This window comes from Brevundimonas sp. MYb52 (genome assembly GCF_002979535.1).
In the GTDB taxonomy this organism is placed as follows: Bacteria; Pseudomonadota; Alphaproteobacteria; order Caulobacterales; family Caulobacteraceae; genus Brevundimonas.
The window spans coordinates 223,286-334,151 of the sequence record NZ_PCPB01000002.1 but is presented as its reverse complement, the minus strand read 5'-3'; the positions used below and the strand labels follow the sequence as shown (position 1 = coordinate 334,151).

The 110,866-nt window shown below is 66.1% G+C and carries 114 protein-coding genes, 3 tRNA genes and 1 other RNA gene (2 of these 118 cut by a window edge); 41 read left to right on the top strand and 77 right to left on the bottom strand.

The features are described from left to right. From bamA to rpsB, 9 genes are all read right to left on the bottom strand, one after another. Positions 1 to 1,600: the 5' portion of an outer membrane protein assembly factor BamA gene (bamA, locus tag CQ039_RS05035; RefSeq protein ID WP_233190212.1), read on the bottom strand. It extends 797 nt beyond the left edge of the window; only the first 1,600 of its 2,397 coding nucleotides appear in the window; its start codon is at positions 1,598 to 1,600; its stop codon lies off the left edge, out of view. Between the two features lie 53 nt (positions 1,601 to 1,653). Then, positions 1,654 to 2,871: an RIP metalloprotease gene (locus CQ039_RS05030; protein ID WP_105563408.1), complete on the bottom strand. Its 1,218-nt coding sequence runs from the start codon at positions 2,869 to 2,871 to the stop codon at positions 1,654 to 1,656. Between the two features lie 23 nt (positions 2,872 to 2,894). Beyond that, positions 2,895 to 4,091 (bottom strand): 1-deoxy-D-xylulose-5-phosphate reductoisomerase, encoded by a 1,197-nt coding sequence (gene dxr, locus CQ039_RS05025; protein ID WP_105563409.1) that lies wholly within the window; start codon positions 4,089 to 4,091, stop codon positions 2,895 to 2,897. Next, complete coding sequence (locus tag CQ039_RS05020) at positions 4,088 to 4,906, bottom strand: phosphatidate cytidylyltransferase (RefSeq protein WP_105563410.1); 819 nt, start codon at positions 4,904 to 4,906, stop codon at positions 4,088 to 4,090. Before CQ039_RS05020 ends, dxr begins: the two co-directional genes overlap by 4 nt. Then, complete coding sequence (gene uppS, locus CQ039_RS05015; RefSeq protein ID WP_105563411.1) at positions 4,906 to 5,673, bottom strand: polyprenyl diphosphate synthase; 768 nt, start codon at positions 5,671 to 5,673, stop codon at positions 4,906 to 4,908. The genes CQ039_RS05020 and uppS overlap by 1 nt, the downstream gene beginning before the upstream one ends. A gap of 30 nt (positions 5,674 to 5,703) precedes the next feature. Then, the gene (frr, locus tag CQ039_RS05010) at positions 5,704 to 6,261 is read right to left on the bottom strand and encodes a ribosome recycling factor (RefSeq protein WP_105563412.1); all 558 of its coding nucleotides are present in this window, start codon (positions 6,259 to 6,261) and stop codon (positions 5,704 to 5,706) included. A gap of 38 nt (positions 6,262 to 6,299) precedes the next feature. Continuing rightward, a complete protein-coding gene (gene pyrH, locus CQ039_RS05005; protein ID WP_105563476.1) occupies positions 6,300 to 7,040 on the bottom strand; it encodes a UMP kinase in 741 nt (246 codons plus the stop codon). Positions 7,041 to 7,179: 139 nt separating this feature from the next. Next, positions 7,180 to 8,121, bottom strand: coding sequence for a translation elongation factor Ts (gene tsf, locus CQ039_RS05000; protein WP_105563413.1), 942 nt, complete (start codon positions 8,119 to 8,121; stop codon positions 7,180 to 7,182). A 100-nt stretch (positions 8,122 to 8,221) separates the two neighbouring features. Continuing rightward, entirely contained in the window at positions 8,222 to 9,070 is an 849-nt protein-coding gene (rpsB, locus tag CQ039_RS04995) for a 30S ribosomal protein S2 (protein ID WP_105563414.1), read from the bottom strand. Between the two features lie 217 nt (positions 9,071 to 9,287). On the opposite strand from rpsB, the gene CQ039_RS04990 reads away from it, so the two are divergent. Continuing rightward, the gene (locus CQ039_RS04990) at positions 9,288 to 10,472 is read left to right on the top strand and encodes a S41 family peptidase (RefSeq protein ID WP_105563415.1); all 1,185 of its coding nucleotides are present in this window, start codon (positions 9,288 to 9,290) and stop codon (positions 10,470 to 10,472) included. On the opposite strand, the gene CQ039_RS04985 is transcribed toward CQ039_RS04990, so the two are convergent. The 3 genes from CQ039_RS04985 to dnaE are packed head-to-tail and all read right to left on the bottom strand — an operon-like array spanning position 10,473 to position 14,695. Continuing rightward, positions 10,473 to 10,823 carry a GFA family protein gene (locus CQ039_RS04985; protein WP_105563416.1) on the bottom strand — a complete coding sequence of 117 codons (351 nt, stop codon included), beginning with the start codon at positions 10,821 to 10,823 and terminating at the stop codon, positions 10,473 to 10,475. 15 nt (positions 10,824 to 10,838) lie between these two features. Beyond that, positions 10,839 to 11,234: a DUF3224 domain-containing protein gene (locus tag CQ039_RS04980; protein ID WP_105563477.1), complete on the bottom strand. Its 396-nt coding sequence runs from the start codon at positions 11,232 to 11,234 to the stop codon at positions 10,839 to 10,841. Positions 11,235 to 11,251: 17 nt separating this feature from the next. Beyond that, on the bottom strand, positions 11,252 to 14,695 hold the full coding sequence (gene dnaE / locus CQ039_RS04975) for a DNA polymerase III subunit alpha (RefSeq protein WP_369831542.1): 3,444 nt from the start codon (positions 14,693 to 14,695) through the stop codon (positions 11,252 to 11,254). Positions 14,696 to 15,036: 341 nt separating this feature from the next. Here dnaE and msrA point away from each other — a divergent pair, with 341 nt between their 5' ends. Further along, positions 15,037 to 15,666, top strand: a complete 630-nt coding sequence (gene msrA / locus CQ039_RS04970; protein WP_105563418.1) for a peptide-methionine (S)-S-oxide reductase MsrA — start codon at positions 15,037 to 15,039, stop codon at positions 15,664 to 15,666. Positions 15,667 to 15,726: 60 nt separating this feature from the next. Continuing rightward, a complete protein-coding gene (locus tag CQ039_RS04965) occupies positions 15,727 to 16,728 on the top strand; it encodes an SRPBCC family protein (RefSeq protein ID WP_105563419.1) in 1,002 nt (333 codons plus the stop codon). Positions 16,729 to 16,738: 10 nt separating this feature from the next. On the opposite strand, the gene CQ039_RS04960 is transcribed toward CQ039_RS04965, so the two are convergent. Genes CQ039_RS04960 through CQ039_RS04945 form a run of 4 tightly spaced genes read right to left on the bottom strand, consistent with a single transcriptional unit; the run spans position 16,739 to position 20,396 of the window. After that, the gene (locus tag CQ039_RS04960; RefSeq protein ID WP_233190213.1) at positions 16,739 to 17,455 is read right to left on the bottom strand and encodes an ABC transporter ATP-binding protein; all 717 of its coding nucleotides are present in this window, start codon (positions 17,453 to 17,455) and stop codon (positions 16,739 to 16,741) included. After that, the gene (locus CQ039_RS04955; RefSeq protein ID WP_105563420.1) at positions 17,448 to 18,758 is read right to left on the bottom strand and encodes a lipoprotein-releasing ABC transporter permease subunit; all 1,311 of its coding nucleotides are present in this window, start codon (positions 18,756 to 18,758) and stop codon (positions 17,448 to 17,450) included. The genes CQ039_RS04960 and CQ039_RS04955 overlap by 8 nt, the downstream gene beginning before the upstream one ends. Further along, positions 18,755 to 20,071 (bottom strand): proline--tRNA ligase, encoded by a 1,317-nt coding sequence (proS, locus tag CQ039_RS04950; RefSeq protein ID WP_105563421.1) that lies wholly within the window; start codon positions 20,069 to 20,071, stop codon positions 18,755 to 18,757. The genes CQ039_RS04955 and proS overlap by 4 nt, the downstream gene beginning before the upstream one ends. 58 nt (positions 20,072 to 20,129) lie before the next feature. After that, a complete protein-coding gene (locus tag CQ039_RS04945) occupies positions 20,130 to 20,396 on the bottom strand; it encodes a DUF1467 family protein (RefSeq protein ID WP_105563422.1) in 267 nt (88 codons plus the stop codon). A gap of 90 nt (positions 20,397 to 20,486) precedes the next feature. Here CQ039_RS04945 and CQ039_RS04940 point away from each other — a divergent pair, with 90 nt between their 5' ends. Further along, positions 20,487 to 20,846: a 5-carboxymethyl-2-hydroxymuconate Delta-isomerase gene (locus CQ039_RS04940; RefSeq protein ID WP_105563423.1), complete on the top strand. Its 360-nt coding sequence runs from the start codon at positions 20,487 to 20,489 to the stop codon at positions 20,844 to 20,846. A gap of 188 nt (positions 20,847 to 21,034) precedes the next feature. On the opposite strand, the gene CQ039_RS04935 is transcribed toward CQ039_RS04940, so the two are convergent. From CQ039_RS04935 to CQ039_RS04835, 21 genes are all read right to left on the bottom strand, one after another. After that, the gene (locus tag CQ039_RS04935; protein WP_105563424.1) at positions 21,035 to 21,373 is read right to left on the bottom strand and encodes a DUF3088 family protein; all 339 of its coding nucleotides are present in this window, start codon (positions 21,371 to 21,373) and stop codon (positions 21,035 to 21,037) included. Next, positions 21,373 to 23,049: a ribonuclease J gene (locus CQ039_RS04930; RefSeq protein ID WP_105563425.1), complete on the bottom strand. Its 1,677-nt coding sequence runs from the start codon at positions 23,047 to 23,049 to the stop codon at positions 21,373 to 21,375. The genes CQ039_RS04935 and CQ039_RS04930 overlap by 1 nt, the downstream gene beginning before the upstream one ends. Before the next feature lie 6 nt (positions 23,050 to 23,055). Then, positions 23,056 to 23,862 carry a type III pantothenate kinase gene (locus CQ039_RS04925; protein WP_105563426.1) on the bottom strand — a complete coding sequence of 269 codons (807 nt, stop codon included), beginning with the start codon at positions 23,860 to 23,862 and terminating at the stop codon, positions 23,056 to 23,058. After that, positions 23,859 to 24,605 carry a biotin--[acetyl-CoA-carboxylase] ligase gene (locus CQ039_RS04920; protein WP_105563427.1) on the bottom strand — a complete coding sequence of 249 codons (747 nt, stop codon included), beginning with the start codon at positions 24,603 to 24,605 and terminating at the stop codon, positions 23,859 to 23,861. The genes CQ039_RS04925 and CQ039_RS04920 overlap by 4 nt, the downstream gene beginning before the upstream one ends. A gap of 6 nt (positions 24,606 to 24,611) precedes the next feature. Continuing rightward, positions 24,612 to 26,054, bottom strand: a complete 1,443-nt coding sequence (gene nuoN, locus CQ039_RS04915; RefSeq protein ID WP_105563428.1) for an NADH-quinone oxidoreductase subunit NuoN — start codon at positions 26,052 to 26,054, stop codon at positions 24,612 to 24,614. A gap of 7 nt (positions 26,055 to 26,061) precedes the next feature. Then, positions 26,062 to 27,549, bottom strand: coding sequence for an NADH-quinone oxidoreductase subunit M (locus CQ039_RS04910; protein WP_105563429.1), 1,488 nt, complete (start codon positions 27,547 to 27,549; stop codon positions 26,062 to 26,064). Positions 27,550 to 27,554: 5 nt separating this feature from the next. Next, positions 27,555 to 29,618, bottom strand: coding sequence for an NADH-quinone oxidoreductase subunit L (gene nuoL, locus CQ039_RS04905; protein ID WP_199183564.1), 2,064 nt, complete (start codon positions 29,616 to 29,618; stop codon positions 27,555 to 27,557). Positions 29,619 to 29,631: 13 nt separating this feature from the next. Further along, positions 29,632 to 29,940, bottom strand: coding sequence for an NADH-quinone oxidoreductase subunit NuoK (gene nuoK, locus CQ039_RS04900; RefSeq protein ID WP_105563431.1), 309 nt, complete (start codon positions 29,938 to 29,940; stop codon positions 29,632 to 29,634). Continuing rightward, entirely contained in the window at positions 29,940 to 30,566 is a 627-nt protein-coding gene (locus CQ039_RS04895; protein WP_105563432.1) for an NADH-quinone oxidoreductase subunit J, read from the bottom strand. The genes nuoK and CQ039_RS04895 overlap by 1 nt, the downstream gene beginning before the upstream one ends. A gap of 63 nt (positions 30,567 to 30,629) precedes the next feature. Then, entirely contained in the window at positions 30,630 to 31,121 is a 492-nt protein-coding gene (gene nuoI, locus CQ039_RS04890) for an NADH-quinone oxidoreductase subunit NuoI (protein ID WP_003170180.1), read from the bottom strand. Then, on the bottom strand, positions 31,121 to 31,333 hold the full coding sequence (locus CQ039_RS04885; protein ID WP_105563433.1) for a hypothetical protein: 213 nt from the start codon (positions 31,331 to 31,333) through the stop codon (positions 31,121 to 31,123). The genes nuoI and CQ039_RS04885 overlap by 1 nt, the downstream gene beginning before the upstream one ends. Continuing rightward, positions 31,330 to 31,557, bottom strand: coding sequence for a hypothetical protein (locus CQ039_RS04880; protein ID WP_105563434.1), 228 nt, complete (start codon positions 31,555 to 31,557; stop codon positions 31,330 to 31,332). The genes CQ039_RS04885 and CQ039_RS04880 overlap by 4 nt, the downstream gene beginning before the upstream one ends. Further along, positions 31,557 to 32,633: an NADH-quinone oxidoreductase subunit NuoH gene (gene nuoH / locus CQ039_RS04875; RefSeq protein ID WP_105563435.1), complete on the bottom strand. Its 1,077-nt coding sequence runs from the start codon at positions 32,631 to 32,633 to the stop codon at positions 31,557 to 31,559. The genes CQ039_RS04880 and nuoH overlap by 1 nt, the downstream gene beginning before the upstream one ends. A 3-nt stretch (positions 32,634 to 32,636) precedes the next feature. Continuing rightward, positions 32,637 to 34,682, bottom strand: coding sequence for an NADH-quinone oxidoreductase subunit NuoG (gene nuoG / locus CQ039_RS04870; RefSeq protein WP_105563436.1), 2,046 nt, complete (start codon positions 34,680 to 34,682; stop codon positions 32,637 to 32,639). A gap of 5 nt (positions 34,683 to 34,687) precedes the next feature. Next, complete coding sequence (gene nuoF, locus CQ039_RS04865) at positions 34,688 to 36,001, bottom strand: NADH-quinone oxidoreductase subunit NuoF (protein ID WP_105563437.1); 1,314 nt, start codon at positions 35,999 to 36,001, stop codon at positions 34,688 to 34,690. Positions 36,002 to 36,007: 6 nt separating this feature from the next. Then, a complete protein-coding gene (locus CQ039_RS04860) occupies positions 36,008 to 36,274 on the bottom strand; it encodes a hypothetical protein (RefSeq protein ID WP_105563438.1) in 267 nt (88 codons plus the stop codon). Continuing rightward, positions 36,274 to 36,948 carry an NADH-quinone oxidoreductase subunit NuoE gene (gene nuoE, locus CQ039_RS04855; protein WP_105563439.1) on the bottom strand — a complete coding sequence of 225 codons (675 nt, stop codon included), beginning with the start codon at positions 36,946 to 36,948 and terminating at the stop codon, positions 36,274 to 36,276. Before nuoE ends, CQ039_RS04860 begins: the two co-directional genes overlap by 1 nt. Continuing rightward, entirely contained in the window at positions 36,945 to 38,123 is a 1,179-nt protein-coding gene (locus CQ039_RS04850; RefSeq protein ID WP_199183565.1) for an NADH-quinone oxidoreductase subunit D, read from the bottom strand. The genes nuoE and CQ039_RS04850 overlap by 4 nt, the downstream gene beginning before the upstream one ends. Positions 38,124 to 38,218: 95 nt before the next feature. Continuing rightward, entirely contained in the window at positions 38,219 to 38,842 is a 624-nt protein-coding gene (locus CQ039_RS04845; protein WP_105563441.1) for an NADH-quinone oxidoreductase subunit C, read from the bottom strand. Continuing rightward, positions 38,839 to 39,450 (bottom strand): NADH-quinone oxidoreductase subunit B family protein, encoded by a 612-nt coding sequence (locus CQ039_RS04840; RefSeq protein WP_105563442.1) that lies wholly within the window; start codon positions 39,448 to 39,450, stop codon positions 38,839 to 38,841. The genes CQ039_RS04845 and CQ039_RS04840 overlap by 4 nt, the downstream gene beginning before the upstream one ends. Continuing rightward, the gene (locus CQ039_RS04835; protein WP_105563443.1) at positions 39,420 to 39,797 is read right to left on the bottom strand and encodes an NADH-quinone oxidoreductase subunit A; all 378 of its coding nucleotides are present in this window, start codon (positions 39,795 to 39,797) and stop codon (positions 39,420 to 39,422) included. Before CQ039_RS04835 ends, CQ039_RS04840 begins: the two co-directional genes overlap by 31 nt. A gap of 210 nt (positions 39,798 to 40,007) precedes the next feature. Here CQ039_RS04835 and CQ039_RS04830 point away from each other — a divergent pair, with 210 nt between their 5' ends. The 3 genes from CQ039_RS04830 (at position 40,008) to CQ039_RS04820 (ending at position 44,031) form a co-directional block, all read left to right on the top strand. After that, the gene (locus tag CQ039_RS04830) at positions 40,008 to 41,618 is read left to right on the top strand and encodes an AbgT family transporter (RefSeq protein ID WP_105563444.1); all 1,611 of its coding nucleotides are present in this window, start codon (positions 40,008 to 40,010) and stop codon (positions 41,616 to 41,618) included. 112 nt (positions 41,619 to 41,730) lie between these two features. Beyond that, positions 41,731 to 41,807, top strand: a tRNA-Asp gene (locus tag CQ039_RS04825). Between the two features lie 136 nt (positions 41,808 to 41,943). Beyond that, entirely contained in the window at positions 41,944 to 44,031 is a 2,088-nt protein-coding gene (locus tag CQ039_RS04820) for a S9 family peptidase (RefSeq protein WP_105563445.1), read from the top strand. A 176-nt stretch (positions 44,032 to 44,207) separates the two neighbouring features. On the opposite strand, the gene CQ039_RS04815 is transcribed toward CQ039_RS04820, so the two are convergent. Further along, a tRNA-Gln gene (locus tag CQ039_RS04815) sits at positions 44,208 to 44,281 on the bottom strand. Positions 44,282 to 44,493: 212 nt separating this feature from the next. Between CQ039_RS04815 and CQ039_RS04810 the strand changes: the two genes are divergently transcribed. From CQ039_RS04810 to CQ039_RS04785, 6 genes are all read left to right on the top strand, one after another. After that, a tRNA-Pro gene (locus tag CQ039_RS04810) sits at positions 44,494 to 44,570 on the top strand. Positions 44,571 to 44,645: 75 nt separating this feature from the next. Continuing rightward, complete coding sequence (locus CQ039_RS04805; protein WP_105563446.1) at positions 44,646 to 45,194, top strand: DUF924 family protein; 549 nt, start codon at positions 44,646 to 44,648, stop codon at positions 45,192 to 45,194. A 72-nt stretch (positions 45,195 to 45,266) separates the two neighbouring features. Then, positions 45,267 to 46,124: a thymidylate synthase gene (locus tag CQ039_RS04800; RefSeq protein ID WP_105563447.1), complete on the top strand. Its 858-nt coding sequence runs from the start codon at positions 45,267 to 45,269 to the stop codon at positions 46,122 to 46,124. Then, complete coding sequence (locus CQ039_RS04795; RefSeq protein ID WP_105563448.1) at positions 46,121 to 46,975, top strand: TIR domain-containing protein; 855 nt, start codon at positions 46,121 to 46,123, stop codon at positions 46,973 to 46,975. The genes CQ039_RS04800 and CQ039_RS04795 overlap by 4 nt, the downstream gene beginning before the upstream one ends. Continuing rightward, positions 46,975 to 47,283, top strand: a complete 309-nt coding sequence (locus tag CQ039_RS04790; protein ID WP_105563479.1) for a phosphoribosyl-ATP pyrophosphohydrolase — start codon at positions 46,975 to 46,977, stop codon at positions 47,281 to 47,283. Before CQ039_RS04795 ends, CQ039_RS04790 begins: the two co-directional genes overlap by 1 nt. 96 nt (positions 47,284 to 47,379) lie before the next feature. After that, positions 47,380 to 48,051: an aquaporin gene (locus CQ039_RS04785; protein WP_199183557.1), complete on the top strand. Its 672-nt coding sequence runs from the start codon at positions 47,380 to 47,382 to the stop codon at positions 48,049 to 48,051. Here CQ039_RS04785 and CQ039_RS04780 read toward each other — a convergent pair whose 3' ends face one another. Next, the gene (locus tag CQ039_RS04780) at positions 48,052 to 48,645 is read right to left on the bottom strand and encodes a hypothetical protein (protein WP_105563449.1); all 594 of its coding nucleotides are present in this window, start codon (positions 48,643 to 48,645) and stop codon (positions 48,052 to 48,054) included. A gap of 56 nt (positions 48,646 to 48,701) precedes the next feature. Between CQ039_RS04780 and CQ039_RS04775 the strand changes: the two genes are divergently transcribed. From CQ039_RS04775 to CQ039_RS04765, 3 genes are read left to right on the top strand one after another with little or no spacing between them, the layout of a single operon-like run. Further along, positions 48,702 to 49,229 carry a dihydrofolate reductase gene (locus CQ039_RS04775; protein WP_105563450.1) on the top strand — a complete coding sequence of 176 codons (528 nt, stop codon included), beginning with the start codon at positions 48,702 to 48,704 and terminating at the stop codon, positions 49,227 to 49,229. 16 nt (positions 49,230 to 49,245) lie between these two features. Continuing rightward, complete coding sequence (locus CQ039_RS04770; protein ID WP_105563451.1) at positions 49,246 to 49,566, top strand: YbjQ family protein; 321 nt, start codon at positions 49,246 to 49,248, stop codon at positions 49,564 to 49,566. Continuing rightward, positions 49,563 to 49,967, top strand: a complete 405-nt coding sequence (locus CQ039_RS04765; protein ID WP_105563452.1) for a hypothetical protein — start codon at positions 49,563 to 49,565, stop codon at positions 49,965 to 49,967. The genes CQ039_RS04770 and CQ039_RS04765 overlap by 4 nt, the downstream gene beginning before the upstream one ends. Here CQ039_RS04765 and CQ039_RS04760 read toward each other — a convergent pair. Continuing rightward, positions 49,964 to 51,034, bottom strand: a complete 1,071-nt coding sequence (locus tag CQ039_RS04760) for an Mrp/NBP35 family ATP-binding protein (protein ID WP_105563453.1) — start codon at positions 51,032 to 51,034, stop codon at positions 49,964 to 49,966. The two genes, CQ039_RS04765 and CQ039_RS04760, sit on opposite strands and share 4 nt — an antisense overlap. A gap of 77 nt (positions 51,035 to 51,111) precedes the next feature. Between CQ039_RS04760 and miaA the strand changes: the two genes are divergently transcribed. Then, the gene (miaA, locus tag CQ039_RS04755) at positions 51,112 to 51,984 is read left to right on the top strand and encodes a tRNA (adenosine(37)-N6)-dimethylallyltransferase MiaA (RefSeq protein WP_105563454.1); all 873 of its coding nucleotides are present in this window, start codon (positions 51,112 to 51,114) and stop codon (positions 51,982 to 51,984) included. On the opposite strand, the gene CQ039_RS04750 is transcribed toward miaA, so the two are convergent. Then, entirely contained in the window at positions 51,981 to 53,099 is a 1,119-nt protein-coding gene (locus CQ039_RS04750; protein ID WP_105563455.1) for an exo-alpha-sialidase, read from the bottom strand. The two genes, miaA and CQ039_RS04750, sit on opposite strands and share 4 nt — an antisense overlap. Positions 53,100 to 53,200: 101 nt before the next feature. Between CQ039_RS04750 and ssrA the strand changes: the two genes are divergently transcribed. Together ssrA and CQ039_RS04740 are read left to right on the top strand one after the other, a co-directional pair. Then, positions 53,201 to 53,565, top strand: a transfer-messenger RNA (tmRNA) gene (ssrA, locus tag CQ039_RS04745). Positions 53,566 to 53,639: 74 nt separating this feature from the next. Next, entirely contained in the window at positions 53,640 to 54,137 is a 498-nt protein-coding gene (locus tag CQ039_RS04740; protein WP_105563456.1) for an SspB family protein, read from the top strand. 60 nt (positions 54,138 to 54,197) lie between these two features. On the opposite strand, the gene CQ039_RS04735 is transcribed toward CQ039_RS04740, so the two are convergent. Then, on the bottom strand, positions 54,198 to 54,653 hold the full coding sequence (locus CQ039_RS04735) for a hypothetical protein (RefSeq protein ID WP_146112144.1): 456 nt from the start codon (positions 54,651 to 54,653) through the stop codon (positions 54,198 to 54,200). 157 nt (positions 54,654 to 54,810) lie between these two features. Beyond that, positions 54,811 to 55,161, bottom strand: a complete 351-nt coding sequence (locus CQ039_RS04730) for a RusA family crossover junction endodeoxyribonuclease (protein ID WP_233190214.1) — start codon at positions 55,159 to 55,161, stop codon at positions 54,811 to 54,813. Positions 55,162 to 55,263: 102 nt separating this feature from the next. On the opposite strand from CQ039_RS04730, the gene fumC reads away from it, so the two are divergent. Both fumC and CQ039_RS04720 read left to right on the top strand, forming a co-directional pair. Further along, a complete protein-coding gene (gene fumC, locus CQ039_RS04725) occupies positions 55,264 to 56,655 on the top strand; it encodes a class II fumarate hydratase (protein WP_105563459.1) in 1,392 nt (463 codons plus the stop codon). A 4-nt stretch (positions 56,656 to 56,659) separates the two neighbouring features. Further along, positions 56,660 to 57,367 (top strand): phytanoyl-CoA dioxygenase family protein, encoded by a 708-nt coding sequence (locus CQ039_RS04720; protein ID WP_105563460.1) that lies wholly within the window; start codon positions 56,660 to 56,662, stop codon positions 57,365 to 57,367. Here CQ039_RS04720 and CQ039_RS04715 read toward each other — a convergent pair. Together CQ039_RS04715 and CQ039_RS04710 are read right to left on the bottom strand one after the other, a co-directional pair. Further along, entirely contained in the window at positions 57,354 to 57,746 is a 393-nt protein-coding gene (locus CQ039_RS04715; RefSeq protein ID WP_105563461.1) for a YccF domain-containing protein, read from the bottom strand. The two genes, CQ039_RS04720 and CQ039_RS04715, sit on opposite strands and share 14 nt — an antisense overlap. 97 nt (positions 57,747 to 57,843) lie before the next feature. Continuing rightward, entirely contained in the window at positions 57,844 to 58,077 is a 234-nt protein-coding gene (locus CQ039_RS04710; RefSeq protein WP_105563462.1) for a DUF2171 domain-containing protein, read from the bottom strand. A gap of 131 nt (positions 58,078 to 58,208) precedes the next feature. Here CQ039_RS04710 and CQ039_RS04705 point away from each other — a divergent pair, with 131 nt between their 5' ends. Then, positions 58,209 to 58,394: a DUF4169 family protein gene (locus CQ039_RS04705; protein ID WP_105563463.1), complete on the top strand. Its 186-nt coding sequence runs from the start codon at positions 58,209 to 58,211 to the stop codon at positions 58,392 to 58,394. On the opposite strand, the gene CQ039_RS04700 is transcribed toward CQ039_RS04705, so the two are convergent. Beyond that, the gene (locus tag CQ039_RS04700; RefSeq protein WP_233190215.1) at positions 58,391 to 59,311 is read right to left on the bottom strand and encodes a DMT family transporter; all 921 of its coding nucleotides are present in this window, start codon (positions 59,309 to 59,311) and stop codon (positions 58,391 to 58,393) included. The genes CQ039_RS04705 and CQ039_RS04700 overlap by 4 nt on opposite strands. Positions 59,312 to 59,454: 143 nt before the next feature. Here CQ039_RS04700 and CQ039_RS04695 point away from each other — a divergent pair, with 143 nt between their 5' ends. The 3 genes from CQ039_RS04695 to CQ039_RS04685 are packed head-to-tail and all read left to right on the top strand — an operon-like array spanning position 59,455 to position 60,821. Next, entirely contained in the window at positions 59,455 to 59,865 is a 411-nt protein-coding gene (locus CQ039_RS04695; protein ID WP_105563464.1) for a YbaY family lipoprotein, read from the top strand. Between the two features lie 3 nt (positions 59,866 to 59,868). Beyond that, positions 59,869 to 60,105: a ribbon-helix-helix domain-containing protein gene (locus CQ039_RS04690; protein WP_105563465.1), complete on the top strand. Its 237-nt coding sequence runs from the start codon at positions 59,869 to 59,871 to the stop codon at positions 60,103 to 60,105. Continuing rightward, positions 60,102 to 60,821 (top strand): SIMPL domain-containing protein, encoded by a 720-nt coding sequence (locus CQ039_RS04685; RefSeq protein ID WP_105563466.1) that lies wholly within the window; start codon positions 60,102 to 60,104, stop codon positions 60,819 to 60,821. The genes CQ039_RS04690 and CQ039_RS04685 overlap by 4 nt, the downstream gene beginning before the upstream one ends. Here CQ039_RS04685 and CQ039_RS04680 read toward each other — a convergent pair. Both CQ039_RS04680 and CQ039_RS04675 read right to left on the bottom strand, forming a co-directional pair. Beyond that, entirely contained in the window at positions 60,802 to 61,158 is a 357-nt protein-coding gene (locus CQ039_RS04680; RefSeq protein WP_233190216.1) for a DUF488 domain-containing protein, read from the bottom strand. The two genes, CQ039_RS04685 and CQ039_RS04680, sit on opposite strands and share 20 nt — an antisense overlap. A gap of 19 nt (positions 61,159 to 61,177) precedes the next feature. Then, positions 61,178 to 61,489 (bottom strand): hypothetical protein, encoded by a 312-nt coding sequence (locus CQ039_RS04675; RefSeq protein ID WP_233190217.1) that lies wholly within the window; start codon positions 61,487 to 61,489, stop codon positions 61,178 to 61,180. Positions 61,490 to 61,637: 148 nt separating this feature from the next. On the opposite strand from CQ039_RS04675, the gene CQ039_RS04670 reads away from it, so the two are divergent. Further along, on the top strand, positions 61,638 to 63,983 hold the full coding sequence (locus CQ039_RS04670) for an ATP-dependent helicase (RefSeq protein ID WP_105563468.1): 2,346 nt from the start codon (positions 61,638 to 61,640) through the stop codon (positions 63,981 to 63,983). Here CQ039_RS04670 and CQ039_RS04665 read toward each other — a convergent pair. Then, positions 63,980 to 65,137: a low temperature requirement protein A gene (locus CQ039_RS04665; protein WP_105563469.1), complete on the bottom strand. Its 1,158-nt coding sequence runs from the start codon at positions 65,135 to 65,137 to the stop codon at positions 63,980 to 63,982. The two genes, CQ039_RS04670 and CQ039_RS04665, sit on opposite strands and share 4 nt — an antisense overlap. Between CQ039_RS04665 and CQ039_RS04660 the strand changes: the two genes are divergently transcribed. Beyond that, positions 65,136 to 66,500 (top strand): O-antigen ligase, encoded by a 1,365-nt coding sequence (locus CQ039_RS04660; protein WP_105563470.1) that lies wholly within the window; start codon positions 65,136 to 65,138, stop codon positions 66,498 to 66,500. The two genes, CQ039_RS04665 and CQ039_RS04660, sit on opposite strands and share 2 nt — an antisense overlap. A 4-nt stretch (positions 66,501 to 66,504) precedes the next feature. Next, positions 66,505 to 68,610 (top strand): DNA topoisomerase IV subunit B, encoded by a 2,106-nt coding sequence (locus CQ039_RS04655; protein ID WP_233191895.1) that lies wholly within the window; start codon positions 66,505 to 66,507, stop codon positions 68,608 to 68,610. Positions 68,611 to 68,764: 154 nt separating this feature from the next. On the opposite strand, the gene CQ039_RS04650 is transcribed toward CQ039_RS04655, so the two are convergent. The 7 genes from CQ039_RS04650 to CQ039_RS04620 all read right to left on the bottom strand — a co-directional run bounded on the left by CQ039_RS04650 (position 68,765) and on the right by CQ039_RS04620 (position 75,100). After that, positions 68,765 to 69,193, bottom strand: coding sequence for a molecular chaperone DnaJ (locus tag CQ039_RS04650; protein WP_105564033.1), 429 nt, complete (start codon positions 69,191 to 69,193; stop codon positions 68,765 to 68,767). Positions 69,194 to 69,200: 7 nt separating this feature from the next. Beyond that, a complete protein-coding gene (locus CQ039_RS04645) occupies positions 69,201 to 70,046 on the bottom strand; it encodes a division plane positioning ATPase MipZ (RefSeq protein WP_105564032.1) in 846 nt (281 codons plus the stop codon). 96 nt (positions 70,047 to 70,142) lie between these two features. Further along, the gene (locus tag CQ039_RS04640) at positions 70,143 to 70,787 is read right to left on the bottom strand and encodes an SPOR domain-containing protein (protein ID WP_105564031.1); all 645 of its coding nucleotides are present in this window, start codon (positions 70,785 to 70,787) and stop codon (positions 70,143 to 70,145) included. 71 nt (positions 70,788 to 70,858) lie between these two features. Then, positions 70,859 to 71,620: a chorismate mutase gene (locus CQ039_RS04635; RefSeq protein ID WP_105564030.1), complete on the bottom strand. Its 762-nt coding sequence runs from the start codon at positions 71,618 to 71,620 to the stop codon at positions 70,859 to 70,861. A 430-nt stretch (positions 71,621 to 72,050) separates the two neighbouring features. Further along, positions 72,051 to 72,623, bottom strand: a complete 573-nt coding sequence (locus CQ039_RS04630; RefSeq protein ID WP_105564029.1) for a prephenate dehydratase domain-containing protein — start codon at positions 72,621 to 72,623, stop codon at positions 72,051 to 72,053. Next, a complete protein-coding gene (locus CQ039_RS04625; protein ID WP_105564028.1) occupies positions 72,620 to 73,990 on the bottom strand; it encodes a class II 3-deoxy-7-phosphoheptulonate synthase in 1,371 nt (456 codons plus the stop codon). Before CQ039_RS04625 ends, CQ039_RS04630 begins: the two co-directional genes overlap by 4 nt. A 60-nt stretch (positions 73,991 to 74,050) precedes the next feature. Then, positions 74,051 to 75,100 (bottom strand): enoyl-CoA hydratase/isomerase family protein, encoded by a 1,050-nt coding sequence (locus CQ039_RS04620; protein WP_105564027.1) that lies wholly within the window; start codon positions 75,098 to 75,100, stop codon positions 74,051 to 74,053. Positions 75,101 to 75,203: 103 nt separating this feature from the next. On the opposite strand from CQ039_RS04620, the gene CQ039_RS04615 reads away from it, so the two are divergent. Beyond that, positions 75,204 to 75,635: a hypothetical protein gene (locus CQ039_RS04615; protein ID WP_105564026.1), complete on the top strand. Its 432-nt coding sequence runs from the start codon at positions 75,204 to 75,206 to the stop codon at positions 75,633 to 75,635. Between the two features lie 3 nt (positions 75,636 to 75,638). Here CQ039_RS04615 and CQ039_RS04610 read toward each other — a convergent pair whose 3' ends face one another. Beyond that, on the bottom strand, positions 75,639 to 76,775 hold the full coding sequence (locus tag CQ039_RS04610; RefSeq protein ID WP_105564025.1) for an isobutyryl-CoA dehydrogenase: 1,137 nt from the start codon (positions 76,773 to 76,775) through the stop codon (positions 75,639 to 75,641). Between the two features lie 259 nt (positions 76,776 to 77,034). Between CQ039_RS04610 and hemB the strand changes: the two genes are divergently transcribed. Next, entirely contained in the window at positions 77,035 to 78,039 is a 1,005-nt protein-coding gene (gene hemB / locus CQ039_RS04605) for a porphobilinogen synthase (protein ID WP_105564024.1), read from the top strand. 6 nt (positions 78,040 to 78,045) lie between these two features. Here hemB and CQ039_RS04600 read toward each other — a convergent pair whose 3' ends face one another. Beyond that, positions 78,046 to 78,546, bottom strand: a complete 501-nt coding sequence (locus CQ039_RS04600) for a flavin reductase family protein (protein ID WP_105564023.1) — start codon at positions 78,544 to 78,546, stop codon at positions 78,046 to 78,048. A gap of 126 nt (positions 78,547 to 78,672) precedes the next feature. Between CQ039_RS04600 and CQ039_RS04595 the strand changes: the two genes are divergently transcribed. Beyond that, positions 78,673 to 79,572, top strand: coding sequence for a flagellar motor protein MotB (locus tag CQ039_RS04595; RefSeq protein WP_105564022.1), 900 nt, complete (start codon positions 78,673 to 78,675; stop codon positions 79,570 to 79,572). 112 nt (positions 79,573 to 79,684) lie between these two features. Beyond that, positions 79,685 to 80,419, top strand: a complete 735-nt coding sequence (locus tag CQ039_RS04590; protein WP_105564021.1) for an arginyltransferase — start codon at positions 79,685 to 79,687, stop codon at positions 80,417 to 80,419. Between the two features lie 3 nt (positions 80,420 to 80,422). Here the strand turns inward: CQ039_RS04590 and CQ039_RS04585 are convergent, their stop codons facing one another. The 3 genes from CQ039_RS04585 to parC form a co-directional block, all read right to left on the bottom strand. Continuing rightward, positions 80,423 to 81,454, bottom strand: a complete 1,032-nt coding sequence (locus CQ039_RS04585; RefSeq protein WP_105564020.1) for a M48 family metallopeptidase — start codon at positions 81,452 to 81,454, stop codon at positions 80,423 to 80,425. 6 nt (positions 81,455 to 81,460) lie between these two features. Then, positions 81,461 to 82,030: a LemA family protein gene (locus tag CQ039_RS04580; protein ID WP_105564019.1), complete on the bottom strand. Its 570-nt coding sequence runs from the start codon at positions 82,028 to 82,030 to the stop codon at positions 81,461 to 81,463. 91 nt (positions 82,031 to 82,121) lie between these two features. Continuing rightward, entirely contained in the window at positions 82,122 to 84,323 is a 2,202-nt protein-coding gene (gene parC / locus CQ039_RS04575; RefSeq protein WP_105564018.1) for a DNA topoisomerase IV subunit A, read from the bottom strand. A 113-nt stretch (positions 84,324 to 84,436) separates the two neighbouring features. On the opposite strand from parC, the gene CQ039_RS04570 reads away from it, so the two are divergent. Together CQ039_RS04570 and CQ039_RS04565 are read left to right on the top strand one after the other, a co-directional pair. Continuing rightward, positions 84,437 to 85,507 (top strand): nitronate monooxygenase family protein, encoded by a 1,071-nt coding sequence (locus CQ039_RS04570; protein ID WP_105564017.1) that lies wholly within the window; start codon positions 84,437 to 84,439, stop codon positions 85,505 to 85,507. Between the two features lie 64 nt (positions 85,508 to 85,571). Then, positions 85,572 to 87,302, top strand: coding sequence for a cytochrome c biogenesis protein DipZ (locus tag CQ039_RS04565; protein ID WP_105564016.1), 1,731 nt, complete (start codon positions 85,572 to 85,574; stop codon positions 87,300 to 87,302). Here CQ039_RS04565 and recO read toward each other — a convergent pair. Further along, on the bottom strand, positions 87,299 to 88,030 hold the full coding sequence (gene recO, locus CQ039_RS04560; RefSeq protein WP_105564015.1) for a DNA repair protein RecO: 732 nt from the start codon (positions 88,028 to 88,030) through the stop codon (positions 87,299 to 87,301). The two genes, CQ039_RS04565 and recO, sit on opposite strands and share 4 nt — an antisense overlap. Continuing rightward, positions 88,030 to 88,485: a nuclear transport factor 2 family protein gene (locus CQ039_RS04555; protein WP_105564014.1), complete on the bottom strand. Its 456-nt coding sequence runs from the start codon at positions 88,483 to 88,485 to the stop codon at positions 88,030 to 88,032. The genes recO and CQ039_RS04555 overlap by 1 nt, the downstream gene beginning before the upstream one ends. Before the next feature lie 243 nt (positions 88,486 to 88,728). Between CQ039_RS04555 and CQ039_RS04550 the strand changes: the two genes are divergently transcribed. Continuing rightward, positions 88,729 to 89,169, top strand: coding sequence for a VOC family protein (locus CQ039_RS04550; protein WP_105564013.1), 441 nt, complete (start codon positions 88,729 to 88,731; stop codon positions 89,167 to 89,169). A 114-nt stretch (positions 89,170 to 89,283) separates the two neighbouring features. Next, a complete protein-coding gene (locus CQ039_RS04545; RefSeq protein WP_105564012.1) occupies positions 89,284 to 90,792 on the top strand; it encodes an acetyl-CoA hydrolase/transferase family protein in 1,509 nt (502 codons plus the stop codon). A gap of 160 nt (positions 90,793 to 90,952) precedes the next feature. Here CQ039_RS04545 and CQ039_RS04540 read toward each other — a convergent pair whose 3' ends face one another. The 12 genes from CQ039_RS04540 to folK all read right to left on the bottom strand — a co-directional run bounded on the left by CQ039_RS04540 (position 90,953) and on the right by folK (position 101,264). Then, on the bottom strand, positions 90,953 to 92,194 hold the full coding sequence (locus CQ039_RS04540; RefSeq protein ID WP_105564011.1) for a serine hydrolase: 1,242 nt from the start codon (positions 92,192 to 92,194) through the stop codon (positions 90,953 to 90,955). Positions 92,195 to 92,211: 17 nt separating this feature from the next. Continuing rightward, complete coding sequence (gene era, locus CQ039_RS04535; protein ID WP_105564010.1) at positions 92,212 to 93,165, bottom strand: GTPase Era; 954 nt, start codon at positions 93,163 to 93,165, stop codon at positions 92,212 to 92,214. Next, positions 93,162 to 93,875, bottom strand: coding sequence for a ribonuclease III (gene rnc, locus CQ039_RS04530; RefSeq protein ID WP_105564009.1), 714 nt, complete (start codon positions 93,873 to 93,875; stop codon positions 93,162 to 93,164). The genes era and rnc overlap by 4 nt, the downstream gene beginning before the upstream one ends. Next, positions 93,875 to 94,801, bottom strand: coding sequence for a signal peptidase I (gene lepB, locus CQ039_RS04525; protein WP_105564008.1), 927 nt, complete (start codon positions 94,799 to 94,801; stop codon positions 93,875 to 93,877). Before lepB ends, rnc begins: the two co-directional genes overlap by 1 nt. A gap of 57 nt (positions 94,802 to 94,858) precedes the next feature. Continuing rightward, complete coding sequence (gene acpS / locus CQ039_RS04520) at positions 94,859 to 95,260, bottom strand: holo-ACP synthase (protein WP_105564007.1); 402 nt, start codon at positions 95,258 to 95,260, stop codon at positions 94,859 to 94,861. Beyond that, entirely contained in the window at positions 95,257 to 96,015 is a 759-nt protein-coding gene (locus tag CQ039_RS04515) for a pyridoxine 5'-phosphate synthase (protein WP_105564006.1), read from the bottom strand. The genes acpS and CQ039_RS04515 overlap by 4 nt, the downstream gene beginning before the upstream one ends. 16 nt (positions 96,016 to 96,031) lie before the next feature. Continuing rightward, the gene (gene pyrE, locus CQ039_RS04510) at positions 96,032 to 96,616 is read right to left on the bottom strand and encodes an orotate phosphoribosyltransferase (protein ID WP_105564005.1); all 585 of its coding nucleotides are present in this window, start codon (positions 96,614 to 96,616) and stop codon (positions 96,032 to 96,034) included. A gap of 47 nt (positions 96,617 to 96,663) precedes the next feature. Continuing rightward, the gene (locus CQ039_RS04505; protein WP_105564004.1) at positions 96,664 to 97,443 is read right to left on the bottom strand and encodes a TIGR00730 family Rossman fold protein; all 780 of its coding nucleotides are present in this window, start codon (positions 97,441 to 97,443) and stop codon (positions 96,664 to 96,666) included. 28 nt (positions 97,444 to 97,471) lie between these two features. After that, the gene (locus tag CQ039_RS04500) at positions 97,472 to 99,625 is read right to left on the bottom strand and encodes a bifunctional (p)ppGpp synthetase/guanosine-3',5'-bis(diphosphate) 3'-pyrophosphohydrolase (protein WP_199183566.1); all 2,154 of its coding nucleotides are present in this window, start codon (positions 99,623 to 99,625) and stop codon (positions 97,472 to 97,474) included. A gap of 173 nt (positions 99,626 to 99,798) precedes the next feature. Beyond that, positions 99,799 to 100,158, bottom strand: a complete 360-nt coding sequence (gene rpoZ / locus CQ039_RS04495; protein WP_105564003.1) for a DNA-directed RNA polymerase subunit omega — start codon at positions 100,156 to 100,158, stop codon at positions 99,799 to 99,801. Between the two features lie 93 nt (positions 100,159 to 100,251). Next, positions 100,252 to 100,671 carry a cupin domain-containing protein gene (locus CQ039_RS04490; protein WP_105564002.1) on the bottom strand — a complete coding sequence of 140 codons (420 nt, stop codon included), beginning with the start codon at positions 100,669 to 100,671 and terminating at the stop codon, positions 100,252 to 100,254. Positions 100,672 to 100,724: 53 nt separating this feature from the next. Continuing rightward, complete coding sequence (folK, locus tag CQ039_RS04485; RefSeq protein WP_233190261.1) at positions 100,725 to 101,264, bottom strand: 2-amino-4-hydroxy-6-hydroxymethyldihydropteridine diphosphokinase; 540 nt, start codon at positions 101,262 to 101,264, stop codon at positions 100,725 to 100,727. A gap of 30 nt (positions 101,265 to 101,294) precedes the next feature. Between folK and CQ039_RS04480 the strand changes: the two genes are divergently transcribed. Both CQ039_RS04480 and CQ039_RS04475 read left to right on the top strand, forming a co-directional pair. After that, the gene (locus CQ039_RS04480; protein ID WP_105564000.1) at positions 101,295 to 101,876 is read left to right on the top strand and encodes an NYN domain-containing protein; all 582 of its coding nucleotides are present in this window, start codon (positions 101,295 to 101,297) and stop codon (positions 101,874 to 101,876) included. Then, positions 101,873 to 102,517, top strand: a complete 645-nt coding sequence (locus CQ039_RS04475; protein ID WP_105563999.1) for a uracil-DNA glycosylase — start codon at positions 101,873 to 101,875, stop codon at positions 102,515 to 102,517. Before CQ039_RS04480 ends, CQ039_RS04475 begins: the two co-directional genes overlap by 4 nt. A 1-nt stretch (position 102,518) precedes the next feature. Here CQ039_RS04475 and CQ039_RS04470 read toward each other — a convergent pair whose 3' ends face one another. Continuing rightward, on the bottom strand, positions 102,519 to 103,736 hold the full coding sequence (locus CQ039_RS04470) for an N-acetylmuramoyl-L-alanine amidase (RefSeq protein ID WP_105563998.1): 1,218 nt from the start codon (positions 103,734 to 103,736) through the stop codon (positions 102,519 to 102,521). Between the two features lie 455 nt (positions 103,737 to 104,191). On the opposite strand from CQ039_RS04470, the gene CQ039_RS04465 reads away from it, so the two are divergent. From CQ039_RS04465 to CQ039_RS04455, 3 genes are read left to right on the top strand one after another with little or no spacing between them, the layout of a single operon-like run. Beyond that, a complete protein-coding gene (locus tag CQ039_RS04465; RefSeq protein ID WP_105563997.1) occupies positions 104,192 to 106,891 on the top strand; it encodes a ribonuclease E/G in 2,700 nt (899 codons plus the stop codon). Between the two features lie 54 nt (positions 106,892 to 106,945). Continuing rightward, positions 106,946 to 108,358, top strand: a complete 1,413-nt coding sequence (locus tag CQ039_RS04460) for a M48 family metalloprotease (protein ID WP_105563996.1) — start codon at positions 106,946 to 106,948, stop codon at positions 108,356 to 108,358. 31 nt (positions 108,359 to 108,389) lie between these two features. Continuing rightward, positions 108,390 to 109,190, top strand: a complete 801-nt coding sequence (locus tag CQ039_RS04455; protein WP_105563995.1) for a thioredoxin domain-containing protein — start codon at positions 108,390 to 108,392, stop codon at positions 109,188 to 109,190. Between the two features lie 156 nt (positions 109,191 to 109,346). Here CQ039_RS04455 and CQ039_RS04450 read toward each other — a convergent pair whose 3' ends face one another. After that, a protein-coding gene (locus tag CQ039_RS04450) for a hypothetical protein (RefSeq protein ID WP_105563994.1) crosses the window boundary here: on the bottom strand, positions 109,347 to 110,866 show its 3' portion. Its footprint extends 175 nt past the window's final position; only the last 1,520 of its 1,695 coding nucleotides appear in the window; its start codon lies beyond the right edge, outside the window; the stop codon is at positions 109,347 to 109,349.

Here is a 110,866-nt window from a genome sequence, read left to right as displayed (position 1 = left end):
AGCGATAGTCGTAAGACGAATACTCGCTCAGGTCGTAGCGCGTATGGAACAGGTCAAAGCCGGCGCGCAGGTCACGCCCCAGGAATTTCGGCTCGGTGAAACGGAAGTCGATCTGTTGACGCAGCGAGCCCCATTCGGCGCGCGCCACCACGTTCTGGCCCCGACCACGGAAGTTCCGCTCGGTGATGCCCAGGTTCAGCACGAAGGAGTCGACCGAGCTGAAGCCCGCGCCCACGGACAGTTCGCCGGTGGGTTGCTCTTCGACCATGACATTGACGACCGACCGATCGGGCGCGCTGCCACGCGTTTCCTCGATCTTGACGTCCTTGAAGAAGCCCAGGCCCCGCAGGTTGTTGCGCGAGCGCTCGACCAACGACCGATTGAACGCGTCGCCCTCGCCCACCATCAGCTCGCGCCGGATCACCGTGTCCAGGGTCCGCGTGTTCCCGACCACGTTGATCCGGTCGACATAGACACGCTGACCCTCCTTCACGTTGAAGGTGACGTCGATCGTATCTGTGTCAGGGTTGGCCTTATAGGTCGGGTTGATCTCGACGAAGGCGTAACCGGCCGACCCGGCCGCAAACGTCAGGGTGTCGACCGCATTCTCGATCCGGTCGCTCTCATAGAGATCCCCCGAACGGATGGGCAGCAGGCGCGTCAGGAAGTCAGCGTTCAGACGATCGCTCTCGGTGACGACCTTGACCTCGCCGAAGTTGTAGCGGTCGCCTTCGTCCAGGGTCAGCGTCATGCCGAAGGCGCTATTGTCCGGCTTCAGTTCAGCCACCGACGACAGGATGCGGAAATCGTAATAGCCGCGGTTCGTATAGAATTTCCGCAGTTGCTCGCGGTCGTAGTCCAGACGGTTCGGGTCGTAGTTGTCGTTCGAGCTGAACAACCGCCACCAGCTGGATTCCTTGGTGACCATCACATCGCGCAGGTCGCTGTCCGAGAAGGCCGTATTGCCCAGGAAGGTGATGGCGGCGACGCCCGTCTCCGGCCCTTCGTCGATCTCGAAGACCACATCGACGCGGTTCTGGTCCAACTGCACCAGCTTGGGCGTCACAGTGGCCGAGATGCGGCCGGACAGGCGGTACAGTTCAACGATCTTGCCGACGTCTTCCTGAACGCGGGCGCGAGTGTAGATGCCGCGCGGCTTGATCGTGACTTCGTCCTGCAGCTTCTTCTGAGCGAGCGCCTTGTTACCCTCGAACGTCACCTGATTGATGATCGGATTTTCCGCGATCTCGACGATCAGGTCGCCATTGGGCTGAAGACCCAGTTGCACGTTCGCGAACAGGCCCGTCCGTGACAGGGTACGAACCGCAACGTCGATCGTCGCCGCGTCGATGGTGTCGCCCGGCTGGATCGGCAGATAGGACAGGACCGTGGTCTGATCGATGCGCTGATTGCCGCGCACCATGATCCGATTCACGACAGCCCGATCTTCGGCAGGAGCCGTCACGACCACCTGCGGCTCCTGCGGAGCGGCCGCCGATGCGGCAGGCGCCGTCTGCGCCAGGGCCGGGCCGGCCAGGCCGGCGGCGACGGCCAACGCCAATGCGCTGGGACCAAGAATACGGCCACGGGTTCGGATCATGAGGCGACTGTCGTTCTGAATCATTCGGGGAACCATCGGGGGCTGGCGTCGGCTCACGAGACGAGCCCGCCGAGGAATTTGAAGAGATTGAGTTTCTGCAGGTCGTTCCAGGTCGCGAACAACATTAAACTGGCCAGCAAAGCAAGACCGACGCGATAGCCGGCCTCTTGAACCCGCGCCGCCACCGGCCGCCGCGCCACCGCTTCATAGGCGTAAAACATCAGATGCCCCCCATCCAGAACCGGAACGGGCAGCAGATTAAGAAAACCGATTCCGACCGAAAGTATGGCGGCGAAGCTAGTCAGCGTCAGCAGAAGATTGCCTGCCATGGCCAGCGGATCGGGATTGGCGGCCACGGCGGCGTTGGTCAGAGCGCCCGAGGCCTTGGCGATGCCCAGGGGACCACTGAACTGATCGCCCGATTCGCGACCCGTGAAGATGCGGCCGATATAGGTGAAGGTGGTGTTCAGAATGGCGCCGGTTTCCTTGAACCCCTGCCCCACGGCGGCGACCGGCCCATAACGGACATGGCGCACCTCATCGCGACTGGAGCCCAGACCCAGACCGATGCGTCCGATCGAAACCCGCCCGGCGATGGGATCATTCTCAACCCGGCGCTCTGGCGTTGCGGTCAACTGGACATCAGCACCCGCACGCTCGACCGTGAACTGCACCGGATCGCCGCTGCTCAGGGCCACGACGCGCGTGACCTCGCCGCCGTCAGAAATCAGCTTGCCGTTGACGCGGGTGATCAGGTCGCCAGGCAGGAACCCCGCGGCGGCCGCTGGCGATTCAGGCTGAACTTGCAAGACCCTGGCGGGGCGCTGCTCGACGCCCACCAGGCTGAACAGCAGGGTGAAGATGAAGATGGCCAGGACGAAGTTGGCGAACGGACCGCCCGCCACGACCAGCGCGCGCTGCCACAAAGGTTTGAAATAGAGATAGTCACGCTCGGCGCCGGGGCCGTGGGCGGCGACCACTTCTTTCTTCAGCGCATCCAGTCCGACCTTGTCCGGCACGCCGGTCGCATCCAGATCACCAGCGAACTTGACGTAGCCGCCCAGCGGCAGCCAGCCTAGGCGCCATTCGACGCCATGCTTGTCGGTGCGCTGGAAGATGGCGCGGCCGAAGCCGATGGAGAAACGCTCCATCTTCACGCCAAAGGCGCGCGCGGTCAGAAAGTGGCCCAGTTCATGGACGGTGACGACCAGGGTCAGCACCAGCAGGAACGGCACGACATAGATCAGGGCCTGCCCAAGAACTCCTAGCATCCCAGTCATGTCTCCTGTCGCCCTCAGGCAGCAATCGCGAGCGAGGCGATGATGTCGTTCGCGATCCGTCGGGCCGCCGCATCCACGGCCAGGGCCGCGTCACAGGCGTCGTCAGAACCGGAATCCATCCCCGCATTCGTCGCACGTTCCAAGGTGTCGGCGACGACTGCGGCAATATTGAGAAAGCCCAGCCGGCGGTCAAGGAAGGCCAGGGCCGCGACCTCGTTAGCCGCATTGAAGACAATCGGCGCCACGCCTCCGGCCGCCAGAGCCTCCCGCGCCAGCTTCAGCGCCGGGAACCGCGCCATATCGGGAGCTTCAAACGTCAGACGACCCAGCGCTGCAAGGTCCAGCTTGGGCGCGGGCCAGACCATGCGGTCAGGCCAGGCCAGTGCGCAGGCGATCGGCGTCTTCATGTCCGGCGGCCCCATCTGGGCCAGGGTCGAGCCATCCACATATTCCACAAGGCTGTGGATGATTGATTCGGGGTGGACCACGACGTCGATCCGGTCGCCGCTCATGGCGAACAGATAGGCGGCCTCGATCAGTTCCAGGCCCTTGTTGGCCATGGTGGCGCTGTCGACCGAGATCTTGGCGCCCATGCTCCAGTTGGGGTGGGCCACCGCCTGTTCCGGCGTAATCCGGCCCATGGCCTCGCGTGGCAGGGTGCGAAAAGGCCCGCCCGAGGCCGTCAGCACCAGCTTGGCCACCTGTTCCGGCGCCTGGGCGGGGAAGACCTGGAAGATGGCGGAATGCTCAGAGTCGACGGGGATCAGCTTGCCGCCGCTGCGCTTGACCCGCTCGATCAGAGCCGGACCGCAGCAGACCAGGCTTTCCTTGTTGGCCAGGGCCAGGGTCGCGCCCGTTCCGGCGGCGGCCCAGGCGGAGCGCAGCCCGGCCGAGCCGACGATGGAGGCCATGACCCAGTCCACGGGCCGCGTCGCGGCCTCGACGATGGCTTCAGGCCCGGCAGCCGCTTCGATTCCGGTTCCTGCCAGCGCATCACGCAGTTCCGACAGGCGGGCGGGGTCGGCCGTGACAGCCAACTTGGGCCGCCAGCGCCGGGCCTGCTCAGCCAGACGCGCGATATTGTTCCCACCGGTCAGAACCTCAACCTGAAACGCGCCCGAACCGGCCGTTTCGGCCTGATCCATCAGGTCCAGCGTCGACGTCCCCACCGAGCCGGTCGAACCCAGCACGCTGACTTTGCGGGCGATCATGCGCCCTGCCCCAGCATCAGGACGATCACGCGCCCGGCAGCCACGACCACGACCGCAAACATCAGACCGTCCACCCGGTCCAGCAGACCGCCGTGGCCAGGAATGATGTTGCCCGCATCCTTGACCCCGAAGCGGCGCTTCAACGCCGATTCCCACAGGTCTCCGGCCATGGTGGCCAGAGCCGCCGCCAGACCGAGGACACCGCCCCAGAAGATGTTCAAACGGCCCATTTCCAGCCAGCCCGCCATGGCGGCGCCGGCGATCATCCCGGCGATCAGGCCGCCGATGAAGCCGGACCAGGTCTTGTTGGGCGAAAAGCGCGGCCACAGCTTTGGGCCGCCCACGGCGCTGCCGACCAGATAGGCCAGGATGTCGGACGCCCAGGCCACGGCGAAGACCAGCACGGTCCAATACAGGCCCTGGGCATCGTTCAGGTCACGCAACCAGATCAACAGGACGCACGGCCAGCCGAGATAGAGCACGCCATAGGCCGCATCCAGCGCCTCGCCGCCCCGCGAGCGGGCGAAAAGTCCGGCCGCCAGAGCGCCAAAGACCAGCAGAATCAACGCCAGCGACATCTGCCCGATGTGGGCCGCGACCACGGCGATGATCAGGGCCAGGGCAACCGCCGCCCCGACAGAGCGCCAGATGCGCGGCGCGCTCATCCGCGCCCATTCAAAGGCCAGCAGGCCGCATGCCGCCACCACCAGGGCGCAGAACCAGCCGCCTCCGGCCCAGGTCGCCAGCACGGCGGCCGGGGCCAGAACCACGGCGGAGGCTGCTCTCAAGCCGATGTCGCCGATTTTCAAAGCCATCAGTTGGTCGCCGCTTTCACTGCACCAGTATCGGGCAGCGCCTCGCGCCCGCCATACCGCCGCTCGCGGTCGCCATAGAGTGCGATCGCTTCACCCAGCGCCTCAGCGCCGTAGTCAGGCCACAGGATGTCCTGAAACACCAGTTCGGCGTAGGCGGCCTCCCACAGCAGGAAATTGGAAAGCCGCTGTTCGCCCGAAGTCCGCACGATCAGATCCACGGGCGGGGCGCCCGCCGTCGAAAGACCGGCGCCGAGGTCGTCCTCGCTGATCTCGCCCGTCAACTGCCCTGCACGCACGCGATCGACCAATCGTTGAGCCGCATCCACCAGATCTGCGCGTCCGCCGTAGTTGAAGGCCACCTGCAACAGGAAACGGTCATTATGCGCCGTCTGCGCCTCGGCGCGGTCGACGATGGCGGCGATGTCCGCCGGCAAGCCCTTGCGTCGCCCCAGGACCCGAACCCTGACCCCTGCCGCGTCCAGCCGCTTCAGATCACTGCCGACGAAAGCTCGCACCAGACCCATCAGGTCCGACACCTCGTCCGCGGGACGGCTCCAGTTTTCGGTCGAAAAACCGAACACGGTCAGGCAACGAACGCCAAACTCCGGCGCCGCCTTGATCGTGCGCCGAAGCGCCTGAACGCCCTCGCGGTGCCCCACGACGCGCGGCAGGCCCCGACGTTCGGCCCAGCGACCGTTGCCGTCCATGATCAGGGCGACGTGGCGAGGCCCCCTCTCAGGCGCCGTGGCGACGGTCTCGGCCGACATTTCCGCATTCCCTCCCGACGCGAAACTGCGTCAGACCTGCATGATCTCGACTTCCTTGGCCTTCAAGGCCTCGTCGATCTTCTTGATGGCGGCGTCGGTGTCCTTCTGGACCTCGGTCTCCATCTTCTTCTGCTCGTCCTGGCTGATCTCAGTCGCCTTTTCGGCCTTTTTCAGGTCGTCATTGGCGTCGCGGCGCACGTTGCGCACGGCGATCTTCTGCTGTTCGGCGTATTTGCCGGCCAGCTTGACCAGGTCCTTGCGGCGTTCCTCGGTCAGCGGCGGCACGGGAATGCGCAGGGTCTGACCATCGACGATCGGGTTCAGGCCAAGGCCGGCGGCGCGAATGGCCTTCTCGACCGGACCCACCATGCCCTTGTCCCAGACGCTGACCGAGATCATGCGCGGCTCAGGCACGCTGATGGCGGCCACGGCGTTCAGCGGCGAGTTCGAGCCATAGGCTTCGACCTGAACCGGGTCGAGCAGGCCCGAGTTGGCCCGACCGGTGCGCAGACCCGCGAAATCTTCCTTCAGCGAGTCGACGGATTTCTCCATGCGATCGCGATAGGTCTTGAGGTCAGGCTTGGCCATGGTGGTTTCCTTGGTCTGTCGTTCGAGTCGAGGGCCGCTTAAGCGGCTTTCTTGTTGGTGATGACGGTGAAGGTGCCTTCGCCCGCCAGCGTCTTGCGCAACGAGCCCTCCTCGCGGATCGAGAAGACCACGATCGGAATTTCGCTATCACGCATCAACGCAATGGCCGAGGCGTCCATGACGCGCAGGTCCTTGGCCAGGACGTCCTGATAGCTCAGCGTCTCATAACGGGTGGCGGAAGGGTCCTTCTTCGGGTCGGCGGTATAAACGCCGTCCACGCTGGTGCCCTTCAGCAAGGCGTCACAACCCATTTCGGCGGCGCGCAGGGCGGCGCCCGAATCCGTCGTGAAGAAGGGGGCGCCCACGCCGGCGGCGAAGATCACGACCCGTCCCTTTTCCAGGTGACGCATGGCGCGACGACGGATGTAGGGTTCGGCGATGGCGGCCATGGGGATGGCGCTCTGGACCCGCGTATCGACGCCGATCTTCTCAAGCGCGCCCTGCATGGCCAGGGCGTTCATGATGGTGGCCAGCATGCCCATGTAGTCGGCGTTGGCGCGATCCATGCCCTCGGCGGCCTTGGACAGGCCTCGGAAGATGTTGCCGCCGCCGATGACCAGGCAGATCTCGACGCCTTCACGAGCGACCTGGGCCACGGCCGCCGCCACCACATCAACGGTCTTCATGTCGATGCCGTAGGACTGATCGCCCATCAGCACCTCGCCCGAGACCTTGAGCAGGACGCGCTTGTATCGGAATTCGGAAGGGGCGTCGGGCATGGGTCTGGGTCCGTGGATACAGGGGTTACGCATCCGCGCGAAGTGAATCGGCGGCTCATCATAGACGAAGGGCGCGCCGGCCATCAAAGCCGAACGCGCCCTTTTGAAAATTCTTCCCTTTCAGGAAGAAACTTCGATCTTAGTTGCCGCCCATCATCGAGGCGACTTCGGCCGCGAAGTCGGGGCCTTCAACCTTCTCGACGCCTTCACCCAGCGCCAGACGGACGAAGCCGGCCAGGTGCAGGTTCGAGGAGCCCAGTTCCTTGGCCGAGTTGGCGACCAGCTGCTCGATGGTCACGTCAGGGTCCATGACGAACGGCTGCTTGGACAGCACCACGTCCTTCTGGAACTTGTTGATCTGACCTTCCACGATCTTTTCGATCATGTTTTCCGGGCGGCCTTCTTCCTTGGCCTTTTCGATCAGAACAGCGCGTTCCTTCTCGATGGCGGCCGGGTCCAGGTCGTCGGTGTTCAGCGACAGCGGAGCGGTCGCAGCGACATGCATGGCGATCTTGCGGCCCAGTTCGCGCAGAGCGGTCTTGTCGCCCTCGCCTTCCAGGGCGACCAGCACGCCGATGCGGCCGACGCCCGGCGACACCGCGTTGTGGACGTAGGTCGAGACGACGCCTTCCGACACCGACAGGCGGGCGGCGCGGCGCAGTTGCATGTTCTCGCCGATGGTGGCGATCATGTTGGTCACTTCGTCCTGGACCGTCTTGCCGACTTCCAGTTCAGCGCCGTGCAGGGCTTCGACCGAGTGATGGTCCAGACCCAGTTGGGCGAACGACTTGGCGGCGTTCTGGAACAGGTCGTTACGAGCGACGAAGTCGGTTTCAGCGTTGAATTCGATGGCGGCGGCGACTTCGCCCTTGCCGTCTTCCTTCGACGCAACGGCGACCAGGCCTTCAGCGGCGACGCGGTCGGCCTTCTTGGCGGCCTTGGACAGGCCCTTGGCGCGCAGCCAGTCGATTGCTGCTTCGATGTTGCCGTCGTTTTCGACCAGCGCCTTCTTGCAGTCCATCATGCCGACGCCCGAACGCTCGCGAAGTTCCTTCACGAGGGCGGCAGTGATCTCGGCCATGTTCTTCTCCTGAAAATTCAAATGAGCGGCCGGGCATGGATAGCCCGGCCGCATGTCAGTTTGGCGTAGGCCCGATCATCGACCGGGCCCCGAGGGCGTCTTAGCCCTCGACCTTTTCTTCAGTCGTCGCGAGCAGTTCTTCAGCCACGGCTTCCGTACCGGCCGGAGCAGCTTCGGCTTCAGCCGGAGCAGCAACCGCTTCACGCAGCATCGGCTCAACCGGAGCTTCCGAAGCGCCCAGGTCAATGCCCGAAGCCGAAGCGCCGGCGGCCAGGCCGTCCAGGACAGCGTCAGCGATCAGGTCGCAGTAGGTCTGGATGGCGCGGGCGGCGTCGTCGTTGCCGGGCACCGGGTAGGTGATGCCGTCCGGGTCCGAGTTGGTGTCCAGGATGGCGATGATCGGGATGTTCAGCTTGCGAGCTTCCTGGATCGCGATCGCTTCCTTGTTGGTGTCGATCACGAACATGATGTCCGGGATCGAACCCATGTCCTTGATGCCGCCCAGCGACAGTTCCAGCTTGTCTTTCTCGCGCTGCAGGGTCAGCAGCTCTTTCTTGACGCGGCCTTCGCCGCCGTTGGCCAGAACGGTTTCCAGCTCACGCAGGCGAGCGATCGAGCCCGAGACGGTGCGCCAGTTGGTCAGCGTGCCGCCGAGCCAGCGGTTGTTCATGTAGTACTGGGCGCAGCGCGTGGCGGCTTCAGCCACCGGGCCAGCGGCCTGGCGCTTGGTGCCGACGAACAGAACGCGGCCGCCCTTTGCGGCGACGTCACGCACAGCCACCAGAGCCTGGTGGAACAGCGGCATCGTCTGCGACAGGTCGATGATGTGGATGTTCGAGCGCGAGCCGAAGATGTAGCGGTCCATCTTCGGGTTCCAGCGGTGCGTCTGGTGGCCGAAGTGAGCGCCGGCTTCCAGCAGCGTACGCATCGAGAAATCTGGCAGTGCCATGATCGTGGTGTCCTTTTTCCGATCAAACCTAGCGTGAGCGAGTAAAAGGACCGGACGGTCCCTCGGAACGGTGCAGGCCGGGATGTCTCCCCGGACCGCGCCACGCCCACGTGCGAAGTGCGCGGGCTCTCTAGGCGCATCGTCGGAAAAAGGCAAGTGCGTGAAGATGATCGGGATTTAACTTGTCCGCGGTTTCGATCCTCGGCCTCATGACGCCATGCGGATCTCCCACGCCCTCCTCCTTGCCGCCCTGGCCCTCCTGACGCTTGCCCCCTTGGCGACCGCCCAAACCACAAGCGCGCCCACCGTCGAGGACTATCGCCAGGACGCCCTGGCCCTGCCTGCGCTGATCGAAGAACAATACGCCTATGCCGAACGGCTGCCCGGCGGCGCCTTCCCCAATACCGATGTGCTGAAAGCCGAGGCCGAGGCGGTCCACGATCAAGCCGGCCTGCTGCGATATGCCGAGCACGCCCTGACCGCTCTGGCCGACCATCACGCCATTACCGGCTCCTCCTTCTCTGACAGTTGGGCCGTGACGCCCAGCTATTCCGATCTGTGGATCGAACCTCAAGGACAGGCCTGGGCCATCACGGCCGTGCGCGCGGATTCTCCGGCCCAGGCCGCCGGCGTTCAACCAGGCGACAGGTTGACCGCAGTGGGAGACCTGACGACGACCGAGGCTGTCGCCGCCTTTTGGCGCGAGATCGGCCTGTCCGCCACGGGCGACCGCGCCGGATACGCCGCTCGCGTTCTGGCCGCCGGGCGACGGGACCGCCAGCGTGACCTGACGATCACCGCCCCCGATGGTTCTGCCCGACGCCTGAACCTGCCCAGCCTCTACGCGATGCAGCGTGATCGCCCCGGAGTTGAAAGCCGCGTTCAAGACGGCGCTCTCGTCATCCGGATCAATGACGCCCTGGGCGACCGGGCGACTATCGCCGCCTTTGACGCCGCCATGGCGACGGCTCGCGAAGGCCAGGCTGTCGTCATCGACCTGACCGAAACGCCGAGCGGCGGCAACACCGTGGTCGCCCGCGCGATCATGGGCTGGTTCGTCGACGCCCCCGCCGCCTACCAGATCCACGCCCTGCCCGCCGAAGCGCGCGAAACCGGGATCGAGCGCCGCTGGGTCGAGCAGGTCATGGCTCGCCCCGGCAAGCGCCACCATGGTCCGATCAAAGTCCAGGTCGGCCGATGGACCGGCAGCACGGGCGAAGGCCTGGCCATCGGTCTGCACGCACAAGGGGCGCACGTCGTCGGTCAACCGATGGCGGGACTTTTGGGGGCTATCTATGATCTGCGCCTGCCGCGCACCGGCCTTCTCGTCAAAATCCCGATCGAGAAACTGTACGCCGTCGATGGCGCGCCCCGTGAGCAGTTCCGGCCTGCGCCGAACTGATCAGAAGCTGCGCCCGTCCACCCGTTTGGCCGTCCAGGCCCAGGGCTCCACATCGGTCAGCGTCCGCACATTGATCGCCGCCACCTCGGACCCGTCGGGCGCGACGCCGTAGCCGAAGGGCTGAACGCCGCAGGTCTTGCAGAAGCGATGGTCGATCTTGTGGTGGTTGAAGAAGTAGGAGGTCGTCGCTTCCTCGCCTGCCGTCAGCCGGAACGCCGCGCGCGGCGCGAAAGCCAGGACGAAGCCCTTACGGTAGCAGTGCGAACAATTGCACTCGATCAGACCCTCCAGCCCAACCTCGACCTCATAGGCCACCGCGCCGCAGTGGCAGGAACCCTTGTGCACGCTCATGGTCGGTCCTCTCCGTCAGGATGTCGGCAGGCTGTATTCCAGGTCATAGCGATGAACGCCGTCTTCAACGGTCAGGTGAAACACCCCGGCGATCCCGGCCAGCCCCTCCGCCCCCGATCCCGGCACGATGGTGATCAGCAGTTCCTGCGCCCCACGATCCATCAGGCCGCGATGCACAAGAGTGAAGGCACCTTCGCGTCCGTCGATGACGCCGTGCACACGGTCCAGAGCGACATAGGCGCCCGATCGATCCGCGCCCATGACGCCCAGCATTTCACCTGCGCCGGTTCCGGTCAGATCGCCATGAAAGGTCTTGGCCAGCAGCATTCGCCCCGGGGCGTCCGGCGCCGCGCCCTCCCCTGGCTGGACCGGGGTGATGACGACATCAAAGGTCCCACGCGCGTTCCGCATGATCTGATCCTCACCCATCAGGCGTCCTCCAGAATGACCACGCCGGGCGCCGATTTCAGCGCCCCGCGCAAGGCGGCGTCCAGCCGATAACGGCCCGGCAGCTTGATTTCGATCTCGGTGCGCCCGCCCAGCGTGGCCTGCAGCCAGACTTCGCCGCCCTTCCCCTGGGCCCGCGCCCGATCCAGCCGCGCCTTCAGGGCCTCAGCGTCCGCCGACTGAGCCGACAGCACGACGCGCAGTCCGATCTGGGTGTCGTCGAGCAAGGTGTCCATCTGGCTGGCGTCGTCGCCGAAGAAACGCACCTCGCCGTCCGCCGACTTGGCCCGCACCTTGACCAGGACCGAGGTCCCGACCTCAAGAATATCGCGACAGCGGCGCAGTTGTTCCGGCGGGAACAGGCATTCGAACTCGCCCGTCGGATCCGAGAAGGTGACGAAGGCGAACTTCTCACCGCTCTTGGCGCTGGCCCGCTCCTGACGGCGACGCACGACGCCCGCCATCATGAAGGCTTCGTGCCCGGCCTCGGCCAGACCCTGAGCCTCGGCCACGAAGGTCACGCGCTTGCGCTTCAACGCCGGTGTCAAATCCTCCAGCGGGTGGCCCGACAGATAGAAGCCGACCGCAGAGAGTTCCTGATCCAGCTTGTCCGGCCCGGCCCAGGGCTCGACGCTACGCAGGCGCGGCCGCGCGGCTCCGGCCTGATCCGCGCCGAACAGGCTCACCTGGGACGAAGCGCGCTCGGCGGCCACACTCTGGCAATAGGCGATCAGGGTGTCTGCTTGCTCGAACAACTGGCGACGGTTGAGATTCAGGCTGTCAAACGCCCCGGCCTTGGCCAGGCCTTCCAGCGCCCGCTTGTTGACCGCCTTGGGATCGACCCTTTCCAGGAAGTCGAAGATGTCAGCGAACGGCCCGCCCGCCTCGCGCACCTCGACGACGTGCTTCATCGCCTCCAGGCCGACGTTGCGAATGGCGCCCAGAGCATAGAGGACGCTGCCCTGCCCGTCCTTCCACAGCACGTCGAAGTCGGCCGAGGACCGGTTGATGTCGGGGGCCAGAACCGGCACCTCGAAGCGACGGCAGTCCTGATAGAAGACCGCCAGCTTGTCGGTGTTCGACAGGTCCAGACTCATCGATGCGGCGAAGAACTCGACCGGATGATTGGCCTTCAGCCAGCCCGTCTGGAATGAGATCAGCGCATAGGCGGCGGCGTGCGACTTGTTGAAGCCGTAGCCCGCGAACTTGGCCACCAGATCGAAGATGGAGCCCGACTGGGCCTCCGGCACCGACCTCTCGGACGCGCCCTTAACGAAACGGAGGCGCTGGAAATCCATCTCCTCCTTCTTCTTCTTGCCCATGGCCCGGCGCAGAAGGTCGGCTTCACCCAGGCTGTAACCCGCCAGGACCTGGGCGATCTTCATCACCTGTTCCTGATAGATGATGACGCCGTAGGTCTCGGTCAGGACCTCGGTCAGCGAGGGGTGCAGATAGTCCACCTCGGCCCGGCCGAATTTCCGGTCGATATAGGTGTCGATCATCTCCATCGGGCCGGGCCGATACAGAGAGATCAGGGCGGTGATTTCTTCAATCGACCCGCAGCGCATCTTGCGCAGGGTGTCGCGCATCCCCTGGGATTCCAGTTGGAACACACCGACCGTCTGGCCCGAAGCCATCAGCTCATAGGTTTTCGCGTCGTCCAGCGGCAGCAGGTTCCATTCCACCGCCGCGCCGCGCCGTTCCAGATACTCTCGCGCGCGGTCCAGCACCGTCAGGGTCTTCAGACCCAGGAAGTCGAACTTCACCAGCCCCGCCGGTTCGACCCACTTCATGTTGAACTGGCTGGCCGGGATGGTCGACCGCGGGTCCTGATACAGAGGCACCAGCTCGGTCAGCGGACGGTCGCCGATCACGATGCCAGCCGCGTGGGTCGAGGCGTTGCGGTACAGCCCCTCCAACTCCAGCGCCGTCTCCAGCAAGGTCTTGACCGCAGGCTCGGCGTCGCGCGCCTCCTTCAGGCGCGGCTCCAGGTCGATGGCCTGCGCCAGAGTGACCGGGTTCGCCGGATTGTTCGGCACCATCTTGCAGAGCCGATCCACCTGGCCCAGCGGCATCTGCAGCACCCGCCCGACGTCGCGCAGCACGGCCCGCGCCTGCAGGGTGCCGAAGGTGATGATCTGGGCCACCCGGTCCTTGCCGTAGTGGTCCTGCACATAGTCGATCACCTCTTCCCGCCGCTCTTGGCAGAAGTCGATGTCGAAGTCGGGCATGGAGACGCGTTCGGGGTTCAGGAATCGCTCGAACAGCAGGCCGAACCGCAAGGGGTCCAGATCGGTGATGGTCAGCGACCAGGCCACCAGCGAACCGGCGCCGGACCCCCGCCCCGGTCCCACCGGGATGCCGTGCAGCTTGGCCCACTTGATGAAGTCGGCCACGATCAGGAAGTAGCCGGGGAAGCCCATCTGCTGGATGATCCCCACCTCCCATTCAAGGCGGGTCCAGTATTCCTCCTCGGGCGCGGCGGGCGTGACCTGTTGTAGGCGGGCCTTCAGCCCTTCGCGCGCCTGGTGCGCCAGTTCGTCGGGTTCGGAGCGGCCGGCGCCCGTGTCGAAACGCGGCAGGATGGGCGCCCGCGTCGGCACCAGGAAGGCGCAGCGGCGGGCGATGTCGATGGTGTTGTCGCAGGCCTCGGGCAGGTCCGAGAAGAGCTCGCGCATGGCGGCCGCGGTCTTGAACCAGTGCTCGCCGGTGATGCGGCGTCGGTCTTCCTGGCCGGTGAAGGCGCCGTCGGAGATGCAAAGAAGGGCGTCGTGGGACTTCGCCTGCGCCGCCTTGGCGTAATAGACGTCATTGGTGGCGACCAGGGGCACGTCGTTGGCGTAGGCCCATTCGACCAGCCCCGCTTCGGCCACCGGCTCCTGCGGCAGGCCGTGACGCTGCAACTCCACGTAGAAACGGTCGCCGAAGACGCGTTTCATTTCAGCGAGAGAAGATAGCGCATCAGCGCGCTTGTTCTGAACGAACAGGGGGTCGACGGGGCCGTCGGGGCCGCCCGAGAGCAGGATCAGGCCCTCGGACTTATCCACAACCTGCGACCAGGGCACGCCGGGCTCGGACATCTCACCCGCGTCGAGATAGGCGGCGGACGACAGAGCGCAGAGGTTGAGCCAGCCCTGCTCGTTCTGGACCAGCAGCACCACGGTCGGAGTCTTGGCCCAGCGTTCGGCGACCTGACCGCCGATGCCCACGACCGGCAGGGCGCAGGCCACGATGGGCTGAACACCCGCGTCCTTGGTGTTCTGGCTAAACTCCAGCGCGCCGAACAGGTTGGCGCGGTCAGCGACCCCAACCGCCGGCATTCCAGCGTCAGCGGCCATCTTGCCGATCTTGCCGGCCTTGATCGCCCCTTCCAGCAGGGAATAGGCGCTGCGGACCCGCAGATGGACAAATCCCTGGCTGTTCACGGTTTCCGCCAACACAAACTCCGCTGATCCCGGACGCCGGGACCTCTCATATCCAACCGCGGCGCGGCGGGATTGTGATCATGCAGGGAGTCGATGCGGCGATCACGTCACCAGGAAAGACGCCTGCCAGATCATCCAGACGAAGCCGCCGCACGACGCAAGCGACAGCATATCCCTCACCCAACGCGACATCAGCTTATCCCCAGCTCCGTTGTTCCTGAAATGTTCTATATTCTTGCTTTGTTCTCATTGCAAGCGACCGGAACGCGAATGTTCCCATGGCGTATCGGCATCCGCATTCCCACGTTGAGCCTATGATGCAGACATAGAGGGAGCGTCCCATGTCGTTGCGCATTCTGCCCCTGATCGCGGTCGCCCTGACCGCCGCCTGTTCGCCTGCCGAAGCCCCCGCCGCACCGCTGGAGCCGCCTCCCCCCGGCTATCAGACCGCCATCTTCGCCGGCGGCTGCTTCTGGACCGAGGAAAAGGCCTTTGACGGCCTGCCCGGCGTGCGCTCGGCGGTGTCCGGCTTTGTCGGCGGCATGCGGCCCAACCCGACCTATGAGCAGGTGGTGCGCGGCGGGACCGGCTATCGCGAGGCGGTGCAGGTGACGTTTGATCCGGCCGTCGTCAGCTATCGCACCCTGGTCGACCGCTACTGGCGCACCATCGACCCGACTGACCAGACCGGACAGGTCTGCGATCAGGGGCCGTCCTACGTCACGGCGGTCTATGCCACCGAGGCCCAGACGGCGACGGCGCAGGCGTCCCGCACGGCGGCGCAGGCCGCGCTGGGCGCCAAGGGCTCGAGTTTCACCACGCCGGTCTATCCGGCCATGCGCTTCTGGCCCGCCGCTGCCGAACATCAGGACTTCGCCCGCCGACACCCGGCCCAGTACGAAGCCTACCGCATCGGTTGCGGCCGCAGCGCGCGACTGCGCATCCTGTGGGGCGCCGCCGCCGTGGGCTGATCCCACTGACCGCCGTCATGCCGTCTGGCGGTGAACGACAAAGCTGGTCATGGTCGGGTCATGACTGCTGATCGTCCCGGCCTGAGCCCCCTGCCCATTCCGCCGAAGGAGGCGCCCGCCTATCGCGGCTTCATGGTCGCCATCGTCTGCGGTCTATTCTACGCGCTGGGCATCTATGGCTGGACCCGACTGAATGCGCCCGATTCAGGGATGCTGCTGGTGGGCTTCCTGCTGGGAGCGCCGATCGCGGCCTGCATCCTCGCCGTCGCCGTGTCGGACCCAAAGCGGATCAAGGGTAGCGGCTCTCACGCCGGCATTTCAGCCCTGACCGTTACGGTCATGTTGGTCTGCGCCGGCGTGGTCCTGCGCGAAGGTTCGGTCTGCCTGGTGATGGCTGCGCCGATTTTCTACGGCTCCGGCATTTTGGGCGGCGTGATCGCGGGAAGCGTCATGAAGAGCCGCCCGGGTCGCATAGCCTGTCTCGGCCTGCTGGCCCTGCCGCTAGTCGGCGTTCCGGTTGAGGCGGATCGCCCGCCGCCAGCCCAGACCCGCGAGGTCGTCAGCCGCATTCACATCGACGCCGCGCCTGATGTCGTCTGGAAAAACCTGACCGACATCCGCGCCATCAAGGACGGCGAGCACCGCTGGAATTTCAGCCATGACCTGGTCGGCATACCCCGGCCTCAGGATGCCCGGATGGAGGGCAGCGGCGTCGGCGCTGTTCGCCATCTGCAATGGGCGCGAGGCGTGAACTTCGAGGAGCACATCACTGAATGGTCGCCCGAGCGCGCCCTCGCCTGGACCTTCCATGTCGGGCCAGACGCGTCGCGCCTGATCCTCGACGAGCACCTGACGGTCGACAGCGCCTACCTGCGACTGGAGGAAGGCCGCTATCGGATCGAGGCGACGGCGGACGGCGGTTCTGACCTGATCCTGACCACCCGCTACTGGATCCGCACGCCGATGAATGGCTACGCAGCCTGGTGGGGCGGCGTCTTCCTCGGCGACTTCCACCGCAACGTCCTCGGCGTGATCAAAAACCGCGCCGAGGCTGTCGCCTGATCCAGTCGGCCTAGTAGGTCTGGGCCTCAGCGGCGCGTTCTTCCAGATGACCATCCTTCAGGGCGAAGACGCGGTCCATATGGCCGGCCAGCTCCATGTTGTGGGTGGCGATCAGGGCGGCGACGCCCGTGGTCTTGGCCAGTGCGCGCAGGGCCTCGAACACCGCATGGCTGTTGGCGGGGTCCAGGTTGCCGGTCGGCTCGTCCGCCAGCAGCAGGCGCGGGCTATTGGCCAGCGAGCGGGCGATGGCGACGCGCTGCTGCTCGCCGCCCGACAGTTGCGCAGGCTGGTGGGTGAAGCGCTCGCCCAGACCCAGGCTGGTCAGCAGGGCCTCGGCCCGGCGACGCGCCTCAGCCTCGGAGTGACCGGCGATGCGCATCGGCAGGGCGACATTATCGCGTGCATCAAATTCCGGCAGCAGGTGATGGAATTGATAGACGAAACCGATCCGCGACAGGCGTAGGCGCGTGCGCGCCCGCTCGTCCAGACCGCCGACGTCCTCGCCGTCGATCATGACCTGACCGTTGGTCGGCCGTTCCAGCAGACCGGCCGCGTGCAGCAGGCTCGACTTGCCCGAACCGGACGGCCCGATCAGGCCGACGACCTCGCCCGGCATGACGTCCAGATCAACGCCCTTCAGCACCGTCAGCCCGCCGGAAGCAGTCGGATAGGTGCGGGTGATGCCGCGCAGGCTGAGCGTCGGCGTCTTGTTCAGCGGACTATTCAAAGCGCAGGGCCTCCACCGGGTCGATCCGCGACGCGTTCCACGACGGCGGCAGGCTGGCGAGGCAGCTCATGAAGAAGGAGAAGACCGCCACCCAGGTCACGTCCCACGGATCGACCAGGGCCGGGATGGCGTCCAGCATATAGACGTCCGCGTTGAACAGCTGGACCCCCAGCAAGCCTTCGAGGAAGTGCTGGATCGTGCCGATGTTGAGGCAGAACAGCAGGCCCAGCACCAGACCGGCGATGGTGCCGCCGATGCCGATGGCCGCGCCCGAGACGAAGAAGATGCGCAGGATCGACGAGGGGCTGGCCCCCACGGTGCGCAGGATGGCGATGTCGCGGGTCTTGTTCTTCACCAGCATGACGATGCCGGAAATGATGTTCATGGCGGCGATGGCGACGACCAGACCCAGGATGATGCTCATGGCCACGCGCTCGACTTTCAGCGCACCCCAGAAGGCGGCCAGACGGACGCGCCAGTCGGTGACGATGCTGCCCGGCCCGGCGGCCTGCTGCACCGGCGTCAGCAGGGTTTCGACCTGATCGGGCTCGGCGACCTTCATCTCGATCACGTCCCAGACGCCCTCCTTGCCGAAGAAGAGCTGGGCCTGTTCCAGCGGCATGAAGATAAAGGCTCGGTCGTAGTCTGCGGTGCCGGAGCTGAAGATGCCGCCGACGCGGTAGGTCTTTTCCAGACCGCCGAGGTTGCCGAAGGCGCTGTCGGCGCCGGTCGGGGAATAGATGGAGATGGCGCTGCCGACGCTGAGGCCCATCTGGTCGGCCAGAGCCTTGCCGATCAGGATGTCGTCGCCGCCGTACTGACCGCGCCCGAAGCTTTCCCGCATCTCGGGCGTCAGGCTGTCATAAACGAACTTGGTCGAGGCCAGGTCCTGAGGCCGCACGCCACGCACGATGCCGCCGGTCATCTGGCCGCCGGCGCGGAACATGGCGGGGGATTCCGTCAATGGCGTCACCGAGACCACGCCCGGCACGTCGCTGATCCGCTTCACCGCCGCGTCGCGGTCAGGCGAGGTCAGCACGGGCCCCTGGACATACATATGCCCGTTGAACGACAGCATCCGCCCCAGCAGTTCGCTGCGGAAGCCGGCCATGATGCTCATCACGCTGATCAGCACCGCCACAGCCAGCATGATGCCGACGAAGCTGATGATCGCGATCAGAGCGACCCCGCCCTCCTTGCGCTTGGCGCGAAGGTAGCGAAGGGCCAGTCCGATCTCCCAGGCGGAGAAGGGACCGGCCGGTTTCACGGCGGGCGGCGCGGAGGCCGTCGCGGCGTCGGTCATTTCGTCAGCAGCTCCAGGGCGGCGTCCAGCGACAGGGTTTGCTTCTCGCCGGTGGCGCGGCGCTTCAGTTCGACCACGCCGTCGGCCAGGCCCTTGGGACCGATGGTCAGTTGCCACGGCACGCCGATCAGGTCGGCGGTGGCGAACTTGCCGCCCGGACGCTCGTCGGTGTCGTCGTAGAGGACGTCCTTGCCCAGGGCTTCCAGCTTGGCCACGGCCTCTTCACAGGCGGCCGAGACGGCGTCGTCGCTGGCGCGCAGGTTGATGACCACCACGTCGAACGGGGCGACCGAGTCCGGCCAGATGACGCCGCCGGCGTCGTGGCTGGCCTCGATGATGGCGCCCATCAGACGCGACACGCCGACGCCGTAGCTGCCCATGTGGACCTCGGTGTCCTGACCGTCCGGCCCGGCGACCTTGGCCTTCATCGGGGCCGAGTACTTCGTGCCGAAGTAGAAGATGTGGCCGACCTCGATGCCGCGCGCCGACAGGCGGTCGCCCTCGGCGGTCTGGGTCTCGAACTGGGCCGCGTCGTGCATTTCCTCGGTCGCGGCGTAGAGGGCGGTGCGCTCGTTGAACACGCCTTCCAGTTGCTCGACGCTGAGGTTGTGGCCGGGCGCGTCCATCTCGACCAGCTTGCGGTCGCAGAAGACCTCGCTCTCGCCGGTCTCGGCCAGAACGATGAACTCGTGGCTCAGGTCGCCGCCGATCGGGCCAGTGTCGGCGCGCATCGGCACGGCCTTCAGGCCCAGACGCGAGAAGGTGTTCAGGTAGGCGGCGAACATCCGCTTGTAGGCGATGCGGGCCGAGGCCTCGTCCAGATCGAAGGAATAGGCGTCCTTCATCAGGAACTCGCGGCCGCGCATGACGCCGAAGCGCGGGCGGCGCTCGTCGCGGAACTTCCACTGGATGTGGAAGAGGTTCAGCGGCAGAGCCTTGTAGCTCTTCACATAGGCTCGGAAGATGTCGGTGACCATTTCCTCGTTGGTCGGTCCGTACAGCAGCTCGCGCTCATGGCGGTCGGTGATGCGCAGCATCTCCGGGCCATAGGCGTCGTAGCGGCCGCTCTCACGCCACAGGTCGGCCAGTTGAAGCGTCGGCATCAACAGTTCCACGGCGCCGGCCTTGACCTGCTCCTCACGAACGATGCCTTCGATCTTGCGCAGCACGCGCAGGCCCAGCGGCAGCCAGGCGTAGATGCCGGCGGCCTCCTGTTTGATCATGCCGGCGCGCAGCATCAGCTGGTGCGACACGATCTGGGCGTCGGAAGGGGCTTCTTTGAGGGTCGGCAGGAAGTAGCGCGACAGGCGCATGGGAGAATCTCTGCAAAATCAGTCTGGCCCGAGGTTAACCGGGCGAATGGGGCGAAAGCTAGAGCGCAGGACCGCGGCTGAAGTCGGGCAGAGGCATCCACCCCGACCAGACGATGAAGACGATGACGGCCCAGACGATGGCCGACACCCAGGTCGTGGTGATGAATTTCTTCTTCAACTGGGGATTGGCAGGGGCGCCCCACTGGCTGCCGTCGGTCGGCGGCGTCTCGGCCTGCTTCGACGAACCCAGCGGCAGGATCGTGAACAGCACGATCCACCACGAGGTCAGATACAGCGCCACCAGGGTAAAGGGGCCAAGAGGCATCGGGGCATTCCATCCATCAGTTCGTGCGCCCTTTTCATTCCGTCCGCGTCGTCAGCGGGCTAAGGAAGGGCGCGAAACAAGGACGCCCTCATGCCACAGATCACCCTGGAACACTCCCCCCATTTCGACGGGACAGATTGGCGCGCCCTGGCGCTGGAGATCCATCAACTGTGCGTGGACGTAGTCGGCGCCACGACGAAAGCGTGCAAGACTCGCATCGTGCGCTGCGACGACCTGATCATCGCCGACGGCGACCCGACCCAAGCCATGGTCCATTGCGACCTGCGCATCCTGACCGGGCGCACACAAGAGCAGAAGACGGCCCTGGGCGAGGCGGTTCAGGCGGCCCTGCTGGCGGGAGTGAAGCCCTATGCCGGCCCGGCGCAGATCTCGGTCGAGATTGGTGCGCTGGACAAGGACAATTATCGCAAGGTCACGCTGGGCGGGTGATGCCTAACAAATAGCCCTCCCCCTCGAGGGGGGAGGGTTGGGTGGGGGTGAAGTCGCTGCCTTTGCCGGTTCGACGCAGGAGACGCAGACGGTCTAGCCTCAAACGCTACGCCTTCGACCTCGGCGCACACACCCCTATCCCCGGCCCTTCCCCCTCGAGGGGGAAGGAAGTTCGTATGATTTTCCGCCTACGGGTGCGGGCGGCCGATGCCGTAGCGGGCCGCCCAGTAGGGCAGAATGTCGTCGTCCTGCAGGAAGCGGGCGCCCGTCTCCTCGCTGACCTGGGCGTCGGGCCAGTCGAACTCGCCGTCCAGCACCAGCAGGGGGCAGCTCTGGTTGGCCTCCCCCACCTCGGCCACCACGGCCGCGCGCGGGCGGGGGTGGTCCAGGTGCGTGACCTGGACCTGCTCGCGCAGACGCGGATAGAGGCCCAGTACGCCCTCGATGCGAGCGCCGGGCGGGCAGTACCAGGGCCCGCCTTGATCGTCGAACCAGTCGGCGTTCAGCAGATACAGCCGGTCCGTCATTAGAGGCGCAGGATGACGGTTTCGACGATGGGACGGCGATCCCAGATCTGCTGGCTGGCCTTCTTCAGCACGCGGCTGACGGCCTGTTCGACCACCAGCTCATCGTCCAGAGCCTCGCCCTTCAACTTGCGAACCGCCTGTTCGGCGCGCTCGGCCAGATCGTCGAGGATGTCGCCCAGCGGACGGTCCTCATCGCCCGGCAAGCCGATGCCGCGCACGTCGATGTCGCTGACGATCTTGCCGCGCTTGTCCATAGCGAAGCTGACGACCAGCACGCCGTTGGAGGCGGCGTGACGGCGCTCGCGCAGGGCCTCGCCCGCCTCTTCGACCAGCATCCCGCCATCGACGAACAGACGGCCCGAGGGCACTTCGTCGATGATGGCCGCGGGTCCAGGGGCCAGACGCACCATGTCGCCATTGCGCGGCGTCACGGTTTCCGGGACCTGCATGTCCTTGGCCAGGTTGGCGTGTTCCATGAGGTGACGGCGCATGCCGTGGGTCGGCACCGCGATCTGCGGACGGGCCCAGCTGTACATCTCGCGCAGTTCGTCACGGCACGGGTGGCCCGAGACGTGGATGCCCGGATGGTCCTTCTCGGTGTAGAGGCGCACGCCCCGGTCGGCCATCTTGTCCTGCAGGCGGCCGATCGACAGCTCGTTGCCCGGAATGACGCGCGACGAGAAGATGCAGTGGTCGCCCTTGCCCAGCTTGATGAAGGGGTGGGTGCCTTCGGCCACGCGCGACAGGGCCGCGCGGACCTCGCCCTGGCTGCCGGTGCACAGATACAGGATCTCGTCGGCGGGCCAGACGCGGGCCTCCTGCTCACTCAGGAAGGGTTTGACGTCGCTCAGCATCCCGACCGACTTGGCGGCGGCGCTGATGCGGTGCATCGAACGACCGGCCAGGGCCACGCGGCGGCCAGCAGCCTCGGCGGCGCGGATGACGCTGTCCATGCGCGCGACGTTGGAGGCAAAGCAGCCCACGGCGACGCGGCCCTTCAGGTCCTTGATCAGGTCGGCCATAGCCACCTTCACGTCGCCTTCGGAACCGGCCACGCCGTCCACGAAGACGTTGGTGCTGTCGCAGACCATGGCCAGCACGCCTTCGTCGCCGAGGCGCTTGATCGTCTCGACGTCGGTGCGCTCGCCCACGACCGGATCATTGTCGATCTTCCAGTCGCCGGTGTGCAGGACGGTGCCCAGCGGGGTCTTGATGGCCAGACCGTTCGGCTCGGCGATCGAGTGGGTGATGGTGACGAAGGTCACGTCGAACGGACCCAGGTTCAGGTCGCCGCCCAACGGAATTTCGTTCAGCTCGACCTGATCCAGAAGATTGGCGTCGCGCAGCTTCTCGCGGATCAGATAGGCGGTGAAGGGCGTCGCATAGAGCGGCGCCTGCAGGCGCGGCCACAGCCAGCCCAGGGCGCCGATGTGGTCTTCGTGGGCGTGCGTCAGCACGATACCCAGGATGTTCTCGCCTTCCAGGAAGGACGGATCGGGCACGATCACGTCCACGCCGGGCGTGGACGGGTCGCCGAAGGTCACGCCGACGTCGACCAGAATCCACTTGCGGTCGTGCGCCGGGCCGAAGCCATAGGCGTTGAGGTTCATGCCGATCTCGTTCGAGCCGCCCAGCGGCAGGAAGACGAGTTCATCGTTTTGAGTTTTCTTTGTCATGCGTCCCTAGAGGTGGGTATTCCGCCGCCAGATTTCGAGTAGGCCGCGGATAGTCAGGTCCGGATCGAACCGGTCGATTGATTGTGTGGAGCCCTCAAACAGCGAGGCGACGCCGCCGGTGCCGACGACCGTCATGGGCTTGCCCCACTCGGTCTTGATGCGGTCCACCAGGCCTTCGATCAGGGCGATATAGCCCCAGAAGACGCCCGATTGCATGGAGGTGACGGTGTCGCGCCCGATGACGACATCGGGGCGTTGAATGGCGATACGAGGCAGCTTGGCCGCCGCTTCGTGCAGGGCCTGCAGCGACAGGTTGATGCCCGGGGCGATCAGCCCGCCCTCGAAAGCCCCCTGCCCCCGCTCGGCGCCGCCGGACACCACGTCAAAGGTCGTGGCCGTGCCGCTGTCGATCAGCAGCAGGTCGCCCTCATACATTTGAAGGGCACCGATGGCGTTGACCAGTCGGTCGGCCCCGGCCTCGCTGGGCTTGGGAATGCGCACTTCGATGCCGAGGTTGACGTTCTCGCCAATCACAAGAGGTTCAACCGCGATATAGCGGCGCGCCAGGTTGCGCAGGTTGAAGATCGACTGCGGCACCACGCTGGAGATGATGCAGCCGTCCAGGTCCTTCATGGTCAGGCCGCTGCCCAGCTTCTGGCCGCGCATCTCGAACAGCTGGTGCAGCCAGACGGCGTATTCGTCCGCCGTGCGCATCGCGTCGGTGGCCGTGCGCCACTGGGCGATCCATTCTGTGCCGTCGTGGACGGCGAACAGGGTGTTGGTGTTGCCTTGCTCGATCGCCAGCAGCATCAGGCGGCCTCTCCGAAAAAGACGTCGCCAGCGGAGATCACCCGCAGCGATCCGTCCAGCAGTTTCAGGCGCAGGGAGCCGTCGGCCTCGACCCCGTCGGCTGTGCCGGTCAGGGTCTCGTTGGTCAGCCGCGCCGTGCAGGGGCCGTGCAGACCAGGGGTCCGCGCGATCCAGGCGTCGAGAATGGGCTGGAAGCCCAGGGTGGTCCAGCGGTCCAGCCAGACGCCGAAGGTCTCGGCCAGGGCCTTAGCCGCCTCATCGACGGTCGGGGCCAAGGCGATCCCCTGCCCCAGATGCTCGGCGATGCAGGTGGCGGGTCGCTCGGTGTCGCCCGGCGTCTGGCTCAGATTCACGCCGATGCCGACCGCCAGCCACAGGCCGCCTGTCGGCGCAGGCCCCGACTCGATCAGGATGCCCGAGGTCTTGCGACCGTCCAGCAACACGTCATTGGGCCATTTGATCCTGACCAGAGCCGGCGGGACATAGCGATCCAGCAAGTCCGCCACGGCCAGGGAGGCGGCAAAGGTCAACTGCGCCGCCTCAGCGGGGGATTTTCGCGTCAGCAGCAGCAGGCTGGAGAAGAGATTGCCGCCCTCGCTCTCCCACTTGCGACCGCGACGGCCGCGACCGGCGCTCTGGCGCCGCGCCGTGATCCACAGCGGCCCGACCTCACCCGCCTCGGCGCGGCGTCGCGCCTCGGCGTTGGTGGAGTCAGTTTCGTCGAGGATCAGGACCGGGGCGGCCAAGCGCCCTTACCCGACGCCGACGCCCGAGGCGGCAGCGCGGGTCAGCGGCTCCAGCCAGGTCAGGGCGACGATCACCAGCGGGAAGCAGAAGGCGGCGGCCGCGAGGGCGACCCACTTGGCTTCCAGCGGCGACTTGTCGGTCGTCACGTCGAACTCCGGCGTATCGAACCACATCACCTTGATGATGCGCAGGTAGTAGAAGCCGGCCACGACCGAGGCGACCAGACCGGCAGCGCCGGCCATCCAGTAGCCCGCGTCGGCAGCGGCACCGAAGACGAAGAACTTGCCCCAGAAGCCCGACATGGGCGGGATGCCGACCGCCGATAGCGACAGGATGGTCAGGGCCACCGCCGTCAGCGGACGATCCTTCTTCAGACCGGCCAGGTCGGCGATCTTGCGGATCGGACGCCCATTGCGGCTCAGCGACAGCAGGACAGCGAAGAAGCCGAACTGGTCCATGACATAGAGGGTCATGAACATCAGCGTGGCCTGAACGCCCGCCTCGGTGCCCGCCGCCACGCCCAGCAGGGCGTAGCCGATGTTGATGATCGAGGAATAGGCCAGCAGGCGCTGGATGTCCTTTTGCATCAGACCGCCGAACGAGCCGACAGCGAAGCTGATCAGCGAGATCAGGATGATGACCTGGGCCCACTGACCGTGCGCCACGCCGAAGCCTTCGACTAGGACGCGGATGATCAGCACCATGGCCGCGATCTTGGGCGCCGTGGCGAACAGGGCCACGACCGGGGTCGGGGCGCCCTCATAGACGTCGGGCGTCCACATGTGGAACGGTGCGGCCGAAACCTTGAACGCCAGACCGCAGATCAGGAAGACCAGACCGAAGATCAGGCCCGGGCCCGGGTTGGCGGTGGCGAAGGCGGCGATGTCGACGAAGCGCATCGAACCGGCGAAGCCGTAGATCAGGCTGGCGCCGTAGAGCAGCAGGCCCGACGACAGGGCGCCCAGGACGAAATACTTCAGGCCGGCTTCCGAGGCCTTCAGATTGTCGCGGTGATAGGCGGCCAGGACGTAGAGGGCCAGCGAGTGCATCTCGATGCCGATGTAGAGCGAGATCAGGTCGCCTGACGAGGCCATCATCGACATGCCGACCGAGGCCAGCACGATCAGGACGGGGTATTCGAACTTGGCGATGCCGTTGCGGTGGATCCAGCCGTCACCCAGGACGATGGCGACCGCTGCCGACAGGAAGATGGCGACCTTGCCATAGACGGCCAGAGGATCGGCCACATAGGCGCCGTTGAAGGCCGTGCCCAGCGGACCGACCGCAGCTAGCACCGAGGCGGCGGCCAGCAGCAGGATCGACAGGCCCGAAATCAGGCGCGTCGACTTCTCGCCGGTGAAGGCGCCGAGCATGAGCAGCACCAACCCGCCGACCGCAAGGGTCAGCTCCGGGGCGGCGAGTTGAAGGGCGGAAGACAGATCAGTCATTATGCTCTCACCCGCCGATGGCTGCGCGATAGGCGGTCGTCAGGGCCTCAACGGTCGGCCCGGTGTAGTCGAGGACGGCGTTGGGATAGAGGCCCAGCCAGATGGTGCCGACGATCAGCGGCACGAAGATCAGCAGCTCGCGCTTGTCGATATCCGTGATGGTCTGCAGCGCCGGGTTCTTGATCTCGCCGTACATGACGTTGCGGAACAGCGTCAGGGCGTAAACCGCCGAGAAGATGACGCCCGAGGCCGCGATCAGGGCCGTCCAGGTCGAGACCTGATAGGCGCCGGTCATGGTCAGCACTTCGCCGATGAAGCCCGAGGTGCCCGGCAGGCCGACGTTGGCCATGGTGAACATCAGGAAGATGGCCGCATACCAGGGCATGCGCGCCGTCAGGCCGCCGTAGAAGGCGATCTCGCGGGTGTGCATCCGGTCATAGACCACGCCGACGCAGAGGAAGAGTGCGCCCGAGATCAGGCCGTGGCTCAGCATCTGGAAGACCGCGCCCTGAACGCCGGTGTCATTGCCGGCGAAGATGCCCATGGTCACGAAGCCCATGTGGGCGACCGACGAATAGGCGATCAGCTTCTTGATGTCCGTCTGACGGAAGGCGACCAGCGAGGTGTAGACCACGGCGATCACCGACAGGGTGAAGACCAGGGGCGTGAACATCTGCGACGCCTGCGGGAACATCGGCAGGTTGAACAGGATGAAGCCGTAGCCGCCCAGCTTCAGCAGGATGCCGGCCAGGATGACCGAACCGGCCGTCGGGGCCTGAACGTGGGCGTCGGGCAGCCAGGTGTGGACCGGCCACATCGGCATCTTGACCGCGAACGAGGCGAAGAAGGCCAGCCACAGGATCGGCTGAACGGCCGGGTCGAAGGCGTACTTCTTCAGCTCGGGGATGCTGGTGGTGCCCGTCTCATGGGCCATCCACAGCATGGCCAGCAGCATCAGCACCGACCCCAGCAGGGTGTAGAGGAAGAACTTGTACGAGGCGTAGATCCGGTTCGCCCCGCCCCAGATGCCGATGATCAGGAACATCGGCACCAGAGTGCCTTCGAAGAAGATGTAGAAGAGGAACAGGTCCAGCGACGTGAAGACGCCGATGACCAGGGTCTCCAGCACCAGGAAGGCGATCATGTATTCGACGACGCGCGTCTCGATCGATTTCCAGCTGGCGATGATGCAGATCGGCATCAGGAAGGCGGTCAGCAGGACGAACAGGATCGAGATCCCGTCCACGCCAAGGTGATAACCGGCACCGGCGAACCAGGCGTAGTTTTCAACGAACTGATAGGCCGGGTTCGACGGATCGAACTGGGCCACCAGCAGGACGGACACGGCCAACACCACGAGCGTGGTGCCCAGGGCGATCCAGCGCGCGGCCGGCGCCGCGGCGTCCTGGCCGCCCTTGTTCAGCATGCCGGCAAGAAGCAGCAGGCCGGCGCCGACCAGCGGCAGGAAGGTGACGATGCTCAGAATGTGAGGCACGAGGCTCAGGCTCCCCACGTGAAGATGGCGAAGGCAAGGAACGCAGCCACGCCGATCAGCATCACGAATGCATAGAAGTAGACGAAACCGGACTGGAAGCGGGACAGCCACCCAGCCGACTTCAGCGAAGCCCAGGCCGCACCATTGGGGCCCAGACCGTCGATGATCTTCACGTCGCCGATCTTCCAGAAGAAGTCGCCGAGGGCCTTCGTGCCCTTAACGAAGACGGCGTCATACAGCTCATCGAAGAACCACTTGTTGTAGAGGAAGGACCACAGCGGGCCCTTGCGGTCGGCCCACTGCTTGGCGACGCCTTCCTTGAGGACATAGATCCAGAAGGCGGCGAAGGTGCCCAGCAGGGTCACGACCAGCGGCGCCCACTTCACCCAGGTCGGGACGTTGTGGCTCTCGTGCAGGACGTGGTTGTTGCTGCCGACGAAGATGGCGCCGCGCCAGAACTCGGCCTCGTGGTGGCCGATGAAGTGCGGGGCGAAGATCATGCCCGCGAACATGGCGCCGATCGACAGCACCAGCAGCGGCAGGACCATGGGCAGCGGGCTCTCATGCGGCGACAGCGGGCCATGATGGTGGTCGTCGTGCGCATGATCGTCATGGGCGTGGTCGTCGTGACCGTGCGCGTCATGAGCATGGGCGTCCGCATGGTGAGCGCCCTCCTCTTCCTTCCACTTGGCGGTGCCGTGGAAGGTCATGAAGACCAGGCGCCACGAGTAGTAGGCCGTCAGCAGGGCCGCAGAGATGCCGATAACGAAGGCGAACATGCCTGCCGCCGAATGGCCGCTCGTCGCCGCTGCATAGGCGCTCTCGAGGATAGAGTCCTTGGAATAGAAGCCAGCGAAGCCGCCGACGCCGGGCAGACCCAGGCCGGTGATGGCGATCGTGCCGATCATCATGACCGCATAGGTGATGGGCAGCAGCTTCCACAGGCCGCCCATGTTCCGCATGTCCTGCTCGTGGTGCATGCCGTGGATCACCGAACCGGCGCCCAGGAACAGCAGGGCCTTGAAGAAGGCGTGCGTGAACAGGTGGAACATGGCGGGCTGATAGGCGCCGACGCCAGCAGCGAAGAACATGTACCCCAGCTGCGAGCAGGTCGAATAGGCGATCACGCGCTTGATGTCGTTCTGCATCATGCCGACGGTCGCGGCGAAGATGGCCGTGATCCCGCCGATGATGGCGATGAACAGCGAGGCGACGGGCGCGTGCTCATAGAGCGGCGACAGCAGGCAGACCATATAGACGCCGGCGGTGACCATGGTCGCCGCGTGGATCAGGGCCGACACAGGCGTCGGGCCTTCCATGGCGTCCGGCAGCCAGGTGTGCAGGAAGAACTGGGCCGACTTGCCCATGGCGCCGATGAACAGCAGCAGACCGGCCAGATCCAAGGCGGACCAGGTGTGGCCCAGGAAGTCCCAACCCGTGCCGGCCTTGCCGGCGATCTGCGGGAACAGTTCGGCGAACTGGATCGTGCCGAACATCCAGAAGATGGTCATCATGCCCAGCAGGAAGCCGAAGTCGCCGACGCGGTTGACCACGAAGGCCTTGATGGCGGCGGCCGAGGCGGTGTCCTTCTTGTACCAGAAGCCGATCAGCAGATAGGACGCCAGACCCACGCCTTCCCAGCCGAAGAACATCTGCAGGAAGTCGGCGGCCGTCACCAGCGCCAGCATCATGAAGGTGAACAGCGACAGGTAGGCGAAGAAGCGAGGACGGCTGTCGTCCTCGGCCATGTAGCCCCAGGAATAGAGGTGAACCAGCGACGACACCGTCGTCACCACGATCAGCATGGTGGCCGACATGGCATCCACGCGGATCGACCAGTTCGACTGGAAGTCGCCAACGTGGATGAAGGGCGCGATGTGGACGGTGAAGGCTTCGAGCCCGCCCCAGGTCCACTGGCTGAACACGATCCACGAGACCGCGCACGAGAAGAACAGCAGGCCGGTCGTGACCGACTGCGAGGCGATGTTCCCGATCCTGCGACCGAAGAAGCCAGCGATCATCGCCCCCAGAAGGGGGGCGAAGACGCCGAGAGTGACGAGAGTCTGGATAGTCACGTTCCGATCAGCCCTTCATCACGGAGGCGTCGTCAACCGCGATATCGCCGCGGTTACGGAAGAAGGTCACGAGGATCGCCAGGCCGACGGCGGCTTCAGCCGCAGCGACGGTCAGGACGAACATGGCCATCAGCTGACCCGACACGTCATTGAGATAGGTCGAGAAGGCGACGAAGTTGATGTTCACCGCGAGCAGGATCAGCTCGACCGACATCAGGATGATGATGACGTTCTTGCGGTTCACGAAGATGCCGAACACGCCGATGGTGAACAGCATGGCGGCGACCGCCAGATAGTGCTGGAGCGAGATGTCCATCACAGAAGCTCCTCGGGGGTGACGCCCTGGCCGGTGGCGACCGACTTGACCTCGACGGCCTTGGCGCGTTCGCGGTTGGCCTGTGCGGCCAGGTCCTGGCGACGCACGCCGGGGCGGTGACGCAGGGTCAGGACGATGGCGCCGATCATGGCGATCAGCAGCACAATGCCCGCAGCCTGGAAGAAATAGACGTAGTCCGTGTAGAGCACGCGGCCGATGGTCTCGATGTTGCTGGCGTCAGCGCCCGCAACGACGGGGGCGATGGCTGCCTTGGCCGCGCCGCCCTGGACCACGGTGATCGACACCATGATCATCTCAGCCAGCAGCACGCCGGCGACGATCCCCGCCAGCGGCAGGTAGCGGGCGTAGCCTTCGCGGAGGCGGACGAAATCGACGTCCAGCATCATGACTACGAACAGGAACAGCACCGCGACGGCGCCGACGTAGACGACCACCAGCAGCATCGCCAGGAACTCTGCGCCCAGCAGGACGAACAGGCCGGCGGCCGAGAAGAAGCTGAGGATCAGCCACAGGACGGAGTGCACGGGATTGCGCGCGGTCACGACCAGAAGGCCTGAGACCACGGCGACCGTCGCCAGAAGATAAAACGCTATGCCTTGCAGCATGGGTGGGACAAAGCCCCCTTCAAAATCTTGCGCTGCGATCCCATGGCGGAATCGCGGCTCGGTTTAGCGATACGGAGCGTCGAGTTCCAGATTCTTCGCGATCAGCCGTTCCCAGCGGTCGCCATTGTCCAGCAGTCGGGCCTTGTCATAGAGCAGTTCTTCGCGCGTCTCGGTGGCGAACTCGCTGTTCGGTCCCTCGACGATGGCGTCCACCGGGCAGGCCTCCTGGCACAGGCCGCAGTAGATGCATTTGACCATGTCGATGTCGTAGCGGGTCGTGCGGCGGCTGCCGTCGGCGCGCGGTTCGGCCTCGATGGTGATGGCCTGGGCGGGGCAGATGGCTTCGCACAGCTTGCAGGCGATGCAGCGTTCTTCGCCGTTCGGATAGCGGCGCAGCGCGTGTTCGCCACGGAAGCGCGGCGACTGCGGGTTGCGCTCGAACGGATAGTTCACGGTGGCCTTGGGCTTGGCCATGTATTTCAGCGACAGGCCGACGGCGCCGAACACGTCGGTCAGCATCGCGCCCTTGGCCGCCTGAACGATACGGGTCAGCATTACGATTTCACTCCGGCGCACTCGCGTTGATAGCGCGCGCTTTCCTTGTCGAGGGTTCCGCAGACACGAAGGCGTTCGGCTTCCTGCCGCTGCACCTGCTCCACCTTGCGTTCCCATTGATAGACCGAGACCGGATCGGCCTCATACGGCGCACAGGCCGACGCCAGCAAGGGCGCGGCCAGGGCGATCATCATCACGACGGCCTGTTTCATCCGCCCACCTGCCGCTTGCAATCGTCGCGGTCGAAACGCGGATCATCGCGCGACAGACGCTGACAATAGGCGCGCTTGTCGCCTTCCTCGCGCCGTTCGCGTTCCACCCGCTCCAGACGAGCACCTGCGCTTTCGGGCGCAGCCGGCTCCATCGGCTTGAAGGTGCAGGCCGACAGGCCGGCGGCGAGGGCCAGCGCAAGCAGTGATGTGGCGCGAACGCCCATCACGCGCCCACCGCGAAGACACGCCAGGCCGCCACGACCACCACAGCCACCAGCGAGGCCGGCAGGAAGATCTTCCAGCCCAGACGCATCAGCTGGTCGTAGCGGTAGCGAGGCACAAAGGCCTTCACCAGGGCGATCATGAAGAACCAGAAGACGATCTTGGTCGCCAGGACCAGGAAGTAGAACAGGTTGGCCAGGAAGGTCGGCCAGCTGTCCAGGAAGTCGGTCGGGAAACCCGGGTTCCAGCCGCCGCAGAACAGCAGGCTGATCATGGCGCACATGAAGACGATGTTGGCGTACTCGCCGATCATGAACAGCAGATAGGGGGTCGACGAATATTCGACCTGATAGCCGGCCACCAGTTCCGATTCCGCTTCAGGAAGGTCGAAGGGCGGGCGGTTGGTCTCGGCCAGGGCCGAGATGAAGAAGACGATCGTCATCGGGATCATGACCACGATGGTCGGCAGGGTCTCGAGGCCGCCGCCGAACATGTTCCAGTTCCAGATCCACCCGGTTTGCTGGGTGACGATCTCGGTCAGGTTCATCGTCCCGGCCAGCAGAATGACGTTGATGATAACCAGGCCCATCGAGACCTCATAGGACACCATCTGCGCCGCCGAACGCAGCGAACCCAGGAACGGATACTTCGAGTTCGAAGCCCAGCCGCCCATGATGATGCCGTAAACGCCCAGCGAGCTGATCGCGAGGATGTAGAGCACCCCGACGTTCAGGTCCGAGATGACCCAGCCCGGCGCAAACGGGATCACCGCCCAGGCGATGAAGGCCAGGATGAAGGTGATCAGCGGCGCGGCCAGGAAGACGACCTTGTCAGAGCCCGACGGGACGACGATTTCCTTGAGCACGAACTTGAAGAAGTCGGCGAAGGACTGCAGCAGGCCGAAGGGGCCGACCACGTTGGGGCCTTTCCGCAGCTGAACGCCGGCCCAGATCTTGCGGTCCGCCAGCAGCAGGAAGGCGAGCGAGATCAAGATCCCGACCGTGACGATCAGGATGCCGCCGATGGTGGCGAGGGTCCAGCCGATGGGGGTGGCCCAGAAGGAGGTCGCAGCGTCCATGATTTACTCCGCCGCCAGTACGACCGGGGCAGTCCGCTCAGCGGACAGCTCGGCCATGGTTTCGCTGGCGCGCGCGATCGGGTTGGTCAGGTAGGGATCGACGATGGTCGAGACGAAGGCGACGTCGCCCAGGTCGCCCTTGGCGCCTAGAGCCGCCACGTCGAACGACTGAGCCGGCGCCAGATAATCGATGCGGCCAAAGGTCGGATGGTCGCCCATCAGCTTGGCGCGCAGTTGCTCCAGCGTGTCGAACGGCAGCTTGTGACCCACGCGTTCCGACAGGGCGCGGATGACGGCCCAGTCTTCCTTCGCCTCGCCCTTCGGGAAGACGACGCGCTCGGCCATCTGCACCCGGCCCTCGGTGTTCACATAGAGGCCCGACTTCTCAGTATAGGCGGCGCCCGGCAGGATGACGTCGGCGCCGTGCGCGCCGCGGTCGCCGTGCGAACCCAGATAGACACGGAAGGCGTCCGAGCCCGAAGCGTTCACTTCGTCCGCCCCCAGCAGGAACAGAACGTCCAGCGCGCCCGGCTTCAGCATGCCGGCCACGTCCAGACCGCCCTCGGCAGGGACGAAGCCCATGTCCAGACCGCCGACGCGGGCGGCGGCGGTGTGCAGGACGTTGAAGCCGTTCCAGCCGTCCTTGACCACGCCGACCTTCTTGGCCAGCGCGCCCAGGGCGTTCAGCACGGCCGCGCCGGTGTCGCCGATCAGGGCGCCCGCGCCGACGATGATCGCCGGGCGTTCAGCCTTGGTCAGGAAGTCGACGGCCGCCTTGGGCAGCTTGCCGACCGTTTTCGAGCCAGCGCCGAGATAGTTGTAGTCATAGGTCAGGTCGACCTGTTCGCCGATGACGCCGATCTCGGCGACGCCCTTCAGCCAGACCTTGCGGATGCGGGCGTTGAGCAACGGCGCTTCGGTGCGCGGATTGGCGCCGACGATCAGGATGGCGTCAGCGTTTTCAATACCTTGCAGGCCGGAGTTGAACAGCCAGCCCTCGCGAGCCCCCTGCCCGATCGCGGCGCCGTCCTGGCGGCAGTCGGTGTTGGCCGAGCCCAGGGCGCGGAACAGGTCCAGCGTCGCCTTCATCGACTCGGCGTCCTGCAGGTCGCCAGCGATGACGCCGATGCGGTCAGCCGAGGCCGACTTCAGCTTGGCGGCGACAGCGTTCAGGGCCTCGTCCCACGAGGCGGCGCGCAGCTTGCCGTTTTCGCGCACGAAGGGGCGATCCAGACGCTGGCGGGCCAGACCGTCAACGGCGTAACGGCTCTTGTCCGACAGCCACTCTTCGTTGATGCCCTCATTCACGCGCGGCAGCACGCGCATGACCTCGGCCCCGCGCGCATCGGCGCGGATGTTCGAGCCCAGGGCGTCCATGACGTCGACGGTCTCGGTCTTCTTCAGCTCCCACGGACGATAGTGGTACTGCCAGGGACGGTGCGTCAGCGCGCCCACCGGGCACAGGTCGTTGACGTTGCCCGACAGCTCGCTGTCGATATTCTTTTCCAGATAGGTCGTGATCTCGGCGCTTTCGCCGCGCGAGATCATGCCGATGTCCGGCACGCCGGCCACTTCGGTGATGAAGCGAACGCAACGCGTGCACTGGATGCAGCGCGTCATGAACGTCTTGACCGTCGGGCCCATGTTCTTTTCTTCGACCGCGCGCTTGTTCTCGCCGTAGCGCGAACCGTCACGGCCGTAGCCGACGGCCTGGTCCTGCAGGTCGCACTCGCCGCCCTGATCGCAGATCGGGCAATCCAACGGGTGGTTGATGAGCAGGAACTCCATCACCCCTTCGCGGGCCTTCTTGACCATCGGCGTGTCGGTGAAGATCTCCTGACCTTCGGCAGCCGGAAGCGCGCACGAAGCTTGCGGCTTCGGCGGTCCGGGCTTCACTTCAACCAGGCACATCCGGCAGTTGCCGGCGATGGACAGACGCTCGTGGTAGCAGAAACGCGGGATCTCCTGGCCTGCCAGTTCTGCGACCTGCAGAACCGTCATGCCGGGCTCGAACTCGGTTTCGACGCCGTTGACCTTGGCGATAGGCATTACGATTACTCCGCCGCGATCGCGTGGCCGGCGAAGTTCGCGCGGCGGCTGCGGTAGGTGTTGATGCGGTCTTCGATCTCGTGGCGGAAGTGGCGGATCAGGCCCTGAACGGGCCAGGCCGCGGCATCGCCGAGGGCGCAGATGGTGTGGCCTTCGACCTGACCGGCCACGTCGAGCAGCAGGTCGATTTCCGAAGGATCGGCGTCGCCGACGGCCATGCGTTCCAGCACGCGCCACATCCAGCCCGTGCCTTCGCGGCACGGCGTGCACTGGCCGCAGCTCTCGTGCTTGAAGAAGTAGCTGATGCGGGCGATCGCCTTAACGATGTCGGTCGACTCGTCCATGACGGTCACGCCGGCCGTCCCCAGCGACGAACGCATTTCGCGCATGGAGTCGAAATCCATCAGGACGGTTTCAGCCTGTTCGCGCGTGATGACCGGGCAGGACGCGCCGCCGGGAATGATGGCTTTCAGGTTGCCCCAACCGCCGCGCACGCCGCCGCCGTGATCCTCGATCAGCTGGCGCAGCGGGATCGACATGGCTTCTTCGATCACGCAGGGCGTGTTCACGTGGCCCGACAGGGACATCAGCTTGGTGCCGGTGTTGTTCGGACGACCGAAGCTGGCGAACCAGTCCGCACCGCGACGCAGGATGGTGCCGACCACGGCAATCGATTCCACGTTGTTCACGGTCGTCGGGCAGCCGTACAGACCGGCGCCGGCCGGGAACGGCGGCTTCAGGCGCGGCTGGCCCTTCTTGCCTTCCAGCGATTCCAGCAGAGCCGTCTCTTCGCCGCAGATGTAAGCGCCGGCGCCGTGGTGGATATAGACGTGGAAGTCCCAGCCGTGGACGTTGTTGTCGCCGATCAGCTTGGCCTCATAGGCCTGCTTGACGGCGGCTTCCATGCGCTCGCGCTCCAGCACATATTCGCCGCGCAGGTAGATGTAGCAGGCGTGGGCCTGCATCGCGAAGGAGGCGATCAGCGCGCCCTCAATCAGCAACTGCGGATCATGGCGCATGATCTCGCGGTCCTTGCAGGTCGCGGGCTCGGATTCGTCGGCGTTGATGACCAGGTAGTGAGGACGATCCTTCACTTCCTTGGGCATGAAGGACCACTTCAGGCCGGTCGAGAAACCGGCGCCGCCGCGTCCGCGCAGGCCCGAATTCTTGACGTTGTTGATGATCCAGTCGCGGCCAAGGTCCAGCATGTCCTTGGTGGCGTTCCACGCGCCGCGCTGCTTCGCACCCTCCAGGCCCCAATCATGGAAGCCGTAGAGGTTGGTGAAGATGCGATCCTTGTCTTCGAGGATTCCGACCATGAGCCCTTAAAGTCCTTCCGCCAGACGGCGCTTGTGGTGGCGGGTGCGCATGAAAATAGCCGTAACGACCAGCGCCCAGCCGGCGGCCAGAAGGCCATAGGCGACGATCAGCAGGTCTTCCGACAGCCACTTGCCGTCCTTGACCGCCAGAACCATGCCCGCTGCAATGATGATCAACGCCAGCCCGCCCCAACGCAGGGGCCAGCCGACGCGACGCAGCTCGGCCCGGTAGGCCGCCCTGCCCTCATCGCTGTCGAGGTTCGGTCTCGTCATCAGGCCGGAGCCTTCTCAGCCGCCGGCTTGGAGTTCGGCAGCGACTTGATCTTCTTGGCGCGCGAGCCGTCGTACAGTGTCGGGTCCGTCAGGACCTTGGCGCCGCCTTCGGGCTCGGAGGTGTGACGACCGACGCGTGAACCCGGCTTCGGCGACTTGCCGGCGGCGAAGTCGTCGATAATCTGGGCCATCGTCTCGGGCGTCAGGTCTTCGTAGTAGTAGTCGTTGATCTGGGCCATCGGCGCATTGGAGCAGGCGCCCAGGCACTCGACTTCCTGCCAGGTGAAGCGACCGTCGGCGGACAGGACGTCCTTGTCGCCAATCTTCTCCTTGCAGACGCGCATCAGCTCATTGGCGCCGCGCAGCATACAGGGGGTGGTGCCGCAGACCTGGATCAGCGCGGCCTTACCGACCGGTTCCAGCTGGAACTGAGTGTAGAAGGTCGCCACCTCCAGCACCCGGATATAGGCCATGCCCAGCAGATCGGCGACGGCGCGGATGGAGGGTTCCGAGACCCAGCCTTCCTGCTTCTGGACCAGCCACAGGACCGGGATCACCGCCGACTGGCGACGGCTGTCAGGATACTTCTTGATCCACCACTCGGCCTTGGCCTTCGTGTCCTTTGAAAAGGCGAAGGATTCAGGTTGTTCCTTGGCGAGGCGACGAACGCTCATCGGTCCACTTCTCCGAACACCATGTCGAGCGAGCCGAGGATGGCCGACACGTCCGCCAGCATGTGGCCTGTGTTCATCCAGTCCATCGCCTGCAGGTGGCGGAACCCAGGGGCCGACAGCTTGACGCGGTAGGGTTTGTTGGTGCCGTCCGACACCAGATAGACGCCGAACTCGCCCTTGGGCGCTTCGACAGCCGCATAGACCTCACCCTCGGGCGTCTTGAAGCCCTCGGTGTAAAGCTTGAAGTGGTGGATCAGCGCTTCCATCGAGCGCTTCATCTCACCGCGACGCGGCGGGGTGACCTTGTTGTTCTCGGCCAGGACCGGCTCGCCAGGGCAGTTGCGCAGCTTGTGGATGCACTGCTCCATGATGCGGATCGACTGCTTCATCTCTTCGATGCGGCAGAGGTAGCGATCCCAGCAGTCGCCGTTCTTGCCGACGGCGATGTCGAACTCGAGGTCGGCGTAGCAGTCGTAGGGCGTGGCCTTGCGCAGGTCCCAGGCGATGTCCGAGCCGCGCAGCATGACGCCCGAGAAGCCCCAGGCCAGGGCCTCTTCCTTGGACACCACGCCGATGTCGACGTTGCGTTGCTTGAAGATGCGGTTCTCGGTGACCAGGCTCTCGATGTCCGCCAGCTTGGCCGGGAACTCGGCGCACCAGCGGCCGATGTCGTCGACCAGCTCCGGCGTCAGGTCCTGATGGACGCCGCCGGGACGGAAGTAGTTGGCGTGCAGACGGGCGCCGCAAGCGCGCTCGTAGAAGACCATCAGCTTCTCGCGCTCTTCGTGGCCCCACAGCGGCGGGGTCAGGGCGCCCACGTCCATGGCTTGCATGGTCGTGTTCAACAGGTGGTTCAGGATGCGGCCCATTTCCGAATACAGGACCCGGATCAATTGGCCGCGATACGGCACGTCCAGTTCCAGCAGGCGCTCGATGGCCAGGCAGAAGGCGTGCTCCTGGTTCATCGGCGAGACGTAGTCCAGCCGGTCCAGGTAGGGGATGTTCTGTAGATAGGTGCGCGACTCCATCAGCTTCTCGGTGCCGCGGTGCAGCAGGCCGATATGCGGATCGACGCGGGTCACCAGCTCGCCGTCCAGCTCCAGCACCAGACGCAGCACGCCGTGTGCGGCCGGGTGTTGCGGGCCGAAGTTGATGGTGAACTTGCGGTCGTCCATCGCCCGCGCGTGCGGGGTCAGGCCGTCTTCATAGTCCTCGAACGGGTCGATCGCCTTGGGAGCGGTCGTCGCGGGGGTGTTGTTGCCGTCAGCCATTACTTGGCTCCCGCCTTCTCGTCGCCCGGCAGGACGGTCGGATATTCAGCGCCTTCCCACGGAGAGAGGAAGTCGAAGTTGCGATATTCCTGGGCCAGCTTGACCGGCTCATAGACCACGCGCTTCTGCTCTTCGTCGTAGCGGACCTCGACATAGCCCGTCATCGGGAAGTCCTTGCGCAGCGGGTGCCCCTGGAAACCGTAGTCGGTCAGGATGCGGCGCATGTCGGGGTGATCCGAGAAGATCATGCCGTACATGTCGAAGGCTTCACGCTCGAACCAGCCGGCCGACGGATAGACCGAAACCACGCTGGGCACCGGCTTCACTTCATCGGTCGAGACCTTGACGCGGACGCGCGCGGCGCGGGTCAGCGACAGCAGGTGATAGACCACCTCGAAACGCTCGGCCCGGTCCGGGTAGTCGGCGCCGCAGGCGTCCATCAGCAGTTGGAAGCCGAATTGATCGCGCAGAGCCGTCATGACGGCGACGATGTTCTCGCGCGGGGCGATCAGGGTCAGCTCGCCATAGGCGACGACGGCCTCGACACCGAGAGCCGCCACCATTTCGGTCCCCAGCGGGGTCAGGGCGGATTCGCGCTCCGCGACGCGCACCAGTTCGCTCATCGCTCGATCGTCCCCGTGCGGCGGATCTTCTTCTGCAGTTGCAGGATGCCGTACAGCAGGGCTTCTGCGGTCGGCGGGCAGCCCGGAACGTAAACGTCCACCGGCACCACGCGATCGCAACCGCGCACGACGCTGTAGCTGTAGTGATAATAGCCGCCGCCGTTGGCGCAGCTGCCCATCGAGATGACGTAGCGCGGGTCCGGCATCTGGTCATAGACCTTGCGCAGGGCCGGAGCCATCTTGTTGGTCAGGGTGCCGGCGACGATCATCAGGTCCGACTGACGCGGGGAACCGCGCGGGGCCGTGCCGAAGCGTTCCAGGTCGAAGCGCGGCATCGACAGGTGGATCATTTCGACGGCGCAGCAGGCCAGACCGAACGACATCCACATCAGCGAACCGGTGCGGGCCCAGTTGATGACGTCGTCGAGCGAGGTCGTCAGGAAGCCCTGCTCGCCGAGCTCGGTGTTCACCGCCTCGAAGAACTTGTCGTGGATTTTGGGGTCGTAGCCCTCAACGGTCGAGCGCGCGGCCGAGCCGGCGGGGACCAGGGACGACGCCAAGGGCGACGAAGGCGCGATTATTGCCATTCCAGCGCTCCCTTCTTCCATTCGTAGATAAAGCCGACGGTGAGGACGCCGAGGAAGATCATCATCGACCAGAAGGCGAAGACCATGCCGCCCGTCGACAGGTCGAACATCGACACCGCCCAGGGGAACAGGAAGGCCACTTCCAGGTCAAAGATGATGAAGAGGATCGACACCAGGTAGAACCGGACGTCGAACTTCATGCGTGCGTCGTCAAAGGCGTTGAAGCCGCACTCATAGGCCGACAGCTTTTCGGTGTCGGGGTTTTTCGGCGCCAGAGCCCAGGCGGCCAGCATAAAGCCGAGGCCCAGGACGGCTGCGATCGCCAGGAAAACGACGATCGGGAGGTATTCCAGAAGAAATGCGTTCATTCGAGCTGCCTCGCCCGCCGAGGGAGGGGGCGGATTCGGGGCTTCTTAGACCCAACCTCGCCGGGGTTCAAACCCATGTCGGCAAAGGTTTTTTGTTGAGAATGGTTCGCAAGCCTTTGCGCGTTTTGCCGCAGCCCCCGCGGTTGGCGCCCGCACCAACGATACGCGTAAATGGCGGCTTCCCCATACCTCTGTAATGAAGGTCGCAGCATGAGCCTGGCAGCCCGCTTGCTGAACACCATTGAGCGCGTCGGCAATCGTCTGCCCGATCCTGTTTTTCTCTTTCTGTGGCTTATCCTGGGCCTGATTGTCCTCAGCCTGGTCGGCGCAGGTCTGGGCTGGTCAGCGGTCAACCCGGTGACGGGCGATGTGCTGCAGGCCGAGAGCCTGTTGTCGCCCGCCAATCTGGAGCGGCTCTTCATCGGCATGCCGCGCACCCTGGCCGATTTTCCACCTCTGGGGATCGTGATCACAATTATTTACGGCGCGTCCGTCGCCGAGCGGACCGGCATGTTCTCGACCGCCATTCGCGGCGCCCTGCTGAATGCCCCGCGATTCATCTTGACGCCGATCGTCGTGGTGACCGGCATGGTGTCGCACCATGCCTCTGACGCCTCCTATGTCGTGGTCATTCCTCTGGCGGCCGTCATCTTCGCCGCTGCGGGGCGCCATCCGCTGGCAGGTCTGGCCGCCGGATTCGCCGCCGTGTCGGGCGGATACGCAGGCAATCTCTTCCCCGGCGCCAGCGACGCGCTGATTCTGGGCATCACCGAACCGGCCGCCCACCTGATCGATCCGTCCTACGCCGTCAGCATCGCCGGCAACTGGTTCTTCATCGTCGGCGTCGTCTTCGTCTTCACCCCAATCGTCTGGTTCCTGACCGACCGGGTGATCGAGCCGCGTCTCGGGCCGTGGGTCCCCACCTCGGCTGCGCCCGCCACCGCCGAGGAAAAGCAGCCGCTTTCAGCGATGGAAAAGCGCGGCCTGATCTTTGCCGGCCTGACCATCCTGTCGATGATCGCGCTGTGGACCATCGTCACCCTCCTGCCCGGCTCGCCCTTCGTCGATGCGGATGCAGAGCCGGCCCAGCGCTTCAACCCGCTGTATCGCTCGCTGGTCGCCTTCTTCGCCCTGACCTTCTTTGGGGCGGGCGCCGCCTTCGGCGTCGGCTCCGGCTCGATCAAGTCGCACCATGACCTGGTCCGCATGATGCGCGAGGGGATCAGTCAGTTAGCCCCCTATATCGTCCTGGCCTTCTTCGCCGCCCACTTCGTCGCCATGTTCAACTGGTCCGGTCTGGGGCCGATCCTGGCGGTCAACGCCGCCGCCTCGTTGCGCGAGTTGGCCCTGCCGACGCCGCTGCTGCTGATCGTGGTGGTGCTGGTGTCCTGCGTCTTTGACCTGTTCATCGGCTCGGCCTCAGCCAAGTGGTCGGCGCTGGCGCCCATCGTCGTGCCCATGTTCATGCTGCTGGGCATCAGCCCCGAGATGACGACCGCCGCCTATCGCATGGGCGACAGCGTCACCAACATCGCCACCCCGCTGATGAGTTACTTCCCGCTGATCCTGACCTTCGCCCAGCGCTGGGACCCGCGCTTCGGCCTCGGCTCGCTGATGGCCACCATGCTGCCCTATGCGGGGGCCTTCCTGATCGCGGGCCTGATCATGGTGGCGACCTGGGTGGCGCTGGACCTGCCGCTGGGGCCGGGCGTGGGCGTCCACTACGAACCGCCCCCGCCCGCCGTGGCCTCGCACCTGCCCACCGACGGCGGAATCGCCGGTCCCGTGGCGCCGCCGCAGGCCGCCGCTGCGGCCAAGTAACGGAGGTCTCGCGATATTTTCACTTATCCACAGCGGGGCCGCTTGACGTGTGCGGCGGCCCCGCCTAAACGACGCCCCTCGCCGCGGCGCACAGCGCTTCGGTTCGGGAAACGCGGGTGTAGCTCAGTTGGTTAGAGTGCCGGCCTGTCACGCCGGAGGTCGCGGGTTCGAGCCCCGTCACTCGCGCCATTCTCTTCAGCGAAGGGAATGGCGCACACCGCCCCAACGCATCTGAAATCAGCACCTCGACCATCGCATAGCGATGTCGCTTGCCGCCCCCTTCGCCGTATCTATGATCACGGCGTTCCAGAGGGGGAAACGCCGAATGTCAAAAGCGATCTGGGCCTGTTGCGCCCTGGCCTTGCTGGCAGCGCCCGTCGCGGCGCAGTCCGCACCGCCGCCATCCGACTCCGCCCGCTTCCAGGCCCAGGACCTGTTCGGCCTTGAAGTCGCTTCGGACCCACAAATAAGCCCGGATGGCTCGCGCATCGCCTATGTGCGCCAGACCGCCGACATCATGACCGATCGGATGCGGCCGACGATCTGGCTGATCGACGTGCGCACGGGTCAACAGACGCCTCTGGCGGCCGCCGCCGGATCGCACAGCCAGCCGCGCTGGTCGCCCGACGGCACGCGCGTCGCCTATATCTCGACCGCCGAGGGCGGCGGCGCCCAGTTGTTCGTGCGCTGGATCGCCTCGGGCCAGTCCGTGCGCGTCACCAACCTGCCCAATACGCCCACCGGAATCAGTTGGTCGCCGGACGGGACCAAGCTGGCCTATTCGATTCTGGTCGCCGGCCAGGCGCCCAGCCTGGGCGCAGCCCTAGCCAAACCCGAAGGCGCACAGTGGGCCCCGCCACTGGAAGTCATCGACACCGTTACCTATCGCGCCGACGGCCAAGGCTATCTGAAGCCGGGCTATCGTCAGGTCTTCGTCGCCCCCGCCGACGGCGGCGGCGCGCGTCAGCTGACCCAGGGCGACTTCAACCATGGCGGCGACCTGTCCTGGTCGCCCGATTCCGCCACCCTCTACCTCAGCGCCAATCGCGGCGCCGACTGGCAGCGCGAAGCCGCCGACAGCGAAGTCTATGCCCTGGACGTCCGCTCCGGCGCCCTGACGGCCCTGACCGATCGTCGCGGCCCGGATCAGTCGCCCGTCGTCTCGCCCGACGGCCGCCGCATCGCCTATGTCGGCTATGACGACCAGCGGATGGGCTATCACAACGTCCGCCTCTATGTGATGGACCGCGACGGCGCGAACCGGCGCGTCCTGACCGCCAGCCTGGACCGCTCGGTCCAGTCGCCGGTGTGGAGCCAAGACGGGCGCTCCGTCCTCATCGCCTACGATGACCACGGCTCGACCACGGTCGCGCGCGTGACACTGGACGGCGCCGTGTCGACCGTGGTTCAGGGTCTCAGCGGCGATGATATCGGCCGCCCCTATTCCGGCGGCGATTTCTCTCTGGCCGATGACGGTTCGGTCGCCTTCACGCGCGGCGACGCCCTGCGCCCCGCTGACATCCACGTTCTGCGCCAAGGCCGCCAGACCCAGCTGACCCGCCTGAACGCCGACTATCTGGCCGGCAAGACCCTGGGCGCCGTCCAGCGGCTGGAGATCGCCTCCTCGCACGACGGCCGCACGATCGAATCCTGGCTGACCCTGCCCGCAGGCTATGTCGAAGGTCAGAAGTATCCGCTGATCTTGGAAATCCACGGCGGCCCCTTCGCCGCCTATGGCCCCCACTTCGCCACCGACAATCAGCTGTTCGCCGCAGCGGGCTACGCCGTCCTGTCTGTCAATCCGCGCGGCTCGACCTCTTACGGCGAGGAATTCGCCAACCTGATCCACCACGACTATCCCAGTCATGACTATGATGACCTGATCAGCAGCGTCGACGCCGTCATCGCCAGGGGCGTGGCAGATCCGAATCGTCTTTTCGTCACCGGCGGCTCGGGCGGGGGCGTGCTGACCGCTTGGATCGTCGGCAAGACCGACCGCTTCAAGGCCGCCGCCAGCCAGAAGCCGGTGATCGACTGGGCCAGCTTCGTCCTGACCGCCGACAACCCCGCCTTCTTCGCCCGCTACTGGTTCGGTGAATATCCGTGGGAGAACCCCGAGGCCTACTGGCGCCGCTCGCCGCTATCGCTGGTCGGCAACGTCAAGACGCCGACCCTGGTCGTCGTCGGCGACGAGGACTATCGCACCCCCGTCAGCGAGTCGGAGCAGTATTACAGCGCCCTGCAACTGCGCGGCGTGCCCACTGCCCTGGTGAAGATTCCCGGCGTCGGCCACAGCCTGGCGGTTCGCCCTTCTCAGAACGCCGCCAGAATCAACGCCATCCTGGCCTGGTTCGACCGCTACAAGGACGGCGCTCCGGCTTTGACGACGCCACCCTCGACGACACCGCGCTAAGCACAGGATCAGAATCGCCAAAGGCCGCCGGATCACCCCGGCGGCCTTTTTCTTTGGCGTCATGGCTCAGCATGACCCACGGCAAGCGCAGACAGGACGTCTGTCGCTTGAGCGATCACACATTATAATATGAAGGAAGCTTTGAGCCGGTCGATGCTCTTGCCCCGAGGGGCGGATGGCTGGGGAACTAGGACTCGAACCTAGAATGACGGTACCAAAAACCGTAGTGTTACCATTACACCATTCCCCAGCAGGTCCGGCGCGCCCCGCAGTTCGTCGCTGCGAGGAGCGGTGAGATACGCCAAGCTTTTCGGGGATGCAACACTGAAAACATAAGAATTTTCATCGAGCAGCGAGTTTTTGAAAAGGCGCGAAATCCCCGCTTGCGAGGTCCGAAACTCGTGGCTATAAGCCCCCTCCTCGGCGCAACAACGGCCTCTGGTCCGCGCCGAGAAGAAATGTCGGAGTGTGGCTCAGTCTGGTAGAGCACTGCGTTCGGGACGCAGGGGTCGGAGGTTCGAATCCTCTCACTCCGACCATTTTTCCTTACATCGTCAGATGATTTCCCCCTCGGGGGCCGTGCATTCGCGCCTGTGCGCGCTAAGCTTCTGCACATGACCCAACTGCTTACCCCCGCCGAAGTCGTCGCCTTCTGGATCGATGCCGGTCCCGACAAGTGGTTCGCCAAGAACGCGGCTTTCGACGTGGCCTTCACCGAACGATGCCGCGACACCCACTTCGCCGCCGCCGCCCGCACGCTGGATCACTGGACCGCGACGCCTGAGGGGACGCTGGCCCTCATCATTCTGCTGGACCAGTTGCCGCGAAACGCCTTTCGCGACACGGCCCATATGTTCGCCACCGATTCCCTGGCCCTGATGTTCGCCAAGGCGGCCATCACGCGTGGCGACGACCAAAAGGTGGCCCACGATCTGCGCCCCTTTGTCCTGATGCCCCTGATGCATTCGGAATCGCTCGCGGATCAGGAAAGCCTGCTGACCCTGCTGGACGAGACCGACCAGCCGAACACCTTCAAGTTCGCCGTCATTCACCGCGACATCATCGCCCGCTTCGGCCGCTTCCCCCATCGCAATGCCTGCCTGGGCCGCGTTACGACGGCGGAAGAAGCCGCCTTCCTGTCCGGCGACGGCTTCAAGGGCTGATTCAGCTTTCTTGTGGGCAAGCGATTCGTCGCGCGTGACGACCGGACCGATTCGGCCCCATCCTCTCTTTCCATGAACGCCGCCCTCGCCCTCGCCGACCTGGAAGCCCGTAGCGGAGCGGTCGCCGCCGATCACCCCGAATGGCAGTATCTCAACCTGCTGCGCGACATTCTCGACAACGGGGTGCGCCGCGACGACCGCACCGGCACCGGGACGCTGGGCGTCTTCGGTCGTCAGATCCGCTTTGACCTATCGAAGGGCTTCCCCCTTCTGACCACCAAGAAGCTGCACACGCGCTCGATCTTCATTGAGCTGCTGTGGTTCCTGCGCGGCGAGACCAATATCGGCTGGCTCAAGGACAACGGCGTCGGCATCTGGGACGAATGGGCCGACGAGAACGGCGACCTCGGCCCCGTCTATGGCAAGCAGTGGCGCTCCTGGGCCGCGCCCAACGGCGCGAGCATCGACCAGATCCAGAAGCTGGTCCACGGCCTGAAGACCAATCCCAATAGCCGCCGCCATATCGTCAGCGCCTGGAACCCGGCCGACGTCGACGACATGGCCCTGCCGCCCTGCCACTGCCTGTTCCAGTTCTTCGTCGCCGACGGCAAGCTGAGCTGCCAACTGTATCAGCGCTCGGCCGATGTCTTCCTCGGCGTGCCGTTCAACATCGCCTCCTACGCCCTGCTGACCATCATGCTGGCCCAGGTGGTCGGGCTGGAGCCGGGCGACTTCGTTCACACCTTCGGCGACGCCCACCTCTATCTGAACCATCTGGAGCAGGCCGAGCTGCAGCTGACCCGCGCCCCCCTGCCCCTGCCAACCCTGACCGTCGCGCCGAAATCCGACCTGTTCGCCTATGAGCTGTCGGACTTCGTCGTCAGCGACTACGCGCCCTGGCCGCACATCAAGGCCGAAGTGTCGAAGTGATCCGGCGGCCGCCTCTTTTCATCGGCTCCTCGGTCGAGGGGCTGGAGGTGGCCTACGCCCTTCAGGAAAACCTGGAGTTCGACTGTGAGCCGACCGTCTGGCCGCAGGGCGTGTTCCAGCCGTCCAGCGCGGCCCTGATCGACCTCTACGCCTGGAGCCGAAAGGTCGAGTTCGCCGTCTTCGTCTTCACGCCCGACGACGTGGTCCGCATCCGGGGCCGAACCGTTCAGACCGTGCGCGACAACGTCGTCTTCGAACTGGGTCTGTTCATCGGCGCCCTGGGACCACGTCGCTGCTTTTTCGTCATGCCGCACGGGGCCGAGCTCCACCTGCCGTCCGACCTGATCGGGGTCGAGCCGCTCCGCTATGTCGCCGACCGACGCGACCAGAACCTGAGAGCCGCGCTCGGCCCCGCATGCAACCGCGTGCGCCAGGCTTTGCGCCTCGAACCCGCCGCCGTCCCCTCGGCCGCCAGCGAGGCGACCGCTCCATCCGAAACGCCTCTGCAACTGGCCGCGCAACTGGTCGCCGCCTGGGACGACGAACCGGTGCTCGGCGCCCGCCGGGTCCTGCGCGACGGCGTCCCCTTCCACATCGCCGACGACCATGACGGAGAGGCCACCGCCGCCCTGTCCACGGTCTTCAACTTCCTGAACAGCATGGCGGACGGGGTCCTGACGGGCCGCATCGACGCCGCCTTGGCGCGCGACGCCTTCCAGCAAGCCGTCATCGAGATCTGGACCCGCGCCTACGGCTATTTCGTGCCGGCCGGCGGCGATCCCGAGGAGGCCTGGTCGCCCGCCCCGCCTCTGGCCGTTCTCGCCAATCAATGGGCCTCGATCCGCACCTGATGAAACTGACTGACCTGAAGGCGGACGTCCTCCGCATCTCCGACATCTATGCGCGCGAGCATTCCATCGACCGCGACCGCGACTGGGCCCTGCTCAAGCTGCAAGAAGAACTGGGCGAGCTGACCAAGGAGCATCTGAACCTGTCCGGTCGCGCCCGAGGCAAACCCGACGCCGAGGCCCTGGCCGACGAAGCCGCCGACGTCCTCGGCATGCTGCTGATCTACTGCGACCACGCCGGCATCGACCTCGAAGCCGCCATGCAACGCAAATGGCTGAAGTGGCTGGAGCCGGCCGCTCAAAAGACCTGATCGTAAACTCCCGTAACGCCGGCTGGCGAGCGTAAGAGACTCGGCGCACCCTCCCTGATCCGCGTCGATGCGGACGCATGAAACGGGAGGGTTGTCATGTTGAAGAAGTTTGCGGCCGAACTGGTCGGGACAATGGTGCTGGTGCTGTTCGGGTGCGGGGCGGCCGTACTGGGCGGTTTCGATCATGTGGGCCAGCTAGGCATCGCCCTGGCCTTTGGTTTCGCCATCATCGCCATGGCCTATGGCATCGGACCGGTGTCGGGCTGTCACGTCAACCCGGCGGTTAGCCTGGGAGTCTTCGTCGCCGGGCGGATGAGCGCCAAGGATATGCTGATCTACTGGATCGCCCAGTTCGTCGGCGCGATTATCGGCGCGGCCATCCTCGGCATGATCGCCAAGACCGGCTTCGCCAGCCTGGGCCAGAACGGCTTCGACGCCGGATCGCCGGGCGGGTACGGCCTGCACGCCGCCCTGGTCTTCGAGATCGTGGCCACCGCCATCTTCATCATCGCCATCCTGGGCGTGACGGGGGCCAAGGGGCACGGCGCCTTCGCCGGCGTCGCCATCGGCATCACCCTGGCCGTCATCCACATCGTCGGCATTCAGGTGACGGGCGTCTCGGTCAATCCGGCACGCAGCTTCGGTCCGGCCCTCCTGGTCGGCGGCCAGGCCCTGAGCCAGGTCTGGGTCTTCTTCGTCGCTCCAGCCATCGGCGCGGTGATTGGCGCGCTCTTCTTCCGCTTGAAACTGCTCGAGCCTGAGGCCTGATCAGGCCTGAACGTCGGGCGCCGTCATCGGCATGCGGGCAAGCCGCGCGCTGAGGTCGGACCTGTCGCCGGGTGCGGTTTCGAGCGCGATAGTGTTCTTGATCGCACCCATCGACACCGTGGCGCGATAGACTTGGGCCTGGCCCGCGGCCACGAAGAAGCTCACGGTCGCGGCGTTGTTCTGCGGCCCGGCCAGACCGCCGAACCCCGCCGACAACTGATGTTCGCCCGGCCCGACCGCAATGGCGGTGAACTTGCCACCCTTCAACTGAGCGAACTCACGCCCATCCAGCGCCAGGTTCATCCCGGCCGCCATGGCCACGAAACCTTCGCGATAGACAATGAGCAGCCCCTTTCCAGGCAGCGGGATCAGGGAAGCTGCCTGGGCGCGATCGGCGTCGCTGGCGGCGACCCCCGCTCGATTTCCTGCCAGGTTGGCCATGATGTAGGCGGTGAATCCGCCGGTGAACAACCCCGCCAGAACCGGAAGCGCGCCAAGGTCCGCGCCCACCGCCCCGCCCAGCATGCCAAGCACGAAGGACACGGCGAACAGGACAATAAAGCCCACGATCAAGGGCTTGGCGTACTTGTTCATTGGTCGATCCCCGGCCAGACTGAGACTATCGTTTCATCACCAACGGATTTCATAGCTTGAGCGTTCCCAAGATCGCCATCGTCGTCGCCCGCGCCAGAAACGGCGTCATCGGACGCGACGGCGACCTGCCCTGGCGGCTGCGTTCGGACCTGCAACGGTTCAAGGCCGTCACCGTGGGCAAACCCTGCATCATGGGCCGCAAGACCTGGGAGAGCCTGCCGCTCAAGCCCCTGCCGGGTCGCCTGAACATCGTCCTGACCAAGGACGGCTCCTACGAATCCGAAGGCATGGCCAAGGGCGCGCTGGTCTGCTCCAATTTGAGCGAAGCCCTGTCCATCGCCCGCGAAACCGCCGTCGAAGACGGCGTGGACGAGGTCTGCGTCATCGGCGGCACCGCCCTGTTTGAAACGGTCCTGCCGCGCGCCCAGCGCCTCTACATCACCGAGGTCGATGCCGAGCCCGAGGGCGACGCCCATTTCCCGACCTTTGACGAAGCCGCCTTCGTCGAAACCGCGTCCGAAACCCACCCGGCGGGCGAAAAGGACGACCACGCCTTCACCTTCCGCACCCTGGAACGCCGCTGAACCCGGAGATGTCAGCATGATCGTCGCCACCACCAATGATCTGACCGGCCATCGCATCGTCCGCCATATCGGCATGGTGCGCGGCGTCACCGTGCGCTCGCGCAATCTCGTCTCGGACGCCATCGGCGGGGTGCAGTCGATGATCGGCGGGCGCGTCGGCGCCTATGTCAAACTGGCCGAGGCCGCGCGTCAGGAAGCCTATGATGAACTGGTCGCCCACGCCCGCGACATGGGCGCCAACGCCATCCTGGCCATGCGCTACGACGCCAATGAGATCATGCCCGGCGTGACCGAGGTTCTGGCCTATGGCACCGCCGTCGTGGTCGAGCCGGCATGATGCGCACGGCCCTGCTCGCGATCGCCCTGATGGCGACGACCGCGCCCGCCTGGGCCGAGCTGCCGCCCCATGTCTATCAGCGCGCGAGAGCCGACGCCGATACGGTGATGATCATCGAGGTGCGCGAGGTCATCGGCCTGGCGGACACGCAGACCAGCGGGATCTGCATGGTGCGCGGCATCGCGACCGAAATTCAGCGTGGCGACCGCCATCACGTCGGCGATCACGTCTCGGTCGCAACACCCTGCGTCGGCCCCGCCTACCAAGCCATGCCTGGCCCATTTCCCGGCTATGATGCACGTGCGCTCCAGTCGATCCAACGGGCGCTAGTGTTTCTGAAGGACGGTCAATTGGTCGCGCGCGGTCTCGAGGACCGATCGCCGCCCGTCGCGGTCCGCTAGACGCCCAGCCCTTCAGCCACCCGTGCCGCAACCGCCGCGAACCGGGCTGCGACATCGCCATCCGGTTCAGCCGAAACCAGCGGCCGCCCTGCGTCGCCCGCTTGGCGCAAGGCAGCGTCCAGCGGCAGGTCGCCGAGGAAGGTCACGCCCAGTCGGGCGGCTTCAGATTCGGCCCCGCCCTGGCCAAAGACTGGGCCGCTCATGTTCTCGATCAGGCCCAGGGTCGGCACCTTGACGCGCTGGAACAGGGTGTGCGCGCGCCGCGCATCAGCCAGCGCCACCTCCTGCGGGGTCGAGACGATGACCGCCCCGTCCAGCGGCGTCTTCTGGATCAGGGTCAGTTGCACGTCACCGGTGCCGGGCGGCAGGTCCACCACCAGAACGTCCAGCGGCGCTTCCTCGGTCCCCCAACGCGTCTGGGTCAGCATCTGGGTAATGGCCTGCGATGCCATCGGGCCGCGCCAGATCATGGCGTCATCGGCCTTGGTCAGCAGGCCGACCGACATGGCCTTCAAGCCATGCGCGACGTGCGGAACAATGGCCCCGTCCACATAGTCCGGCTGGCCCGACAGCCCCAGCATGGTCGGCAGCGACGGGCCATAGACGTCGGCGTCCAGCACGCCCACCGACAGGCCCCTAGCCGCCAAGGCCGCCGCCAGGTTCACCGCCACGGTCGACTTTCCGACCCCGCCCTTGCCGCTGGCCACCGCCAGGACCCGCTTCACATGGGCGGGGCGATCCGTCGGAACCGGCGCCTTGGCCCGGCCCTGATCGGTCGCGGCCTTCGACAGACCCGCCGTGCGACGCGGCGCGGCGGCGGGCGCCGTCTCGGCGGTCAGGACGACCGACACCCGCGCCATGCCCGGTATGGCCTTCAGCGCCGCTTCGGCCGCGTCACGCACCGGGGCGTAGATCGCCGTCTCGCCCGCCGGCGCCTCCAGGACGAAGCCGGCGCGGTCTTCCGCCACCATCAGCCCCTGAACCAGACCGGCGGCGACCAGCCCCTGTCCCGATTTCGGGTCGATGACGGCGTCGAGGGCGGCGATTACGGCGGTGCGGTCGATCAAGGCTCTGCTCCTTGGCCCTTGCCGGGCCGGTCGCGGGCGTTCTATCGCCCTCTGGTCCTGTTCGCGAGCCTCTTCCTTTGACCAAAACGCCCCGCCTCACCCTGATCGCCGGCCCCACCGCCTCGGGCAAGTCGCGTCTGGCTCTGGACATGGCGGCACAGACCGGCGCCGTCATCATCAACGCCGACAGCCAGCAGCTCTACGCCGACCTGCGCGTCCTCAGCGCCCGCCCCTCGGTCGAAGATGAAGCCCTTGCCGAACACCGCCTCTACGGCGTGACCGACGCCGCCGAATCCTGGTCCGTCGGCCGTTGGACCCGCGCCGTCATGCCACAGCTGACCGAGTTGGCCGCGCAGGACCGCCCCGCCCTGCTGGTCGGCGGCACCGGCCTCTATTTCAACGCTCTGACGCGTGGCCTGGCCGACATTCCCGCCGTGCCCGACGCCGTCCGCGACGCGGTCCAGGCCGACTATGACCGCGAAGGCGAAGCCGCCTTCCGTCGTCACCTGGCCGTGGTCGATCCCAAATCCGCCGCCGCCATTACGCCCGGTGACCGCCAGCGCCTGATCCGCGCCCTGGCCGTGGCCCAAGTCACCGGCCGCTCGCTCAGCGACTGGAAGGCCGACACCCGCCCGCTGCTGGAGCCCGGCTCCTATGACGCCCTGGTCATCGAACCGCCGCGCGACCGCCTCTACGCCGCCTGCGACACGCGGGTCCGTCTGATGATTGAACACGGCGCCGTGGACGAGGTCCGCGCCCTTCTGGCCCGCAATCTTGATCCCGCCCTGCCTGCCATGAAAGCGGTCGGCGTGCCGGAACTGTCCGCCCACCTGACCGGCGCGACAACCCTGGACCAGGCGATGGCCGCCATCCGCCTGTCCACCCGCCACTACGCCAAGCGCCAGCTGACCTGGTTCAGGAACCAGACTGCGGACTGGGCCCGCGTTTAGGCCAGCCGCGCCGGGTCCAGGATCACATGCCGAATGCGGGTTCGATCATGCGTATAGGTGACATGGACCAGACCGTCTGACGCCTGAACCACAGCAGGATAGGCATAGCCATGAACCAGAGGCTCGCTTTCCAGCGTCAGCACGTTTCGCCATGACAGACCGTCGTCCGACAGGCCGACATTGAGCGGATAGCGCGGCCCTCGCCCCGGTCGATCAGGCTCATGGCCCGCATGATTATAGATCATCAGATGACGTCCGTCCGACAGCGTCGAGGCGTCCGTGCCAGAGTTGGGATTGGGCAGGTCAACGGCGCCGATGGGGCTCCATGTCTGCCCGCCGTCATGAGACCAACTGGACGCCAGCGCTCCCTGACGCGCCCGCGCTACGGCCTGAAGCGCCCCGTTCGGATGGATCAGGATGCTGGGCTGGATGGCGTCGATGTTCAGCGGCGATTCGACCGGATCAGTCAGACTCCAGTGGCGGCCCTGATCCCTGCTGATCTCGAAATGCAGCCGCCAGCCCGCGCCTGCCGCCGCCCCCATGCCTTCGCCCGCCTCGGTGCTTGACGGCGATACCCAGGTCCCGTCAGCCAGCACGACCGGCTTGTTCTTGATCGGTCCCAGCACCCCGTCAGGCAAACGACGCGGGGCCGACCATGTCTGGCCTCCGTCCGGCGAGGTCATCACCATGCCCCACCAGTTGAAAGGATCGGGCCCGACCTTGTAGAACAGGATCAGATCGCCCTGCGGCGGCTGGAACAAAACAGGATTCCACGTCGGGTGACGCGACCCATCCAACTGCACGCCGTCGGCGAGCTGAACGCCCTCGCCCCAGGCGCCGTTCTCGAACCGCGCGAACCAGATACAGACGTCCGGGTGCTTCTCGTGCGTGCCGCCGAACCAGGCCGCCGCCATCACGCCGCCCAAGGTCTCCACGATGCTCGAAGCGTGGCATTGCGGATAGGAAGCCTGCTCATAGATGAAGCCCGAGCGGATGACGGCCGGATCGGCTGTTCGCTTCTGCTCCGCTGCCGCCGCGGCGGCAGTCGCCGTCAGACCTGCGCCTAGACCGACGCCAAGACCCAGCCCCAGTCGCCTACGTGTGATTCTGCCCATATCACCTAACTCCCTCATGCCATGCTCGCGGCGATGTCCACCGGTGTCAATCACGCTGGTCGACGACAAATCGGCAGAGAATCTGAGTGTTGCACGCGCGCCCTCTTGGATACGCCCCCCGCACGGCCTATATTGGTTTTGTTCGGGTTCGCCCGGACTATGGCGATAAACGCGCCTGTAATAAGCGGACCGGACCCGGGTGCGATTCCCGGCGGCTCCACCAATCTCTCACCGCGTTATCGGCGGGAGCTGCGGGGCCGACTAGCATCGACGGACGTGTAAAGAGGATGCTTTTGCCCGTCTTGGCCCACCGTATCGGGCCATTTTATAACTGCGAACGATAACTTCGCTGGAGAAGTCCGCCTCGCCGCGTAATGCGGTTCGGTTGATTTCGAACACTTAAGTCCTGGGGGTTCAGATCCTCAGGCGGGGCCTGTCGGGAGCCTGGCAACAGAATCCCGGCGCTTTCCTCAAATCCGCATCTTCCGTCGCTCGCCTGTCGCGGGTAACAGTCGCGCGTTCCCAGTTTCGAGGCCCCCGATGACGGATCAATCTCCCCCGGTCGACGAGATGTTCTATGAGCAACTCGCCCAGGACGCCCTGCGCGGCGTGATCCGCTCTGCGCTGGAACGTGCCGCCGAGCCCGACGGCATTCCCGGCGCGCACCACTTCTACATCACGTTCAAGACGCGAGCGCCCGGCGTCTCGGTGCCGCCGGACGTCCTGGCCAAATACCCCGACGAGATGACCATCGTCCTGCAGCACCAATATTGGGACCTCGACGTCCAGCACGACCGCTTCTCGATCATGCTGAAGTTCGGCGGCATGCCCAAGGTCCTGGCCATGCCCTATTCGGCCGTGACCCGCTTCTACGACCCCAGCGTCCAGTTCCTGCTGCAGTTCGAAGAACCGGAAATCGTCGAGGCCGAGATCGCGTCCCTGACGCCGCCCGCCCGCGACCCGAACGCCGCCCCGCCCCCCTCGGGCGACGACGACGGCCCCAAGGTCGTCTCGCTGGACCAGTTCCGGAAGAAGTAGAGCGTCGGCGCCCCCCTCAACCGGACGCGCTGGAAGTTCGATGTGGGCGGGAAGCGGACCTCAATTACTGTCCGTCACGCGCCTGCCGAGCTTCCAGTCGGTCACGTCATCGACCTCGAAAATGTCAGCCGTCGCCTTTTGGACAGCGAACCAGCCCATGTTTGTGCTGCCGCATAGATCGTCCGAGCATTGGGCGCGCAGAGCCATGATATAGAAGCCAGACGGGCTGTCCGCCTCCCTGGTCTGATCGCAGTAAGCGACATGGGTGATCGGCAGACCTCTTTGCGCTGTCACCAGTGCTGTCGCCTTGGCGCAGGCATCCTCGGCATTGTGGACTGCAACGTATTCAGACGGGCCAGTCGGAGCGGGTCTAATCGACGGACCGTCGGCGTTGAAACAGGCCTCCCGTTCCGTGTCCCAGAGACCCAGCCGGTAGTCGCATGCGGCTTCTTCCGAGGTTTTTTGGCCGCTCGCCACTTGTTGACCAAGAATGGCGCGACGCTCCTGATCGTTCATGCGGTCCGCACGCTCGATAGTCGCGAGTTCAGCCTTTGAGGTACGCTCTCCACACCCAGAGACTGCGGCGGTCAAAACCAAGGAAATGGTCAGTGCGTCAATCCTCATCGGGCGAACTTGTCACGTTCCCCAACGAGCCGGAAGCAGCCTCGAACCCCTAACCCCTCGGGAACACCCGGATCGTGATCCGCTCGCGTTCGCCCTCATGGCGCTCCACCAGCAGGCGCGCCACCTGACTGTCGTCATGGAACAGATAGCCCTTGATGGAATCAAGCAGGGCCTTGGCTAGGTTGTCGAGGTCCATCCACGGCGCGTCGCCGACGTGCTCCATGCCGATCTCGACGACGTAGTCGCCCCAGGCCGGACGCGACGTCCACTCCTTGCGGAAGAACTCATAGGCCAACGGCTTGTAGTATTTGGCCTGGGTGGTCAGGCCGTCGATGGTGATTTCCACCGTGTCGCCGACCTCGCGTCCGCGCACCTTTCCGTTGCCGATCCAGCCTTCCACGCGCGCCTTGCTCCCTAGCCAATGGTCGGGCCGCCTTGCCCCGTCGTGTCCGCGTGCTACACCGCCCGGCATCTTCCCGCCACGTCTGAGAACGAGCCTGTGATGAGCAACGTCCGCATCGAAACCGACACCTTCGGCCCCATCGAGGTCGCCGCCGACCGCTACTGGGGCGCTCAGGCGCAGCGCTCGCTCGGCAACTTCAAGATCGGCTGGGAAAAGATGCCCCTGCCCGTCGTGCGCGCCCTGGGCGTGGTCAAGCGCGCCGCTGCCGAGACCAACCGCGACCTGGGCAAGCTGGACGCCAAGCTGGCCGAGGCCATCATCGCCGCCGCCAATGAAGTGATCGAAGGCAAGCTGAACGACCACTTCCCGCTGGTGGTCTGGCAGACGGGTTCGGGCACCCAGTCGAACATGAACGCCAACGAAGTCATCTCGAACCGCGCCATCGAGATGCTGGGCGGCGAGATGGGCTCCAAGAAGCCGGTCCACCCCAACGACCACGTCAACATGAGCCAGTCGTCGAACGACACCTATCCGACGGCCATGCACGTCGCCTGCGCCGAGCAGGTGGTGTCGGACCTGTTGCCCGCCCTGAAGCACCTGCACGCCGCCCTGAAGGCCAAGTCGGACGCCTGGGCTCACATCATCAAGATCGGCCGCACCCACACCCAGGACGCCACGCCCCTGACCCTGGGTCAGGAGTTCGGCGGCTACGCCCAACAGGTCGAGAACGGCATCAAGCGCATCGAGCAGACCCTGCCCGCGCTGATGGAACTGGCCCAGGGCGGCACCGCCGTCGGCACCGGCCTAAACGCCCCCGTCGGCTTTGCTGAAAAGGTCGCCGCCAACATCGCCGCCATCACCGGTCTGGCCTTCACCACCGCCCCGAACAAGTTCGAGGCCCTGGCCGCCCACGACGCCATGGTCTTCAGCCACGGCGCGATCAACACGGTCGCCGCCTCGCTGTTCAAGATCGCCAACGACATCCGCTTCCTGGGCTCCGGCCCGCGTTCGGGTCTGGGCGAGCTGGCCCTGCCGGAAAACGAGCCGGGCTCGTCGATCATGCCGGGCAAGGTCAACCCGACCCAGTGCGAAGCCCTGACCCAGGTCTGCGTCCAGGTGTTCGGCAACAACGCCGCGCTGACCTTCGCCGGTTCGCAAGGCCACTTCGAGCTGAATGTCTACAACCCGGTCATGGCCTACAACTTCCTGCAGTCGGTGCGTCTGGTCGCCGACGCGGCCATCAGCTTCACCGACAACTGCGTCGTCGGCATCGAAGCGCGCGAAGACAACATCGAGCGCGGCCTGAACAACTCGCTGATGCTGGTCACCGCCCTGAACGGCCGCCTCGGCTACGACATCTGCGCCAAGATCGCCAAGACCGCGCACAAGAACGGCACCACCCTGCGTCAGGAAACCGTCGGCGGCGGCTACCTGACCGACGCCGAGTTCGACGAATACGTCCGCCCCGAGAAGATGATCTCGCCGGGCTGAGGCTATGCAGGCTGATGATCTCAATATCCCGGCTCACGGCGCCGCGCTCTTTCGGGCCGTGCTGTCGGAACGGGATATTGCGGATCTCCTGAACCGGCTGGGCGACGAGCTTCAACGTCGTCCCGGCCGGCGGCTGCTGCTTGATGCGCAAACGACGGACTTGCTGGCGGCGACGGGCAAGATCGGAGCCATAGCTGCCGAATTACTCGGACCGGGCGCTCGTCCGGTTCGCGCCGTCCTCTTCGACAAGACACAGGCGATGAACTGGCTCGTCGCCTGGCATCAGGACCGCACCATCGCCGTCCGTGCTCGCCGGGACACGACGGATTTCGGGCCATGGTCCGTCAAGGACGGCATCGTCCATGTCGCCCCGCCGATCTCGGTGCTCGACCAGATGGTGACGCTTCGGGTTCATCTCGACGCCTGCAATGACGAAAATGCCCCTCTGATCGTCGCTCTCGGCTCACATCGGCTTGGCAAGGTGGCCGCCGACGAGGTCGAGGCCACGACAAACCAACACCCCATCCACACCTGTCACGCGGATGCGGGCGACGTCTGGGCCTATGCGACCCCGATCCTGCATAGCTCGGCCAAATCTGTCAGCGACAGACGGCGGCGCGTCCTGCAGCTCGATTACTCAGCGAACGAACTACCCAATGGCCTCGAATGGCTCGGCGTCGCCTGCACTGAGACCAAAGCTACCTGTCTCTGATCGTCCGCCCCACCGGGGCCAGCGACAGCTTGGCCAGTTCGACATTCTTCAGCGCGAACGGGATGCCGATCAGGCTGACGAACTGCGGCACGGCGATCAGGATATGGGCCAGGGCGATGTACCAGCCGGCCAGCATCAGCCAGATCACGTTCAGCCCCAGTCCAAGGCAACCCGCGCCCAGATCCGCCGGGTTAGGCTCTCGCCAGACGATCTCGCGTCCAAAGGGCCAGAAGGAATAGCTGGCGATCCGCCAGGCGGAAAACGCCCACGGCAGCCCAACCACCGTCAGGGCCAGCAACAGCCCGCCGAACAGCCAGGCCAGGCCCGAGGCGAAACCGCCGAGGAAAAACCACAGCAGGTTCAGGATCAGTCGGATCAAGGTCGTCTCCCATGCGCGAACGGCGCGACGTCCCTGATATGGCGAAAGGCCCCGCCTGTGACAGCGGGGCCCGGGTGAATTCGCGGTAAGGCGGCGGCTAGTGCTTTTCCATCCAGCGCGCCTTGGCCTCGTCCTTGGTCATCGTCAGATGGACATGCTCGTCAACGTGATCGACCCAGCTGACGGGGATCATGTGGTGCTTCAGGCCTGACCCCATGTCGAACTTGGCCAGCTCGATCTGATCGCCCATCACATGGTCCACCCGGCCGACGTGCCCGCCGTCCGAACCCACGACTTCGAGATGTTCCTTGATCATCGAGGCGTTTATCATGACCCTCTCCATGGCTGTTTGAGGTGAGAGTGAAACGGTCCGGCCCACGAACGGGTCCATCACAATCGCCGCTTGAGGGAGTTCACGATGCCGCTGACCATCCATATCACACCCTCGTCCGGTCACGCCTGATGGGCGAGGTCGTCAATCTGAACAAGGCGAGGAAGGCCCGCGACAAGGCCGAGGCAAAGCGAACTGCCGACGCCAATCGCCTGACCTTCGGCCGCGGCAAGGCCGAGCGCCTGACGATGCAGAAGGAGCGCGACCGCGACGCCGCCCGCCTGAACGGCCACAAGCTGGACGAGCCGGAGGCCTAGGCCGCAGACCGCTTCGGCGCGCGGATCAGGAACAACTGACCCGCCAGCACCAGCGCCAGCCCGGCAAGGGCGATCCAGCCGAACTTCGCCCCCTCGAACAGCACCGACACCAGCATGGCGATCGGCGGCGTCAGGGCCGAGACATAGCTGGCCAGGGCGAAGCCGCGCAGACGGGCGATAGTGAAATAGAGGCCAAAGGCGATCACCGAGCCGAACAGCGACAGATACAGCAGCGAGATCACATAGGCCGGGCTCCACGCCACGGACCACGACACGCCCGTCGCCAGCCCATAGAGCGCCAGCGCCCCCGTGCCATAGGCCATGGCCCAGGCCGTGCCGGGCAGGACCTGCGCCCCTGCCTGCTGACCCTTCCAGGCGAACCAGTTGCCAAAGGCCGAGGCCACGACCGCAATGACGGCGAAGGTCACGCCCTCGACCGCGTGTAGGCCCAATCCGGCGCCCATGACCTCGCCGCCCGACAGGACCGCCACCCCGATGACCCCCATGCCCGCACCCAGCCAGGCCGCCGGCGCAGCCTTCTGCTTCGAGGCCACGCGGAACAGGATCAGGTTGAGGAAGGCCAGGGCCGCAAAGATCACCGCCACCACGGCCGAGGCGATCTTCTCTTCCGAGGCATAGACGAAGGCGTAGCTGATCGCGAATGAGAACAGCCCCTGCCCCATGGCCATCAGGTGCTGCGGCCGCGTCATGGCCAGCTTTCCACCCGTCGCCTTGACCACCAGGGCCAGCACGACGGCGGCGATGGCGAAGCGCATCACCACCGACACGACTGGATCAACCGCGCCCAGCTGGAAGGTGATCGCATACCAGGTCGTGCCCCAGATCAGGGCGCAGACGCCGATGCCGCCAATCGCCAGCGATGCCGGAGAAAGAGAAAGCTTTGCAGACTGGGTCACAGGCAGGGCCTCAAGGCGACTCAACGGAAACGAAACCGGAACCTCCGTTATCACCGGTTTTCAGACAGCGCCGCCATGATCTTGCAGCCTTATGCCTTCATGGGACGTTCTGCTAAGCTAACCCCCTCACAGGACACCCTGTCATGCGCTTCCTTCCGCTGATCGCCCCGCTCGCCCTCGTGGTCGCCGCCTGTTCCAGCATGCCCGGCGAGGAGAGCGCCTCGACCCAGGTCGAGGTCATCGCCGCCTATCGCGAGCGCATCATGCTGCCGCCCGGCCATGTCCTGACGGTCAAGGTCGAGGATGTCAGCCTGATGGACGCCCCCGCCCGCGTTCTGGCGCAAACCACGCAACCGCTGGACGGTCGCGGTCCGCCCTACGCCGTCACCCTGTCGGTGCCGAACAGCCAGATCGACGCCCGCCACACCTATGCCGTCCGCGCCGAGATCCGCGACCCGGCCGGCGCCCTGCGCTTCACCACCGACACCCGCCATTCGGTCCTGACCAACGGTGCGCCGAACAAGGCGGACATCATGATGGTCGGCGTCCGCTAAACCGTGAGCAGCCTCGCCAAGCGTTCCGTCCTGCTGTCCGGCCACGCCACCTCGGTGGCGCTGGAGCCGGAGTTCTGGGCTGTGCTGGACGCCATCGGGGCTGAACTGAACCTAGGCCGCGCCGCCCTGTTGATCCGCATCGACGCCTGGCGCGGCCGCCGCCCCCTCGCCTCGGCCTGTCGCGTCCTGGCCCTGCAATGGGCCGGCGGCGACCGCAGCTTCGCCGGAGAAGACGCATGACAACCGACAATCGCCTGATCCCCGCCGTCGTCATCGGTGGTCTGCTGGCCGTCGGTCTGATTGGCGGCGGCGCCCTGATCGGTCAGGGCGTGGTCAATGCGCGCGCCGGCGACCGCTCCGTCACCGTGCGCGGTCTGGCGGAAAAGGACGTGAAGGCTGACCTCGCCGTCCTGCCCATCCGCTTCACCGCCTCCGGCGAGGTCCTGTCCGAGGTTCAGGCCCGCATCGACGGCGACCTGGCCATCGTCCGCCAGTTCCTGAAAGCCCAGGGCTATCCCGACACCTCGGTCGATCTGGGCCAACTCGGCGTCGCCGACACCCGTTCACGCGAATACGCCAGCCAGACCGGCGGGCCTCGGTTTATCCTGACCCAGACGGTGATCGTTCGCACCAGTGACGTCGACCGGGTCCAGACCACCACCCGCAACCTGAACGATCTGGTGCGTCAGGGCGTGGTGCTGCAGGACTTTCAGGGGCCGTCCTACATCTTCACCAAACTCAATGACGTGCGCCCCGCCATGATCGCCGAGGCCACCGCCGCCGCCCGCACCGGCGCCGTCCAGTTCGCCAAGGACTCCGGCGCACCGCTCGGCCCCATCAAGTCCGCCGGTCAGGGCTCGTTCGAAATCCTTCCCCGCGACGGCTTCGGCGACGAAGCCACCTCGCTGAACAAGAAGGTCCGCGTCGTCACCACCATCAGCTACCGGCTGAAGTAGTCCCGCCCAGATACTCGGCCAGCACCACGGCGTCGTTATGCGCCTCGTCCTTCGCGCCATAGACCAGCGTGGTCTTCCCCGCGCGGATCACATCCTTCAACTGCCCGACGACCTCGCCATTGGCGTCCAGTTCCGCGCGATAGCGCCGCTGGAACTCTTCCCACAGCGCGGGATCATGGTTGAACCATTGGCGCAGCGCCGTGCTGGGGGCGATCTCTTTAAGCCACAGGTCGATCGCCGCCTTTTCCTTGCTCACGCCACGCGGCCACAGCCGATCGACCAACACCCGCTGGCCGTCCTCGGGCTCCGCCGGCTCATAGGCCCGCTTCAGGAGCACAGCCCCCTTCATCACGCGGCTAGCCCTGAGGCTCCGGGGCCGGGGTGGTCACGGTCGGCGGCTCGGCCGGGCGCGGCACGTCCGGCAGTTGCGGCGCTTCCGGCAACTTGGGGGCTGGCACGTTTATGTCCAGGTTGACCTCCGGCGCTTCAGGCGCGGCCGGCGGACGCCCGCCGGAGTAGAGGAACCAGCCGATCACGGCCACGGCCACGATCAGTCCGCCGAGGATGAAGGCCATAAAGCCGCCCCCGCCCTTCCGCTCCGGGCTGGTGGTGTTGATCGTCGTCTGGTGCACGACGCGTTCGGGCGGCGGGATATTGGGGTCGGTCATTCACAGGCTCCTCGTCGCTTCGCTGAGGTCGAGAGAACGGGGGTCAGGCTTGACGGTTCCCGCAGGCCATTTTCAGACGGGGCCTGACTTTGGCCGCTGTGCTGCTTATGTTCTCCTCCGAATCCGCCCTGCGTGAGCCGCTTATCCTGTGACCGACCTGCCTTTCCCCCGCATTTCCGACCTCGCCCGCGGTCAGTCGTCGCAAGGCGCGGCTGACTACCTGTCCGGCCTCAACCCCGAACAGAGGCTGGCGGTCGAGACGACCGAGGGGCCGGTTCTGGTCCTGGCCGGCGCCGGCACCGGCAAGACCCGCGTCCTGACCACCCGTCTGGCTCACATCCTGGCCACAGGTCGGGCCAAGCCGTGGGAACTGCTGGTCGTCACCTTCACCAACAAGGCCGCGCGCGAGATGCGTGAGCGCATCGGCCACCTGATCGGCCCTTCGGCCGAGGGCCTGCGCTGGCTCGGCACCTTCCACTCGGTCGCCGCCCAGATCCTGCGCCGCCATTCGGAACTGGTCGGGCTGAAGTCCAGCTTCACCATCCTCGACACCGACGATCAGGAGCGGCTGCTGAAGCAACTGCTCGAAGCCGCCAATATCGACACCAAGAAGCACACGCCCAAGTCGCTGGCCCACCTGATCGATCACTGGAAGAACCGCGGCTGGACGCCCGAAAAGCTGCCGCCGGGCGAGGACTTCGCCAACGGCAAGGGTCATGCCCTCTACGCCGCCTATCAGAAGCGATTGGCCACGTTGAACGCCTGCGACTTTGGCGACCTGCTGCTGCACAATCTCACCATCCTGTCGAAACACGCTGATCTGGCGGCGGAGTATCGCAACCGCTTCCGCTACATCCTGGTGGACGAGTATCAGGACACCAACGTCGCCCAGTACCTGTGGCTGCGGCTGCTGACCTCCTCGACCGGCAATGTCTGCTGCGTGGGCGACGACGATCAGTCGATCTACGGCTGGCGCGGGGCCGAGGTGGACAATATCCTGCGCTTCGAGCGCGACTTCCCCGGCGCCAAGATCGTCAAGCTGGAGCGCAACTACCGCTCGACCAAGCATATCCTCGGCGCCGCCTCGGCCCTGATCGCCACCAATCAGGACCGTCTGGGCAAGACCCTGTGGACCGAGGACGACAGCGGCGACAAGGTCCGCGTGCGCGGCGTCTGGGACGGCGAGGCCGAGGCCCGCCTGATCGCCGACGAGATCGAGACCGCCCGCAAACAGGGCATGAAGTACAAGGACATGGCCGTCCTCGTCCGCGCCTCCTTCCAGATGCGGGCGTTTGAAGAACGCTTCGTCATGCTGGCCATCCCCTATCAGGTCATCGGCGGCCCCCGCTTCTTCGAGCGCGCCGAAATCCGCGACGCCCACGCCTATCTGCGCCTGATCCAGTCCGAGGACGACGACCTGGCCTTCGAGCGCATCGTCAATGTGCCCAAACGCGGCATCGGCGAGACCAGCGTCCAGAAAATCCTGCACATCGCCCGCGAGAACGGCGTCTCGGCCATGCAGGCGGTCCGCCACCTGCTGACCACGGACGAGCTTCAGGCCCGCACCCGCACACCCCTGGCCAACTTCGTGCGCGACCTCGACCGCTGGCGCGATCTGGCAAGCATGGGCACGCCCCACTGGCAGGTGACGGAAACCCTGCTGGACGAGAGCGGCTACACCGAGATGCAGAAGGCCGACCGCACCAGCGGCCAGACGCGCCTGGACAACCTCAAGGAACTGACCCAGGCCATGCAGGCGTTCGACACCCTGCAGGGCTACCTGGAACACGTCTCCCTGGTCATGGACCTCGACCGCGCTGCGCCCGAGTCCGAAAGCGGCGCGGTCCAGATCATGACCCTGCATGGCGCCAAGGGGCTGGAGTTCCCGCTGGTCTTCCTGCCCGGCTGGGAGGAAGGCGTCTTCCCCAGCCAGCGCAGCATCGACGAGAAGGGCATGAAGGGGCTGGAGGAGGAACGCCGCCTGGCCTACGTCGGCGTCACCCGCGCCAAGCGGGACGCGCGCATCAGCTTCGCCGCCAACCGTCTGGTCTATGGCCGCTGGACCTCGCAACTGCCCAGCCGCTTCGTCGACGAACTGCCCCTGGCCCACGTCGATCCGCAGTCCGACACCGGCTACTACAATGGCGGCGGCGCGCCCGGCATGCAGCAGCCCAAGAGCCGCTGGGACGACACGCCTTCGTTCGGCGCCGGATACTCCAGCCCCGGCTGGAAACGCGCCCAGAGCTTCACCTCGAGCCAGCCCTCCCGCACAGGCGCAGGCTCCACGCCCGCCCGCAAGGCGATCATCGAGGGCCAGAGCCGCCCGGTGACGCCGCCGAAGTCCAGCAGCGACTGGTCACGCGGCGACCGCGTCTTCCACCAGAAGTTCGGCTACGGCGCCGTGCGCGCCGTCGAGGGCAACAAGCTGGTCGTCGCCTTCGACAAGGCGGGCGAGAAGAAGGTCATCGACACCTTCGTCGAGAAGGCCTCCTAGGCCTTCCTTACTCTGCCCGCGACGGACTCCCAGATCGCTGTCAGCACCAAAATCACCGTCGAGGTCATGGTCAGGAGCAGCGGCGACAGGCCCTGTCCGAACAGCAGGGTCGCGCCCATCGCCGCCACCCCGGCCACGCGCGGCCAGGCGACCTTGCCCCAGATGCTGTAGATCGACAGGGCCGTCCCCAGCAGGAACAGCATCGGTCCGCCGATCAGGACCGCCGCCTTCGCCACGCCCGCAACGCCAAGCGGATGCGCCAGGGCCAGTTCATCGCCCACCGCCGTGACCACGATCCCCGCCACCACGATGATCGGGCAATAGGTATAGGTGCGCCGGGCGATGGCGCCGGGGTCGGCGGCGTGGCTGATGGTCTCCGATCCTGCCTCGTGGGCCTCGCTGAAGAAGAGCCACCACATGGTGATGGTGGTGATCAGGGCCGACACAAAGACCGTCACCACCGTTGGCGTCCACGGCAACTCGCCAAAGGTCGCCCCGGTGATGATGATGGATTCGCCTAGGCAGATGATGACGAACAGGCCGACCCGCTCAGCCAGATGCGCGCCTTCGACGTCCCAGTCCATGGTGCTGGAGCGTCCCAGACCCGGCACGAAGAAGGCCAGCAGCGGCCCCGTGAACTCCAGTCCCAGGGCGATCAGCCAGATCAACAACCGCGTCTGCCCCTCGGCCAGGCCGCCGCTGATCCAGAACACGGCCCCCAGCAGAGCCCAGATCGAGATCCGCTGGAAGTTCGCCTTCTGTGTGGGCGACCCTCGCACGGCCCTCAGGGTGAACAGGCTGCGGCCCACTTGAATGGAGGCAAAGGCGCAGGCGAACACCAGTCCCTTGTCGCCGAACGCATGGGGCAACGACGTCGACATGATCAGGCCCGCCGCCATCAGGGTGAACAGCATCAGCCGCACCGGCCCCCGCTCGGGGTCCAGCCAATTGGTGATCCAGCTTGTGTCGATCCACACCCACCACACAGCCGCCAGCAGGATCGCCGCCTCCAGCGCTCCCAGCGGCGTCAGGTGCGCCAGCAGAAGATGGCTGACCTGGGTGATAGCGAAGACGAAGACCAGGTCGAAAAACAGTTCGACAAAGCCGACCCTGGCGTGTTCTCCCGGTGTTCGAACGCGCATCAGACTGGTCATGGCTCACCCTTCCCTCATCCCGTTCAGCGACCGTGCCGCCGTGCGCGCCGTTCGTCCAGACCCCGGCGTCTCCTTGCCTGGGTCGGACCTCGCTGACCCGCCTATGTGGGAGCAGGCGGCGGCGGGGTTCATCCTCGCCATGCTGACGGGGGCCCTGATCGGACCTGTCCTGGCCCCGGACCAGGCCGAGACGCCCATCCTTCGCCTGTTCTGGCTGCCGGTCTATGCCATGACCGCCGGGCTGGTTTTGCTGCGGTTCGAGACCGTGATCAGAGCCTGGCCAGCCTGGCTGGCCCTGGGCGCCCTGGTCGCCCTGGCCTTCGCCTCGCAATACTGGTCGATCGACCCCGCCACGACGCAACGGCGCGTCATCGCCATGACCATCAACGGCAGCTTCGCCCTGTATCTGGGCGCTCGCTTCCACGGCATGAACCTGCCTCGGCTGATCGCCTGCTGCGCCCTGGTGCTCGGCGTGTTGAGCCTCTTCATGGTCTTCGCTGTGCCGTCGATCGGCGTGCACCATGGCGTCAACGACGGCATGTGGCGCGGCGTCTGGTATGAAAAGAACCAGATGGGCATAGCCATGGTCGCCGGCGCGACCGCCGCCGCCGCCTGGCTGGCCGCGGAGGACCGGCCCAGGCTCGCACCGATCGCCGCCCTTGTTCTATGCCTCGTGCTGGTGCTGGCGACGCGGTCGAAGACCTCTCTGTTGTGCGCCCTGATCGGCATCGGTGTGATCGGCGTCCTGTGGAGCCTGAAGCGCTCCCCCCCGGCCCTGATCGTCGTCGCCGTCTGGATGGGCGTGATCAGCGGCGCCGTCGGATGGTGGCTGTGGACGTTCGAGTCCGCCGAAATCCTGAAGGCGCTGGGCAAGGACCCGACCCTGACCGGCCGCACCGAGATCTGGACGGCCCTGTTCCGCATGATCGATGAACGCCCCTGGACCGGCTATGGCTACAACGCCTTCTGGGGACCGGACTCCGAGCCCGCCGCATGGATACGTCACCAGACTGGCTGGTCCGTGCCCTCGGCCCACAACGGCTGGATCGACCTGCTGATCCAGTTGGGCTGGCCGGGCGCGATCCTGGTCGGGACCATCATGGCCTCGTCCTATCTTCTGACCCTGATCCGCCTGCCGTCAGCGGGCCGACGTGAAGGCTTCTGGGGCATCGCCTATCTCAGCGTCTACATCCTGCTGACCCTGTCCGAGAGCGTGCTGGTCAGCGCCCAGAACATGCCCTGGGCTCTGTGTCTGGCCATCCTGGCGCGGGCGGTTTACCCAGAGCCTCGACCTGAACGCGCTACGCTTGCGCCCAACCTTCGTGCGGCCTACCAGACCGGTCCCCGAATCGCCTCAGACTGAACCGATGGCCGACCTGTTCTCTACCCTCGACGACGCTGAACCCACCCGCCCGGAGGCGGAGACGAAGGCCCCCGCCTCGCCTCAGCCCGTCGTTGCGCCGACCGCCCCCGTTGCGCCGCCCCCCGTACATGAGCCCAAGGTCGAGCTGACGACGCACGCCAGCACGGCGACCGCCGCCGCGACCGGTTATTCCGCCTCCTCGATCGAAGTTCTGGAGGGGCTGGAGCCCGTCCGCAAACGCCCCGGCATGTATATCGGCGGCACCGACGAACGCGCCCTGCACCACCTCTTCGCCGAAGTCCTCGACAACGCGATGGACGAGGCCGTCGCCAAGCACGCCAAGCTGATCACCGTCGATCTGGACGCCGACGGCTTCCTGTCGGTGCGCGACGACGGACGCGGCATTCCGGTCGACCCCCACCCCAAGCACCCGGGCAAGTCGGCGCTGGAAGTCGTCATGACCGTGCTGCACTCGGGCGGCAAGTTCTCGGGCAAGGCCTATGAGACCTCGGGCGGCCTGCACGGCGTCGGCGTCTCGGTGGTCAACGCCCTGTCGGACCATCTGAACGTCACCGTCTGGCGCGACGGCTTTGAATGGCGTCAGTCCTTCAGCCGCGGCCTGGTCCAAGGCCCCATTCAGCAGATCGGCGCGTCCAAGAAGAAGGGCACCCTGATCCGCTTCCACCCGGACGAGCAGATCTTCGGCGTCGGCGCGGCCTTCAAGCCCGCGCGCCTCTACCGCATGGCCCGCGCCAAGGCCTATCTGTTCCGTGGCGTCGAGATCAAATGGACCTGCGCCCCTGAACGCATCACCGACGCCACCCCGGCTGAAGCCACCCTCCACTTCCCCGGCGGTCTGGCCGACGCCCTAGCCGAGCGCGTGGGCGAGCTGGAAACCGTCACCCCCGTCTTCGCTGGCCGCGCAGAGCGCAAGGGCGAGGCGGGCGCGCTGGAATGGGCCGTCACCTGGTCACCCATCGGCTTCGGCGACGCCGACAGCTTCATCGGCTCCTACTGCAACACCGTCTCGACCCCCGACGGCGGCACGCACGAGGCTGGCTTCCGCGCCGCCCTGGTCAAGGGCCTGAAGGCCTATGGCGAACTGACCAACGAGAAGCGCGCGGCCCAGATCACGGCCGAGGACGTCATCGCCAACGCCGGCGCCCTGATCTCGGTCTTCATCCGCAACCCGGAATTCCAGGGCCAGACCAAGGACCGCCTGTCCTCGCCCGAGGGCCAGCGCCTGACCGAACAACTGCTGCGCGACCCCTTCGACCACTGGCTGACCGAAAGCCCCAAGCAGGCCAACGCCCTGCTCGGCTTCGTCATCGACCGCGCCGAGGACCGTCTGCGTCGCCGCAAGGACAAGGAAGTTCAGCGCGCCGCCGCCACGCGCAAGCTGCGTCTGCCCGGCAAGCTGTCGGACTGCTCACGCCAGGCCGCCGAGGGCACCGAACTGTTCATCGTCGAGGGCGACTCGGCCGGCGGTTCGGCCAAGCAGGCGCGCGACCGCACCACCCAGGCCATCCTGCCCCTGCGCGGCAAGATCCTGAACGTCGCCTCTGCCACCGCCGACAAGCTGCGCGCCAACGTCGAACTGTCGGATCTGGCCCTGGCGCTCGGCGTCCAGCCCGGCAATCGCTTCAACATCGAAGACCTGCGCTACGAGCGCATCGTCATCATGACCGACGCTGACGTAGACGGCGCCCACATCGCGGCCCTGCTGATCACCTTCTTCTATCGCTCCATGCCCGAGACCATCCGTCAGGGTCGCCTCTTCATGGCCCTGCCGCCGCTCTACCGCATCAGCGCCGGCCCCCTGTCGGAATACGCCCGCGACGACGCCCACCGCGACGAACTGCTGGCCACCGTGTTCAAGGGCAAGAAGGTCGAGATCGGCCGCTTCAAGGGCCTTGGCGAGATGATGGCCTCCCAGTTGAAGGAGACCACCATGGACCCGAAGAAGCGGACCCTGGCGCGCGTCTCCCTGCCCGACAGCGAGGAAGAGATCGAGGATCTGGTCGAACGCCTGATGGGCCGCAAGGCCGAGGCCCGTTACCAGTTCATCCAGGACAACGCCCGCTTCGCCGTCGCCGATCTGGACGTTTAAGCCGCGCATCCGTCATCCCGGACGGCCTGCAAGGCCGATCCGGGACCCAGGCGGCGGCCTCAAGCACCGCCGCCCTTCAGTATGGATGAGAAGCCTGGGTTCCGGGTTCCGCTACGCGGCCCCGGAATGACGGCATTAAGGGCTTGAAGGGGCCTTACCCCTTCAACAGCCGATCCCGCGCAGCGTTCACGCGCGCCGCAAGCCCTTCTGTCCCTCCCTGATCGGGATGCGCCCGCGCCATCACGCGGCGCCAGGCCGCCTGCACGGCCTCAGGCGTGGCGTCGGACGAAACGCCTAGTATCGAGCGCGCCTCGGCCTCCGTCAGACGCTCGGCCACAGCGCCACGCGGAGCCGCCGTGCGAATTCGCGACTGCACCGCCAGCCACAACCCGGCGCCCGCCATGCCGATCGCGGCGATCCACACCCCGCGCGAGGCAGCCAGAACCGCGCCTGCGAACAGGGCCGTGCTGAGGATGGTTGCAGAGATGCGCCAGTGGCCGCGCCGCGCGCGCTCGGTCTGACGACCCAGTCGGGCCAGCGCCCAGACCGCCACGGCGGCCAGCCCCAGCCAGATCAGCCCCATGCGCCGATCAGGCCGCCGCCGCGTCCAGCGGAGCCAGGGCTCCGCCCGTCACGTCGTCCAGACCCATGGCCTGCATCAGGTTGCGCATTTCCTGACGCGCGGCCACGTGGGCCAGCGAAACCGACACCGGGCGGATGTCGTTCGACAGGTCGGCGACGGTCAGGCCGAACGGGAACAGCTCGCGATAGATGACCCGGTCGCGCAGGCCCGGCCCGACACGGAAGCCGACGCGCTTGGCCAGCTTCTTCATCCGCTCTTCCAGACGGCGCCGGTTGCGCGCCTCGGCCACGGCCAGACGGTTGGTGACGACGATCCAGTCGATCGTCACCTGACGCCCCTCGGTGATGGCGCGATGCTTGCGCGCCTCCCAGACGCTCTCGGAATAGATGGAGGGCTTCTTCAGCTCCAGCGTCACCGGATCGACCTCGCCCAGCAGGTCGAAGTCGACGAAGCTGTCGTTCATCGGCGTGACAATCTGATCGGCGCGGCCATGCGCCGCGCGCGACAGGGCCGTGTCGCCGCCCGGCGTGTCGATCAGGATGATGTCGGCGACTTGCGCCTCTGCATAGGCGGCGTCGAAGCGCGCCAGCTGCTCGGCCTCGTCGGCCTTGGCCAGGGCCTTGCCGTCGCCCATGTCGGGCACGATCGGCAGCGGCAGATCGTGACCATTGGCCGCCGTCCAGGCGGCGCGGTTCGAGAAGAAGCGCTCCATCGACCGCTGGCGCAGGTCCAGATCGATGATGGCGACCTTCTTGCCTGCGTGCAGCAGGCCGGTGACGATGTGAATGGCCAGGGTGGACTTGCCCGCCCCGCCCTTTTCATTGCCGATGACGATGACCTGAGGCTGCGCCATGTTGGACCCCAATGTTTCGACGGTCGCGACTCAAGCGGTCGCGGCCCGTCCCAGACGCCCTAGATCAGCCCAAGGGCGTCAGTCGTCAACGAAACCTTAAGCCGCGCCTGTGGACGACGCCGCCTCTGCGGCCCGAACGCACCAGGGATCGGACGCCGCCGCGCGCTCGCAAAGGGCCCTGGCCTGGGTCGATCCAGCACGAACCTTCAGCCGAACCAGTCGCCGCCCATTGACCTCGACCGGCTCGAAAACCGGGTTCAGGCCGCTGCCACCCTGTCCTAGCCGTTCCCACGCCGCCAGGGCCGAAGCTTGACTGGCGTAGGCGCCCAGTTGAATCAGAACAGCCGAAGACGGCGCCGTGACGGCGACCCGACGCAAGGGCTGAGCCTCGCGCTGCACGGACGCCGCAGCCTGCACCTCGGGCGGCGCCTCGGGATCATGAAACACAGGAGGCATGGCCGGCAGAACCGCAGCAGCCTTGGAGGTCAACCCGTCACGGGCGTCCCAAAGTTGATGCGGCGTCAGAAGCTCGACCTTCAGCGGACGCAGCCCCGCCTCTTCAGCGTTGCGCGGCCCTGCGGGCTCCCGCGTGGGCGCAGACTTGGCTGACAGAGGAATGGCGGCGATCCGTTCAGCCACGCCCTCGAACCGGTGCGGATCAGCCTCGGCCATGCCACAGCCGGACAGCAACGCCGCAAGGGCGCTGACCGATCCGAGCCGCAGGATGACGGAAGCCTTCATGCCGCCATGCTGAACCCAGTCTTTTGAGACAGGGTTGAGGAACAGACTTAACGATCGTTAAGCTCTCGCCGTCAGCCGATAGCGCCGACGCAGCCTTCCACATCGCCCGGCGCCACGTCGGCGTCGGTCAGGGCCAGGGTCCAGCCATGGTTGGTGTTCAGGCCCCAACGACGCGCGCCCGAGCCGTCGCCGGCGTCGCCGCCGACCGTCACCACCACGCGGCGGCCCGTCGGCAGAGCCGGAGGATCGATCTTGCCCACGGCCAGCGAGGTCGGGGTCTCGCCGCCGTAGCCGTCGAAGACGCTCAGCATCGACCATTCGCGACGCAGACCCATCCACCAGGCGTCCTCGGTGTTGATCGACAGAACGGCGACACCATGACCTTCGGCGGCGTGCGCCAGCGCAGCCTGCGGATCGCGGACCAGCTTGATGTCGGCGGCAGCGCCGAAACGCAGACGGGCGCCGTCCACGGCCTTGGACGGATCAATCGGCGCCCAGACGTGGACCTGCAGGCGGCCCTGGCGGGCCAGACCCCAGCCGACGATCTCGCGCCACAGGTGCTCGACCGCCTCGCGGTTTTCCGGTTCGCACTGCTTCAGGACGCGGGCCTGAACGGCCTGTTCGCGGTCGGGGCGCAGCTTGGTGTGGGGGCCGGTCGGGGCGTCCTTGGCCTTGCCCACCTGGGCGGCGACGGCGAGACGGCGCTCGAACAGTTCGAGAATTTGATCGTCCAGGCTGTCGATCTCGGCGCGCAGGGCGGCCAGCGCCTTCTGCTCGGGGCTCAGTTCGGCTTGTTCAGCGGGCCAGACTTGCTGGATGTTGGATTGCGGCATGGGATTTGGCTTTCGGCATTCGAATTTCGATGGGGAGATCGCGTCCGCCGAAACATCAGGCAGGGACGCGTGCAGGGGCCGCTCAGGAGAAGCGGTCGCCAGCGAGACTGTCAGGGTTGGTTAAAAGCCCGACGCCTCAGCCGGCGTATCGAAAGCCGTAATAGCCGTAGCCAAAATAAAAGCCGGCCACCGCGCGCGTGGTGGTTTCAAGGGTCAGTTGTGCGCGCAGCGAGGACATGAATCCGGTCCGGTTTCAGGATCAGGGTCGATCCGATCCTTCCTTAAGCGCGCAAAGACTATGCGCGGTCAAGCCCCAGAGCGAAATCGGTTCGAATGTTTTCACATTCGAACCCAGATATTCGCTCAAGAATAATGCGAGAGCCTGATTCTCGGCATCGGAGAAATCGCGAAGCGATTTCGCCTCAACCGATCAGGCTCTTGGAGCGCTTAGCAGGACAAATCGCGTCCGGTTGTCGCTGAAATCCTGCAGATCGTTGCGCAGAACCGACAGACCATAGACCTCGGCCGCGCGGGCGGGCGCGACCGCCGCGCGGGTCAGATCACCCGCCTCGGCCACCGCAGCAGCCGCGCCGCCAGTATCGAAGACCTCGACCGAGGCGATCTTCATCTCACCCAGAGCCTTGGAGCACTGCTGCAAAGCCACCGGGTGACTCTCGGCCGTCCTGATGTCCGACAGACGCGCCTCCGGCAGGCCTAGAAGGGCCAGCCGGATCGGACGCCAGGCCTCGCTGACCACCATCAGACCCGCCTCGCGCACCAGGGTAGCGGCGGGCTCGACCACGCCGATGGTCGAGTTCTCGACCGGGATCAGCGCCGACTGGCAGTCGCCCGACAGCAGAGCCTCGATGGCCCCCTGAAACGTCTCAAAACCAACCGCCTCGTCCCACGGACGCAGGTCGAGGCAGGCTTCGTGGCTGAAGGCGCCGGGCGCGCCCTGATAGGCGACGCGGCCCGGTCCTTCGTCTTCAGTCGGCGTGGTCACGCGGCCTCGGCGCGCGCCTGACGGCCAGCCTTGAGGCGTTCAGCCACCAGGAAGGCCAGTTCCAGCGCCTGATCCGCGTTCAGACGCGGATCGCAGTGGGTGTGATAGCGGCTCGACAGATCGTCCTCAGTCACCGCCTGGGCGCCGCCCAGGCATTCGGTGACGTTCTGACCGGTCATCTCCAGATGGACGCCGCCGGGGTGGACGCCCTCGGCCTCCGCCACGTCGATGAAGGTGCGGACCTCGCCCATGACGCGGTCGAACGGCCGGGTCTTGTAGCCGTTGGCGGCCTTGAGCGTATTGCCGTGCATCGGGTCGATCGACCAGATGACGCGCTTGCCCTCGGCCTTCACCGCCCGCATCAGGGCCGGCAGGCGATCGCCGACCTTGTCGTGGCCGAAGCGGCCGATCAGGGTCAGACGGCCCGGGATATTGTTCGGGTTCAGGGCGTCGATCAGCGGCAGGATGTCTTCCGCCGTCATGGTCGGCCCACACTTGACGCCGATGGGGTTCGAAATGCCGCGCATGAACTCGATGTGCGCGCCGTCCAGCTGACGGGTGCGCTCGCCGATCCACAGCATGTGGGCCGAGGTGTCGAACCACTCGCCCGACGAGCCTTCCAGACGCGTCAGGGCGCTCTCGACGTTCAGCAGTAGGGCTTCGTGGCTGGTGAAGACCTCGACACGCGACAGATCAGGATGCGTCTCGGGCGTGACGCCGACCGCCTCCATGAAGGCCAGGGCCTCGGTGATCTTGTCGGCCAGTTCGCGGTAGGCCGCGCCCGCGCCGTTGTCGGCAAAGCCAAGCGTCCAGCGATGGATGTTGTACAGATCGGCATAGCCGCCGCCGGCAAAGGCGCGCAGCAGGTTCAGCGTCGAGGCCGACTGGTTGTAGGCCTTCAGCAGGCGCTGCGGATCGGGCACGCGCTCTTCCGGCGTGAAGCCCATGCCGTTGATGATGTCGCCGCGGTAGGACGGCAGCTCGACCCCGCCGATCTCTTCCAGCGGCGACGAGCGCGGCTTGGCGAACTGACCGGCGATGCGGCCGACCTTCACCACCGGCTTGCGACCGGCGAAGGTCAGGACCACCGCCATCTGCAGGATCAGGCGGAAGGTGTCGCGGATGTTGTCGGTCGAGAACTCCTTGAAGCTCTCGGCGCAGTCGCCGCCCTGAAGCAGGAAGGCGTCGCCCGCCTCCACCTGCGCGAGATGCTGGGTCAGTTTGCGGGCCTCGCCGGCAAACACCAGGGGCGGCATGGCCCGCAGCTCGTCTTCGACACGGGCCAGTTCGGCCATGTCAGGATAGTCCGTCGGCATATGCACGACGGGCTTGTTTCTCCAGGATTCAGGGGTCCAGCGCTTACTCATGCCGTCTAGATAGCCCTCAAGGCGTCTCGGAACAACAAATGTTGCGCTGCAGCGACCTTTTCAGAGCGGCGACCAGGCCTCGTCGGCGGACAGGGGCGCGAACAGGGCGTCCAGCGTCGCCTCATTGACGCCCGACAGGTCGGCGGGCGACCACTTCGGCGCATTGTCCTTGTCGACGATGACGGCGCGGACGCCTTCCTGGAAGTCGTGGGTTTGCACCACCCGGCCGCCCAGCGCATATTCCATAGCCATGTTGTCGGCGAAGGACGACAGCCGCGCCCCGGTGCGGATCTGGCGCAGGCTGACCTTCAGCGACTGCGGCGACTTGGTCTTCAGCGTCTCCAACTGCTTCAGCGCCCATTCCGACCCGTCGGCCTCCAGCGCGGCGAAGATCTCCTCGACGGTGTCAAAGGCGAACAGCCGGTCGATGGCCTCACGGTGCGGGTCGAGCGGAGCCGGACCCGCGTCACCCGCGAGACGGTCAACCACAGCCTTGGGATCACCGGCCGCGGCCAGCAATTCCGCCTTCAACGCCTCGACGCCATCGCTCGGCACGAAATGGGTGTGAATACCCAGCGCCACCGTATCCGCCGCCTTCAGCCGTGCGCCCGTCAGGGCCAGCCAGACGCCGGTCTGTCCCGGCAGACGCGGCAGGAACCAGCCGCCGCCCACATCGGGGAACAGGCCGATGCCCGTCTCGGGCATGGCGTAGGTAGTGCGCTCGGTGGCGATGCGGACGTCCGCCGGCTCGCTGATGCCCACGCCGCCGCCCATGACGATGCCGTCGACGATGGCCGTGATCGGCTTGGGGTATTCGAACATCAGATGGTTCAGCTGATACTCGGTCTTGAAGAAGGCTCTGGCCTCCGACGCATCCCCTGACCCGCTCTCGGCGATCATGCGGATATCGCCCCCGGCGCAGAATCCGCGCTCGCCGGCATGGTCGATCAGGACCGACTTCACGGCGTCGTCGCCACGCCAGGCCAGCAGCGCCGCAATCATCGTCTCGCACATGCTCCGGTTCAGCGCATGGATCGCCTTGGGCCGGTTCAGGGTGATGCGGCCGACGCCGTTCTCGACGCGGGTGATGACTTCAGCTTCGATGCTCATAGCCTCGATCTAGAGCCGACGCCGTCGCGGGTAAAGCCAGGACCCGCTTGCATTCGCACCGCCGCACCGGTGGTATGCGCTGTCTGCAAACGAAAGGCTCCCCATGCTCATCGCCGCTGTGACAGCCGCCCTGACCCTGACTGCTACTCCCGTCGATGAAAGGAGCGCACAATGGGTGGCGCATGACGTATCAGGCGAAGGCCCGGTGGCCAGTTTCCTGAGCTGGAACTTCACCTCGGTCATCACGCGCGCGCACTGTGCGGACGGGCGGGTTACATTCCAGTATTTCTATGATTTTCCGGGATCGGCCATCCCCAGCGAGCGCGTCCTGGCCGTGACGATCGATAACACAGACTACAGCCTGACGCACTCCGTCGATGAGATGGACCGACAGGTCTACACTCTATCGCCCGAGGGACAGGCCGCCCTGAAACAGGCGCGCAACGTCGATTTCCACGCCCCGAACGAGGCGGACGAGCCCTGGTATCTGGGCCAGTCCGCCGCCCTGGTGACGCTGGCGAGGCGCTGCGGCTGACGCTTAGCGCGCCAGCTCCCGCGCGATGATCACGCGCATGATCTCGTTGGTGCCTTCCAGGATGCGGTGGACCCGCAGGTCGCGCACGATCCGCTCCAGCGGATAGTCCTTCAGATAGCCGTAGCCGCCGTGCAGTTGCAGCGCCTCGTCAGCCAGCTGGAAGCAGGCGTCGGTGGCCAGACGCTTGGCCATGGCGCACCACTTGGTCTTTTCCGGGTGGTCATTGTCGATGGCCCAGGCCCCGCGCTGCACCATCAGGCGCGCCGCCTCTAGGTCCGTCGCCATGTCGGCCAAGCGGAACTGCAGGGCCTGGAACTGGCCGATGGCCTGACCGAACTGCTTGCGGGTGGTGACGTATTCCTGCGCCGTCTCCAGCGCCAGCCGCGCCCCGCCCAGCGAGCAGGCGGCGATGTTCAGGCGCCCGCCGTCCAGACCGGCCATGGCGTACTTGAAGCCCGCGCCCTCCTCGCCCACCAGATTGCCGACCGGCACGCGGCAGTCGTCGAAGCTGACCACGGCGGTCGGCTGGGCGTTCCAGCCCATCTTCTTCTCATTGGCCCCGAACGACAGGCCGGGCGTTCCCGCCTCGACCACGATGGTCGAGACGCCGCGCGCGCCCTCGGCTCCGGTGCGAACCATGACGACATAGACGTCCGACACGCCCGCGCCAGAAATGAAGGCCTTGGAGCCATTCAGCACATAGTGGTCGCCGTCGCGCACCGCCGTCGTCCGCAGCGCCGCCGCGTCCGACCCCGAGCCCGGCTCGGTCAGGCAGTAGCTGGCCATCTTGTCCATCGTCACCAGCGACGGCACGAAGCGCGAGCGCAGGTCGGCCGACCCGAACTTGTCGATCATCCACGTGGCCATGTTATGGATCGAGATGAAGGCCGCCGTCGCCACGTCCCCGCGCGACAACTCCTCAAAGATCACCGCGGCCTCGACGCGGCCCAGGGCCATGCCGCCGTGTTCCTCGCCGGTATAGATGCCGCAGAAGCCCATCTCGGCCGCCGACTTCATCACCTCGACCGGGAAATGCTTGTCCTCGTCCCACTGGGCCGAGTGCGGCGCCAACTCGGCGTCGGCAAAGGCCCGCGCCGCGTCCTGGATGGCGCGCTGGTCGTCGTTGAGGGCGAAGTCCATGATCTAATACTCCCGACTCTGGCCCTCTGACGGGGCGTTCATGCTGCTTCTATCCAAGCCCCGGCGAAACGTCACCCCGCCAGCGCCCTGCGCCGCATCTTGTGTCCGTCCATGACGCAGGCGCGCGCTAACCTCTGCCTCTCGACACGACGATTTCAGACTCATTGGACGAATTGGACTCTGTTTTTTCGCGTCGGGTTTCCGATATGCCTTCCCCAAAGCCGTTTCCCTACCCCGTCTTGGGGACTATGAGCGCACCATGACCCTGCCCTTCCAGCCCGCCGCCTTCCCTTACGCCCGTCCGCGCCGCCTGCGTTCGCAGCCCTGGGTGCGCCGTCTGGTCGCCGAGACGACCCTGACGCCCGCCGACCTGATCTGGCCGATCATCGTCCACGACGGCGCCGAGGACCGCGTTCCGGTCGCCTCCATGCCGGGCGTCTTCCGCCTGTCGCCCAAGGAGGCCGCCAAGGCCGCCGTCGAGGCCCGCGATCTGGGCATCCCCATGATCGCCCTCTTCCCCAATGTGGACGGAGCCATCAAGGACAGCGTCGGCACGGCCGCCAGCGACCCGGACGGCCTAATCCCCGACTGCATCAAGGCCATCAAGGACGCTGCGCCCGAGATCGGCGTCATGACCGATGTGGCCCTGGACTGCTACACCGACCACGGCCACGACGGGGTTCTTGAAAACGGCTGCATCCTCAACGACGCCAGCATCGAGCGTCTGGTCGAACAGGCCTTCATCCACGCCCACGCCGGCGCCGACGCCGTGGCCCCGTCCGACATGATGGACGGCCGGGTCCAGGCCATCCGCGAAGCCCTTGAAGCCAACGGCCTGTCGGACACCCTGATCATCAGCTACGCCGCCAAGTACGCCTCGGCCTTTTACGGCCCCTATCGCGACGCGGTGGGCTCGTCCAAGTCCCTGACCGGCGACAAGAAGACCTATCAGATGGACTACGCCAACGCCGACGAGGCGCTGCGCGAGGTGGCGATGGACATTTCCGAGGGCGCCGACGCCCTGATCGTCAAGCCGGGCCTGCCCTATCTCGACATCGTCCGGCTGGTTTCCGACACCTTCAAGGTCCCGACCTTCGCCTATCAGGTGTCCGGCGAGTACGCGATGATGCAGGCCTCCATCGCCAACTGCTGGCTGGAGGAAGACCGCGCCATCCTGGAAACCCTGCACGCCTTCAAGCGCGCGGGCGCCTCCGGCGTCCTCAGCTACTTCGCGCCCAAGGCGGCAAGGCTGCTGGGGGCCTGATCCGGTTCAGGCCGTCGGATCGACGGCCTGTCCGTACTTGCCGCGGAAATAGGTCAGAGCGTCGCCGGGGTGGGTGTCAAAGGCCGCGACCCGACCGACGATAACCAGATGGTCGCCCATGACGATGCGGTCGTGGGTCGCGCAGTCCAGCCGCGTCACGGCGTTGCGCAGACGCGGCGGCGCGGGGTCGCCGACCTCGAACTCGTCGTCCGACAGGGTGCAAACGCCCCAGGCGAAGCGGTCCGACATGGCCTGATCCTCAACCGGCAGCATGTGCACGGCGAACCGCTCGGCCCCGGCAAAGGCGTCATGTCGGTCCGACTTGATGTCCAGGCACCACAGCACCAGCGGCGGGTCCAGCGACACCGAAGTGAAGCTGTTCACCGTAATGCCCAACGGCCCCTCGGCGGTATGGGCCGTCACCACGCAAACGCCCGTGGCGAAACCGCCCAGCGCCTTGCGATAGGCCTTGGCGTCGAATTCGGAGGATGATGAGGACCCAGTCACGCGCCTGACCTAAGCCGTGGACCGCCACCGGGCAAGGCCGCTCTCGGAAACGACCGCGCCGCAACCGCTTCTTAACGGCCGTCGTGGGATTCAGGGCTAACAAACGACGTTAAGATTGGCCTGCCCATGTCCGCGAGCGATCGTCCGATCCTCATCAAGAAGGTGAAGAAGGTGACCGCCGGCGGTCACCACGGCGGGGCCTGGAAGGTGGCCTACGCCGACTTCGTGACCGCCATGATGGCCTTCTTCCTGCTGATGTGGCTGATCAACACGACCGACCCGGAGCAAAAGCGCGGCATCGCCGAATACTTCGCCCCGGCCAACGTCTCGGCCTCGACCTCCGGTTCCGGCGGCATCCTGGGCGGCACCGCCCTGGGCGACGACGGCGCCAAGAGCTCAGGCTCCATGGCCATGATCGAACAACTGGCGCCCGAAGCCCCGCAATCGCCTGAAGAAGCCGGCCAGAGCACCAACCTGGCCGGCGCCAGCGAATCCGCCCTGCGCGCCGAGATCGCCCGGCGTGAGGCCGCCGACTTCGCCAGCGCCGCCGAATCCCTGCGCCAGGCCATGCAGGCCATGCCCGAACTGGCCGAACTGTCGAAACAGTTGATCATCGACCAGACGCCCGAGGGTCTGCGCATCCAGTTGGTCGATCAGGAAGGCCGCTCGATGTTCGAGAACGGGTCGTCACGCCCCAATCCGCGCGCCCAGTTGCTGCTGCGGGCCATCGCCAAGGTCATCAACCAACTGCCCAACCGTATCTCCATCACCGGCCACACCAGCGCCGTGGCCGGCTCCAGCCGCGCCAGCGGCGCGGGCGACTGGGCTCTGTCCGCTGAACGCGCCAACGCCTCGCGTCTGACGCTGCAGGGGGCGGGCGTGAACGCCGACCGGGTCTATTCGGTAGCGGGCAAGGCGGGCTCCGACCCCCTCTATCCCGACGACCCGTCGCTGGCCGGCAACCGCCGCATCGCCATCGTCCTGCTGCGCGAGGCGCCGGTCCTGCCCACGGACACCAGCCTGTGACGGCGAGCGCCGCTCTCACGGCGCTTGCGAAATCCGCCGGTTGCGCGCCAAATCGAAACATGACGACCCCGCGCGCAGACCTGCCGAAACGATCGGGACCGGACGTAAGGCCGTGACCCAGCATTTTCCGACCCGGCAACTGCGGTTCTTCATGACCGCCAACGCGCCCTGCCCCTATCTGCCGGGTCAGTTCGAGCGCAAGGTCTTCGCCAACCTGCCCTTCAGCGACGGCGCCGACGTCAATGACGCCCTGACCCAGGCCGGTTTCCGACGCAGTCAGAACATCGCCTATCGCCCGGCCTGCGAGGCCTGCGCGGCTTGCGTGTCGGTTCGCATCCCGGTAGCCGAGTTCGCCTTCTCTCGCTCGCAGCGCAAGATCCTGAATCGCAACGCCGACCTGTCGCGCGATCTGGTCGAGGCCGAGGCGACGACCGAGCAGTTCGACCTGCTGCGCCGCTATCTGACCACCCGCCACCCCGGCGGCGGCATGAGCGACATGGGCTGGTCCGACTATGTGTCGATGGTCGAGGATACCGCCGTCCGCACCCACCTGATCGAATACCGTCTGCCCGCGACCGACGACGGCCCCGGCGATCTGGTCGGGGTCTGCCTGACCGACCTGCTGCATGACGGCCTGTCGATGGTCTACAGCTTCTTCGACCCCGATCTGGAGCGCCGCAGCCTCGGCCAGTTCGCCATCATGGATCACCTGCGCCAGGCAGCCCTGGTCGGCCTGCCCTACGTCTATCTGGGCTACTGGGTTCAGGGCTCACCCAAGATGGACTACAAGGCCAAGTTCAGGCCCATGGAGGCGCTGCGGCCCCTGGGCTGGGAGCGACTGCCCTAGACCTCAGGTCGTCGGAACGGCCGTGCTGGATGCAACCGAAGGCGTCGGTCCCCACGGCCCCTCGTCCCGACCGCCGGCGAACTTCACCACGGCCGCGATCCGCTTCTCGATCGGCGGGTGGGTGGCGAACAGGCCGGAGAAGCCCGCCTTGTCCGCCGTATTGTCCAGGAACATACCGCGCAGTTCGTCGGGCGCCTGCAGCTTCGACTGGCCCGACACCTTCCTCAGCGCCGAGATCATGGCGTCGGGGTTCTTGGTCAGCTCCACCGCCCCCGCGTCGGCCACATATTCCCGTGTGCGCGACAGAGTCATGCGGATCACTGCGGCCAGACCGAAACCGATTACGCCGATGGCCAGCCCGATCAGAACCAGCGGCATGGCGTTCTTGTTGTTCCCGCCTCGGTTGCCCCGCATATAGAAAAGGCTGCGGAACACCAGTTCGGCGATCACGCTGATGATGCCCGCAAAGATCGAGGCGATCACCATGGTCCGCACGTCCTTGTTGATGACGTGAGTCAGCTCGTGCGCCAGGACGCATTCCATCTCATCGCGGCTGAGGGTCTGCATCAGCCCACGCGTGACGTTGACGCTGTAGTTGCCCTCATGCAGGCCCGACGCGTAGGCGTTCAGCGACGGGCTCTCGATGATCCGCAGCGTCGGCGTCCGCAGCCCGCGCGAGATCGCCAGATTTTCCAGCAGGTTGTAGAGCTCAGGCTCTACCCGGCGCTCGACCTTCCGCGCGCCCGTCATGGCGTCGATCATCGCCTGGTTGCCGAAATAGGCGATCACGAACCAGATCGCGGCCACGACCAGGGCCGTCGGCACGGTCCAGCCTAGCATCGACGCCGCCAGAGCCAGATCCTGCGACAGGCTACCGCCCGAGTTGGGCAGTAGGCCGAACCCCATCATCAGCACCTGAATGCCGAACAGGATCAGCACCAGCAGCACCGGAAACCCGGCCAACAGGATCGCTGAGCGGGTGTTGTTCTGCCAGATGTGGGTCTTGAGGCCGACGGCCTGACCGAAAACCGCCATTGGGGCTTAGAACTTCACCGTCGGCGGGGCCGCGTTCAGGGCGGCGCGCTCGCCCTCGCCCACGTCGAAGAAGGGCTTGTCCGAACCAAAACCGAACATGCTGGCGAACAGGACGGTCGGGAACTGGCGGCGCACGGCGTTGAACTCGCTGACCGCATTGTTGAAGAAGCGGCGCGCGGCGGCCAACTTGTTCTCGATGTCCGACAGGTCCATCTGCAACTGCTGGAAGTTGGCGTTGGCCTTCAAGTCTGGATAGGCCTCCGACACGGCGAACAGACGCCCCAGCGCGCCAGTCAGCATGTTCTCGGCCTGCACCTTGTCGTTGACCGTGGTGGCCCCGGCGGCGGCGGCGCGGGCCTGGGTCACGGCGTCCAGGGTGCCGCGCTCGTGCGTGGCGTAGCCCTTCACCGTCTCGACCAGATTGGGAATCAGGTCCTGACGCTGCTTCAGTTGCACGTCGATGTCAGCGAACGACTGATTGGCCGATTGATCCAGCGCCACCAGTTTGTTGTAGGCGCCGACGACGACAAACAGCAGAACGACGACGATGACGCCGATGACGATCAGGGTGATCATTGAAATCTCCAGCCCCGGCCGGAACGGCCTAGGGCGAGATTATCGCAAGGGCTGACGGCGACCGCCTAATGAAATCGCCGTCACCTTGGTGTCAGCGGAACTTCCTCATCCCGCGCGGCCCCTGGCGACCGGCGCTCGCGCGTTTGCCCAGCCAGTCCTTCCAGTCGGGCCAGTTGCGGCGACGACCGCCGCCGTCAGCCCATTCCGGCCCCGTCTCGGCGTTGAACACCGAAACATCGACCAGACCGCCCTGCTTGTAGTTCTGCAGCTTCACGCCCTTGCCGCGACCCATTTCGGGCAGTTCGGCGATCGGGAAGATCAGCGCCTTGATGTTCTCGCCAATGACCGCGACGTGGTCGCCAGTCACGCGCAGCATGGACAGCATGTCGCCGTTCAGCACCTGCTTGCCGCCGCGTTTCTGGGCCAGAAGGTCGTTTTCCGGCGCGACAAAGCCGTAGCCGGCCTTGGACGCGACCAGAAGCTTCGCATTCGGTTCGTGCGCCACGACGTTGATAATTTCAGCCTTTTCGTCGAGATCGATCATCAGGCGCAGCGGTTCGCCGTGGCCGCGCCCCGACGCCAGCTTGTCGGCGCCGACCGTGAAGATGCGCCCGTCAGAGGCCCCGATCAGCAGCTTGTCGGTGGTGAAAGTCGGGACCAGGAAGGCCAGGCTGTCGCCTTCCTTGAACTTCAGCTCCGACGGGTCCTCGACCTTGCCCTTGGCCGCGCGGATCCAGCCGCGTTCCGACAGGATGACGGTGATAGCTTCGCGCGGGATGAAGGCCTCGGGCGCCACGAAGGCCGAGCTGTCCACCGCCTCGCCGATGGTCGTGCGGCGCGGCGAGATCAGGGCCTTGCGGACCGCCTCCAGCTCCTTGGAAATGGCCTTCCACTGTTTGGCCTCGGACGAGGTCAGCGCCTTCAGCGCCGCCAGTTCCTCGGCCAGGGCGTTGTATTCCTTGTCGATCGCCATTTCTTCGATCCGCGCCAGCTGACGCAGACGGGTGTCGAGGATGTAATCGGCTTGCGGCTCGCTCAGGCCGAAGCGCGCGATCAGAACAGCCTTGGGCTGCTCTTCCTCGCGGACGATGCGGATCACCTCGTCCAGGTTGAGGAAGACGATGCGCAGGCCTTCCAACAGGTGCAGTCGCTTCTCGACCCGCTCGATCCGCCATTGGCTGCGACGGTTCAGCACCACGCGGCGGTGATCGAGGAAGGCGCGCAGGCAGTCCTTCAGGCCCATGACGCGCGGCGTGCCCGAGGCATCCAGCACGTTCATGTTGATCGGGAAGCGCACCTCCAGATCGGACAGCTTGAACAAGCTCTCCATCAGCATCTCGGGCTCGATGGTGCGGTTCTTGGGCTCAAGGATCAGGCGAATGTCTTCCGCCGACTCGTCGCGCACGTCGCCCAGAAGCGGCGCCTTCTTGTTCTCGATCAGGTCGGCCAGACCCTCGATCAGGCGGCTCTTCTGCACCTGATAGGGCATCTCGGTGACGATGATGCGCCAGACGCCCCGGCCCAGGTCCTCAGTCTCCCAGCGCGCGCGCAGACGCACCCCGCCGCGACCGGTTTCATAGGCGTCCAGAATGGAGGCATGGCCTTCCACCGAGACCCCGCCGGTCGGGAAGTCCGGCCCCGGCACGATCTGCACCAGCTCCGCCGTCGTCGCCTCGGGCCGCTCCAGCAGCAGTTGGCAGGCGTCGATGAGTTCGCCGACATTGTGCGGCGGGATCGAGGTCGCCATGCCCACGGCGATGCCCGACGAGCCATTGGCCAGCAGGTTGGGGAAGCCCGCCGGCAGGACCAGCGGCTCTTCGTCCTGATCGTCATAGGTGGGGCGGAAGTCGACCGAGTCCTGATCGATGCCGTCCAGCAGCAGGACGGCGGCGGGCGTCAGCTTGCACTCGGTGTAGCGCATGGCGGCTGCGCTATCGCCGTCGATGTTGCCGAAGTTCCCCTGTCCGTCGACCAGCGGATAGCGCTGGGCGAAGTCCTGGGCCAGTCGCACCAAGGCCTCGTAAATCGAGGCGTCGCCGTGCGGGTGATAGCCGCCCATGACCTCGCCGACGACCTTGGCGCACTTGCGCGCCGCCGCCTGCGGGTTCAGCCGCATCTGGTGCATGGCGTACATGATGCGCCGGTGCACCGGCTTGAAGCCGTCACGCACGTCGGGCAGCGCGCGGTTGGTGATCGTGGACAGGGCGTAGGCGAGATAGCGCTTGGACAGCGCCTCGCTCATCGGCTCTTCAACGATGCGGCCGCCTTCAGGTGTCGGGGTGTGGATGGTCATGCGACTTCGAATCGGTGATCTGAACGACAAAGTCTAGCGTAGCGCGCGGCTGACGCGGGGACGATCCACGCCTATCTGTGGAGGGTCGCCGCAGATCAGGTCAGGAACCCGCCATGAAGACCGCCCTCACCGACCGCCTCGGACTGAGTTTGCCTATCATTCAGGCGCCGATGGCCGGGACCTCGACGCCCGAGTTAGCCGCCGCCGTGTCGAACGCTGGGGCGCTGGGCTCCATCTCCATCGCCTCGGTCGGCGCGGCCGGGGGCCGACGTCAGATACAGGCGCTTAAGGCCCTGACGACGCGACCGTTCAACGTCAACGTCTTCTGCCATAAGCCGACGCCGCCTGATCCAGCACGTGACCGGGTCTGGATCGACAGCCTGCGCCCGATCTTCACCCAGTTCGGCGCCGCGCCGCCCGAGGCCCTGAACGAGATCTACCAGAGCTTCCTGACCGACGACGCCAAGCTGGCCGTCCTGCTGGACGAGAAGCCCGCCGTGGTCAGCTTCCACTTCGGCCTGCCGGATCCAGACAGGATCGCCGCCCTGAAAGCCGCCGACTGCGTCCTGATCGCCAGCGCCACCACGCCGCAGGAAGGCCGACTGGCCCAGGCGGCGGGGATCGACATGGTGATGGCTCAGGGGGTGGAGGCCGGCGGCCATCGCGGCGTCTTCGATCCCGCCGACGACCCGCGCTTTGCGACCCTGCCCCTGACGCGCCTTCTGACCCGCGAACTGGACATTCCGAGTATCGCGGCGGGCGGAATCATGGACGGCGCCGGGATCGCGGCGGCGCTGGCGCTGGGCGCAGCGGGTGCACAACTGGGCACGGCCTTCGTCTCCTGCCCGGAGTCCGCCGCCAACGCGGCCTATCGCGCGGCCCTGGCCAGTCCCCGCGCCGAGCGCACTCGCGTCAGCCCCGTGATCTCGGGCCGCCCCGCACGCGGCATCGAAAACGCCTTCATGCAGCGCGCCGACGAAGCGCTCGTCGCCGCCTATCCCTACGCTTACGACATCGGCAAGGCGTTGAACGCCGCCGCCAGCCTGCAGGGCGACGACGGCTACGCCCCGCAATGGGCCGGTCAGGCCGCGCCCCTGACCCGCGCCCTGCCGGCCGCTGAGCTGGTTGAAGTTCTCGCGCAGGAAGCCCGCGCCGCTATCCGCGACCTGCAACGGCTCTTGTAACCCGACGCCATCCGAAGCGTTCTTCGCAGCGTAAGATCCAGGTTTGAGGCCATAGGACGACGCCATGCTCCTGATCCTTTTGTCCTATCTGGCCGGGGCGCTGACCATTCTCAGCCCCTGCATCCTGCCGGTGCTGCCCTTTGTCTTCGCGCGGGCGGGCCAGCCCTTCATGAAAAGCGGCCTGCCCCTTTTGCTGGGCATGGCGCTGACCTTTGCCGGGGTGGCGACGCTGGCGGCGGTCGGCGGCGGCTGGGCGGTGCAGGCCAATCAGGTCGGGCGCTGGATCGCCCTGGCGGTCATGGCGGTGCTGGGGCTGACCCTGGTGTTTCCGTCGCTGGCGGATCGGCTAACCCGGCCTCTGGTCGCGCTCGGCTCGCGCCTGACCGAGAAGGCCAGCGCAGAGCAGCAGTCCGGTGGCGGTTTCTGGCCCTCCTTCCTGCTGGGCGTGGCGACAGGCCTGCTGTGGGCGCCGTGCGCTGGGCCGATCCTGGGGCTGATCCTGACCGGCGCCGCGCTTCAGGGGGCCAGCGTCGGTACGACCCTGCTGTTGGTCGCCTATGCCGCCGGGGCCGCGACATCTCTGGCTCTGGCCCTGCTGATCGGCGGAAAGGTGTTTCAGGCGATGAAAAAGTCGCTGGGCGTCGGCGAATGGGTGCGTAGGGGTCTGGGCGTGCTGGTCCTGATCGGCGTCGCCGCCATTGCGCTGGGCCTCGACACCGGCTTGCTGACCCGGCTGTCGAGCAGCAGCACGAACCACATCGAACAGAGCCTGCTCAGCCGCTTTGGCGCTAGCCAGCCGATGAACGCCGCCCCGGCCCCGCTCAACGCCCTGCCCGTCGAAGGCACCATGCCGCCTCTGACCGGAGCGACCGAGTGGATCAACAGCCCGCCCCTGACCACCGAGCAGTTGCGCGGCAAGGTCGTGCTGGTCGACTTCTGGACCTACTCCTGCATCAACTGCGTGCGGACCATCCCCTATGTCCGCGCCTGGGCCGAGAAGTATCGCGATCAGGGTCTGGTGGTGATCGGGGTCCACACGCCCGAATTCGCCTTCGAAAAGTCCCCCGCCAACGTCCGCGACGCCGTGCGCCGGTTCGGCATCACCTACCCCGTGGCCATGGACAATGATTTCTCGATCTGGCGCGCCTTCGACAACAAATATTGGCCCGCCCACTACTTCATCGATGGCAGGGGCGACATCCGCTACCACCACTTCGGCGAGGGCGATTACGAACATTCCGAGCGGGTCATCCAGCAACTGCTGAAGGAGGCCGGGGCCGCCAATGTCGATCAGACTGTGGTTCAGGTGCGGGGTCAGGGCGCAGAGGCCGCCGCCGACATGGCCGAGGTCGCCTCGCCCGAAACCTATGTCGGCTATGCCCGCGCCGAGCACTTTGTCTCACCCGGCGGCTTCGGCTTCGACGTGCGCAAGACCTATGCGGCGGCGCCACTGCAGCTGAACGACTGGAGCCTGTCCGGCGACTGGATCGTGCGCTCCGAACACGCCGACCTGCAGACGGCGGGCGGACGACTGGCCTTCCGCTTCAAGGCCCGCGACCTGCATCTGGTCATGGGGCCGAGCAGCATGGGCCAGCCGGTGCCCTTCCGCGTCCGCATCGACGGTCAGGCGCCGGGGGCCGACGCGGGCTTGGACATCGACGCGCAGGGCCTGGGCCGGATCGACAGCCAACGCCTGTATCAACTGGTGCGCCAGTCCGGCGGCGCCCGCGAGCGGACCTTCGAGATCGAGTTCCTCGCCCCCGGGGTTCAGGTCTTCGCCCTCACCTTTGGCTAGAGCCTTCCCGCCTCTGCCAGCCGCTCGATCATCCAGACCCGTGCGGGCGGCAGCGGTTTGTTCAGGGCGTGGAAGACGAACTGCTCAAGGAAGTGGCCGGTCAGCTCCAACCCGGCCTTCACGTCGCCTTCGCCTAGCCCCGCCTGCGCCCCCAGCATGAAGGGCGGCAGGTTCAGCAGCTTGTCGGCATAGGGCGCGCCCGCATCTCTGCTGACGGCGCGGCCCGTGCGCGGGCTGACATAGATCAGGTCGTCCATCGAGCCGGTGGCGGCGCAGCGCGACAGGTCCAGCCCAAAGCCCAGGTCTTCCAGCAGCCCCGCCTCAAAACGCACGAAGATGGCGGGCCAGACCTCGGGCATGACGAAGGCCCCCATCAGGGCCTCGAAGGCGTAAAACGCCCCCGGATGCGCCTCGCGCTCAGGCAGCGCCCCTTGCGCCACCGCAGCGGCGGCGTTCAGCCCGACCAGGGCCAGAGGATCGTCGAACAGGGCCGCGGGCCCCTCGCCCACAGGCTCCAGCCGCGCCGAGCCCAGTTGGTCCGAGGTCCGCGACCGCATATCGGCCACGACCCGTGCCCCGGCCTGCAGGAAGGGCCGCATCTTGCGCGACGCCCCGCCCGCGACATAGGCCGCACGTCGCCCGTGATGCTCGGTCAGCAGTTCGACCACGGCCCCGGTGTCCCCATGCGCCCGCGCCGACAGGACGAAGGCGTCGTCCTGAACCTCCATCAGTCGGCCTTGATCACGTCGACGACGGCGCGCGCCTTGTCATTCGGCACGGCGAAGCTGAGGACGTATTGTTCGATCTTCCAGCCGTCGTCGGTCAGGCGCAGCACGCCCGACCCGCGCGTGGTCCCATAGGCGTCGTTGTCCAGAACCTCGTCGAACCAGGCGACACAGCGGCAGTCGATCGAGGCGATCGTCACCACACGCTGCGACGGCCGATAGGTCCAGCCCTTGCCCTGCGAGAAGTAGGGCATGGCGTAGGCGCGGAACTCCGGCAGGGTCCAGCGTTCGGTTGCGTCGGTGCCGATAAAGCGGCCGTCCGCAGTAAAGGTCGCGAAATAGGCCTCGCCGTCGGCCGCTGAAGCAGCCGCATGCATGGCGTCCAGGGTGCGTTCGACCGAGGCGGTGTCGGCAGGCGCTGCGGACAGTTGGAGCATCATCAGGGCGGCGGTGATCATGAAGAATGTTCTAGTCCTGTTCCTTTAGCGAAGAAAGCGCCCGTTGCCCTTCTCCCCTTGCGGGAGAAGGTGGCCGAGCCACGCGAGGTCGGATGAGGGGTTGCGCAGCAGTCTGCCCATCAGCCTTCACATAACCTAGCGAGACCCCTCATCCGTCAGGCTTCGCCTGCCACCTTCTCCCGCAAGGGGAGAAGGACACTTCGGCGCTCTCGTGCGTTTCGCCCCGATCCAAGGGAGGACAAAATGAAGATCGTCACCAGCCTCAGCTTTCAGGGCCAGTGCCGCGAGGCGCTGGAGTTCTACGCCCGCGTGCTGGGCGGCAAGGTCACAGCCGCCTTTCCGTTCGGCGACGGCCCGCCCGACATGCCGGTCGATCCGAAATACAAGGACTGGCTGATGCACGGCTGGCTGGAGGTCGAGGACCAGGCCATCATGGGGGCCGACCTGCCGCCCGAGTTCGCCCCGAATATCGATAAGCCCAAGAACGGCTTCGACGTCTCGTATCACACCGACGACCTCGCCAAGGCGCGCGAGGTGTTCGGCGCCCTGTCCGAAGGGGGCAAGGTCGGCATGGCCTTCGCCGAAACCTTCTGGTCGCCCGGTTTCGGCAGCCTGACGGATAAGTTCGGCATCCCGTGGATGATCAACACCAACCCGGCGGCGGACTGGAAGCCCGGCGGCTGACGCCTTTGTGATCACGGACTGTTACGACCAAAGCCGTATTGGAATCAGGGTGATGCGGTGCCTATGTCCGCTCCGTTCCCCGAGCCCTCCCCGGCTCCAGTCGTCAGGTTTCCGATGTCCCGCGTCCGCAACGCCGCCCTGCAGTCGAAGATCATGTCCGCCGAGGACGCCGCCGCCCTGATCCCGGCGAACTCGACCGTGGGCATGAGCGGTTTCACCGGCTCGGGCTATCCCAAGGTCGTGCCAATGGCCCTGGCCGACCGGATCGAGGCCGAGCACGCAGCGGGCAATCCCTTCAAGCTGAAGGTCTGGACCGGCGCCTCGACCGGGCCGGAGCTGGACGGCGCCTTGGCCAAGGCGGACGGCATCGAGTTCCGCCTGCCCTACAACTCCGATCCCATCGCCCGCGAAAAGATCAACAAGGGCGAGATGGAATACCTGGATATGCACCTGTCGCAGGTGGCGCCGGTCGCCTGGCAGGGCTTCCTCGGCCCGCTGGAGACGGCGGTGGTGGAGGTGTCAGGCATCCGCGAGGACGGCGCCCTGATCCCCTCGTCGTCTATCGGCAACAACAAGACCTGGCTGGACCGCGCCGACCGCATCATCCTGGAGGTCAACAGCTGGCAGAACCCGGCGTTGGAGGGGATGCACGACATCTACTACGGCACGGCCCTGCCGCCGGCGCGCGTGCCGATCCCGCTGACCAAGCCGACCGACCTGATCGGCGAGACCGTCTTCCGCGTCGATCCGTCCAAGATCGCCGCCATCGTCCAGACCGACAGCCCCGACCGCAACCTGCCCTTCGCCGCGCCGGACGCCAGCGCCACGGCCATCGCCGGGCATCTGATCGAGTTCCTGCAGCACGAAGTGAAGCTGGGCCGCCTGCCCGCCCATCTGCTGCCGCTGCAATCGGGCGTGGGCAATGTCGCCAACGCCGTGCTTGCCGGTCTGGCCGACAGCCCGTTCGAGAACCTGACCGCCTATACCGAGGTGCTGCAGGATGGAATGCTGGACCTGCTCGACAGCGGTAAGCTGACCGTCGCCTCGGCCACCGCCTTCTCGCTTAGTCCAGAGGCCGCCGCTGATCTGAACAGTCGGATGGAGCAGTTCCGCGGCAAGATCATCCTGCGCCCGCAGGAGATCTCGAACCACCCGGAGATCATCCGCCGCCTGGGCTGCATCGCCATGAACGGCCTGATCGAGGCCGACATCTATGGCAACGTCAACTCGACCCATGTCATGGGTTCGCGCATCCAGAACGGCATCGGCGGTTCAGGTGATTTCGCCCGCAACGCCTACATCTCCTGCTTCGTCACGCCCTCGACGGCCAAGGGCGGCAAGATCTCGGCCATCGTCCCCATGGCCAGCCACGTCGACCACATCACCCAGGACGTACAGGTCATCGTCACCGAACAGGGTCTGGCCGACCTGCGCGGCCTGTCGCCCAAGCAGCGCGCCCAGGTCATCATCGCCAACTGCGCCCACCCCGACTATCGCGACGCGCTCAGCGACTACTACGCCCGTGCCCTGAAGGGGTCTTACGGCCTGCAATCGCCGCACCTGCTGACCGAGGCCCTGTCCTGGCACCAGCGGTTTATCGAAACGGGATCGATGCAGCCGTAAAGCGAAGCGCTCATTTCCTCCCCATTTCATGGGGAGGGGGACCGCGAAGCGGTGGAGGGGGCGACGCAAAGGTCTGCCGTCGAGCCGCCCCCTCCGTCACGTCGCCTACGGCTCCGCGCCACCTCCCCATGGAATGGGGAGGAGATCAGAAAGCTGACTTCTAGCGGTTCAGCCCCGTCGGGAACTCGCGCCCCAAGGCCTCGGCCATGGCTTGCTGGCTCAGCATGAAGACCAGGTCGCGCTGGTGGTAGTTGTTGGACAGGACCACCACGGTCACGTCGGCGTCCGGTTGATACAGGACCAGGTTGCGGAATCCGGCCCAGCTGCCCGTGTGATAGATCTGCTTGTCGTCAAAGGCGGGCCTCACCTGCTCGCCCAGGCTGTTGACGTAGATGCCGTAGCCATAGGCGCGGTGCGCGCGGCCCCGCTCCTTGGGCGTGCCCTCGGGCGCATGGTCGGCGATCATCTGGGCGTAAGAAGCGTCGCTGAGGACATGGCCCTTATGCAGGGCCTGGTTCCACACCAGCATATCGTCCAGCGTCGAATACAGGGCGCCGGCGCCATAGACCACGCTGACGTTGGCGATCGGCTGGGCCGCCAGTCCGGCGGGGAAGTTGGCGTAACCCATGGCCAGGCCTTGGGCGTCGGCGTGGGCGTCCGACCCGGTGTCCTTCAGGCCCAGAGGCTTCAGGATGGCGTCGTTCAGATAGGTCTCGAACGGCTTGCCGCTGGCCTTGGCGACGATCTCGGCGGCCAGGTTGTAGGCGGCGTTGTCGTAGCGAATCTTGGTGCCCGGCTCGAACTGCAAGCCATAGCGGGCCGAGGTCTCGGTCAGTTCCTGCGGCGTGCGCGGCGTGACGCGGATGCGTCCCCACTCGGACTGCGCCATCAGGTCGGGTATGCCCGAGGTGTGCGACAGCAGGTGGTGAATCCGCAGCGGCTTCCACGCGTCCGGGCAGGCCTTGATCCATTTGCAGACCGGGTCGTTGACCGACAGCTTGCCCTCATCCTGCAGTTTCAGGATGGCGGCGGCGGTGAACTGCTTGGACACCGAGGCCAGGCGGAAACGGGTGTCCAGTTTCAGCGGCTGGTTGTTTTCGTAGTTCGCCTTGCCATAGACCTGCCGGAACAGGACCTGATCGCCCCTGGCCACCAGGATGGCGCCCATGAACTGCTTGTGCTCGCCCAGATAGTCCAGCCGCGCCTTCAGTTGCGGCAGGGCCTCGACCACCTCGACCGGCGGGCGTTCGGGCAGTCTGGCCTTGGTCGCCGTCGCCGCCTGGGTTTCAGGCGCGATGGCGTGGACGATCCAGGCGCCGGCGCCGGCGGATACCAGAGCGACCGCGGCCAGGGTTCCGAGGAACCAGGGCCGCCCGCCTGCGGACTTGGGAACTACAAACACGATACTGAACTACGATCCTAGACGTCGAACTCCAGCCCGAACTGGGCGTAAAGGGCGCGGCTGTCCTGCCACTTGGGGTCGACCTTGACGGTCAGAAACAGGTGAACCGGGCGGTCGAGCAGCTCGATCAGCTCTTCGCGCGACTTCTGGCCGATCCACTTCAAGGTCTGGCCGCCCTTGCCCAGAACGATCGGGCGCTGGCTTTCGCGTTCGACATAGATGGTCTGTTCGATGCGGGCCGAACCGTCAGCCTTTTCCTCGAACGAGGTCGTCTCGACCGCTGCCGAATAGGGCAGTTCCTCGTGGACGCGCAGATAGACCTTCTCGCGGGTGATCTCGGCGGCCAGCACGCGGACCGGCACGTCGGCCGACTGATCTTCCGGGTAGAGCCACGGCCCCTCGGGCATGGAGCGGGCCAGACGCTTCTTCAGGTCGTCCACGCCGTCGCCGCTGAGGGCCGAGATCATATAGACCTCTTCATAGACGCCGGTTTCGAACAGGCGGTGCGACAAAGCCAGCAGGGTGTCGCGGCGCATGCCGTCGATCTTGTTGAGGCCCAGGATGACCTTGGTTCCCGTCGCCTGCAGATTGGCGATGATGGTTTCGGTGTCCTCGGCCGACTTGCGGTCGGCCGGGGTGCCGTCACGGCCTTCCGAAGCAATGTGCGAGGGCGCGTCGATCAGGTGCAGCACCACGTCGGCGTCCTGCGCCCCGCCCCAGGCCGAGGCGACCATGGCGCGGTCCAGACGGCGGCGGGGCGTGAAGATGCCGGGCGTGTCCACCAGAACGATCTGGGCGTCACCCTCGATGGCGATCCCACGCACCGGAAAGCGCGTGGTCTGGACCTTCTGGGTGACGATCGAGACCTTGGAGCCCGTCAGGCGGTTCACCAGCGTGGACTTGCCGGCGTTGGGCGCGCCAATGATGGCGGCGAAGCCCGCGCGCTGGTTCGGGTTGAGGGTCTCGGTCAAATTACGCCTTCTCGTTTCAATAGTGCTGTGGCGGCGGCTTTTTCCGCCTCTTGACGCGAACGTCCTGTTTGTTTCTCGGGGTCGAAACCGACCACCGTCGCTTCGACCACGAAGGTCGGAGCATGATCTGATCCGGTGCGTTCGACCACCCGATAGGTTGGCAGCGGACGCCCTTGTGCTTGCGCCCACTCCTGCAGAGCAGACTTGGGATTGGTTACGGCCGGCGCCGGAGGCGATGCGAACTCCTCGGCCCAGGCGGTGTCGAACATGGTCTTGGCCGCGCTCAGGCCGCCGTCGCGATAGACAGCCGCCAGAATAGCCTCGACAGCATCGGCGATGACTCCGGCCTTTCTGCGGCCACCCGTCTTGGTCTCGCCCGGCGACAGGCGCAGCGCCGCGCCGACACCGAGCCGCTCGCCCACGCGGGCGCAGGCGGCCTTGTCCACCAGGGCGTGCAGACGGCCAGACAACTGGCCTTCGTCGGCGGAGGGGAAGTCGCGGATCAGCCGGTCGGCGACCAGCAGGCCCAGCACTCGGTCGCCCAGGAACTCCAGCCGTTCGTTGTCGGCGATGGGGCGCCCTTCGACCTGGCCCGCGCCCTCGCCCACGCTGGCGTGGGTCAGGGCGCGTTCCAGCAAGGTCGGATCAGCAAAGTCATGGCCCAGCCGGCGCCGGAGCGCGGCCACGGCCTCGGCACGCACGTTCGCCATCAGTCCAGGATCTTGAAGAACCGGCTGGGACGCAGGTTGGCGAACCAGCTGACCGGGTTGAACAGCGACGCGCCCGGCGACCAGGAGAACATGATGATCTCGGCCTTGCCGACCAGGTTCTCGGCCGGAACCATGCCCACGCCAGCCGACATCTCGACGCGGCTGTCGATCGAGTTGTCGCGGTTGTCGCCCATCATGAAGAAGTGGCCAGCCGGGATCTCATAGACCGGGGTGTCGTCCAGGTCGCCACCGGGACCATAGTCCTGGGTCATGAAGCTCTTGCCATTGGGCAGGGTTTCGCGGACCTGGGTCACTGGACGAGGCCCGAACATGTCGGCCAGTTCAGCGCGGCTGACGACAACGTCCTTCACGGGGGCGCCGTTGATGTAGAGCTTGTTGGCGATCATCTGCACCTTGTCGCCCGGCAGGCCAATCACGCGCTTGATGTAGTCGGTCTTGTTGTCACGCGGCAGCTTGAACACCACGATGTCGCCGCGCGTCGGGTCCTTACCCAGGATGCGGCCGTCGAACAGCGGCGGGCTCCACGGGATCGAGTGCTTGGAATAGCCATAGGACCACTTCGACACGACGATGTAGTCGCCCTCGTAGAGGTTGGGCTCCATCGAGGCTGAGGGAATGGTGAAGGGCTGGAACAGCAGCACCCGCAGCACGAAGGCGATCAGCAGGGCGAAGACGACGGTCTTGATGATCTCGACCGTCTCGTTGCTCGCGGACTTCTCTTTTTTCACACGTTTGGCTTTCTTGGGACGCGGCGTGGCGTAGATCGGCTTGTCGCTGTCGAGAGCTTCGGGATCGTCGCCCATGTCGAAGGGGGCGTCCCCGTCGTCGCTCCAGATCGGTCGCTGCTCGGTCGGGTCGATGGCAGGATTGCCGGCGCCGCCGTTCGCCTTTGGGTCGTCGCTCATGGTCTGCTCGAATCCCCCGCAGAACGCGGGGTTGGAAGCCTGAGGCGTAAAGGCTGATTAAGCCACGGGCAAGGCTTCGATGACCACGAAAGCGAGAGCATAAGGGTGTTCGTCGCTGAGGGTCAGATGGATGCGCGGCTCGTGCCCTGTCGGGATCAGGCGGGCCAGATGTTCGGCGGCGTGACCGGTCAGGGCCAGGGTCGGCTGACCCGACTTCAGGTTCACCACCCCCATGTCGCGCCAATAGACGTCGGCGCGCATTCCGGTGCCCAGGGCCTTGGCGCAGGCTTCCTTGGCCGCGAACCGCTTGGCGTAGCTCCAGGCCGGGTCCGGCTTGCGGTCGGAACGGGTGCGCTCCAGTTCGGTGAAGCAGCGCTCCTTGAAGCGGTCGCCGAACCGATCCAGCGACTTCTGGATGCGGCGAATGTCCGACAGGTCAGCGCCGACGCCGATAATCACTGACCGGCTCCGCTGACAGCTTCATCCATCGCCGTCCGCATCCGGCGAATGGCGGCGTCCAGACCGACGAAGACCGCCTCCCCGATCAGGAAGTGGCCGATGTTCAGTTCCTTGATCTCGCGGATCGCCAGAACCACGCTGGCGGTGGCGTAGTCCAGACCGTGCCCGGCGTGGACCTCCAGCCCCAGAATGTCGGCCTGGGCGGCTGCGGCGGCCAGACGGTCCAGCTCGAAGGCGCGCTCGGCGGGGTCGGTCAGGTGGCAATAACGGCCGGTGTGGAACTCGACCACCTGCGCGCCCACGGCGGCGGCGGCCTCGACCTGGGCTTCTGACGGTTCGATGAACAGGCTGACGCGGATGCCCGCCTCCGACAGCGCCTTCACCACGGGGGCTATGCGCGCCTCGTGACCGGCAACGGCCAGACCACCCTCGGTCGTGACCTCCTCGCGCCGCTCTGGCACCAGGCAGGCGGCGTGCGGACGGTGACGCAGGGCGATGGCCAGCATCTCGTCGGTCACCGCCATCTCGAAGTTCAGCGGCTTGCCCGCGCGGCGGCACAGCGCCGTCAGCACGTCGATGTCGGCGTCGGTGATGTGACGACGATCCTCGCGCAGGTGGGCGGTGATGCCGTCCGCCCCCGCCGCCAGCGCCGCCTCGGCCGCACGGGCCGGATCGGGATGAGCGCCGCCGCGCGCGTTACGAACCGTGGCGACGTGGTCGATGTTGACGCCCAGACGAACCCGCTCGCGCTTCATCCCGTTCTCTCTTCTCTTACTTGGACAGCCGGCGGCTGCCCGGATCCTCGACCGGCAGGGCGGCCAGTTCCGGCGGCAGGGCGTCGGCCGGATAGGCCGGGACGTCCAGCGTCGCCAGGGCGATCAGCGGCACGCCCACGTCAGCGCGACCGCCCGAGCGATCGACGATGCAGGCAGCGGCGACGACCTCGCCACCGGCCTTCTGGATGGCGGCGATGCATTCGCGCGACGACAGGCCGGTGGTGACGATGTCCTCGACCATGACCACCTTCTCGCCCGGCTCGACAGTGAAGCCGCGACGCAGCTTGAACTCGCCGCCTTCACGCTCGACGTAGAGCGAGCGCACGTTCAGGTGCCGCGCCGTCTCATAGCCGGGGATGATGCCGCCGACGGCGGGCGAGATGGCCACATCGACCGGGCCGACCGTAGCCACGATCTTCTCGGCCAAAGCCTTGCACAGGCGCTCGCAGCGGCGCGTGTCCATGAAGACCAGGTTCTTCTGCAGGAAGACCGGGCTGTGCAGGCCGGACGACAGGACGAAATGGCCTTCGCGCAGAGCGCCGGCGTCGCGGAATTCGTTGAGGACGTCTTCAGTGTTCATGAGAGCGTCCCTTAGACCTTGCATCCGCGCCCCTCAAGCCGAGTGACCTACTTGGTGTCGCAGTTCGGCTTAAGACCGCCTTCCAGCAGCTTCGCCCACACGGTCTCAGCGTCGTCTGCGAAGGAAAACAGCGCCATGTCCGAGGCCTTGACCATGCCGTGCTCGATCAGGGTGTCGAAGTTGATGACCGAGCGCCAATAGGCCTCGTCGAACAGGACAATGGGAATCGGCGGTGCCTTATCCGTCTGACGCAGGGTCAGGATCTCGAACAGCTCATCCAGCGTGCCGAAGCCGCCGGGGAAGACCACCAGGCCATTGGCCCGCATGGCCAGATGCATCTTGCGCATGGCGAAGTAGTGAAACTGGAAAGTCAGCTCCGGCGTCGACCAGGGATTGGGAACCTGCTCGTGCGGCAGGGTGACGTTGAAGCCGATCGACGGCGCGCCCGCTTCATGCGCGCCCTGGTTGGCGGCCTGCATGATGCCCGGACCGCCGCCGGTGGCGATGACGTTGTCGCGGACTTCGCCCGGCGAGCCGCGGAAGGCCCCGCCCCGCTCCGAGGCGATGCGCCCGAACTGACGCGCTTGTTCGTACCAGTAGGCGTGGCGACCGCCCCCGTTGGCGCCGACGCGGGCGCTGCCGAACACCACGATGGTCGAGCGCACGCCCCAGGCCTTCAGCGCCTCCTCGGCCTTCTCGTATTCCATCAGGAAGCGCACGCCGCGCATGGACTCGCCCAGCAGGAAGTCCTGATCCAGGGCGGCCAGTCGATAGGAGGGCGACGCCAGTTGAGCGGCGTTGGCGAGTTCTTGCTGTTCGGGAGTCATTTCGGCCTTCAGTCAGACGCGCAGGCGATCAGCCCCGCGCGCGGTCCACGGTGTCGACGGACGGATTGGCGCGCAGTGCGGCGATGATCATGGTGGCGTGACGCGCGTCCTCGACCTCGACGTCGATGTCGACATCGAAGAAGTCCTGCTGACGGTGGGCCATCGACAGGTTCAGGATGTTGCCGCCGGCCTCACCGATGATGGTCGCCACCTGGCCCAGCACGCCGGGCGCATTGCGGATGGTGGCGCGCAGACGAGCGGCGGCCACGGCGTCCTGTTCCGCCTGCGGCGTCCATTGCAGATCCTGCCAGACGCTGTCGTCGTCGGCGAAGTCGGCCAGGGTCTGACAGTCGATCGTGTGCACCGTCAGCCCCTTGTCGGGCTCCAGGATGCCGACGATGCGGTCGCCCGGCACAGGGCTGCAGCAGGCGCCGAAGTGGATACTGACGCCCGGCGTCAGGCCGCTGCCGCGCACGAACAGACGGGCGTGTTCATTGCCGATCCGCTTGCGCTCCGGCCCGGCCTTCAACTGGCCCTTCAGCGCCGGGAACATGGTTTCAGCGATCTTGGTCGCAGCCAGACGCCCCCGGCCGATGGCGTCGAACATGTCCTCTTCGGTGGCGATGGCGTGGGTTTCCAGCACCGGTTTCAGCGAAACCTCGGCCAGAGACTTACCCGCGCGTTCCAGCGTCTGCTCCAGCGTCGCCTTGCCCAGGCGCACGAACTCGTCGCGCTCGGACGTGCGGATATGGCGGCGAATGGCCGAACGCGCCCGGCCCGTCACCGTCAGGCTGCGCCAGTCGGTCGGCACCTCGCGCTTGGTCCCGCGAATGATCTCGACCACGTCGCCGTTCTGCAGCGCCGTGCGCATGGGCTTCAGTTCGCCGTTGATCTTGACGCCCACCGCCGTGTCGCCGACCTCGGTGTGGACCGCATAGGCGAAGTCCAGCGCCATGCCCCCGCGCGGCAGGGTGATCAGCGCGCCCTTGGGCGTGAAGACAAAGACCTGATCCAGATACATTTCGAGCTTGGCGTGCTCGACCCAGTCCTCGCCGCCCTCGCCGTGCTCGATGACCTGAACCAGATGGCGCAGGTTCAGCAGCGGGTCGCGCCCGCCATCCGCCTCCATCGCCTCACGGTCGAAGCCATAGGAATGGTTCTTGTAGGCCCAGTGCGCAGCCACCCCGTCCTCGGCCACGCGGTCCATGATCTCGGTGCGGATCTGCATCTCGATGCGTAGGCCGCCCGGGCCAACCACCGTGGTGTGCAGCGAGCGATAGTTGTTCGACTTGGGCGTCGAGATGAAGTCCTTGAACCGTTCCGGCACCATGGGCCAGGCGCGGTGGATGACGCCAAGCGCGCGATAGCAGTCGTCTTCGGCCTCGACGATCACCCGGAAGCCGTAGATGTCCGACAAGGACGAGAAGCCGACCGACTTCCTCTGCAGCTTGCGCCAAATCGAATAGGGCGTCTTTTCGCGACCCTTCACATGGGCGGGGATGCCCGCCTCGCTAAGGACCGTCTCGATTTCGCGCGACACGCCCTCGATGGCGCGGCCGTGCTCCAGCTTCAGCGCCTCCAGACGGCGCTGGATGGCGACACGGGCCGTGGCGTTCAGGTGTTCGAACGCCAGTTCCTCCAACTCGGAGGCGATGGAGTGGATGCCGATCGATCGGCCCAGCGGGGCATAGACTTCCAGCGTCTCGCGGCTGATGCGCTCGCGCTTCTCCGGCTTGACGTACTGGAGGGTGCGCATGTTGTGCAGGCGGTCGGCCAGCTTGACCAGCAGGACCCGCACGTCCTTGGAAATGGCCAGGATGAACTTGCGCAGGTTCTCGGCCTGACGCGTGTGCTCGGCCTGAAGCTCCAGCCGCGACAGCTTGGTCACGCCCTCGACCAGGACGGCGACCTCTTCGCCGAACATGGCGGCGATGTCGTCACGGGTCGCCGAGGTGTCCTCGACCACGTCATGCAGCAGGGCGGTGACGATGGTCGCCGTATCCAGCTTGTAGTCGGTCAGGATGCCCGCGACCTGGATCGGATGGGCGAAATAGGGATCGCCCGAAGCCCGCAACTGCGAGCCGTGCATTTTCATCGCATAGACATAGGCGCGGTTCAGCAGCGCTTCGTCGGCGGTGGGGTCATAGGCCTTGACCGCCTCGATCAGTTCAAACTGGCGCATGATCGGGGCGCGCTTGGCTTCAGACAATTGAGACTCGGAGACTTCAGACGACAACGGCGCCGCCCCGGAAAGGAGCGACGCCGTCTGGTCTATCTGATTCGCGACTTGATCCGGCGACGGGTCCGCGGGGGACCGCGCCGGGAGGATGGTTACGCCGTTGACAGGCTCAGCCGTCAGTAGCGTTCCTCCTGACCGCCGTCCCGGTCGCTTTGCAGCGCACGGATCAGTTCGGCCTCGGCCATGTTCATGTGCTGCGGCTCGGCCAGCAGGGCCACGACTTCGGCCTCATCCTCGGCTTCGGTGCGCTCATCGACGCGTTGCAGCGTGGTGATGATGTTTTCGCGCAGGTCGTCCGGCACGACAGTGTCGTCGGCGATTTCACGCAGGGCCACGACAGGGTTCTTGTCGTTGTCGCGGTCCAGCGTCAGAGGGGCGCCGTTGGCGATGTTGCGGGCGCGGTGACCGGCCAGCAGAACCAGACCAAAGCGGTTCGGAACCTTCTCGATGCAGTCTTCGACAGTGACGCGGGCCATGAAATTCCTCTGGCGGCAGGGAGAACCGCACAAAATATAGGGTTAGGCGTGATTGTGCAACGCCGCGAAGGCCGGAATGCGGCGCAAAACGCCTCAGTTCTTCCTTTGGGCCAGCGGATAGCTGATGATCAGCACCAGGTCCACCTCTCCCGTCTGACGGATGCCGACGACATTGCCGTCGAACAGGTAGGCCGCGTCGCCCGCGCGCATCTGCGTCGTCACCCCGTCCGACGTCACCTCGCCCTCGCCGCTGACGACATAATAGACTTCGTCGTGGGCGATCGGATGCAGGCCAATGGCGGCGCCGGGATGCATGACCCGCTTGCGGAACTCCATCGCCCGGTTCGGCACGCCGTCGGAGATGCGATAGGCCGTGCTCATGCCCTGCCCGCTATGCGGCGGAACCTGACGCACCATGGTGTCGGTCTCGCGGATCACCACGCCGACCCCCGCCGGCGGCGAGGCGGGCTGGGCCTGTAAGGCGGCAATCAAAACGAGGGTTGGCAGGAACATGGCGTTGTCTCCCGGTGTCATTTCCGACGAAGCTATCCTGCTCCGGGATCAGGTCAACGGTTCAAAGGTCGCGCATCGACGCCGACGCTCGTCTGTCCGGCCAGGGACGCGGCGTCGCCCTCAAGCGTCGGATGTCGCCACGCCGGGGCGATCTCGGCCAGCGGCCCCATGACGAACAGGCGCTCAGCCGCCCGAGGATGCGGCAAGATCAGCCCGTCCAGGTCGCCGCTCAGCCGTCCGTAGGCGATCAGGTCCAGATCCAGGGTGCGGGGCGCGTTGCGAACGCTGCGACGGCGATCAAATACGTCCTCCATCCGCGACAGCTTGCTCATCAAGACGCCCGGATCATGCTCGGTGCGCACGATGACCACCCCGTTCAGGAAGGGCGGATCGGTCGGATCGGGCCAGGCCCTTGACGCCCACCAGGACGAGCGAGCCAGAATATCGACGCCCTCGGCCCGGAAGCGGGCCAACGCGGCCTCCAGCGCCTCTTCGCAGGACGCCCAGACACCCTTGTCATTGCAGCCCAAGGCGACGATGACTGCACCGTCCAGATCCAGGTCGCCTTCGGGGATTTCGGTCGGGACGCTCATATTCTCGACCATTTCCACGGACTCATATTCATGACCGGCCACACGGGCGACCGCATCGCCTTGTTCATCGACGGCGCCAACCTTTATTCGGCGGCCCGCGCACTCAACGTCGATCTCGACTTCAGGAAGCTGTCCGACTGGTTCGGCCAGAAGGGCCAGCTGGTGCGCGCCTATTATTACACGGCGGTGGTCGAGGGCGAAGAGTTCTCGCCCATTCGGCCGCTGGTCGACTGGCTCGACTACAACGGCTTCACCGTCGTGACCAAGCCGGTCAAGCGCTTCACGGACGCCCAGGGCCACAGCCGCATCAAGGGCAATATGGACATGGAGATCGCCGTCGACATGCTGGAGCTGGCTCCGCGTCTTGATCACATGGTCCTTTTCTCGGGCGATGGCGATTTTCGCCGGGTCGTCGAGGCCATCCAGGCCAAGGGCGTGCGCGTCACCGTGGTTTCGACCACCCGCACCCAACCACCCCAGATCGCCGACGAGTTGCGCCGCCAGGCCGACTCCTTCATCGACCTGTCCGACGTCATGATCCACTTCAGCAAGCCCAAGGCCGCCATGAATCAGGGCGTCGCCCGCACCCTGGACCGGAGCGACCGGACGTGAGCCGCGCCCTGAACCCTGAACCGGCGCGCGACTGCCCCCTGTGCCCTCGTCTGGTCGCCTATCGCCAGGAGAACATCCGCCAGAACCCCGACTGGTGGAATGGCCCCGCTCCGTCGTTCGGCGATCCCAACGCCCGCCTGCTGATTGCGGGTCTGGCGCCGGGCCGCATGGGCGCCAATCGCACTGGACGCCCCTTCACCGGCGACCACGCCGGCTGGCTGCTGTTCGACACCCTGAGGAAGACCGGTTTCGCGCGAGGGACCTACGACCCCGACGGACAGGACGACCTAACCTTGGTCGACGCCATGATCACCAACGCCGTGCGCTGCGCCCCGCCGCAGAACAAGCCGACAGGTGACGAGGAAAACACCTGCCGTCCCTTCCTGATCGATCGGCTGGCCGCCCTGCCCCGGCTGAAGGTGATCGTGACCCTGGGCGACGTGTCACGGCGCAGCATCTTGCGGACGCTCGGCTATCCCGGCACGGCCATCCCCGCCGGGCACGGCGTCGAGGGCAAGGTCGGCGGCTACACCATCATCAACAGCTATCACTGCTCACGCCTGAACACGAACACGGGCCGGCTGACGCCGGAAATGTTCGAGGCGATCTTCCATCGCGCCAAGGCGGCGCTGGAAGACTAGATCAGCCGCCGCCAGCGACCTCGCCGGCCACCATCACCGGCGCCGAAGGTTCGCGGAAATAGCGGTCGATTCCTTCGGCGACCGAGCGCATCAGGCGGCGACGGGCGCGCTCGTCGGTCAGGACGCGCTCGTCCTCGGGATTGGTGATGAAGCCCATCTCCAGCAGGATGGCCGGAACGTCGGGGGCCAGCAGGACCGCCAGACCGGCGTCGCGGTGGCTGCGGCGCAGCAGCGGATGACTGTCGCCCTCCAGGTGAGTCAGCAGCACCCGCGCGAACTGGGCCGAGCGGTTCTGGGTGGCGCGCTGGGTCATGTCCAGCAGGATGCGGTCGACCGAGGGATCGCGGCCCGGCAGGCGCAAGTCACGCTGCCAGTCGTCGCCGCGCGTATATTCACGCACCGCACGGCCCGCGCCCTGCTCCGACAGGGTATAGACGCTGGCCCCGCGCAGGGCCGGATCGGTCCCGGCGTCGGCGTGCAGAGAAATGAACAGGTCTGCCCCGGCGTCACGGGCGATCTGCACCCGGCGGCCGTGAATGACATAGACGTCGCTGTCGCGCGTCAGGCGCACGCGATAGCGGCCGGTGCGCTCGATGGCGGCCTTCAGATCGCGCGCGGCGGCCAGAGTGACGGCCTTTTCCTGCGCGTGCTGGCCTTGCGCGCCCGGATCGCGGCCGCCGTGCCCGGCGTCGATGACGATCAGCGGCTTTTCCCGGCGGGTCTGCTCGCGACGCGGCGGCGCGCCGGCGGCGACCGCTGCGGCAGCGCCCGTGGCCTTCAGATCGATGACATAGCGATAGTGCGAAACCCCGTCGCCCGGCGGCAACAGGAAACGGCGCTCGATTTCGGCTCCGCGCGCCAGGTCCAGTCGAATACGCGACGACGCGCCCGCGGAACTGACCTCATAACCGCGCACCAGGCCCGAACCGGCGCCGTCCAACCCTCGCTTCGGCGCCACGTCCGACAGGGCAACGACGACGCGGCCGGCCGTGCCGTCCTCTATCACCTGGCCGCGCGTGGTCTTGCCCAAATCCAGCACGACCCGCGTGCGCTGGGCGTCGCCGCCGAAGCGGATGCCGGAAATCTGACCGTCCGGCCCAAAGGCCAGACCGCGCCCAGCCGTCAGCACGACGGCGCAAATTACGACGAAGGCCAAGCCCGTCATCGCCCATTCACGCACGCCCCAACGGGACAGACTGTTACGCCACCGGCCGTACATGGACGGACTTCACCCTTCTGGTTCAGAAGGCGATCCTGAGCGGCGCGACTAAGGATTCCGTTAACACCTGTAACGGTTGTGGTTCTTTTATTTTCCGCCACATATGCCTATGATCTAGTCCGCTCGCGAACGATCGCGCCCTCTGCATGTTTCCGCAGGGTCGGGCGCGCCCTCCTCGCAGCGCTGACTTTCACCTCATTCCGAGGATCGCCCGGCCTGGCCGACGATCCGAAGAACGGGTCCGGGACGCGGCCTAGAACGGCGCGTTCGGACCCAGGACCGACAGAACCTCATGGGCCGACCCGCCTGCGCTCCCGACCGGCAGTTTGATGCCGCTCTCGCACTTCGCGAGGGGATGACGCGCGCCCTGGCCCCCATTTCCATTCGGCGAGCCGCCCCCTTGTCCGCGGATGCATCCGCAGGGCCCGGCCTGGCGCGCCAGAGAGAGACTTTCCATGTCAAAGACAATGCTGATCGATGCGGCGCACGCGGAAGAAACCCGCGTCGCCATCGTGGACGGACGTCAGGTTGAGGAATTCGACTTCGAATCCACGGCCCGCCGCCAGCTTCGCGGCAACATCTATCTCGCCAAGGTCACTCGCGTAGAGCCCAGCCTGCAGGCGGCCTTCATCGAGTACGGCGGCAATCGTCACGGCTTCCTAGCCTTCAACGAAATCCACCCAGACTACTATCAGATCCCGGTCGCCGATCGCGAAGCCATCATGGCCGAAGCGAACTCCGACGACGACGATCATGACGATCTGGGCCGTGAAGGCGACGACGAGTCCGAAGGCGGTCTGGCCGACGAGGAACGCCTGAAGCGCCGCCTGATGCGTCGCTACAAGATCCAGGACGTCATCAAGCGCCGCCAGATCCTGCTGGTGCAGGTCGTCAAGGACGAACGGGGCGCCAAGGGCGCGGCCCTGACCACCTGGCTGTCGTTGGCCGGCCGCTACTGCGTCCTGATGCCGAACACCGGCAAGGGCGGCGGCATTTCGCGCAAGATCACCAACACCTCGGACCGTCGCCGCCTGAAGGCCGCCGCCTCGGCGCTGAAAGTGCCCAAGGGCATGGGCCTGATCATCCGCACGGCAGGCGCCAAGCGCACCAAGGCCGAGATCAAACGCGACTACGAATACCTGCTGCGCCTGTGGGAGACGATCCGCGAGACGACGCTGAAGTCGAACGCCCCGGCCGTCATCTACGAAGAAGAAAACCTGGTCCGCCGCGCCGTGCGCGACATGTACGACAAGGACTTCGACGGCATTCAGGTCGAGGGCCTGGAAGGCTTCAAGGAAGCCCGCGACTTCATGCGCGTGCTGATGCCGTCTCAGGCCAAGAAGATTCACCTCTATCAGGGCTCCAAGCCCCTGTTCGCGGCCAACGGCATCGAAGAGGTGCTGACCCAGATTCACCAGCCGGTCGTGCCGCTGAAGTCGGGCGGCTATCTGGTGATCAACCAGACCGAAGCCCTGGTCGCCATCGACGTGAACTCGGGTCGTTCGACCAAGGAACGCAACGTCGAGGCCACCGCCACCAAGACCAACCTGGAAGCCGCCGTCGAGGCCGCCCGCCAGTTGCGTCTGCGCGACCTCGCCGGTCTGATCGTCATCGACTTCATCGACATGGATGAAGGCAAGAACAACCGCGCCGTCGAGAAGGCGCTGAAGGACGCCCTGGCCAAGGATCGCGCCCGCATCCAGATGGGCCGCATCTCGGGCTTCGGCCTGATGGAGATCAGCCGCCAGCGTCGTCGCCTGGGCGTCATCGAGGGCGCCACCGAGGTCTGCGCCTGCTGCCAGGGCGCCGGTCGTATCCGCTCGGCGGAAAGCGCCGCCCTGACCACCCTGCGCGCCGTGGACATCGAGGCGGGCCGCAACGGCGCCGGCTCGGTCAACCTGCGCGTTTCGACCGCCGTCGCCCTCTACATCCTGAACCACAAGCGCAGCTATCTGCAGCGCCTGCTGGAGCAGCGCGGCCTGAACGTCGTCATTCAGATCGACGACAGCCTGGCCCAGGGCGAGCACGCTATCGAGCGCACCTCGACCAACGAGGACTTCATCCCGGTCGTCACCCATATCTCGGCGGCCGAGTTGGACGACGGCTTCGACGACAGCGCCTTCGACCATGAAGACGAAGACGAGGACGACGAAGTCATCGAAGGCGACGATGAGGACGACGCCGATCTGGACCGCGAAGACGGCGACGACGACGAAGCCCGCGAGCGTTCCGAACAGCATGACGGCGAAGGTCGTGGCCGTGGCCGCCGTCGCCGCCGTCGCGGCGGTCGCCGTGACGAGGAGACCTCGGACGAAGCCGGCTCGACCGACGTGGTCGCCGCCGACGACGAAGACGACGACAGCGAGGCCGGCCGTCGCCGCCGTCGCGGCCGTCGTGGCGGTCGCCGCATGCGTGAGGACGGCGAACGCGACGCCTTCACCTGGGTGCGCGGCCGCACGCCGTCGCTGGACGATCCCTATGTCTGGTTCGATCCGATCAACCCTGCCCCACGCAGCGAACGCGCCCCGGCCGAAACCTCGGAAGCCGGCGACGTCGTGGAAGCGACCGCCGAACGTCCCGAAGGCGAACGCGCCGAGCGCGAAGGCGGACGTTCGCGTCGCCGTCGCGGCCGTGGTCGCGGTCGTGATCGCAGCGGCCTGGCTCACGAGGCCAAGGTCGAGGACCGCGCCGTCAACGAGGGCCTGCCCCCCGTTGGTTCGCCGGACACGCCCATCGCCACGATCATTCCGACCGAGGAAGCTGTCGCTGACGCGCCTGAAGTCGTCGCCGAACCCGTCGAAGCGCCCAAGCGTCGCCGCGTACGCCGCAAGGTCAGCGCCGACGTCGCCAGCGAAGCCGTGATCGAAGCCCCTGCCGAGTCCGAAGTCGCGGCGGAAGCCCCGGTCGAGGCCGAGCCGGTCGCGGTCCCCGCCCAGTTGGACGTGGAGCCGGCAGTCGCCGCCAAGATCGAGGCCGCCATCGAACAGGCGCTGGAGCCCGAAGCTGTGGCCGAACCCGCGCCCGAACCGGCCATCGTCGTCGAGCCGACGCCCGAACCAACTCCAGAGGTCGACGTGGCTGCCATCATCGCCGAAGACCCCAATCAGATCGTCGCTCCGCCTGCCAAGCCCAAGCGCGGCTGGTGGCGCCGTTGATCGGACACGATTAGGCTTGAAGACACGGGGGAGACTGTCGCTCTGGAGTACGTCATGACCAGGCTTCCCCGTGTCGCTACCCGCGCCCTTGTCGCCGCCACGGCTGCCGTGGCGGTCCTGACTGCAGCCGGATCAGCCTCGGCCCAAAGTCTGATCCGCGACACCGAGATCGAGGGGATCATCCATGAGTGGTCCGAGCCGGTCTTCGTCGCCATGGGGCTGGAGCCGACCGAGGTCGAGATCCTGCTGGTCAACGACCAGGACCTGAACGCCTTCGCCACGCGCGGGCGCATCATGGGCCTGAACACCGGCCTAATCCTGCAGACCAAGACCCCCAATCAGCTTCTGGGCGTGATCGCCCACGAGGCCGGCCACATCAAGAACCGCCACACCCTGCGCGACGGCGCCCAGAACGCTGGCATGCAGCCGATGATCATGACCATGGCCCTGGGGGCCCTGGCCGCGATCGCGGGCGCGCCGGATGCGGGCGCGGCCCTTTTGGCCTCCAGCCAGTATTTCGGCACCCTCGGCGCCCTGCGCTACATGCAGAGCCAGGAAGGCGAGGCCGACATCACCGGCGCCCGCGCCCTGGAACGCGCCGGGGAATCCGGCAAGGGCATGGTCGAGTTCTTTGAGAATTTCCGCTCACAGGAAGTCTTCTCGGACCAGCGCCGCTACCCCTACTTCCGCAGCCACCCCCTGTCGTCGGCCCGTATCGAGGCCCTGCGCCGTCCGGTCGAGGCCGCCCCCCACTACGCTCACCAAGACAGCCCCGAGCGAATGGCCCAGCACGCCCTGGTGGTGGCCAAGATCCGCTCTTTCATGGAATCGCCCAACGCGGCGCTGCGCGACTATCCATCGTCCGACACCTCCCTGCCCGCTCGCTATGCGCGGTCCATCGCCTGGTATCGCGACGGCCAGACGGACAAGGCGCTCGACGCCGTCGACGCCCTGCTGACTGAACAGCCTGCCAATCCCTACTTCTGGGAGTTGAAGGGCCAGATCCTGTTCGAGGAAGGCCGCCCGGCCGAGGCTATCGGCGCCCATCAGAAGGCGGTCGAGCTTAAGCCCGACGCACCGCTGCTGAAGATCAACCTGGCCCACGCCCTGATCGAGACCAACGACCCCGCCAATCTGGACGCCGCCGTCGATCAGTTGAAGCGCGCCGTGGCGCTGGAAAAGGACAACACCCTGGCCTGGCGTCTGCTGGGTCAAGCCTACGCCAGTCAGGGCAAGGAGGGCGAGGCGCGCCTGGCCTCGGCCGAATACTGGTTCGCCCTGGGCCGGACGGAACAGGCCAACCAGTTCGCCATGCGCGCCCGCGACATGCTGGACCGCAACTCCATCGAATGGCGTCGCGCCACTGACATCGTCTTCTCGTCGGGCGCTTCGCAAAGAGACATCGACGACGCCGAGCGCCGCAATGAGCAGCGCAACAACCGCGGCGTTATCCTGCCCAACGGCTGAGGCCGCTTCCTTTTCCGATACCGAGACCTGCATGACCGACGACGCCCGCCCCGACGCTCAAACCCCGAAACCCGCCCCGAAAGGCAGCCTCCTGTCGTCCCTGTCCGGCAAGACCCTGGCTGGCGCGGCCTTGGCCGTGTCGGTTGTGGCGCTGGGCGTCTCCGCCGTTCCCTATCTGACCGGCGGCGATTTCGGCGGACGGGTGCGCGCCTATCTGATCGAGAACCCGCAGGTGCTGGATGAGGTCCTGGCCGCACGTCAGACCCATGAGGAACAGTCCCGCGTCCAGACCATCGACGCCGCCGTCAAGGCCAACCCGGCCCTGCTGGCCCCCGACGCCCGCGATCCCAGCTTCGGCCCCGCCGACGCCAAGGTGACGGTGATCGAGTTCTTCGACTTCCGCTGCCCGGGCTGCAAGGCCGTGGCCCACGACTACCGCGCTCTGATGGCCGCCCACCCCGAGGTCCGCTTCGTCTTCAAGGACTGGCCGATCCTGGATCGGGGCGACGACGTCACCTCGCAATACGCCGCCCGCGCCGCCCTGGCCGCGCATCAGCAGGGCAAGTATCTGGAGGTCTATGACGCCCTGATGACCGAACGCGCCCTGGACCGCGCCGCCATTGACGGCATCCTGGCTGCGCACGGCGTGGACATGACCAAGGCGAACGCGGCCATCGCCTCGCCCGAGATGACGCGCCACGTCACCGACATCCACACCGTCGCCGCGACCCTGGGCCTGCAAGGCACGCCGACCTTCTTCATCAACGGCAAGGCCAGCGCCAGCATCGAGCCCGGCGAAGTCGCCAAGATGATTGAAGCGGCGAAACGCTAGGCGGCATCTACGCCGTTACCCTCGGGCTTGTCCCGGGGGCCTATGGCGGCTTCTAAGTCGTGCGGGCTGCTTAAACGCAACGCTCACTACTGCGCCCCGAGGGGCGAGGCGGAACGATAGGCCCTCGGGACAAGCCCGAGGGTGACGTCTTGAAGCTTAAGCCCCCGCCAAGCTCCGGTCGCCGCCGATCCACTCGATGTTCGACCGTCGGGTCGCTTCGGCGGCGGCTTCGGCGTTGCCCAGATTCCGCTCGGCCTCGGCCAGGACAAAATAGCTGTAGGGATCGCTGGGCCAGTCGCTCAGCAGTTCCTCGATCTTGGCCTTGGCCCCGGCCGCGTCGCCACTGGCCAGCAGGGCCGCCGCCAGACTGCGGCGCGTCGGATACCAGATGACCGGCGGATCGCCGCCCTCGTCGTCCATGGCCTGGATCTGCGCCGCGCGGGTGAAGGCGGCGACGGCGGCCGTCGCATTACCCTCGATCATGGCCGCGCGGCCTTCTAGAATCCGTTGCGACAGCTCGGTGAAGACCGCCCGCTGCTCGGCCATCGGCCCAGTGAAGGGTGTCGCCTCACGCAGGGCCTTGATGGCGTCCGCCTCGGCGCGAACAGCACTCGCATCACCGGCTCGCGCTGCAGCCTCACCCCGAGCATAGCGCCAGTTGATCCGCAGCAGCGGATGGGTCTCTGGCGGCTCCTTCAACGCCGCCACCTGCTCGGGCGTACCGAACCGGCCATAGAGGGCGTAGGCGTTGTTGGCGACGATCTGACGCCAGTATTCCTGCGCCCCGATGTTCGGATAGGTGGTCAGGAACCAGTCAGCGAGCTTCAGCCCCTCCTCGCCGCCCCCGGCCATCAGGGCGCCGCCCATGCCGAAGTGGATGTTGTGGGCGTGCAGCCGCATCGCCGGCACCCCGCCTGGCGGCCTGGCCAGGGCGTCATAGCGCCGATCCAACGCTACGGCGTTGACGTTGGACATCATCGCATCGCGATAGCGCCCGACCCGGTAGTAGGTGTGCGACGGCATATGCACCAGATGGCTGGCCGCCGGGGCCAGCAGCGCCAGCTTCTCGCCGTAGGGAATGGCCTTGTGCGGGTCGTCCGACCACTCGGTCAGGTGGATATAGAGGTGGATGGCGCCAGGATCGTTCGGGTTCTTCGCCAGCGCCTGCTCCAGCAGGCCCATGGCGCGCGGGATGGCCGGATCAGCCGCCTTGCCCTCGTCGTCCCACCATTCGTCGGCGGCCAGCAGCCAGGCGTCGGCAGTGATGTTGGCGATGGCCCCGTCATCGGGGTTCTGGCGTGCGATCCGGTCCATGCGCTGGGCGAAGCGGTCGGCGCGGCTCTTTTCCCCGCCGGAATAGCGCTGGATCAGGGCGTCGATCATCTGACGCTGCACCGGCGTGGCGTCGCGGGCCAGACGGCGGGCGTCGCGCGCGGCCTTGCGAGCCGCCTCGATCGAAGCCTTGTCCTGCCCGCCGCCGTTCAGATTGGGACCGATGGCCCAGGCCTCGCCCCAGGCGCACATGCCGCAGGACGGGTCCAGCGCCCGCGCCTTGCGGAAGGCGCGCACCGATTCGGTATGCTCGAACGCCCAGCGCAGCCGCACCCCGTGGTCGAACCAGGCCTGGGCCTCAGGGTTGGTTGTGTCGATCTTGAACCCGCCGGTTCCGAAGCCGT

Excerpts from the sequence above, each read along its gene's own strand:
- CQ039_RS04820 (WP_105563445.1), top strand. The coding sequence starts at position 41,944 with ATGTCAAAAGCGATCTGGGCCTGTTGCGCCCTGGCCTTGCTGGCAGCG.
- rpoZ (WP_105564003.1), bottom strand. The coding sequence starts at position 100,158 with ATGGCCCGCGTCACTGTCGAAGACTGCATCGAGAAGGTTCCGAACCGC.
- CQ039_RS04580 (WP_105564019.1), bottom strand. The coding sequence starts at position 82,030 with ATGATCACCCTGATCGTCATCGGCGTCATCGTCGTCGTTCTGCTGTTT.
- CQ039_RS04885 (WP_105563433.1), bottom strand. The coding sequence starts at position 31,333 with ATGAAACAGGCCGTCGTGATGATGATCGCCCTGGCCGCGCCCTTGCTG.
- CQ039_RS04710 (WP_105563462.1), bottom strand. The coding sequence starts at position 58,077 with ATGATAAACGCCTCGATGATCAAGGAACATCTCGAAGTCGTGGGTTCG.
- CQ039_RS04660 (WP_105563470.1), top strand. The coding sequence starts at position 65,136 with ATGGCTCACCCTTCCCTCATCCCGTTCAGCGACCGTGCCGCCGTGCGC.
- CQ039_RS04800 (WP_105563447.1), top strand. The coding sequence starts at position 45,267 with ATGAACGCCGCCCTCGCCCTCGCCGACCTGGAAGCCCGTAGCGGAGCG.
- folK (WP_233190261.1), bottom strand. The coding sequence starts at position 101,264 with ATGAGCGTCCCGACCGAAATCCCCGAAGGCGACCTGGATCTGGACGGT.
- CQ039_RS04785 (WP_199183557.1), top strand. The coding sequence starts at position 47,380 with ATGTTGAAGAAGTTTGCGGCCGAACTGGTCGGGACAATGGTGCTGGTG.
- frr (WP_105563412.1), bottom strand. The coding sequence starts at position 6,261 with ATGGCCAAGCCTGACCTCAAGACCTATCGCGATCGCATGGAGAAATCC.
- CQ039_RS04945 (WP_105563422.1), bottom strand. The coding sequence starts at position 20,396 with ATGCCTCTTGGCCCCTTTACCCTGGTGGCGCTGTATCTGACCTCGTGG.
- nuoE (WP_105563439.1), bottom strand. The coding sequence starts at position 36,948 with ATGAGCGTTCGTCGCCTCGCCAAGGAACAACCTGAATCCTTCGCCTTT.
- fumC (WP_105563459.1), top strand. The coding sequence starts at position 55,264 with ATGAGCAACGTCCGCATCGAAACCGACACCTTCGGCCCCATCGAGGTC.
- rpsB (WP_105563414.1), bottom strand. The coding sequence starts at position 9,070 with ATGGCACTGCCAGATTTCTCGATGCGTACGCTGCTGGAAGCCGGCGCT.
- CQ039_RS04480 (WP_105564000.1), top strand. The coding sequence starts at position 101,295 with ATGACCGGCCACACGGGCGACCGCATCGCCTTGTTCATCGACGGCGCC.
- CQ039_RS04470 (WP_105563998.1), bottom strand. The coding sequence starts at position 103,736 with ATGTACGGCCGGTGGCGTAACAGTCTGTCCCGTTGGGGCGTGCGTGAA.
- CQ039_RS04720 (WP_105563460.1), top strand. The coding sequence starts at position 56,660 with ATGCAGGCTGATGATCTCAATATCCCGGCTCACGGCGCCGCGCTCTTT.
- CQ039_RS04750 (WP_105563455.1), bottom strand. The coding sequence starts at position 53,099 with ATGGGCAGAATCACACGTAGGCGACTGGGGCTGGGTCTTGGCGTCGGT.
- pyrH (WP_105563476.1), bottom strand. The coding sequence starts at position 7,040 with ATGCCCGACGCCCCTTCCGAATTCCGATACAAGCGCGTCCTGCTCAAG.
- CQ039_RS04695 (WP_105563464.1), top strand. The coding sequence starts at position 59,455 with ATGCGCTTCCTTCCGCTGATCGCCCCGCTCGCCCTCGTGGTCGCCGCC.
- CQ039_RS04455 (WP_105563995.1), top strand. The coding sequence starts at position 108,390 with ATGACCGACGACGCCCGCCCCGACGCTCAAACCCCGAAACCCGCCCCG.
- CQ039_RS04685 (WP_105563466.1), top strand. The coding sequence starts at position 60,102 with ATGACAACCGACAATCGCCTGATCCCCGCCGTCGTCATCGGTGGTCTG.
- CQ039_RS04625 (WP_105564028.1), bottom strand. The coding sequence starts at position 73,990 with ATGAGTAAGCGCTGGACCCCTGAATCCTGGAGAAACAAGCCCGTCGTG.
- CQ039_RS04555 (WP_105564014.1), bottom strand. The coding sequence starts at position 88,485 with ATGATCACCGCCGCCCTGATGATGCTCCAACTGTCCGCAGCGCCTGCC.
- CQ039_RS04640 (WP_105564031.1), bottom strand. The coding sequence starts at position 70,787 with ATGAAGGCTTCCGTCATCCTGCGGCTCGGATCGGTCAGCGCCCTTGCG.
- CQ039_RS04460 (WP_105563996.1), top strand. The coding sequence starts at position 106,946 with ATGACCAGGCTTCCCCGTGTCGCTACCCGCGCCCTTGTCGCCGCCACG.
- CQ039_RS04740 (WP_105563456.1), top strand. The coding sequence starts at position 53,640 with ATGACGGATCAATCTCCCCCGGTCGACGAGATGTTCTATGAGCAACTC.
- CQ039_RS04735 (WP_146112144.1), bottom strand. The coding sequence starts at position 54,653 with ATGAACGATCAGGAGCGTCGCGCCATTCTTGGTCAACAAGTGGCGAGC.
- nuoH (WP_105563435.1), bottom strand. The coding sequence starts at position 32,633 with ATGGACGCTGCGACCTCCTTCTGGGCCACCCCCATCGGCTGGACCCTC.
- CQ039_RS04500 (WP_199183566.1), bottom strand. The coding sequence starts at position 99,625 with ATGCGCCAGTTTGAACTGATCGAGGCGGTCAAGGCCTATGACCCCACC.
- CQ039_RS04860 (WP_105563438.1), bottom strand. The coding sequence starts at position 36,274 with ATGACGAGACCGAACCTCGACAGCGATGAGGGCAGGGCGGCCTACCGG.
- CQ039_RS04650 (WP_105564033.1), bottom strand. The coding sequence starts at position 69,193 with ATGGGGCTGATCTGGCTGGGGCTGGCCGCCGTGGCGGTCTGGGCGCTG.
- dxr (WP_105563409.1), bottom strand. The coding sequence starts at position 4,091 with ATGATCGCCCGCAAAGTCAGCGTGCTGGGTTCGACCGGCTCGGTGGGG.
- CQ039_RS04565 (WP_105564016.1), top strand. The coding sequence starts at position 85,572 with ATGCTCCTGATCCTTTTGTCCTATCTGGCCGGGGCGCTGACCATTCTC.
- CQ039_RS04490 (WP_105564002.1), bottom strand. The coding sequence starts at position 100,671 with ATGTTCCTGCCAACCCTCGTTTTGATTGCCGCCTTACAGGCCCAGCCC.
- uppS (WP_105563411.1), bottom strand. The coding sequence starts at position 5,673 with ATGTCGGCCGAGACCGTCGCCACGGCGCCTGAGAGGGGGCCTCGCCAC.
- CQ039_RS04990 (WP_105563415.1), top strand. The coding sequence starts at position 9,288 with ATGCGGATCTCCCACGCCCTCCTCCTTGCCGCCCTGGCCCTCCTGACG.
- CQ039_RS04780 (WP_105563449.1), bottom strand. The coding sequence starts at position 48,645 with ATGAACAAGTACGCCAAGCCCTTGATCGTGGGCTTTATTGTCCTGTTC.
- CQ039_RS04585 (WP_105564020.1), bottom strand. The coding sequence starts at position 81,454 with ATGGCGGTTTTCGGTCAGGCCGTCGGCCTCAAGACCCACATCTGGCAG.
- CQ039_RS04840 (WP_105563442.1), bottom strand. The coding sequence starts at position 39,450 with ATGGAAGAAGGGAGCGCTGGAATGGCAATAATCGCGCCTTCGTCGCCC.
- CQ039_RS04610 (WP_105564025.1), bottom strand. The coding sequence starts at position 76,775 with ATGGACTTCGCCCTCAACGACGACCAGCGCGCCATCCAGGACGCGGCG.
- CQ039_RS04665 (WP_105563469.1), bottom strand. The coding sequence starts at position 65,137 with ATGACCAGTCTGATGCGCGTTCGAACACCGGGAGAACACGCCAGGGTC.
- hemB (WP_105564024.1), top strand. The coding sequence starts at position 77,035 with ATGACCCTGCCCTTCCAGCCCGCCGCCTTCCCTTACGCCCGTCCGCGC.
- CQ039_RS04940 (WP_105563423.1), top strand. The coding sequence starts at position 20,487 with ATGCCACAGATCACCCTGGAACACTCCCCCCATTTCGACGGGACAGAT.
- CQ039_RS04805 (WP_105563446.1), top strand. The coding sequence starts at position 44,646 with ATGACCCAACTGCTTACCCCCGCCGAAGTCGTCGCCTTCTGGATCGAT.
- CQ039_RS04570 (WP_105564017.1), top strand. The coding sequence starts at position 84,437 with ATGAAGACCGCCCTCACCGACCGCCTCGGACTGAGTTTGCCTATCATT.
- CQ039_RS04835 (WP_105563443.1), bottom strand. The coding sequence starts at position 39,797 with ATGAACGCATTTCTTCTGGAATACCTCCCGATCGTCGTTTTCCTGGCG.
- CQ039_RS04770 (WP_105563451.1), top strand. The coding sequence starts at position 49,246 with ATGATCGTCGCCACCACCAATGATCTGACCGGCCATCGCATCGTCCGC.
- tsf (WP_105563413.1), bottom strand. The coding sequence starts at position 8,121 with ATGGCCGAGATCACTGCCGCCCTCGTGAAGGAACTTCGCGAGCGTTCG.
- nuoI (WP_003170180.1), bottom strand. The coding sequence starts at position 31,121 with ATGCTGACCCGTATCGTTCAGGCGGCCAAGGGCGCGATGCTGACCGAC.
- CQ039_RS04550 (WP_105564013.1), top strand. The coding sequence starts at position 88,729 with ATGAAGATCGTCACCAGCCTCAGCTTTCAGGGCCAGTGCCGCGAGGCG.
- CQ039_RS04595 (WP_105564022.1), top strand. The coding sequence starts at position 78,673 with ATGTCCGCGAGCGATCGTCCGATCCTCATCAAGAAGGTGAAGAAGGTG.
- CQ039_RS04930 (WP_105563425.1), bottom strand. The coding sequence starts at position 23,049 with ATGACAAAGAAAACTCAAAACGATGAACTCGTCTTCCTGCCGCTGGGC.
- CQ039_RS04635 (WP_105564030.1), bottom strand. The coding sequence starts at position 71,620 with ATGCCGCAATCCAACATCCAGCAAGTCTGGCCCGCTGAACAAGCCGAA.
- CQ039_RS04620 (WP_105564027.1), bottom strand. The coding sequence starts at position 75,100 with ATGAGCATCGAAGCTGAAGTCATCACCCGCGTCGAGAACGGCGTCGGC.
- nuoG (WP_105563436.1), bottom strand. The coding sequence starts at position 34,682 with ATGCCTATCGCCAAGGTCAACGGCGTCGAAACCGAGTTCGAGCCCGGC.
- CQ039_RS04705 (WP_105563463.1), top strand. The coding sequence starts at position 58,209 with ATGGGCGAGGTCGTCAATCTGAACAAGGCGAGGAAGGCCCGCGACAAG.
- CQ039_RS04645 (WP_105564032.1), bottom strand. The coding sequence starts at position 70,046 with ATGGCGCAGCCTCAGGTCATCGTCATCGGCAATGAAAAGGGCGGGGCG.
- proS (WP_105563421.1), bottom strand. The coding sequence starts at position 20,071 with ATGCGCCTGTCGCGCTACTTCCTGCCGACCCTCAAAGAAGCCCCTTCC.
- CQ039_RS05030 (WP_105563408.1), bottom strand. The coding sequence starts at position 2,871 with ATGCTAGGAGTTCTTGGGCAGGCCCTGATCTATGTCGTGCCGTTCCTG.
- recO (WP_105564015.1), bottom strand. The coding sequence starts at position 88,030 with ATGGAGGTTCAGGACGACGCCTTCGTCCTGTCGGCGCGGGCGCATGGG.
- CQ039_RS04935 (WP_105563424.1), bottom strand. The coding sequence starts at position 21,373 with ATGACGGACCGGCTGTATCTGCTGAACGCCGACTGGTTCGACGATCAA.
- msrA (WP_105563418.1), top strand. The coding sequence starts at position 15,037 with ATGTCGTTGCGCATTCTGCCCCTGATCGCGGTCGCCCTGACCGCCGCC.
- pyrE (WP_105564005.1), bottom strand. The coding sequence starts at position 96,616 with ATGAACACTGAAGACGTCCTCAACGAATTCCGCGACGCCGGCGCTCTG.
- CQ039_RS05020 (WP_105563410.1), bottom strand. The coding sequence starts at position 4,906 with ATGGCTTTGAAAATCGGCGACATCGGCTTGAGAGCAGCCTCCGCCGTG.
- CQ039_RS04845 (WP_105563441.1), bottom strand. The coding sequence starts at position 38,842 with ATGAGCGAACTGGTGCGCGTCGCGGAGCGCGAATCCGCCCTGACCCCG.
- CQ039_RS04505 (WP_105564004.1), bottom strand. The coding sequence starts at position 97,443 with ATGACTCCCGAACAGCAAGAACTCGCCAACGCCGCTCAACTGGCGTCG.
- CQ039_RS04880 (WP_105563434.1), bottom strand. The coding sequence starts at position 31,557 with ATGGGCGTTCGCGCCACATCACTGCTTGCGCTGGCCCTCGCCGCCGGC.
- CQ039_RS04545 (WP_105564012.1), top strand. The coding sequence starts at position 89,284 with ATGTCCCGCGTCCGCAACGCCGCCCTGCAGTCGAAGATCATGTCCGCC.
- CQ039_RS04850 (WP_199183565.1), bottom strand. The coding sequence starts at position 38,123 with ATGGACGACCGCAAGTTCACCATCAACTTCGGCCCGCAACACCCGGCC.
- nuoN (WP_105563428.1), bottom strand. The coding sequence starts at position 26,054 with ATGACTGATCTGTCTTCCGCCCTTCAACTCGCCGCCCCGGAGCTGACC.
- CQ039_RS04985 (WP_105563416.1), bottom strand. The coding sequence starts at position 10,823 with ATGAGCGTGCACAAGGGTTCCTGCCACTGCGGCGCGGTGGCCTATGAG.
- CQ039_RS04465 (WP_105563997.1), top strand. The coding sequence starts at position 104,192 with ATGTCAAAGACAATGCTGATCGATGCGGCGCACGCGGAAGAAACCCGC.
- nuoF (WP_105563437.1), bottom strand. The coding sequence starts at position 36,001 with ATGGTCGGAATCCTCGAAGACAAGGATCGCATCTTCACCAACCTCTAC.
- lepB (WP_105564008.1), bottom strand. The coding sequence starts at position 94,801 with ATGAGCGACGACCCAAAGGCGAACGGCGGCGCCGGCAATCCTGCCATC.
- CQ039_RS04790 (WP_105563479.1), top strand. The coding sequence starts at position 46,975 with ATGAAACTGACTGACCTGAAGGCGGACGTCCTCCGCATCTCCGACATC.
- CQ039_RS04830 (WP_105563444.1), top strand. The coding sequence starts at position 40,008 with ATGAGCCTGGCAGCCCGCTTGCTGAACACCATTGAGCGCGTCGGCAAT.
- CQ039_RS04515 (WP_105564006.1), bottom strand. The coding sequence starts at position 96,015 with ATGAAGCGCGAGCGGGTTCGTCTGGGCGTCAACATCGACCACGTCGCC.
- rnc (WP_105564009.1), bottom strand. The coding sequence starts at position 93,875 with ATGGCGAACGTGCGTGCCGAGGCCGTGGCCGCGCTCCGGCGCCGGCTG.
- nuoK (WP_105563431.1), bottom strand. The coding sequence starts at position 29,940 with ATGGACATCTCGCTCCAGCACTATCTGGCGGTCGCCGCCATGCTGTTC.
- CQ039_RS04615 (WP_105564026.1), top strand. The coding sequence starts at position 75,204 with ATGCTCATCGCCGCTGTGACAGCCGCCCTGACCCTGACTGCTACTCCC.
- CQ039_RS04675 (WP_233190217.1), bottom strand. The coding sequence starts at position 61,489 with ATGACCGACCCCAATATCCCGCCGCCCGAACGCGTCGTGCACCAGACG.
- CQ039_RS04965 (WP_105563419.1), top strand. The coding sequence starts at position 15,727 with ATGACTGCTGATCGTCCCGGCCTGAGCCCCCTGCCCATTCCGCCGAAG.
- parC (WP_105564018.1), bottom strand. The coding sequence starts at position 84,323 with ATGACCATCCACACCCCGACACCTGAAGGCGGCCGCATCGTTGAAGAG.
- CQ039_RS04980 (WP_105563477.1), bottom strand. The coding sequence starts at position 11,234 with ATGCGGAACGCGCGTGGGACCTTTGATGTCGTCATCACCCCGGTCCAG.
- CQ039_RS04955 (WP_105563420.1), bottom strand. The coding sequence starts at position 18,758 with ATGACCGACGCCGCGACGGCCTCCGCGCCGCCCGCCGTGAAACCGGCC.
- CQ039_RS04765 (WP_105563452.1), top strand. The coding sequence starts at position 49,563 with ATGATGCGCACGGCCCTGCTCGCGATCGCCCTGATGGCGACGACCGCG.
- CQ039_RS04655 (WP_233191895.1), top strand. The coding sequence starts at position 66,505 with ATGGCCGACCTGTTCTCTACCCTCGACGACGCTGAACCCACCCGCCCG.
- CQ039_RS04895 (WP_105563432.1), bottom strand. The coding sequence starts at position 30,566 with ATGCTGCAAGGCATAGCGTTTTATCTTCTGGCGACGGTCGCCGTGGTC.